This window comes from Rhodanobacter sp. B04 (genome assembly GCF_002001125.1).
Classification (GTDB): domain Bacteria; phylum Pseudomonadota; class Gammaproteobacteria; order Xanthomonadales; family Rhodanobacteraceae; genus Rhodanobacter.
In genome coordinates this window covers 167,818-283,160 of sequence record NZ_MUNV01000011.1, presented here as the reverse complement: position 1 = coordinate 283,160, position 115,343 = coordinate 167,818, and the positions used below count along the sequence as shown (strand labels likewise).

The 115,343-nt window shown below is 64.3% G+C and carries 94 protein-coding genes, 4 tRNA genes, 1 pseudogene and 1 riboswitch (2 of these 100 only partly in view); of the genes and pseudogenes, 40 read left to right on the top strand and 59 right to left on the bottom strand.

What is annotated here, in order from left to right:
- Positions 1-1,652, top strand: the 3' portion of a protein-coding gene (locus B0E46_RS10650; RefSeq protein ID WP_077555747.1) for an alpha/beta fold hydrolase. Its footprint begins 244 nt before the window's first position; only the last 1,652 of its 1,896 coding nucleotides appear in the window; its start codon lies off the left edge, out of view; it ends in the stop codon at positions 1,650-1,652.
- A 91-nt stretch (positions 1,653-1,743) separates the two neighbouring features.
- Here the strand turns inward: B0E46_RS10650 and B0E46_RS10645 are convergent, their stop codons facing one another.
- From B0E46_RS10645 to serC, 13 genes and pseudogenes are all read right to left on the bottom strand, one after another.
- Positions 1,744-2,400: a DUF4142 domain-containing protein gene (locus tag B0E46_RS10645; RefSeq protein ID WP_077555746.1), complete on the bottom strand. Its 657-nt coding sequence runs from the start codon at positions 2,398-2,400 to the stop codon at positions 1,744-1,746.
- A 16-nt stretch (positions 2,401-2,416) separates the two neighbouring features.
- A pseudogene (locus tag B0E46_RS17985) lies at positions 2,417-2,626 on the bottom strand (hypothetical protein); the annotation flags it as partial.
- Positions 2,627-2,686: 60 nt separating this feature from the next.
- On the bottom strand, positions 2,687-3,922 hold the full coding sequence (locus B0E46_RS10640) for an ABC transporter permease (protein ID WP_077555745.1): 1,236 nt from the start codon (positions 3,920-3,922) through the stop codon (positions 2,687-2,689).
- A gap of 10 nt (positions 3,923-3,932) precedes the next feature.
- Complete coding sequence (locus tag B0E46_RS10635; RefSeq protein WP_077555744.1) at positions 3,933-5,255, bottom strand: ABC transporter permease; 1,323 nt, start codon at positions 5,253-5,255, stop codon at positions 3,933-3,935.
- Positions 5,256-5,439: 184 nt separating this feature from the next.
- A tRNA-Cys gene (locus tag B0E46_RS10630) sits at positions 5,440-5,513 on the bottom strand.
- A gap of 83 nt (positions 5,514-5,596) precedes the next feature.
- Positions 5,597-5,672, bottom strand: a tRNA-Gly gene (locus tag B0E46_RS10625).
- 148 nt (positions 5,673-5,820) lie between these two features.
- Positions 5,821-5,896, bottom strand: a tRNA-Gly gene (locus tag B0E46_RS10620).
- Between the two features lie 55 nt (positions 5,897-5,951).
- On the bottom strand, positions 5,952-6,545 hold the full coding sequence (pgsA, locus tag B0E46_RS10615; protein WP_077555821.1) for a CDP-diacylglycerol--glycerol-3-phosphate 3-phosphatidyltransferase: 594 nt from the start codon (positions 6,543-6,545) through the stop codon (positions 5,952-5,954).
- A gap of 72 nt (positions 6,546-6,617) precedes the next feature.
- On the bottom strand, positions 6,618-8,444 hold the full coding sequence (gene uvrC, locus B0E46_RS10610; RefSeq protein ID WP_077555743.1) for an excinuclease ABC subunit UvrC: 1,827 nt from the start codon (positions 8,442-8,444) through the stop codon (positions 6,618-6,620).
- Between the two features lie 44 nt (positions 8,445-8,488).
- Positions 8,489-9,265 carry a 3-deoxy-manno-octulosonate cytidylyltransferase gene (kdsB, locus tag B0E46_RS10605; RefSeq protein ID WP_077555742.1) on the bottom strand — a complete coding sequence of 259 codons (777 nt, stop codon included), beginning with the start codon at positions 9,263-9,265 and terminating at the stop codon, positions 8,489-8,491.
- Positions 9,266-9,325: 60 nt separating this feature from the next.
- Complete coding sequence (gene aroA / locus B0E46_RS10600; protein ID WP_254425117.1) at positions 9,326-10,648, bottom strand: 3-phosphoshikimate 1-carboxyvinyltransferase; 1,323 nt, start codon at positions 10,646-10,648, stop codon at positions 9,326-9,328.
- Positions 10,649-10,696: 48 nt separating this feature from the next.
- A complete protein-coding gene (pheA, locus tag B0E46_RS10595) occupies positions 10,697-11,785 on the bottom strand; it encodes a prephenate dehydratase (protein WP_077555741.1) in 1,089 nt (362 codons plus the stop codon).
- Positions 11,786-11,860: 75 nt separating this feature from the next.
- A complete protein-coding gene (gene serC, locus B0E46_RS10590; protein ID WP_077555740.1) occupies positions 11,861-12,946 on the bottom strand; it encodes a 3-phosphoserine/phosphohydroxythreonine transaminase in 1,086 nt (361 codons plus the stop codon).
- A 268-nt stretch (positions 12,947-13,214) separates the two neighbouring features.
- On the opposite strand from serC, the gene B0E46_RS10585 reads away from it, so the two are divergent.
- Positions 13,215-14,048 carry a LysM domain-containing protein gene (locus B0E46_RS10585; RefSeq protein WP_254425125.1) on the top strand — a complete coding sequence of 278 codons (834 nt, stop codon included), beginning with the start codon at positions 13,215-13,217 and terminating at the stop codon, positions 14,046-14,048.
- A 61-nt stretch (positions 14,049-14,109) separates the two neighbouring features.
- On the opposite strand, the gene B0E46_RS10580 is transcribed toward B0E46_RS10585, so the two are convergent.
- From B0E46_RS10580 to B0E46_RS10570, 3 genes are all read right to left on the bottom strand, one after another.
- Entirely contained in the window at positions 14,110-15,813 is a 1,704-nt protein-coding gene (locus B0E46_RS10580; RefSeq protein WP_077555739.1) for a serine/threonine-protein kinase, read from the bottom strand.
- 10 nt (positions 15,814-15,823) lie between these two features.
- On the bottom strand, positions 15,824-16,348 hold the full coding sequence (locus tag B0E46_RS10575; protein WP_077555738.1) for an FHA domain-containing protein: 525 nt from the start codon (positions 16,346-16,348) through the stop codon (positions 15,824-15,826).
- A gap of 124 nt (positions 16,349-16,472) precedes the next feature.
- On the bottom strand, positions 16,473-17,240 hold the full coding sequence (locus B0E46_RS10570; RefSeq protein ID WP_077555737.1) for an FHA domain-containing protein: 768 nt from the start codon (positions 17,238-17,240) through the stop codon (positions 16,473-16,475).
- A gap of 79 nt (positions 17,241-17,319) precedes the next feature.
- Here B0E46_RS10570 and B0E46_RS10565 point away from each other — a divergent pair, with 79 nt between their 5' ends.
- Positions 17,320-17,595: a polyhydroxyalkanoic acid system family protein gene (locus tag B0E46_RS10565; protein ID WP_077555736.1), complete on the top strand. Its 276-nt coding sequence runs from the start codon at positions 17,320-17,322 to the stop codon at positions 17,593-17,595.
- A 124-nt stretch (positions 17,596-17,719) separates the two neighbouring features.
- Complete coding sequence (gene infA, locus B0E46_RS10560; protein ID WP_007508585.1) at positions 17,720-17,938, top strand: translation initiation factor IF-1; 219 nt, start codon at positions 17,720-17,722, stop codon at positions 17,936-17,938.
- A 116-nt stretch (positions 17,939-18,054) separates the two neighbouring features.
- On the opposite strand, the gene clpA is transcribed toward infA, so the two are convergent.
- Positions 18,055-20,334 (bottom strand): ATP-dependent Clp protease ATP-binding subunit ClpA, encoded by a 2,280-nt coding sequence (clpA, locus tag B0E46_RS10555; RefSeq protein ID WP_077555735.1) that lies wholly within the window; start codon positions 20,332-20,334, stop codon positions 18,055-18,057.
- A gap of 66 nt (positions 20,335-20,400) precedes the next feature.
- On the bottom strand, positions 20,401-20,727 hold the full coding sequence (gene clpS, locus B0E46_RS10550) for an ATP-dependent Clp protease adapter ClpS (protein WP_139350502.1): 327 nt from the start codon (positions 20,725-20,727) through the stop codon (positions 20,401-20,403).
- 119 nt (positions 20,728-20,846) lie between these two features.
- Here clpS and B0E46_RS10545 point away from each other — a divergent pair, with 119 nt between their 5' ends.
- The 8 genes from B0E46_RS10545 (at position 20,847) to B0E46_RS10510 (ending at position 31,487) form a co-directional block, all read left to right on the top strand.
- Positions 20,847-21,332 (top strand): NUDIX hydrolase, encoded by a 486-nt coding sequence (locus tag B0E46_RS10545; protein ID WP_077555734.1) that lies wholly within the window; start codon positions 20,847-20,849, stop codon positions 21,330-21,332.
- On the top strand, positions 21,329-22,477 hold the full coding sequence (gene mnmA / locus B0E46_RS10540) for a tRNA 2-thiouridine(34) synthase MnmA (protein WP_077555733.1): 1,149 nt from the start codon (positions 21,329-21,331) through the stop codon (positions 22,475-22,477). The genes B0E46_RS10545 and mnmA overlap by 4 nt, the downstream gene beginning before the upstream one ends.
- Positions 22,478-22,487: 10 nt before the next feature.
- Positions 22,488-23,111 (top strand): high frequency lysogenization protein HflD, encoded by a 624-nt coding sequence (gene hflD, locus B0E46_RS10535; RefSeq protein WP_077555732.1) that lies wholly within the window; start codon positions 22,488-22,490, stop codon positions 23,109-23,111.
- A gap of 81 nt (positions 23,112-23,192) precedes the next feature.
- Positions 23,193-23,858: a response regulator transcription factor gene (locus tag B0E46_RS10530; protein ID WP_077555731.1), complete on the top strand. Its 666-nt coding sequence runs from the start codon at positions 23,193-23,195 to the stop codon at positions 23,856-23,858.
- A 24-nt stretch (positions 23,859-23,882) separates the two neighbouring features.
- A complete protein-coding gene (locus B0E46_RS10525; protein WP_077555730.1) occupies positions 23,883-25,274 on the top strand; it encodes an ATP-binding protein in 1,392 nt (463 codons plus the stop codon).
- Positions 25,275-25,563: 289 nt separating this feature from the next.
- Positions 25,564-28,800, top strand: coding sequence for an efflux RND transporter permease subunit (locus B0E46_RS10520; protein ID WP_077555729.1), 3,237 nt, complete (start codon positions 25,564-25,566; stop codon positions 28,798-28,800).
- Complete coding sequence (locus B0E46_RS10515) at positions 28,790-29,983, top strand: efflux RND transporter periplasmic adaptor subunit (RefSeq protein WP_077555728.1); 1,194 nt, start codon at positions 28,790-28,792, stop codon at positions 29,981-29,983. Before B0E46_RS10520 ends, B0E46_RS10515 begins: the two co-directional genes overlap by 11 nt.
- Before the next feature lie 4 nt (positions 29,984-29,987).
- Complete coding sequence (locus B0E46_RS10510) at positions 29,988-31,487, top strand: efflux transporter outer membrane subunit (RefSeq protein ID WP_077555727.1); 1,500 nt, start codon at positions 29,988-29,990, stop codon at positions 31,485-31,487.
- Between the two features lie 224 nt (positions 31,488-31,711).
- Here the strand turns inward: B0E46_RS10510 and B0E46_RS10505 are convergent, their stop codons facing one another.
- Positions 31,712-33,058, bottom strand: coding sequence for a hypothetical protein (locus tag B0E46_RS10505; RefSeq protein ID WP_139350501.1), 1,347 nt, complete (start codon positions 33,056-33,058; stop codon positions 31,712-31,714).
- 360 nt (positions 33,059-33,418) lie between these two features.
- Between B0E46_RS10505 and rnt the strand changes: the two genes are divergently transcribed.
- The 6 genes from rnt to phoU all read left to right on the top strand — a co-directional run bounded on the left by rnt (position 33,419) and on the right by phoU (position 38,869).
- On the top strand, positions 33,419-34,078 hold the full coding sequence (rnt, locus tag B0E46_RS10500; protein ID WP_077555725.1) for a ribonuclease T: 660 nt from the start codon (positions 33,419-33,421) through the stop codon (positions 34,076-34,078).
- Positions 34,079-34,248: 170 nt separating this feature from the next.
- Entirely contained in the window at positions 34,249-35,280 is a 1,032-nt protein-coding gene (pstS, locus tag B0E46_RS10495) for a phosphate ABC transporter substrate-binding protein PstS (RefSeq protein WP_174567075.1), read from the top strand.
- A gap of 87 nt (positions 35,281-35,367) precedes the next feature.
- Positions 35,368-36,387 carry a phosphate ABC transporter permease subunit PstC gene (gene pstC / locus B0E46_RS10490; protein ID WP_077555723.1) on the top strand — a complete coding sequence of 340 codons (1,020 nt, stop codon included), beginning with the start codon at positions 35,368-35,370 and terminating at the stop codon, positions 36,385-36,387.
- Entirely contained in the window at positions 36,387-37,253 is an 867-nt protein-coding gene (gene pstA / locus B0E46_RS10485) for a phosphate ABC transporter permease PstA (protein ID WP_077555722.1), read from the top strand. Before pstC ends, pstA begins: the two co-directional genes overlap by 1 nt.
- On the top strand, positions 37,246-38,055 hold the full coding sequence (gene pstB, locus B0E46_RS10480; RefSeq protein ID WP_077555721.1) for a phosphate ABC transporter ATP-binding protein PstB: 810 nt from the start codon (positions 37,246-37,248) through the stop codon (positions 38,053-38,055). Before pstA ends, pstB begins: the two co-directional genes overlap by 8 nt.
- An 88-nt stretch (positions 38,056-38,143) precedes the next feature.
- Positions 38,144-38,869 carry a phosphate signaling complex protein PhoU gene (gene phoU / locus B0E46_RS10475; RefSeq protein ID WP_077555720.1) on the top strand — a complete coding sequence of 242 codons (726 nt, stop codon included), beginning with the start codon at positions 38,144-38,146 and terminating at the stop codon, positions 38,867-38,869.
- Positions 38,870-38,919: 50 nt separating this feature from the next.
- Here the strand turns inward: phoU and sugE are convergent, their stop codons facing one another.
- The 4 genes from sugE to rnr form a co-directional block, all read right to left on the bottom strand.
- A complete protein-coding gene (gene sugE / locus B0E46_RS10470) occupies positions 38,920-39,240 on the bottom strand; it encodes a quaternary ammonium compound efflux SMR transporter SugE (protein WP_077555719.1) in 321 nt (106 codons plus the stop codon).
- 77 nt (positions 39,241-39,317) lie between these two features.
- Positions 39,318-39,590 (bottom strand): hypothetical protein, encoded by a 273-nt coding sequence (locus B0E46_RS10465; protein WP_077555718.1) that lies wholly within the window; start codon positions 39,588-39,590, stop codon positions 39,318-39,320.
- The gene (rlmB, locus tag B0E46_RS10460; RefSeq protein WP_077555717.1) at positions 39,587-40,333 is read right to left on the bottom strand and encodes a 23S rRNA (guanosine(2251)-2'-O)-methyltransferase RlmB; all 747 of its coding nucleotides are present in this window, start codon (positions 40,331-40,333) and stop codon (positions 39,587-39,589) included. The genes B0E46_RS10465 and rlmB overlap by 4 nt, the downstream gene beginning before the upstream one ends.
- Entirely contained in the window at positions 40,330-42,891 is a 2,562-nt protein-coding gene (gene rnr, locus B0E46_RS10455; RefSeq protein ID WP_139350509.1) for a ribonuclease R, read from the bottom strand. The genes rlmB and rnr overlap by 4 nt, the downstream gene beginning before the upstream one ends.
- 285 nt (positions 42,892-43,176) lie before the next feature.
- On the opposite strand from rnr, the gene B0E46_RS10450 reads away from it, so the two are divergent.
- Positions 43,177-43,263, top strand: a tRNA-Leu gene (locus B0E46_RS10450).
- Between the two features lie 142 nt (positions 43,264-43,405).
- Here the strand turns inward: B0E46_RS10450 and B0E46_RS10445 are convergent.
- Positions 43,406-43,813 carry a VOC family protein gene (locus B0E46_RS10445; RefSeq protein WP_077555715.1) on the bottom strand — a complete coding sequence of 136 codons (408 nt, stop codon included), beginning with the start codon at positions 43,811-43,813 and terminating at the stop codon, positions 43,406-43,408.
- A gap of 76 nt (positions 43,814-43,889) precedes the next feature.
- Positions 43,890-44,744: an alpha/beta hydrolase gene (locus B0E46_RS10440; protein WP_077555714.1), complete on the bottom strand. Its 855-nt coding sequence runs from the start codon at positions 44,742-44,744 to the stop codon at positions 43,890-43,892.
- 291 nt (positions 44,745-45,035) lie between these two features.
- A riboswitch (glycine riboswitch) is annotated at positions 45,036-45,133 on the top strand.
- A 66-nt stretch (positions 45,134-45,199) separates the two neighbouring features.
- On the opposite strand from B0E46_RS10440, the gene gcvP reads away from it, so the two are divergent.
- Positions 45,200-48,070, top strand: coding sequence for an aminomethyl-transferring glycine dehydrogenase (gcvP, locus tag B0E46_RS10435; RefSeq protein ID WP_077555713.1), 2,871 nt, complete (start codon positions 45,200-45,202; stop codon positions 48,068-48,070).
- A 109-nt stretch (positions 48,071-48,179) separates the two neighbouring features.
- Here gcvP and B0E46_RS10430 read toward each other — a convergent pair whose 3' ends face one another.
- From B0E46_RS10430 to B0E46_RS10410, 5 genes are all read right to left on the bottom strand, one after another.
- On the bottom strand, positions 48,180-49,193 hold the full coding sequence (locus tag B0E46_RS10430; RefSeq protein ID WP_077555712.1) for a sensor domain-containing diguanylate cyclase: 1,014 nt from the start codon (positions 49,191-49,193) through the stop codon (positions 48,180-48,182).
- Positions 49,194-49,280: 87 nt separating this feature from the next.
- Positions 49,281-50,405 (bottom strand): sterol desaturase family protein, encoded by a 1,125-nt coding sequence (locus B0E46_RS10425; RefSeq protein ID WP_077555711.1) that lies wholly within the window; start codon positions 50,403-50,405, stop codon positions 49,281-49,283.
- A 172-nt stretch (positions 50,406-50,577) separates the two neighbouring features.
- Entirely contained in the window at positions 50,578-51,519 is a 942-nt protein-coding gene (locus B0E46_RS10420) for a sensor domain-containing diguanylate cyclase (protein WP_077555710.1), read from the bottom strand.
- Between the two features lie 248 nt (positions 51,520-51,767).
- Positions 51,768-52,544: a hypothetical protein gene (locus B0E46_RS10415; protein ID WP_077555709.1), complete on the bottom strand. Its 777-nt coding sequence runs from the start codon at positions 52,542-52,544 to the stop codon at positions 51,768-51,770.
- A gap of 177 nt (positions 52,545-52,721) precedes the next feature.
- Complete coding sequence (locus tag B0E46_RS10410; RefSeq protein ID WP_168171181.1) at positions 52,722-53,759, bottom strand: phospholipase D-like domain-containing protein; 1,038 nt, start codon at positions 53,757-53,759, stop codon at positions 52,722-52,724.
- A gap of 254 nt (positions 53,760-54,013) precedes the next feature.
- On the opposite strand from B0E46_RS10410, the gene B0E46_RS10405 reads away from it, so the two are divergent.
- The gene (locus B0E46_RS10405; RefSeq protein WP_077555707.1) at positions 54,014-55,054 is read left to right on the top strand and encodes a hypothetical protein; all 1,041 of its coding nucleotides are present in this window, start codon (positions 54,014-54,016) and stop codon (positions 55,052-55,054) included.
- A 130-nt stretch (positions 55,055-55,184) separates the two neighbouring features.
- Here the strand turns inward: B0E46_RS10405 and B0E46_RS10400 are convergent, their stop codons facing one another.
- The 9 genes from B0E46_RS10400 to miaA form a co-directional block, all read right to left on the bottom strand.
- Positions 55,185-56,420, bottom strand: coding sequence for a type II toxin-antitoxin system HipA family toxin (locus B0E46_RS10400; RefSeq protein WP_217316338.1), 1,236 nt, complete (start codon positions 56,418-56,420; stop codon positions 55,185-55,187).
- Entirely contained in the window at positions 56,413-56,649 is a 237-nt protein-coding gene (locus B0E46_RS10395; RefSeq protein ID WP_217316337.1) for a helix-turn-helix domain-containing protein, read from the bottom strand. Before B0E46_RS10395 ends, B0E46_RS10400 begins: the two co-directional genes overlap by 8 nt.
- A gap of 178 nt (positions 56,650-56,827) precedes the next feature.
- Positions 56,828-58,120, bottom strand: a complete 1,293-nt coding sequence (locus tag B0E46_RS10390) for an adenylosuccinate synthase (protein ID WP_077555817.1) — start codon at positions 58,118-58,120, stop codon at positions 56,828-56,830.
- A gap of 81 nt (positions 58,121-58,201) precedes the next feature.
- Positions 58,202-58,384, bottom strand: a complete 183-nt coding sequence (locus B0E46_RS10385) for a DUF2065 domain-containing protein (protein ID WP_077555704.1) — start codon at positions 58,382-58,384, stop codon at positions 58,202-58,204.
- A gap of 8 nt (positions 58,385-58,392) precedes the next feature.
- Positions 58,393-59,262: a protease modulator HflC gene (gene hflC / locus B0E46_RS10380; RefSeq protein WP_077555703.1), complete on the bottom strand. Its 870-nt coding sequence runs from the start codon at positions 59,260-59,262 to the stop codon at positions 58,393-58,395.
- Entirely contained in the window at positions 59,262-60,335 is a 1,074-nt protein-coding gene (gene hflK / locus B0E46_RS10375; protein WP_077555702.1) for an FtsH protease activity modulator HflK, read from the bottom strand. The genes hflC and hflK overlap by 1 nt, the downstream gene beginning before the upstream one ends.
- A 178-nt stretch (positions 60,336-60,513) precedes the next feature.
- A complete protein-coding gene (gene hflX / locus B0E46_RS10370) occupies positions 60,514-61,815 on the bottom strand; it encodes a ribosome rescue GTPase HflX (protein ID WP_077555701.1) in 1,302 nt (433 codons plus the stop codon).
- Positions 61,816-61,872: 57 nt separating this feature from the next.
- Positions 61,873-62,160, bottom strand: a complete 288-nt coding sequence (gene hfq, locus B0E46_RS10365) for an RNA chaperone Hfq (protein ID WP_077555700.1) — start codon at positions 62,158-62,160, stop codon at positions 61,873-61,875.
- Between the two features lie 134 nt (positions 62,161-62,294).
- Positions 62,295-63,275, bottom strand: a complete 981-nt coding sequence (gene miaA, locus B0E46_RS10360) for a tRNA (adenosine(37)-N6)-dimethylallyltransferase MiaA (RefSeq protein WP_077555699.1) — start codon at positions 63,273-63,275, stop codon at positions 62,295-62,297.
- A 149-nt stretch (positions 63,276-63,424) separates the two neighbouring features.
- Here miaA and B0E46_RS10355 point away from each other — a divergent pair, with 149 nt between their 5' ends.
- On the top strand, positions 63,425-64,150 hold the full coding sequence (locus B0E46_RS10355; RefSeq protein ID WP_077555698.1) for a hypothetical protein: 726 nt from the start codon (positions 63,425-63,427) through the stop codon (positions 64,148-64,150).
- A gap of 81 nt (positions 64,151-64,231) precedes the next feature.
- Here B0E46_RS10355 and B0E46_RS10350 read toward each other — a convergent pair whose 3' ends face one another.
- Entirely contained in the window at positions 64,232-66,394 is a 2,163-nt protein-coding gene (locus B0E46_RS10350; protein ID WP_077555697.1) for a S46 family peptidase, read from the bottom strand.
- Between the two features lie 233 nt (positions 66,395-66,627).
- Here B0E46_RS10350 and tdh point away from each other — a divergent pair, with 233 nt between their 5' ends.
- The 3 genes from tdh (at position 66,628) to kbl (ending at position 72,724) form a co-directional block, all read left to right on the top strand.
- On the top strand, positions 66,628-67,650 hold the full coding sequence (tdh, locus tag B0E46_RS10345; RefSeq protein WP_077555816.1) for an L-threonine 3-dehydrogenase: 1,023 nt from the start codon (positions 66,628-66,630) through the stop codon (positions 67,648-67,650).
- A gap of 135 nt (positions 67,651-67,785) precedes the next feature.
- Positions 67,786-71,427: a DUF748 domain-containing protein gene (locus B0E46_RS10340; RefSeq protein ID WP_077555696.1), complete on the top strand. Its 3,642-nt coding sequence runs from the start codon at positions 67,786-67,788 to the stop codon at positions 71,425-71,427.
- A gap of 100 nt (positions 71,428-71,527) precedes the next feature.
- Positions 71,528-72,724 carry a glycine C-acetyltransferase gene (gene kbl / locus B0E46_RS10335; RefSeq protein ID WP_077555695.1) on the top strand — a complete coding sequence of 399 codons (1,197 nt, stop codon included), beginning with the start codon at positions 71,528-71,530 and terminating at the stop codon, positions 72,722-72,724.
- 36 nt (positions 72,725-72,760) lie between these two features.
- Here the strand turns inward: kbl and B0E46_RS10330 are convergent, their stop codons facing one another.
- The 3 genes from B0E46_RS10330 to B0E46_RS10320 form a co-directional block, all read right to left on the bottom strand.
- A complete protein-coding gene (locus B0E46_RS10330; protein ID WP_077555694.1) occupies positions 72,761-73,540 on the bottom strand; it encodes a pseudouridine synthase in 780 nt (259 codons plus the stop codon).
- Between the two features lie 153 nt (positions 73,541-73,693).
- Entirely contained in the window at positions 73,694-74,836 is a 1,143-nt protein-coding gene (locus B0E46_RS10325) for an OmpA family protein (protein ID WP_077555693.1), read from the bottom strand.
- Positions 74,837-75,216: 380 nt separating this feature from the next.
- Positions 75,217-76,668: a bifunctional 2-methylcitrate dehydratase/aconitate hydratase gene (locus tag B0E46_RS10320; protein WP_077555692.1), complete on the bottom strand. Its 1,452-nt coding sequence runs from the start codon at positions 76,666-76,668 to the stop codon at positions 75,217-75,219.
- A gap of 287 nt (positions 76,669-76,955) precedes the next feature.
- Here B0E46_RS10320 and B0E46_RS10315 point away from each other — a divergent pair, with 287 nt between their 5' ends.
- Positions 76,956-77,666 carry a TerC family protein gene (locus B0E46_RS10315; RefSeq protein WP_077555691.1) on the top strand — a complete coding sequence of 237 codons (711 nt, stop codon included), beginning with the start codon at positions 76,956-76,958 and terminating at the stop codon, positions 77,664-77,666.
- Positions 77,667-77,721: 55 nt separating this feature from the next.
- Positions 77,722-78,333, top strand: a complete 612-nt coding sequence (locus B0E46_RS10310) for a glutathione S-transferase N-terminal domain-containing protein (protein ID WP_077555690.1) — start codon at positions 77,722-77,724, stop codon at positions 78,331-78,333.
- Between the two features lie 84 nt (positions 78,334-78,417).
- Here B0E46_RS10310 and prpC read toward each other — a convergent pair whose 3' ends face one another.
- Together prpC and prpB are read right to left on the bottom strand one after the other, a co-directional pair.
- Complete coding sequence (prpC, locus tag B0E46_RS10305; RefSeq protein WP_077555689.1) at positions 78,418-79,563, bottom strand: 2-methylcitrate synthase; 1,146 nt, start codon at positions 79,561-79,563, stop codon at positions 78,418-78,420.
- Positions 79,564-79,692: 129 nt separating this feature from the next.
- Positions 79,693-80,583, bottom strand: coding sequence for a methylisocitrate lyase (gene prpB / locus B0E46_RS10300; RefSeq protein ID WP_077555688.1), 891 nt, complete (start codon positions 80,581-80,583; stop codon positions 79,693-79,695).
- 257 nt (positions 80,584-80,840) lie between these two features.
- On the opposite strand from prpB, the gene ahpC reads away from it, so the two are divergent.
- Positions 80,841-81,404 (top strand): alkyl hydroperoxide reductase subunit C, encoded by a 564-nt coding sequence (ahpC, locus tag B0E46_RS10295; RefSeq protein ID WP_077555687.1) that lies wholly within the window; start codon positions 80,841-80,843, stop codon positions 81,402-81,404.
- 141 nt (positions 81,405-81,545) lie between these two features.
- Positions 81,546-83,138, top strand: a complete 1,593-nt coding sequence (ahpF, locus tag B0E46_RS10290; RefSeq protein ID WP_077555686.1) for an alkyl hydroperoxide reductase subunit F — start codon at positions 81,546-81,548, stop codon at positions 83,136-83,138.
- Positions 83,139-83,228: 90 nt separating this feature from the next.
- On the opposite strand, the gene B0E46_RS10285 is transcribed toward ahpF, so the two are convergent.
- Positions 83,229-84,215: a malate dehydrogenase gene (locus tag B0E46_RS10285; RefSeq protein ID WP_077555685.1), complete on the bottom strand. Its 987-nt coding sequence runs from the start codon at positions 84,213-84,215 to the stop codon at positions 83,229-83,231.
- A 68-nt stretch (positions 84,216-84,283) separates the two neighbouring features.
- The gene (locus tag B0E46_RS10280; RefSeq protein ID WP_077555684.1) at positions 84,284-85,483 is read right to left on the bottom strand and encodes a pyridoxal phosphate-dependent aminotransferase; all 1,200 of its coding nucleotides are present in this window, start codon (positions 85,481-85,483) and stop codon (positions 84,284-84,286) included.
- A 216-nt stretch (positions 85,484-85,699) separates the two neighbouring features.
- On the opposite strand from B0E46_RS10280, the gene B0E46_RS10275 reads away from it, so the two are divergent.
- Positions 85,700-85,957 carry a GlsB/YeaQ/YmgE family stress response membrane protein gene (locus B0E46_RS10275; RefSeq protein ID WP_077555683.1) on the top strand — a complete coding sequence of 86 codons (258 nt, stop codon included), beginning with the start codon at positions 85,700-85,702 and terminating at the stop codon, positions 85,955-85,957.
- Between the two features lie 98 nt (positions 85,958-86,055).
- On the opposite strand, the gene B0E46_RS10270 is transcribed toward B0E46_RS10275, so the two are convergent.
- The 3 genes from B0E46_RS10270 to B0E46_RS10260 form a co-directional block, all read right to left on the bottom strand.
- On the bottom strand, positions 86,056-86,481 hold the full coding sequence (locus B0E46_RS10270) for a YidB family protein (protein WP_077555682.1): 426 nt from the start codon (positions 86,479-86,481) through the stop codon (positions 86,056-86,058).
- Positions 86,482-86,621: 140 nt separating this feature from the next.
- Positions 86,622-87,131, bottom strand: coding sequence for a peptidylprolyl isomerase (locus B0E46_RS10265; RefSeq protein ID WP_077555681.1), 510 nt, complete (start codon positions 87,129-87,131; stop codon positions 86,622-86,624).
- A gap of 212 nt (positions 87,132-87,343) precedes the next feature.
- Positions 87,344-89,092, bottom strand: a complete 1,749-nt coding sequence (locus tag B0E46_RS10260) for a 3-hydroxybutyrate oligomer hydrolase family protein (RefSeq protein ID WP_077555815.1) — start codon at positions 89,090-89,092, stop codon at positions 87,344-87,346.
- 197 nt (positions 89,093-89,289) lie between these two features.
- Between B0E46_RS10260 and B0E46_RS10255 the strand changes: the two genes are divergently transcribed.
- A complete protein-coding gene (locus B0E46_RS10255) occupies positions 89,290-89,949 on the top strand; it encodes a response regulator transcription factor (protein WP_077555680.1) in 660 nt (219 codons plus the stop codon).
- A gap of 146 nt (positions 89,950-90,095) precedes the next feature.
- Here the strand turns inward: B0E46_RS10255 and B0E46_RS10250 are convergent, their stop codons facing one another.
- The 3 genes from B0E46_RS10250 to B0E46_RS10240 all read right to left on the bottom strand — a co-directional run bounded on the left by B0E46_RS10250 (position 90,096) and on the right by B0E46_RS10240 (position 96,865).
- A complete protein-coding gene (locus B0E46_RS10250) occupies positions 90,096-93,404 on the bottom strand; it encodes a PAS domain-containing hybrid sensor histidine kinase/response regulator (protein ID WP_077555679.1) in 3,309 nt (1,102 codons plus the stop codon).
- Positions 93,405-93,492: 88 nt separating this feature from the next.
- Positions 93,493-94,530 carry a PHB depolymerase family esterase gene (locus B0E46_RS10245; RefSeq protein ID WP_077555678.1) on the bottom strand — a complete coding sequence of 346 codons (1,038 nt, stop codon included), beginning with the start codon at positions 94,528-94,530 and terminating at the stop codon, positions 93,493-93,495.
- Between the two features lie 103 nt (positions 94,531-94,633).
- The gene (locus tag B0E46_RS10240) at positions 94,634-96,865 is read right to left on the bottom strand and encodes a TonB-dependent receptor (RefSeq protein ID WP_077555677.1); all 2,232 of its coding nucleotides are present in this window, start codon (positions 96,863-96,865) and stop codon (positions 94,634-94,636) included.
- A 202-nt stretch (positions 96,866-97,067) separates the two neighbouring features.
- Between B0E46_RS10240 and B0E46_RS10235 the strand changes: the two genes are divergently transcribed.
- The 3 genes from B0E46_RS10235 (at position 97,068) to typA (ending at position 101,383) form a co-directional block, all read left to right on the top strand.
- Complete coding sequence (locus B0E46_RS10235) at positions 97,068-98,465, top strand: GntP family permease (protein ID WP_077555676.1); 1,398 nt, start codon at positions 97,068-97,070, stop codon at positions 98,463-98,465.
- A gap of 149 nt (positions 98,466-98,614) precedes the next feature.
- Complete coding sequence (locus B0E46_RS10230; protein ID WP_077555675.1) at positions 98,615-99,316, top strand: lipase; 702 nt, start codon at positions 98,615-98,617, stop codon at positions 99,314-99,316.
- A gap of 240 nt (positions 99,317-99,556) precedes the next feature.
- Positions 99,557-101,383 (top strand): translational GTPase TypA, encoded by a 1,827-nt coding sequence (gene typA / locus B0E46_RS10225; protein WP_077555674.1) that lies wholly within the window; start codon positions 99,557-99,559, stop codon positions 101,381-101,383.
- 56 nt (positions 101,384-101,439) lie between these two features.
- Here the strand turns inward: typA and B0E46_RS10220 are convergent, their stop codons facing one another.
- On the bottom strand, positions 101,440-102,390 hold the full coding sequence (locus B0E46_RS10220) for a LysR family transcriptional regulator (RefSeq protein ID WP_077555673.1): 951 nt from the start codon (positions 102,388-102,390) through the stop codon (positions 101,440-101,442).
- 254 nt (positions 102,391-102,644) lie between these two features.
- On the opposite strand from B0E46_RS10220, the gene acnA reads away from it, so the two are divergent.
- A complete protein-coding gene (acnA, locus tag B0E46_RS10215; protein ID WP_077555672.1) occupies positions 102,645-105,395 on the top strand; it encodes an aconitate hydratase AcnA in 2,751 nt (916 codons plus the stop codon).
- A 69-nt stretch (positions 105,396-105,464) separates the two neighbouring features.
- Here acnA and B0E46_RS10210 read toward each other — a convergent pair whose 3' ends face one another.
- A complete protein-coding gene (locus tag B0E46_RS10210) occupies positions 105,465-105,911 on the bottom strand; it encodes a hypothetical protein (protein ID WP_139350500.1) in 447 nt (148 codons plus the stop codon).
- Between the two features lie 143 nt (positions 105,912-106,054).
- On the opposite strand from B0E46_RS10210, the gene B0E46_RS10205 reads away from it, so the two are divergent.
- Positions 106,055-107,734 carry an AMP-binding protein gene (locus B0E46_RS10205; protein ID WP_077555671.1) on the top strand — a complete coding sequence of 560 codons (1,680 nt, stop codon included), beginning with the start codon at positions 106,055-106,057 and terminating at the stop codon, positions 107,732-107,734.
- Positions 107,735-107,803: 69 nt separating this feature from the next.
- Here the strand turns inward: B0E46_RS10205 and B0E46_RS10200 are convergent, their stop codons facing one another.
- Entirely contained in the window at positions 107,804-108,172 is a 369-nt protein-coding gene (locus tag B0E46_RS10200) for a PilZ domain-containing protein (RefSeq protein ID WP_077555670.1), read from the bottom strand.
- Between the two features lie 994 nt (positions 108,173-109,166).
- On the opposite strand from B0E46_RS10200, the gene B0E46_RS10195 reads away from it, so the two are divergent.
- The 4 genes from B0E46_RS10195 to arsC are packed head-to-tail and all read left to right on the top strand — an operon-like array spanning position 109,167 to position 112,939.
- Positions 109,167-110,099 (top strand): ScpA family protein, encoded by a 933-nt coding sequence (locus B0E46_RS10195; protein WP_077555669.1) that lies wholly within the window; start codon positions 109,167-109,169, stop codon positions 110,097-110,099.
- A gap of 35 nt (positions 110,100-110,134) precedes the next feature.
- Positions 110,135-110,995, top strand: coding sequence for an SMC-Scp complex subunit ScpB (scpB, locus tag B0E46_RS10190; RefSeq protein ID WP_077555668.1), 861 nt, complete (start codon positions 110,135-110,137; stop codon positions 110,993-110,995).
- Positions 110,992-112,557, top strand: coding sequence for a pseudouridine synthase (locus B0E46_RS10185; RefSeq protein ID WP_077555667.1), 1,566 nt, complete (start codon positions 110,992-110,994; stop codon positions 112,555-112,557). Before scpB ends, B0E46_RS10185 begins: the two co-directional genes overlap by 4 nt.
- Before the next feature lie 37 nt (positions 112,558-112,594).
- The gene (arsC, locus tag B0E46_RS10180) at positions 112,595-112,939 is read left to right on the top strand and encodes an arsenate reductase (glutaredoxin) (protein ID WP_077555666.1); all 345 of its coding nucleotides are present in this window, start codon (positions 112,595-112,597) and stop codon (positions 112,937-112,939) included.
- A 69-nt stretch (positions 112,940-113,008) separates the two neighbouring features.
- Here the strand turns inward: arsC and B0E46_RS10175 are convergent, their stop codons facing one another.
- From B0E46_RS10175 to B0E46_RS10165, 3 genes are all read right to left on the bottom strand, one after another.
- Positions 113,009-113,809 (bottom strand): amidohydrolase, encoded by an 801-nt coding sequence (locus B0E46_RS10175; RefSeq protein WP_077555665.1) that lies wholly within the window; start codon positions 113,807-113,809, stop codon positions 113,009-113,011.
- Positions 113,797-114,939 carry a pyridoxal phosphate-dependent aminotransferase gene (locus tag B0E46_RS10170; protein WP_077555813.1) on the bottom strand — a complete coding sequence of 381 codons (1,143 nt, stop codon included), beginning with the start codon at positions 114,937-114,939 and terminating at the stop codon, positions 113,797-113,799. Before B0E46_RS10170 ends, B0E46_RS10175 begins: the two co-directional genes overlap by 13 nt.
- An 89-nt stretch (positions 114,940-115,028) precedes the next feature.
- Positions 115,029-115,343 carry the 3' portion of a LysR substrate-binding domain-containing protein gene (locus B0E46_RS10165; RefSeq protein WP_077555664.1) on the bottom strand. 660 nt of this gene lie beyond the right edge of the window, so 315 of the gene's 975 nt are visible here — the last part of the coding sequence; its start codon lies beyond the right edge, outside the window — the gene reads right to left on this strand; the stop codon is at positions 115,029-115,031.

The window sequence follows — 115,343 nt, the reverse complement described above, 5'->3', positions numbered from 1 at the left end:
ATTCGCCGGGACTGAATGACGAGCAGCGGCTGTCTGCGCTTTCCGAACTATGGCTGGCCAAGGCGGTTCGCACAGACCGGGCCAAGGCCGGCGTGACCATGGAGGATGAGACCCTCGATGCATTCCTGCAGTCCGCACGCTATGCCTACGCCTATCTGTTCTATACCGCACGCGCGCCGGCCGACCGCGCCTTCGCGCTGCGCCAGGTGCAGGTGATCGGTTTCTACAACTTTGCGGTGCAGCGCGCGGTGAGCCGCTTCTTCCAGGAACTGCCGCAGCTGGGCACGCAATGGACGCAGACCTCGCTGGCCGGCTGGACCGTGATGCGCCCGCAGAGCGACCTGCGGCTGGCCGACAACGCGCGCGCCCCCACGGAACTCATTCCAGCCGCCGACCTGCGCTTCAAGGGTCTGCGCAACGTCTACCAGCGCGATGGTTTCGGTTCGGACTTCGTTGCCGTGACACCGCCGGAAGCGCCAGACGACGATGTGCCATGGCGCGAACCCGACTATGCATCGATGACCGGCGCGCTGGTCTTCGATGGCGGCACGCTGGACGAGGTGCTGGCGACCAGGCAGGTCCGCCTGCTGGTGCGGGATCCCTACCGCGACGACACCATCACGATCGGCGGTCGCACGGTGCCGCTGGGCGCCAACTTCACCGCAGCCTATGGCATCTGGCTGGCCCGCTCCGGCTTCGCCAGCCAGTCGATCCGTTCCCTGCTCGGCCGCGAGGGCGGCATCACGACGCCGCGCGTGCTGATGATGCAGCCGTACGACCCCAACCGCCTGACCGTGGTGATGCTGCATGGGCTGGGCAGCAGCCCGGAAGCATGGATCAACGTGGCGAACGAAGTCATGGGTGACGAGGAGCTGCGCCGCAACTACCAGGTGTGGGAGATCTACTACCCCACCAACGCACCGGTCGCGGTCAACCTCGCCAATATCCGCAAGGCACTCGATGCCACGCTGCAGCACTTCGACCCGTCCGGCCATGCGCGTGCGTCGCAGAACATGGTGCTGATCGGGCACAGCATGGGCGGCCTGATCGCGCGGCTGCTGGTGTCGTCCAGCGGCGACCGGCTGTGGAGCCTGGTGCCGGCGCGTGCGAATCTTTCGCCGGCGAAACGCGCCAGGCTGCACGAACGCCTCGCGCCTTATCTGCAGTTCACCCCGATGCCGCAGGTAACCCGTGCCGTGTTCCTGGCCGCGCCGCATCGCGGCACGCCCTACGCGCAGCACCGGCTGGCACGCTGGATCGGCAACCTGGTCCGCCTGCCGGTCAGCGTGTTGAAGGAAGTGGCCAGCCTGTCCGACCTGCTGAAGGACGATGCCAACAAGGGATCGCCGCTGCGCATCCCCAACGGCATCGACAACCTCAGCGACACCGACCCGTTCATCGTCGCGGCCGCGAACCTGCCGATCTCGCCGCGCGTGCGCTATCACACCATCGTCGGCGTCTATAAATCGAAAGGTCCGCTGCAGGACAGCGACGACGGCCTGGTGCCCTACAAGAGCGCGCACCTGGACGGTGCCGACTCCGAACTGGCCATCCCGTCATGGCACAGCGTGCAGGAAACACCCGCCGCAATCCTGGAGCTGCGCCGAATTCTCCGGCTGCACGTTGCAGCCCTGGAGGAAGCCCCGAGATAGTTCGCGCAGGCTTTGCCGATCCTGGATCAACCGGTGAGTCAACCAACAGAGGCAGGTCACGCGCTGGCCGTGCCGACTGCTGGCGACAGGATCAATGCTGGCCACTCTTGGTTGCCGGCGCCACGACCGGTGTCGCCGGCGCCGTGGGCGTGATGGCTGGGTTGTTATTCATCGGATCGTTCGAGAACGACTTGGTGGTCTGATCCATCGACTTGTCACGCGCATCGTAGACGGCAGCCAGGTCTTTCGCCGTCTTCAGATGATCGTTGAGCGTCGGCAACGTGGCCTGCGCAAACTGGCGAACATCGGCATCGGTGCCCTTCTTGCCCTCCTGGTTGAATGCCTTGAGCGCCTTCTGGTGGTCCTTGACCATGTCTTTCAACCAAGCCTGGTCAAAAGCACTGCCACTCTTCGCCTGCAGATCTTTTTCTTCCTTCTGCACATCGCTCGAAGATGTCGTGGACAACGTGACCTGCTTGCTCGCCGCCAGGGCCTTGAGCTGATCGTCCGCCTTGGCATGGTCATCCACCAGACGCTGCGCAAGTGCCTTCACCTTGGCATCCGAAGACTGCTTCAGGGCCAACTGGCCCATGTCGACCTCCGCCATGCCGGCTGCCGAGGCATCCTGCATGAACGTGGCATCGGCCTTGCTCGGCGCCACCGCTGCAGCAGCATGGACTGCCGTCAGCATCACGACGCCGAGCACAAGCCCGGTAGCGATTCGGGGGGTCACGTGACGTTTGCGCATGCCGGTCTCCTGAGGTTCAGACCACAGATGAGACCGAATCCCCCGGGAAGAAAACGTGATGGTTGCGCCGCCACGGACGAATCACGCGACGGCGCCCCATCGGGAAGTCCTGCAACGCCTCCACTACCGGCAGGCTGATGAAGCTGGCCTCGCCCGGAGTGTGCCATGCGCGCTGCGTGGTCTTCTGGTAGTCGGACGGTTTCGCATCGAAGATGTTCGGTACGAATCGCGGCCGATTAGCGATACATCACGTTTGCAGCCCTCCCCGAGCCGAAGGATTCGAAACTCAAACCGACCGTGTCGCCACGACCGGCGGTACGTTGGAAGCACGGCGTGCAGGCACCAGCACCGCGGCCTGGCCGAGCGCGAGCATGACAAGCACGCCTATGGCTACGAAGAACACCGGAAGACGCGTCATCTCGTAATGCGTCATCAGCCATGCGTTGAGGCCAAACGCAAACAGCGCGCCGGCTACCGCACCGCCTCCGGTGATCAGCAGGTTCTCGACCTGAAAGTAACGCAGGATGTCGATCCTGCGGGCACCAAGTGCACGCCGTACGCCAATCTGCCGGTATCGCTGACCCACCCAGAAACTGGTCAGGCCGACGATGCCTGCGGCGGTGACGCAAAGCAGAATCACGCAAATCACGCTCATCAGCAACGCCATGCCGCGATCCTGGCGATAAGCCCTGGCGCGTATCTCGGAAAACAAATGGATACCGGCCCAGGGCTCGGGCATCAGGCGCATCGGGTTGACTGCGAACAGCGCCTTGCGTATTTCACGCATCGCCGCTTGCTCGCGCCCGGGACGCGCGCGCACCACATAGCCTGCATAGGCGTCATCGGCACGTAACGGCTCCAGCACCGAGTTGTAGGCCCAGTTGCTGTCCGACTGCCTCGGTGTCTGCAGCCGCTCGACGATGCCCACGATGGTCGATGGCTTGCCATCCTGGTACACCGTCTGGCCGAGTGCGTTGCCGTTCGGAAAGAGCTTGTCGGCCACGGGTTTGCTCACGATGACGACGGGCGAGCCGGCCTGAGCACGTCCGTTGCGGATCTCGCTGGCCTCGAAGTCGCGACCGGAGATCAGGTGCAGGCCCAGGGTGGGCCGCAAGTGCTGGTCGCCGTAGTAATAGGCCACCTGCACGGATATGCCTTTCTGGCCCGCATCGAGGGTGATATCGCCGGCCGTATACCCGCCCAGCAAGGGGGTGCTTGTCGATGCAGCGACGTCCTGCACATCCGGCAGGCTCCGCAACGTATCGAGATCGGTGCGCTGCAGGACGTCGAGCTGCTCGATGGTGCCGGCATCATCGCCACTGGGCGCCCCTGGCCATTGCTGCAAGACCCGGATCAGACCACTCTCGTCAAGACCTGTCGGGCGATCCATCCGCTCGATACGTTGGCCGATGATGAAGATCGCATTGGCGACGATCGCCAGCGTCAGCGCGATTTGCAGCACGATCAGTAGCACGGCGACCTTGTGCCGTCGCAATGCAGCCAGGATCGGATGAACGCTCATGGCGCGATCCTCACGATGCCTTCAACTGCCATGCGGGCTGTACGCGCGAAGCGCGATAGGTAGGGTAAAGGCCTGCGAGCAAGGTGGCGGTCACGGCAAGCAGCAGCGTGAGCGAAAGCAAGGCGGGGTCGATCCTCGCCAGCGCGGCGAACGATGCAGGCAAGACCTGACCGAGGCAGAGCACGCCCATGGCCGTAAACAGCAGCCCCAGGACGCCGCCTCCGACCCCAATGACACCAGCCTCGGTGAGGAATTGTGCATAGATCGCCTTGCGCGATGCGCCCAGCGCGCGCCGCACGGCGATCTCGCCGCTGCGGCGCAGGAACTTGGCCAGCAGCAAGCCGATCGTGTTCACAAGGCACACAATCAACAGGCCTTGTGCTGCCAGCAGCGAGACCTTGGTGTCGCGGGGTACGACCTGCTCGTAATCGAGAAACGCCGGCACGTCGCGCAGACGGTTGTTCGGCGCCCAGTGAAAGCGGCCAGCTCTTTGCTGCTCGCTTGCATAATCATCGAGATATTGCCGATACCGTCGTGCGGCCGCCGCATCACTCAGTTCGGCCATATAGGCGATCCACACGCAATCCGAGTGTTGAAGCCCGGCGAAGTCGGATTGAGGATCGCTCGTGCCTTTCCTGCAACCGTCCCAGCCGTCGTTGATCATACGGATCGCAACCGAATGCCGGAACGGCAGGAACACATCGGGGTCGCGGACACTGTAGCCGGGATGCACATCGAAGAAGCGCGGCTGCGGATCCCAGTCGCTCATCACGCCGACGATACGATAGTCGTGATTGTCGATATCGATCGCCTTGCCGACGCTGTTGCCGCCACCGAAAACCTGCTGGTTGAGCTTGTCGCTGATCACCGCCACCGGCAACTGCTTGACATCGTCGTCGGCGCTCCAGCCATGGCCGTAATGAAACGGCACATCCAGCATGGGGAAGAATTCGCCGTAGACCGCATAGCCATCGAGTGGAACCGGGCTGCGGTTCCGGCTCGTGCCTGTCGGCATCACGGACGGTGCAACCGGATAGATCGCCGATTGCCGGGTGGCCCGATGTTGGCGCATCAGCGCCATCGCATCGGTGTAGCCCAGTGCATCGGGAGGCTCGTCGCCCGGGCCGCGAAAACCCGGGCCCCATGCGTCGATCTGCGGCACGAACAGTCGTGACGACTTCCAGGGGATCGGATCGCCGGACAGACCGCGGAATACCGAATACGTCGTCATCGACACCGCCACGCCGAAGCCAATCGACAGGATCATCAGTGCGGTGAGGCCAGGGCTTCGCCGCAGGCTGCGCACAGCCAGTTCGAGGTAGTAACCAAACATCCGTTTTCCCCGTGACGACCCGTCGTCTGCAAAGGCCCGTATGGCTGCGCCAGAACTCGCGTCGGCGGCCTTCACGGAAGCTTACGTGGGGTTTTCGCTGAACAACAGATGTCAAAGGCGGGTTTGATACTCGCATCAAGCCAAAGAAAAAGGCGCCCTGGGGCGCCTAAGTCTTGGTTTGCAATGGAGGCCTAGGTCGGAATCGAACCGGCGTACGCGGCTTTGCAGGCCGCTGCATGACCACTCTGCCACCAGGCCATTGCTCGGTGCATCGCGATCGTGATGATCGCAGGTGCTTTTAAAAAAGCAAAACCCCGGTGAACCGAGGCTTTGCGTGAAACTGGAGCGGGAAACGAGACTCGAACTCGCGACCCCGACCTTGGCAAGGTCGTGCTCTACCAACTGAGCTATTCCCGCATCGGAGCCGCGAATCATAACAGAACGATGACGCTTGTGAATAGCCGCAACATCGTTTTGTCGATCCGCTTTCGCCGAACCCGGCAGCTGGCCAGGCACACGTCGAAAACGACAAAGCCCCAAACATGTCGGGGCTTTGCAGAAAAACTGGAGCGGGAAACGAGACTCGAACTCGCGACCCCGACCTTGGCAAGGTCGTGCTCTACCAACTGAGCTATTCCCGCATTGGAGCCGCGCATTCTAATACGTGAATGCGGATCGTCAAGCCCATTTCGCGGATCAGCCTTTGCTGCCTGGCGTGTCGCCGCGCAGGATCGGCCACGCGGCGCGCAGGTAGTACAGGCCGGACCATATGGTGAGAACGCCGGCAATCACCAGCAGTGCCTCGCCGATGTGGTACAGCCGCAGCGCCTCGGCGGCCTTTTCATGCTGCACGATCAGCACCACCAGCGCGACCATCTGCATGACGGTCTTGAGCTTGCCGACCAGGGCCACCTTGACGGTGGCGCTCATGCCGATTTCGGCCATCCATTCGCGCAGCGCCGATACGCTGATCTCGCGCCCGACAATCACCGCGGCAGTCACGGCCATCAGGATGCCGGGCCAGCCGCCGCGGTGGGATTCCACCAGCAGGAACAGGGTCACCGCCACCATCAGCTTGTCGGCTACCGGATCGAGGAACGCGCCAAACGCCGAGGTGAGGTTCATCCGGCGCGCCAGGTAACCATCCAGCCAATCGGTCACCGCCGCCAGCACGAATACGATCGCCGCCGTGATGTTGTGTCCGCGAAATGGTGCATAGAAGACCACCACCATGACCGGCAGCAGTGCGACGCGAAACAGGGTCAGCCAGGTCGGCAGGTTGATGCGCATGATTCGTTCCGGATATTTGCCACAGTGTCGCATGCCCGTATGGCATCAACGAGTGAAAACAGGTTCATGCATTCAGCCATGCAGGCTGGCATAGATGCGCTCGGCCAGGCCGCGATCGATGCCCTTGACTTGCATCAGCTCCTCGACGCCGGCGCTCTCCACGCCGGCGAGGCCGCCGAAGGCCTTGAGCAGTGCCGAGCGGCGACGCGCGCCGATGCCCTGGACATCCTCCAGCACGCTGCGCTCGCGCGCCTTCTCGCGTCGCTTGCGATGACCGCTGATGGCGAAGCGATGGGCTTCGTCGCGTACGGCGGCGACCAGATGCAAGGCGGGGGATGACGAGCCTGGATGCAGCTCTCGCCCGGAGTCGGCAAGCACGAGGGTTTCCTCGCCCGCACGACGCCCAGGCCCCTTGGCAACACCGACCACCTCGATACCCGTGACTCCGAGATCCCGCAGCACATCCAGTGCCTGCGCCACCTGCCCGCTGCCGCCGTCGATCAGCAGGATGTCCGGGCGCACACCCTCGCCTTCGGCAACCTTGCGGAAACGTCGGGTCAGCGCCTGGTGCATGGCAGCGTAATCGTCACCGGGCGTGATCCCGGCGATATTGAAGCGCCGGTAATTCGACTTCTCCGGCCCCTCGGGGCCGAACACCACGCACGAGGCGACGGTCGCCTCGCCCATGGTATGGCTGATGTCGAAGCACTCGATGCGGCGTGGCGATGCAGCCAGTTCGAGTATTTTCTGCAAATCGTCGAAGCGTGCGCCCAGCGTCTGCCGGCTGGCCAGCCGGGCGGTCAGCGAAGCCTGCGCATTGCGCTCGGCCATCTGCAGGAATTGTGCGCGATCGCTGCGCACGCTGGATTTCAGCTCGACCGCATGGCCGGATTGCTCGGCCAGCAGTTCCGCCAGGATGTCCTGATCGGCAATCGGCTCGCCAAGGATCAGCTCGCGCGGCACCGGCCGGTCGAGGTAGTACTGCGCGATGAACTGGGCCAGCACGTCGGCCGGCTCGGCATCCAGCGGCAGGCGCGGAAAGAAGTCGCGCGTGCCGAGGCTGATGCCGTTGCGGAAGAACAGCACGCTGATGCAGGCCATGCCCGATTCGATGCGGCAGGCGATCACGTCCATGTCGGCGCTGGCGCCGTGCACGTGATGCTGCGCCTGCAGCTGGCGCAGAGCGGCCACCTGGTCGCGCAAGGTTGCCGCCCGTTCGAACTGCAGCGACTTGCTGGCGCGCTCCATCGCCTCGGCCAGTTCGTCGATCACCGCATTGCTGCGCCCTTCCAGAAACATCTCGGCATGGCGCACGTCGCTGCGGTAATCCTCGACGCTGATCAGCTGCACACACGGCGCGGTGCAGCGGCCGATCTGGTGCTGCAGGCACGGCCGCGAGCGATTGCGGTAGTAACTGTCCTCGCACTGGCGCACCTTGAACAGCTTCTGCATCAGGCTGAGGCTCTCGCGCACCGCGTAGGTGCTCGGGTACGGCCCGAAGTAGCGCCCTGGCAGGTTGCGCGCACCGCGATGGAACGCCAGCCGCGGATAGTCCTCGCCGCCGGAGAGGTAGATGTACGGGTAGCTCTTGTCGTCGCGCAGCAGGATGTTGTAGCGCGGCTTCAGCGACTTGATCAGCTGCGACTCCAGCAGCAACGCCTCGCCCTCGGTGCGCGTCACGGTGATCTCGACGCGCGCGATCTGCGCCACCATCGCGGCGATGCGCGGTTCCATCCGCGGCTTCAGGAAATAACTGCCGACGCGCTTCTTGAGATTGCCGGCCTTGCCGACGTAAAGCAGGTCGCCGGCGGCGTCGAAGTGACGATAGACACCGGGCGAGGAAGTGAGCGTGCGGACGAAGGCCTTGCCGTCGAAGGGTGGCGGTTGCAGGGATGGCATGGCGGCATTCTAGCGACTGCGGTCGATGCCACCCATATGGTGATTCACCGATGCGTAAGCAACCACTGCTCGGCACGCTCCAGGTCGGACTCGGTATCGATGCCGGGCGGGAATGGCTCCGGCGTCAGACGTACCGCAATCGCATGGCCGTGCTCGAGCACACGCAGCTGTTCCAGCGACTCGGTCTGTTCCAGCGGCGTGCGCGACAGGCGGGTATAGCGATCCAGGAATCCTGCACGGTACGCATAGATGCCGATATGCCGCAGGAACGGCGAACCGGACGGCAGCGCATGCCGGTCGACGGCAAACGCATCGCGCGCCCACGGCAACGGCGCACGACTGAAGTACAGCGCGCGTCCATTCACCCCACGCACCAGTTTCACCACGTTTGGATCGAACAGTTCCTCGGCGTCGATGATCGGCGTCGCCAGGGTGGCCATCGGCGCGTTGTCGCCGGCCAGTGCCTTGGCCACGGCGCGAATGCCGGCAGCCGGCGCGAACGGCTCGTCGCCCTGCAGGTTCACCACGATGCTGTCCTCGGCCCAGCCGTACAGCGCCGCGCACTCGGCCAGCCGGTCGCTGCCCGAGGCGTGGTCGCTGCGCGTCATGCAGATATCCACGCCCTGCCCGGCCAGCACATCCGCGATGCGCTGATCGTCCACCGCCACCACCACCTGACGGGCGCCGGCCTGCAGTGCTCGCTGCGCTACCCGCACCACCATCGGCACGCCACCGATCTCGCGCAGCGGCTTGGCCGGCAGACGGGTCGAGCCGTAGCGGGCGGGAATGGCGACGATGAACGGCGGCACAGCGTTGGACATGGCAAGGCCTTCAACCGGGCGGTGAGACTGGCATCAACAATACACGTTCCTGATTGCAGTTCAGTCGGCCACCTGCAGCGCGAAGCCGCAGCCGTTGGCAAGTTCCAGAAAACCCGGGAACGAGGTGGCGACGTGAGTGCAGTCGTTGATCCGCACCGGGCCGCTGGCGACCAGCCCGGCCACTGCGAAGCTCATCGCGATGCGATGGTCGAGATGGCTTTCCACCGTGCCGGTACCCAGCTGCCCGCCATGGATGATGGCACCATCCGCAGTCTCCTCGATCATCGCGCCCAGCGTGCGCAGGCCACGGGCCATCGTCGCGATGCGGTCGGACTCCTTCACCCGCAATTCGGCGGCACCACGGATCACCGTACGGCCACTGGCCACGGCGGCAGCGATGAACAGTACCGGGAACTCGTCGATCATGTCCGGCACCAGCGCCTCCGGCAACTCGATGCCGCGCAGCGGCGCATGACGCACGAGCAGGTCGCCGACCGGCTCGCCACCAGCCTCACGTTCGTGCTCGACCGTGATGTCCGCGCCCATCAGGCGCAGCGCCTGCAGCAGCCCGGTCCGGCGCGGGTTGAGGCCGACCGCCGGCAAACGCAACGCGGAACCCGGCACGATGCTGGCCGCGACCAGGAAGAATGCCGCTGAGGAAAAATCGGCCGGCACGTCGACATCGGTGGCATGCAGGGCATGACCGCCGCCAAGTTTCGCGCGGCCTGGCGAAAAATCGATCGGCCAACCGAACGCGGCCAGCATGCGCTCGGTGTAATCGCGGGTCGGGTGCGGCTCGATGATCTCGGTTTCGCCAGTTGCATACAGGCCCGCCAGCAGCAGCGCGGACTTCACCTGGGCACTGGCCACCGGCAGCTCGTAACGGATGCCACGCAATGACTGGCCGCCACGTACCTGCAACGGCGGCAAGCCATCGTGCGCAACGATACGCGCGCCCATCGACGCCAGCGGCTCGGTGACCCGGCGCATCGGCCGCTTCGACAGCGATGTATCGCCGACCAAGGTGCTGTCGAACGCCTGTCCGGCCAGCAGACCCGTCAGCAGGCGCATGCCGGTGCCGGCGTTGCCGCAGTCCAGCGATTGCGTCGTGCCACGCAGGCCATGCAGGCCGACGCCACGCACCACGCGTTCGCCCGCCGCGGGCGTCTCGATATGCACACCGAGCTGCGCCAGCACGGCGGCGGTAGCGCGAGTGTCCTCGCCTTCGAGGAAGCCTCGAATGCGCGAGTCCCCTTCGGCGATCGCCGCGAGCATCAATGCGCGGTGCGAAACGGACTTGTCACCGGGTACTGGCACGCTGCCGTGCAACGGCCGACCCGGTCGACTGTTCCAGTCCAGACTGCGCTGGTCGATGGGATTCAAGCGAAGTTCTCCGTGCGCGATCGCGCCTTGCAGCGGTCGTGCGCCATGTCAGGGCAAGGCCACCGGGTAGGAACCCAGCACGCGTATCGTGGCCGCCGACTCGCCGATCTCCTGCACGGCCGCCTGCAAGGTGGCATCGTCGATATGACCGGAGACGTCGATGAAGAATGCGTACTGCCACTTGCCGGTATGCGCCGGCCGCGATTCGATCCGGTTCAGGCTGACGCCATGCTTGGCGAACGGGCTGAGCACGTCGTACAACGCGCCCGGCTTGTCGTTCACGGTGATCAGCAGCGAGGTACGGTCGTTGCCGGACGGCGGGAACAGCGAGCGGCCGATCACCAGGAAACGCGTGGTGTTGTCCGCGCGATCCTCGATGCCCTGCGCCACGGTCTTGAGGCCGTAGACCTTGCCGGCGGTCTCGCCGGCGATGGCGGCTGCATCGTCGGCATGCCTTGCCAGCCGCGCTGCTTCGGCATTGCTGCTCACCGCGATGCACTCGACGCCCGGCAGGTTGATGCGCAGCCAGGTCTTGCACTGCTGCAGCGACTGCGCATGCGCGTAGACACGCTTGACGTCTTCCAGCTTGCCGGCCTGCGAGTGCAGGCACTGGTGCACACGCAGTTCCACTTCGCCGCAGATGGTGGCTGCGGAGGTGAGGAACATATCCAGGGTGACCTGGATCATGCCCTGCCCGGAGTTCTCCACCGGCACCACGCCGAAGTCGGCGTGGCCGGCAGCGACTTCCTGGAACACTTCCTCGATGCTGCCCAGCGGCAACCCGTAGGCGGCATGGCCGAAATGCTTGCGCACGGCCTGCTCGCTGAACGTGCCCTCCGGTCCGAGGAAGCCTATCTTCAGCGGGTCTTCCTGCGCCAGGCAGGAGGACATGATTTCGCGGAACAACCGCACCATCTCGGTATCGGACAACGGCCCCTGGTTGCGATCCACCACCATGCGCAGCACATGCGCCTCGCGCTCGGGACGGTAATAATCGATCGCCGAAAGCCCCGAGCCTTTCACCTTCGCTACCGTCTGCGCATGGTTGGCGCGCTCGGAAATCAGCTGCTGGATCTGCCGGTCGATGCTGTCGATGCGTTCGCGCATCTCGCTCAGCGATGTTTTTGGATCGGTCATGCTTTGGCCGCCTGGAAGTAAAGAAGTCCAAATGATGGACAGACATCATGCCCGAAATGCGGCCTCCATGGCCAATCATCCGTGCCGCTGCGAAAAATCCTTCATGAAGCTCGTCAACGCCTGCACCGCTTCCAGCGGCACCGCGTTGTACAGAGATGCGCGCATGCCCCCGACGGCCTTGTGCCCCTTCAGCGCGAGCAGGCCGGCAGCTTCCGACTCCTTCAGGAACACCGCATCCAGCGCGCCATCGTGCAGGGTGAACGGCACGTTCATGCGCGATCGGGCCGCCGGATCGACCGGGCTGCGGTAGTAACCGTCCGAGCCGTCGATGGCCTGGTACAGCAGCTTCGCCTTGGCGCGGTTGCGCTCGCCGATCGCGGCGACGCCGCCCTGCTCCTGCAGCCACTGGAAAGTCAACCCGGCCAGGTACCAGCCCCAGGTATTCGGCGTGTTGAGCATCGAGTCGTTCGCCGCATGCTCGGCATAACGGAAGATCTTCGCCATCGGGCGCCCAGCCCGCTGCAGCAGGTCGCGCCGGATGATCATCACCACCAGCCCGGAGGGGCCGATGTTCTTCTGTGCGCCGGCGTAGATAAGCCCGAAGCGCGAGACATCCAGCGGCTCGGACAGGATGTTCGACGACATGTCCGCCACCAGCGGCACCGCGCCCACATCGGGAACATCGTGGAATTCCACGCCGTGGATCGTCTCGTTCGGCGTGTAGTGCACATAGGCGGCCTGCGGATCGAGCCGCCAGCTTTCGCGAGGCGGCAGCTTCAGATAGCGTTCGGCCTCGCCGCTGGCCGCCACGTTCACCCGCAGATACGGTGCCGCCTCGCTGACTGCCTTCGCGCCCCAGTGGCCGCTGACGATGTAGTCGGCGCAGTCGTCGGCGCCGGCCAGGTTCATCGGGATCTGCGCGAAGTGCTGGGTGGCGCCGCCTTGCAGGAACAGCACGGCATAGTCGGCGGGAATCGCCAGCAGCGAGCGCAGCTCGGCCTCGGTCTGCGCGGCCATCTGGGTGAAGCGCCTGCCGCGATGGGACTGCTCCATCACCGAGGCGCCGCTGCCATTCCAGTCCAGCATCTCGCGCTGGGCGCGTTCGAGTACCGCCTGCGGCAACGCTGCCGGACCGGCGCTGAAGTTCCAGACTCTGCTCACGTGCTGTTGCGTCCCGTCATGGTGTCCCGTGCATTATGGCGCGGCGCAGCATGGGGTGGTCAACATGGCGCTTCACAGCGGCTCGATACTGCGGGCGAGCGAGGAAGCGGAGCGGGCGATGAGGGCAGCCGTTACAATGCTGGCACGGCCTGGCGAACAGGTCACCAGCAACCGGCGGGGGCGTATGACATTGGCGAGGCAATTCCGTTTCGACGGATCGTGGTTCAGGCAAGCCGCCCTCGTCGCCATTCTGTTGGCTGCCTTGGGCGTGACAGGCTGCGCCCAGGTCAACGCCCTCAAATCGAAGGCCGGCGGAAATCCGGCTACGGCGAGCACGCCACCACCCACCCGGACGGAGACTGGCCGCACGCTCTCGTTCGCGGCGATCGTCAATGAGCTGCAACTTGGCCACTACAACGATGGCGAACAGGATCTGAGGCAATATCTGGCACAGCATCCTGGCGACCGCCCCGCGCAGGCCATGCTGCACCAGCTTACGGTCGACCCCAAGCAGGCGCTTGGCACCCGCTCGCGTACCTATGTCGTGCAGGCTGGCGACTCTTACAGCACGCTGGCCGCACGCTATCTGGGCGACCCCGGGGCGTTCCTGATCCTGGCGCGCTACAACGGATCGGCCAATCCTTCCGTGTTGCGCACGGGCGAAACGATACGCCTGCCTGCGTCAAATCCCGCTGCATCAGCGACGACGGGCGCCGCCCCGAATGCATCCGTCGGCGACGCATTGACGGCACCCGGCGGCGAGGCATCTGCCAGTGAATTGCCTGCGGCGAAGGCACAGCGATTGCAGCGGGAGAGTCTGTCCCTGCTTGATCAAGGGCAGAACGATCAGGCGATGGCGCGTCTCGGCGAAGCCTTGTCGATCGATCCTGGACTGAAACCGGTTGGACCACAGGCAGTTGCGCTGCGCGAACAACTGCTGTCCTCCTACCACGAGCGTGCGATCGTGCTGTACCGCGACCAGCAACTGGACCAGGCCATCTCGCTATGGGATCGCATCCTGGCCATCAACCCGAATTACGAGCCGGCGGTCATCTACCGGGCACGCGCACTCGAACTCAAGCATCGACTGAAACAGATCTGAGTTCCACCATGCATTCGACCTGGCCTGCCGCTCGACAGGCGGCAAGAAAGAATGGAATACCTCAGGTCGCTTCTTCATCGGCAGCGGCTGGCGTGATGAGTTGCGTCGGTTGTGCGGCGTCATCCGCCACGGCAGGACGGGGTGTCTGCCCTGCCGGGTGCTGTCGTGTCTGCAGCGCGCCGTTCATCAGATTGAACGCGGTGAACAACCGACCCAATTCATCCCTGCGCTCAAGGCGGATGCGGTGGTTGAAATCTCCCCGGGCGACCCTGAGCAACGCGTCGCCGAGCATGTCCAGCAGGGCCAGCGGCCGCCTGAACAGCCAATAGGCGGCGCCGACCAGGGCCGTCAGGGTCAGCACGAGAACGGCAACGATCACCCACAAGGTCGTTTTCTGGGCGATGCGCAATGGCTCATTGCTGACGCCCAGGCGTAGCTCACCGACGGCCTTTGCCTGGTAGCTGACCGGTACGTCGAACAACAGCATCTCGTCACGATGCGCACCGTCCACGATCTCGCCGCGATAACTCTCGATGCCATATGCCGACGACAGGTATTTCTGCTCGCCCGGCGCAGACAGTTTCTGCCCGATTTCCGCTTGCCGGGTGCTGGCGACGATGTCGCCATGTCGATCGGCAATCGCGAGATAATGGATCTGCTGGTTGCGCGCGACATCTTCCACCAGCGCGCGGGTAGCGGCGTGATCGCCCAGCAACAGGTTCTCCGCTGACTCGCTGGCGACCATGCGTCCCAGGGAACTGCCGAAATCCAGCGCAAGACCGGTGACGGCCTTGTTCTGCTTGGCATAGATCGCTGCCAGGCCCAGCAGCAGGACCAGGCACAGCGTGATTCCCAGGGCACCCGCCCAGCGCAGACGCAGCGAGATGATGCGGTTGGCCAGCGGCTTTTGGCGCAAGCGCTCATATTCGCGGCTTGCCATGCGCAGATCGTCGACGACTTCGCTGCCACGTTGGTAACGTGCCGAGGCCGTGGGCGCCAGCAAGGTGTGCACGATGTCGATCAAGATCGCCGGTGTGGCTGGATCAAGTGGTTCGACCGCCGGACGTGGTGAGCGTTGCCGCTCCCTGATCAGGCGTCGCACGTCTACGGTTTCCGACCAGGGCAACTTGCCGGTGAGCATCCAGTAAAGCACCACGCCCAGCGAAAACAGATCGCATCGTGCATCGGCTGGCTCGCCACGCATGCGCTCCGGGGCCATATAGGCGGGCGTACCACCAATCTCGGCGCGCTCCCCTAGTGCGGCATCGTGCATCCCTGCGCGGTCGGCAATGCCGAAATCGCTGATCTTGGCGTAATGCCAGCCCTCGGCCAGCATGATGTTTTCCGGCTTGATGTCGTGATGGATGACACCTTGAACGTGGGCGTAATCGAGTGCGGCAGCGATCTGCGTAGCCAGTTCGATGATCACTGGCAGTGGCGGCAACCCTTCGCTGGCAATCCGGCTGGCAAGCGTCTCGCCGGAGAGACGCTCCATGGCGATATATGAGCGACCGTCGTCCGTCTCGCCCGCGTCGAAAATCGTGACAATGTGAGGATGGGTCAGATTGCCGGCCGCACGGGCTTCGATCAGGAAACGCTGCCGGTAGCCGGGATCGGAAGCCACCTCGCGGTGAAGGCACTTGATGGCTACCTGCCGTTCGATGCCGGGATCGAAACCGGCATAGACGACCGCCATCGCTCCTTCGCCAAGAATTCCCTCGATGCGATAGCGCCCAAGGGTTGATGGCCACGCATGCTCATTCATCGTGGCGGCATCAGAGCAGCCACCAAGCCAACACGCCCAGGCCGATCAGCGCGACCAACCCGATCGCAAGGCGAACGAGGTGCCTGGAAGCGGGCGAGTGGCGATCACGAGTGAGAAACACCAGCTCGACCTGCCCCAGGCGGATGCGATCGCCGTGCTTGAGGGTTGCCTGGTGTATCCGCTTGCCATTCACGAAGGTGCCGTTGGTGGACAACGTGTTCATGATGACGCAGCGCCCCTGCTGATTCATGATCCACGCATGCGAAGAGGAGACGCTTGGGCCATTGACGACAATATTGTTGCTGGCAAGTCTGCCGATCGACTGGCGGCCAGGGAGAACGGGGAAGCGTCGCCCGCCAAGCTCCGGGCTGATGCTCTCCAGAACCGGCTTGTGCACGCTGGCACGCGCCTCGGATGCCTCACCCGCCTCGGACGCAAGTTGACGCAGATCCTCCTGGGCGAAGAATCGCGTTCCCTGCGGACCGGAGGAACGCTTTCCGGAAGCAGCAGGCGATATGGGGCGCGGATTATCCATGGGATGTTTCAAGCATTGGATCTGCTTGGCATTGTAGCCGGCCGCGAGGTCGTTTCCGGCTGTGCGTCACGATTCCGGACGACCGCCTCCACGACCGCGGGAATCTGCCGTGCTGCCGGCGGCCTCAGAAACGAATCAGCAGCACCAGCGCAATACCCAGTGCCAGCACCGCGGCCGTGACGATCAGCCACCACACCTCGCCTGTCGGGCCGGCAGCCTCCTCCGGCAAGTGCTCCGGCAGCGGCTCGGGCAGCACGATCTCCGGCTCCGGCTCCATCCCCGGCCCATCGACCACGAAGCGGTGCATCGCCAGGCCGATCTGATCGCCCGGCTGCAGCGCCAGCTTCTCCACGTTGACGCCGTTGACCCGCAACGGATGGCGTGCGGATGACTGGATGGCTTCCAGCAACAGCTGGCCGTCCTGCCAGGAAATGCGCAGCGTGGCGACATCGCCTTGCGGCAGCTCGAGCGGACAACGTCCCTGCGACCCCAGCTCCAGGCTGTCCTGCAACGGCAGGACACGGCCGGACAGCGGGCCGGCTACCGCACGCAGTGCCACCGTGCAGCGGCCTTGTTCCGACACGTTGAGCGGCGCACGCGACGAGGGATCCTCATCAGCCCGCAGCAGCATGCGGCAGTCCCCCACGCTGACCACATCGCCGGGACGCAGCAATGCACGCTCGCGCACCGGCCGGGCATTGACGTAGATGCGATCCGCCGACGGCAAGACCTGCAGCACCCAGCCACTGCGATCCTGCTGGATGCGCAGGTGCCGGGGCGCAGCCTGGCTGGCCGCAAGCACGAGGTCATTGTCGGGCGCGCTGCCGATACGCAACTGCGCCTGCGCCCAGTGGAAATCCTCACGGGCCGCATTGGGGAATTCGATACGCATGGATCAACCGCCGGAAAGACCGCGAAACTCTAGCATGCAGCCGCATGGCATTAAGATGCGAATTTGCCCGGAGCCTGCCATGCCCAAGATCGACATCCGCCGTCCGCATCAACTGCCGATTGCCGAGGCCCGTGCCGTGGTCGACAAGGTGGCCGAGCGGATGCGCGAAAAGCTCGGCGTGGACGGGCAATGGCACGGCGACACGCTGCGTTTCTCGCGACCCGGCGTGAGCGGCACCATCGACGTCGGCAGCGATGCGATCCAGGTCCATGCCGAGCTCGGGCTGATGTTCTCCCCGCTGAAGGGGATGGTCGAACAGGAAATCCGGCGCAAGCTGGACGAACATTTCGCCTGATCGTCGCCGGGATGCGCTGAATGGCCCCGGGGCGCCACCTGATGTTTCTTTAACCAGAACCACAATCCATGGCATAATCGACGGCTTACGCAGCCATGACGGCTGTGCGTGAACCCCGGAACACATGGCCAAAGACGACGTCATCGAAATGGAAGGCACGGTCCAGGAGACCCTGCCCAACACCATGTTTCGTGTGCAACTTGAGAATGGGCACGTGATCATCGCCCACATCTCCGGTCGCATGCGCAAGCACTACATCCGCATCCTCACCGGCGACAAGGTCAAGATCGAAATGACCCCGTACGACCTGAGCAAGGGCCGTATCACGTATCGCATGAAGTAATCCGATCTGATCCTGATGCGCTGAAACGCAACGGGGAAGATCCGATACGAAGGTGCTGGAAACGAAAGGCGGCGCAATGCGCCGCCTTTGCTTTGCCCGTCATTTCACGAACCGGTTCAGCCCGGCTCGACCACGGCCGGCAGCTTCTCGATCGCCTCGCAGTCGACCCGCAGCTCGCCGTCGCGCACGCTCAGGCGTACCTTGCCGCCCTCGGCCAGCTTGCCGAACAGCAGCTCGTCGGCCAGCGCGCGCTTCACCTTCTCCTGGATCACCCGCGCCATCGGACGTGCGCCCATCTGCGGGTCGAAACCGTGCTCGGCCAGCCAGCGGCGGGCTTCGGAATCCACGTCCAGGCTGACCTGCTTCTCGGTCAACTGGCTTTCCAGCTCGATCAGGAACTTGTCGACCACGCGCAGGATGTGCTCGAAGTCGAGCGCGCTGAACTGGATGATCGCGTCCAGCCGGTTGCGGAACTCCGGCGTGAAGATGCGGCGGATCACTTCCATCGCATCCGACTCGTGCTTCTGCTCGACGAAGCCCATGCTGCGCCGCGCCGCGATCGCGGCACCCGCGTTGGTGGTCATCACCACCACCACGTTCTTGAAGTTCGCCTCGCGGCCGTTGGTGTCGGTCAGCACGCCACGGTCCATCACCTGCAGCAGGATGTTGAACACATCCGGATGCGCCTTCTCGATCTCGTCCAGCAGCAGCACCGCATGCGGATGCTTGGTCACCGCCTCGGTCAGCAGGCCGCCCTGGTCGAAACCGACGTAGCCCGGAGGCGCGCCGACCAGCCGCGACACCGAATGGCCTTCCATGTACTCGGACATGTCGAAGCGGATCATCTCGATGCCCAGCTGCATCGCCAGCTGCTTGGTCACCTCGGTCTTGCCCACCCCGGTGGGGCCGGCGAGCAGGAAGCAGCCGATCGGCTTGGACGGATCGGCCAGCCCCGAACGGGCCATCTTGATCGATGCGGCCAGCGCCTCGATCGCCGGATCCTGGCCGAACACCACCATCTTGAGGTTGCGCTCCAGATTGCGCAGCACGTCGCGGTCCGACGCCGACACCTGCTTGGCCGGAATGCGCGCCATCTTGGCGATGATGTATTCGACCTCGCTCACGTCGACCTTGCCGCTGCGCTGATCCAGCGGCAGCAGCCGCTGGCGTGCGCCCGCCTCGTCGATCACGTCGATCGCCTTGTCCGGCAGCAGGCGGTCGGGAATGTGCTTGACCGACAGGTCCACCGCGGCCTTCAGCGCCTCGTTGGTATAGGCGACGTGGTGATGCTCCTCGAAGCGCGAGCGCAGGCCCTTGAGGATCTCGATGCTGTCGGCCACGGTCGGCTCGACCACGTCGATCTTCTGGAAACGGCGGGCCAGCGCGCGGTCCTTCTCGAACACGCCGCGGTATTCCTGGAACGTGGTCGAACCGATGCAGCGCAGCTCGCCCGAAGCCAGCATCGGCTTGATCAGGTTGCTGGCGTCCATGGTGCCGCCCGACGCCGAACCGGCGCCGATGATGGTGTGGATCTCGTCGATGAACAGGATCGCGCCCGGCTGCTTCTTCAGCTGGGCGATCACGCCCTTAAGGCGCTTCTCGAAATCGCCGCGGTACTTGGTGCCGGCCACGAGCGCGCCCAGGTCCAGCGACCAGATCGTGGCGCTTTCCAGCACTTCCGGCACTTCGCCGTCGACGATGCGCTTGGCCAGACCTTCGGCCAGCGCCGTCTTGCCCACGCCGGCTTCGCCGACATACAGCGGGTTGTTCTTGCGCCGGCGGCACAGCACCTGGATGGTGCGCTCGATCTCGTCGGTGCGCCCGATCAGCGGGTCGATCTTGCCTTCCAGCGCCAGCTCGTTGAGGTTGCTGGCGAACTCGTGCAGCGGATTGCCCTTCGGCTCGCCGCCCTCCTCGCCTTCGCGCTCGCTGCCGCCGGACACGCCGGCCGCCGGCTCGTCGCCGATCTTGGCGATGCCGTGCGAGATGTAATTGACCACGTCGAGCCGGGTGATTTCCTGCTGGTGCATGAAATACACCGCGTGCGAATCCTTCTCGCCGAAGATCGCCACCAGCACGTTAGCGCCAGTAACCTCTTTCCGTCCCGAGGACTGCACGTGGTACACCGCGCGCTGGAGCACGCGCTGGAAGCCCAGCGTGGGCTGCGTATCGCGCTCGTCGCCGTGCGGCAGCACCGGCACGGTCTCGGCGATGATGCGTTCGAGTTCGCCCGACAGCCGCGGCAGATCCACGCCGCAGGCACGCAGGGCACCGACCGCCGACTGGTTTTCGGTCAGCGCCAGCAGCAGGTGCTCCACCGTCATGAACTCATGGCGCTGTTCGCGGGCCTGCTTGTAGCAATGGCCGATGGTGACTTCCAGATCCTTGCTGAACATTCGGATCGTCTCCGCTTGCAATGTTGAGCGGCCTTCAGCGCCGCGATGAGCACGAAATGGGGTCGCTCAGAGCTTTTCCATAGTGCACAACAAAGGGTGCTGATGGGAGCGTGAATACTCGTTCACATGGGTCACCTTGGTCTCGGCCACCTCCCGGGTAAACACACCGCACACGCCCCGGCCACGGGTATGCACGTGCAGCATCACCTGTACCGCCTGCTCCTGGTCCAGATTGAAGAAACTGCGCAGCACCTCGACCACGAAATCCATCGGGGTGAAGTCGTCATTCAGCAGCAGCACCTGAAACAGCGGTGGTCGTGCCACTTCAGGCTTGGCGGTCTCCAGCGCCAGTCCGCGGCCGCTGTCGTGCTCATGTTCGGATTCGTGGGCCATGGTTTCTTGGGTAATCGAGCTCTGGTACGAAGTATACGCCGCCGTGGATGCACGGCCGCAGCGATGCACCGGCAGAGGTAATGGCACAATGTGTGTTTTTCCAGTGCCCGGTCGCATCCATGTCCGATTCCGTCTGCCCCGCCGAGGTCTGGCGCCCGCACGTCACCGTCGCCTGCGTGGTGGCTGACGGCGACCGCTATCTGATGGTGGAAGAGGCAGTGAACGGCCGGCTCGCCTACAACCAGCCGGCCGGTCATCTGGATGATGGCGAAAGCCTTGCGACGGCGGCCTTGCGCGAAACGCTGGAGGAAACCGGCTGGACGGTCGAGTTGCAGCACCTGATCGGCGTGCACCAGTGGCGCAGCACCGAGCATGGCGATGCGGTGGTGCGTTTCAGCTTCGCCGCCCGCGCGCTCAGCCACGACCCGGATCGTCCGCTGGACACCGACATTCGCCGCGCGCTGTGGCTTACCCGTGCCGAGATCGCTGCGCTGGGCGATCGCCTGCGCAGCCCGATGGTGCTGCTGAGCATCGACGCCTGGCTGGCCGGCCAGCGACTGCCGCTGGACACGCTGAACTGGCTGCCGGAAGGTGGCCCGACGTGAAGGTGATGCTTGGCGTCTCCGGCGGCGTCGACTCCTCGGTCGCCGCACTGCTGCTGCAACAGGCCGGCTACACGGTCGAAGGCCTGTTCATGCAGAACTGGGAAGAGGACGACCGTGCCGGCCCGTGCAGCGCCGACGCCGACCGCAAGGACGCCGTGGCCGTGTGCGGCCGACTCGGCATCCCGTTCCACGCCCGCAACTTCGCCGCGGCCTACTGGGACGGCGTGTTCGAGCATTTCCTCGCCGAGTACCGTGCCGGGCGCACGCCCAACCCCGACGTGCTGTGCAACCGCGAGATCAAGTTCAAGACCTTCCTGGACGAAGCCCGTGCACTGGGCGCCGACAAGATCGCCACCGGTCACTACGCCCGCGTCGATTGCCACGAAGGTCGTTACCGCCTGCTGCGCGCGGTCGATGCGGCAAAAGACCAGAGTTATTTCCTGCATGCGCTGGGTCAGCAGCAACTTGCCGCTACCTTGTTTCCGCTGGGAGAAATCGAGAAGCCGCGCGTACGCGAGCTCGCTCGCGAGGCAGCACTCCCGACGCATGCAAAAAAGGATTCCACCGGCATCTGCTTCATCGGCGAGCGCGATTTCCGCAGCTTCCTCGCCCAGTACATTCCGGCCCGCGCCGGCGAGATGCGCACGCCCGACGGCGAACTGATCGGCGAGCACCAGGGCGTGATGTATTACACCCTGGGCCAGCGCAACGGACTGGGCATCGGCGGTCGCCACGGTGCCGGCGGCGAGGCGTGGTACGTGGTCGGCAAGGATGTGCCGGCGAACGTGCTGTACGTGGCCCAGGGCGGCGAGAACCGCTGGCTGTACTCGCAGCGGCTGCACACGGAAACGCCGACCTGGGTCGCCGGCAGCGCGCCGGCAGCGGCATTTCGCTGCACGGCCAAGACCCGCTATCGCCAGCCCGATCAGGCCTGCAGCGTCAGCGTGCTGCAGGACGGATTGGAAGTCCGCTTCGATGAACCGCAGCGTGCCGTCACCCCGGGACAATCCGTGGTCCTTTACGATGACGACATCTGTCTCGGCGGCGCCGTGATCGCCGCCACCGATGCGCCGTACGGCGGCTTGCTGCCGGCGTTCGCTCCCGCCGCCTCATTCACCGCAAGAGAATCGCAATCCCGTGCTTGAAACCTTTTCCATGAATGAAGAGCGTGTGCTTGCCCTCGCCGGCCTGTACCAGGCCTGTGCGCTGGCGCAGCAGCTGGCCAACGAAGGGCGCTGCGACGAAGGCGCGATGGAAGCCGGCATTGCCAGCGTGTTCCGCATCGACGCCCCATCGGTGGTCGGCGTCTACGGCAATATCTCCAATGTGCGGATCGGCCTGCGCAACCTGATCGGACAGCTCGACGAAAGCGAACCGAACATGTCGGTGACGCGCATGGTGGTGACCGTGATGAGGCTGGAGCGCAGCCTGTCGGGCCGGCCGGAACTGCTCGACAAGCTGCAGCAGGGCATCCTCGCCGCACAGCGGCAGGTCGAGCATTTCGGCCGGGATTCGGCGCAGGTCACCAGCCGGCTGGCCGAGCTGTATGCCTCCACCCTGTCCACGCTGAAGCCACGGGTGATGGTCAGCGGCAATCCGCAGCAGCTGCAACAGTCCAGCGTGGTGGAAAAGGTGCGCAGCAACCTGCTGGCCGCGGTGCGTTCGGCGGTTTTGTGGCGACAGGTCGGCGGTCGCCAGTGGCAGCTGCTGCTGTACCGGCGCCAGTGCAGCATGCTGGCGCGCGGCCTGCTGACCGGGGCGACCCTGGACAACCGCTGACTTAAAGGTAACGACAAGCTTGGTTGTCCAGAATGTGCCCGGATGGTTTCACTTGAAGACCCTGGCTCGCAGGTAACCGACGTGCACATACTGCTGGTGGAAGACGACAACCAGTTGGGCGAGGCGATCAGGCATGCCCTGGTGCAGCAGTCCTATGCCGTGACCTGGTTGCGTGATGGCAAGGAGGCTGCGCGCGCGCTGCGCGACCCCACAGCGGACCTGGTGTTGCTCGATCTCGGCCTGCCGGGCATGGATGGCATGGACGTGCTGCTCGAGGCACGCCGCGACGGCGTGAAGACGCCGATCCTGATCATGACTGCACGGGATGCGCTGGAAACCCGCATCCGCGGCCTGGACCTCGGCGCCGACGACTATCTGGTCAAACCCTTCCATGTCGGTGAACTGGTGGCACGCATCCGTTCACTCACCCGCCGGGTCCGCGGTATGGCCGACAACCTGATCGAGGCCGGCGGCCTGCGCCTGAACCTGGCCACCGCCGAAGTGGAGTTCCGCGGCAACCAGGTCAGCCTGACCCGCCGCGAATTCTCGCTGCTGCAGGCCTTGATGGAACGTGCCGGCCACATCGTGCGCCGCGAGGCGCTGGAAAACTCGGTCTACGGACTGGATACCGTGGTGGAGCGCAACGCGATCGAGGTGCAGGTGCACTGGCTGCGCCGCAAGCTGTGCCCCGAAGCGATCCGCACCGTGCGCGGCATCGGCTACATGATTCCGCGCGAAGCCAAATGAGCAGGCCCGAATGAGCAGGCCCGAATGAAAACGGCAAGCCTGCGCACGCGGCTGACCTGGCTGATCATTGCCGTGCAGATCGGAGTGCTGATCCCGCTCGGCGTGCTGAGCTACCAGCGCGAGCTGCGCGAGATGGACCAGTTGCTCGACGGGCGGCTGGCACAGGCCGGACGCACGGTGGGTGCATTGCTTGCGCAGGCACCGGCCTCCCTCGCAACCGACTCACCGGATGCCGCGTTGCCGGCCGAGGCGCTGCGCGGTGCGGTGCTGGTGCGCGTGCACAAGCACAACTACGAACCGGAAGTCGGCTTCCAGGCGTATACCGCACGCGGCAAGCTGCTTGCGGCCACGTCCAATTTTTCAGAATTGGCGGCACCCTTGGCCGAGGAACGCGGGTTCCGCGATATCGATCTGCAGGACCAGACGTGGCGCACGTTCACCCTGCAGAACCAGGCCGGGCTGGTGATACGCATCGGCGAGCGCTATGACAACCGCCGCGAGATCACCCGTGCCCTGGTCATGGAACACAGCCTGCCGTTGTTCATCGGCCTGCCACTGCTCGCGCTGCTGGCAAGTCTGGCCGTCAAGCGCGGCCTGCGCCCGCTGGCCCTGCTTGCCGAGCAACTGGGAATGCGCACCCCCGGAAGCCGTCAGCCGATCGCGGTCGAACACACGCCGCGCGAGATCACTCCGCTCGTCGTCACCCTGAACCAGCAGCTGGGCCGGCTGGAAGACACCATCGAGCGCGAGCACCGGTTCGCCAGCGATGTGGCGCACGAGCTGCGCACGCCGCTGACGGCCACGATGATCCATCTGGAAAGCGCACAGCTCGCCGATGACCCGCGCGAGATCGAGTTCACCCTGCAGAGTGCGCAGCAGAGCCTCGCGCGGCTGGCGCGACGGGTCGAACAGATCCTCGCGCTCGCGCGGCTGGAAGCAGGCGCAGCTTCGCAGCAGCGGGTGCGCCTCGACCTGGTCAGCCTTGCCACCGAAGTGATCGAGGAGCTGGCCCCGGTGATCGCCGACAAGGACATTGCACTCAGCCTCAACCACGACATGGACGCATTGTGGGTCCAGGGGCACGAGGCCGCACTGACCTCGATGTTCCGCAACCTGATCGAGAACGCCCTGCGCTACACCCAGCAGGCGGGCCGGGTCGAGGTTTCGATCGAGCAGCACGGCAACCAGGTGACCATCAGCATCTGCGACGATGGCCCGGGCATCCCGGCCGAGCGCAGGGACGTCGTTTTCGAGCGGTTCCATCGTGCCGCTGAGACCGAATCCCGCGGCTATGGCCTTGGACTGAGCATCGTCCAGCGCGCGGTGGAACTGCACGACGCCCGCATCGAGCTGCTCGCCTCTCCTTACGGCCAGGGCCTGCAGGTGCGCATACATATGCTTGCCGCCTCGGCCTGAGCGCCGGTTTCCTGCGCCGAAACCGAATGCCGGATGACTGCCGCCATGGCGGTGGAACGCGCAAAAGGTTCCCACAAGACTCGCTTGCGATGATGCATCTGTCAGATGGCACTCATCTCTTGCCGCATGCCCCACGGTCATCACCATGAAACATCAACGGCCAATGAATCCGCGCAGTCGATCCTGACCGCGCCCGTCATTCCCTGAATCACCACAACGATCGGCGGAGTGCGGCCAGCGCATCGCTGTGCGGCTGTGCCCGTCACGCCGAAGCTGCAGGAAGTTCACCATGCTTGGTCTCATTCGCCTGGCGCTGTCACGGCCTTATACGTTCATCGTGCTGGCGCTGGCCATCCTGATCGCGGGACCGCTCGCGGCCCTGCGCACGCCGACGGACATCTTCCCGAACATCGGCATCCCGGTGATCAGCGTGGTGTGGACCTACAAGGGCATGCCGCCGGACCAGATGTCTGGCCGCATCATCTACTACTACGAGCGCACGCTGACCACCTCGGTCAACAACATCGAGCACATCGAGTCGCAGTCGCTGCCCGGCGCCGGCGTGGTGAAGATCTTCTTCCAGCCCGGCACCGACATCCGCACCGCCACCGCGCAGGTCACCTCGATCTCGCAGACGGTGGTGAAGCAGATGCCGCCCGGCATCACGCCGCCATTGATCCTCAACTACAACGCCTCGACCGTACCGGTGCTGCAGATGGCCCTGTCGAGCAAGGCGCTGTCCGAATCGAAGATCCGCGACATCGCGCAGAACGACGTGCGCACCACGCTGACCTCGGTGGACGGCGTGGCGATCCCCACGCCCTATGGCGGCAAGCAGCGCCAGATCACGCTCGATCTCGATCCGCAGGCGCTCGACGCCAAGGGGCTGTCGGCGCAGGACGTCGCCAATGCGCTGGCGTCGCAGAACCAGATCATCCCGGTCGGCACCGCCAAGATCGGCACCTACGAATACAACGTCAAGCTCAACAACAGCCCGGAGGCGTTCGCCGCGCTGAACAACCTGCCGATCAAGACGGTCAACGGCGCCACCATCACCATCGGCCAGGTCGCCCACGTGCGCGACGGCTCGCCGCCGCAGAACAACGTGGTACGCGTGGACGGCAAGCGCGCGGTGCTGATGCCGATCCTGAAGACCGGCGACGCATCCACGCTGGCCGTGGTCGCCGGCGTCAAGAAGCTGATGCCGCTGATCGAAGAGACGATGCCGCCGTCGCTGAAGATCTCGATGCTCAACGACCAGTCGGTGTTCGTGAGATCGGCAATCGCCTCGGTCGCGCGCGAAGGCATCATCGCGGCGCTGCTGACCTCGGTGATGATCCTGATCTTCCTCGGCAGCTGGCGCTCCACCGTCATCATCGCGGTGTCGATTCCGCTGGCGATCCTGTCATCGATCGCCCTGTTGTCAGTCACCGGCCAGACCCTCAACGTGATGACGCTGGGCGGACTGGCGCTGGCCGTGGGCATCCTGGTCGACGATGCGACGGTGACCATCGAGAACATCAACTGGCACCTCGAACAGGGCAAGGACGTGCGCACGGCGATCATGGACGGCGCCAGGCAGATCGTCACGCCCGCGTTCGTCTCGCTGCTGTGCATCTGCATCGTGTTCGTGCCGATGTTCATGCTCGACGGCATCGCCGGCTTCCTGTTCCGGCCGATGGCGCTGGCGGTGATCTTCGCGATGGCCTCGTCGTTCGTGCTGTCGCGCACGCTGGTGCCGACCCTGGCGATGTATCTGCTGAAGCCGCACGTCACCGAGAAAGGCCTCGGCGACCATCCGGAAGACGGCTACATCAACCATCACGAGGGCGACCAGCATCATGCCCATCGCAACCTGCTCGTGCGCAAGGCGATTGTGTTCCAGCTGAAATTCGAGCACCGCTTCACCCGGATTCGCGACGCCTACTACGCGATGCTCGGCGTGGCGCTGACCCATCGCCGCAACTTCATCCTGGGCTTCCTCGGCTTCGTGCTGATCTCGTTCGCGCTGGTGCCGTTTCTCGGACGCGACTTTTTCCCCGCCGTCGATACCGGCTCGATCGCCCTGCACGTGCGCGCGCCGATGGGCACCCGGGTGGAGGAAACCGCCGCGGAGTTCGATCATATCGAGGCAGCCATCCGCCGGATCATTCCGGCCAACCAGCTCGACTCGGTGATCGACAACATCGGCCTGCCGCTGAGCAGCGTCAACCTGGTCTACAGCAATACCGGTACCATCGGGCCGCAGGACGGCGACATCCAGATCGAATTGAAGGAAGGCCACGGGCCGACCGCGGATTACGTGAAGGCGTTGCGCGAGCAGTTGCCCAAGGCATTCCCCGGCACCGAGTTCGCCTTCCTGCCGGCCGACATGACCAGCCAGATCCTGAATTTCGGTGCGCCCGCGCCGCTGGACGTGTCGATCACCGGCCGCAACAGCGCCGAGAACGAAGCGTATGCAACCCAGATCATGAAGCGCCTGCGTGCCGTTCCAGGCATTGCCGACGTGCGCCTGCAGCAGAGCACCAGCTATCCGCAGTTCGACGTGCAGGTGAATCGCACCCGCGCCGACGCCCTGGGCATCACCGAACGCGATGTCACCAACAGCATGGTCGCCTCGCTGGCCGGCAGCGGCCAGGTGGCACCCGCGTTCTGGCTGAACCCGAAGAATGGCGTCTCTTATGCCATCGTCGCGGCCACCCCGCAATACAAGATGGACTCGATGGCCGACCTGGCGCGGCTGCCGGTGACCTCGTCCAGCAACAAGGGCAGCCAGATGCTGGGCGGCATCGCCAGCTTCACCCGCGAACCCAGCGCGGCGGTGGTCTCGCACTACAACATCCTGCCCTCGTTCGACATCTACGCTTCGGTGCAGGACCGCGATCTCGGTGCAGTCGCCCATGACGTGAACAAGGTGCTGGCCGAGTTCGCCTCGACCCGACCCAAGGGCACGATGATCACCTTGCGCGGCCAGGTCGGCACCATGAACGAGGCCTTCGGCGGCCTGCTGTTCGGCCTGCTCGGCGCGGTGGTGATGATCTACCTGCTGATCGTGGTCAACTTCCAGTCGTGGCTGGATCCGTTCGTGATCATCACCGCGCTGCCTGCCGCGCTGGCCGGCATCGTGTGGATGCTGTTCGTCACCCATACCACGCTGTCGGTGCCGGCGCTGACCGGCGCGATCATGTGCATGGGCGTGGCCACCGCCAACTCGATCCTGGTGGTGAGCTTCTGTCGCGAGCGGCTGGCCGAACATGGCGATTCGATCAAGGCTGCATTGGAAGCCGGCTTCACCCGCTTCCGCCCGGTCTGCATGACCGCGCTGGCGATGATCATCGGCATGCTGCCGATGGCGCTCAGTCATGAACAGAACTCGCCGCTCGGCGTGGCCGTGATCGGCGGCCTGCTGTTCGCCACCTTCGCCACCCTGCTGTTCGTGCCGGTGATCTTCAGCATCGTCCACGGCAAGGAACAACGCGTCGCATCCATGACGCCCCTGCTCGGAGAAAATACCCATGTCGCATAAAGCCAACGAGCCGGCACAGCAACCGCCGCGCCTGCGGCTCGCCATCGCGATCACGCTGGCGGCAGCGGTCGTGGCCACGGCGGTCGGGCTGGCCGTGCGCGCACACGACTATCGCCAGCTGGTGACCTGGACGGATGCGCAGGAACTGCCCACCGTGCAACTGGTCGTGCCGCTGACTTCGGCGGATGCGCATCACATGACCCTGCCCGGCCACATCGAGGCATGGATCAGCGCCCCGATCCACGCGCGCGTCAGCGGCTACCTGAAAAGCTGGAGCAAGGACATCGGCAGCACGGTGAATGCCGGCGACACCCTCGGCGTCATCGACACGCCCGAGCTGGACCAGCAATACGACCAGGCCAAGGCCGTGCTGGTGCGCGCCAAAGCGGACGAGCACCTGGCCCAGGTCACCAGCCAGCGCTGGCAGCACCTGCTGACCTCCAACTCCGTCTCCAAGCAGGAGGCCGATGAAAAGAGCGGCGAGGCCGCGGTGGCGGCGGCCAACGTGCTGTCCGCCCAGGCGGACCTGGACCGGCTGGCGGCGCTGGAATCGTTCAAGCACATCACCGCGCCCTTCAGCGGCACCGTCACCAGCCGCAGTACCGACATCGGCGACCTGATCTCGGCGACCAGCGAAAGCAGTCCGGCGCTGTTCACCGTGGCCGACACCAGCAAGATGCGCCTGTACGTGCGCATCCCGCAAAGCTACGCGTCCTCGATCAAGCCGGGCATGACGGTCGACCTGAGCGTGCTCGAACATCCCGGTGTGACCTACAAGGCCACGTTGATCGGCTCGTCGGCTTCGGTCAATCAGGCCTCGGGTTCGCTGCTGGCGCAATTCGAGGCGCCCAACCCGAACGGCGCGCTGCTGCCCGGTGACTATGCGGAAGTGAATCTGCCGGTATCCGTGAATACGCACCTGATCACCGTGCCGGCGACGGTGCTGATCTTCCGTGCCGCCGGCCCGCAAATCGCCGTGTTGGGCGCAGGCAACCGCGTGCAACTGCGCGACGTGCATATCGGCATGGACCTGGGTGACACGCTGGAAATCGATCACGGCCTGCAACCGGGCGACCGCATCATCGACCATCCGCCGGATTCGCTGGCGCAGGGCGACCAGGTGCGCCTCGCCACGACGACCGCGCTGACCGACGCTCCACATGCGCAACCCAAGCGGGGTTGACCTGATGCCTGTCCGCACCGGAAACCTCACCCCCTCGTTCGGCTGGTCAACGCTTCGCCGCCATTTCCTTGCCGGCTGCGTGGTGACCGCGCTGGCTGGCTGCTCGCTGGCCCCGACCTATCAACGGCCTGCGCTCGACATTCCAACGGGCTACAAGGAAGCCGGCGGGCTGTGGACCGTCGCTGCCCCGGCCGATACGCAGACGCGCGGCGACTGGTGGCAGGTCTTCAACGACACCACGCTGGATGGCCTGGAACGGCGTCTCGACGCCAGCAATCCGTCGTTGTCGGTGGCGCTGGCGCGCTATGACATGGCACATGCCTACGAGGGTGAAGTCGGCTCGCAACTGTTTCCGCATCTGGGCGTGGGGGCCAGTCCGACCAATAATCGCCAGTCGAACAACCGACCCTTGCGCGGCAATGGGCAACCTGACGAGTACGACGCCAACACCGCCCAGTTTTCCGCGGACTACGAGTTCGATTTCTGGGGCCGCGTGCGCAACGAGGTCGCCGCAGGCAAGGCGCAGGCGCAGGCCGCCGATGCCGACCTGGCGTCGGCCAGGCTCAGCCTGCAGTCGCAACTCGCCGATCTGTACATCCTGCTGCGCGGCTATGACATCCAGGCGCACATCCTCGACAACTCGCTGGATGCCTACCGCAAGGGATTGACCATGACCGAAAACCGCATGGCCGGCGGCATCGCCTCGGGACTCTCGGTATCGCGCGCCAGGAACCAGTTGTCGGACGCCATGGCGCAGGCCGCCGAGGTGACGGCGCAGCGTGCGCTCACCGAACATGCCATCGCCACCCTGATCGGCGTACCGGCATCGAGCTTCTCGCTGCCGGCCTCCGATATCCAGATCGGACTGCCGACGATTCCAGCGGGCATTCCATCCACCTTGCTCGAGCGGCGCCCGGATATCGCTGCCGCCGAACGACGCACGTTTGCGGCCAATGCCGATATCGGCGTCGCCCGCGCCGCGTTCTATCCCAGCTTCAGCCTGTCGGCCCTGTTCGGCTGGCAGAACACCGGCAATGGCAGCCTGCTGACCGCCGGCAACCGGATGTGGGCACTGGGTCCTATCGGTGCGCTGAGCATTTTCGATGGTGGCCTGCGGCATGCGAAGGAGCGCGAGGCCAGGGCCGCGTTCGATGAAGCCGCCGGGCAGTACCGCGTCACCGTGCTCAATGCCTTCCAGCAGGTGGAAGACAACCTCTCGCTGCTGACCAACCTCAGCCGCGAAGCGCACGACGAGGACGATGCCGCGGCGGCCGCCAAGGAAGCGGCGCAGATCGCCACCAACCGCTACAGCGAAGGCGTGGTGAACTATCTCGACGTGGTCACCGCGCAAACCAGCTACCTGCAGGCCAAGCGCAATGCCGAGCAGGTGCGTACGCGTCGCCTGCAAGCCAGCGTGAACCTGATCCGTGCACTGGGTGGCGGCTGGAGCAACACAACCACGGGAAAGCCGCCGGAGGGTGATCCGGTGGCCGCGGCGCGTTGAACGCCGGGCGGATCCGACGCACTCCATCCGCCCGATCTCGTCATGCCTGCAAAACGGCATGCGCCAATTCCAGAAAAGCAAACGGCGGGCTGTGCCCGCCGTTTTCCGTCCTTGGGTCGAACTCCCTTGCGATAACTCTTGATAAGTTCAGTCTCGATGGTTCCAGCTTGCCATGCCGCTGTGACAATTTCCGATCAGCGGCATGACAGCTGTGTCATCGTCGATCAGAACTTGTAGGTCAGCATCACGCGGTTGTAGGTGAACGGCTTGTTGCCCGGATTCAGGTTGTTGATGCCGCCCGAGGATTTTTCCCAGCGATCGCGGATCTGGAAGCCTTTGAGGAAGCCGCTGAAGTTGTAGATGATGTCGAAGTAGGTATCGTGGAAGTCGCCGTTCAGATCCGTGGTGTACTTGGCGTAAGCACCGACCAGCTGCAGGCTGTTGTCGAAGAAGCCGTAGGTCATCTTGGCCTTCCAGGCGTGACCCGGGCCAGCTTCCACCAGGCCACGAATCATCGAGGTGGTGTACAGCGGGTCGGTGGCGTAGCTGGCGGTGAACGGCGAGATGATCGAACCGTCGCCGATGGCCCCGCCGGACTGCTGGTCGAGCTTGTTGTAGAACAGGTCGAAGCGGCCGTTCGGGATCACCACACCGAGGTTGGCGCCCCAGGCGCTGCTGTCCACCTTGGTGCCGGCGACGCCGTTGATCTTCAGCTTGTTGGCCACCAGCACGTTGTCGGAACCGCCGCCGCTTTCGGTCAAGCCCTGGAAACCGATGACCGGGTCGAAGCCGGTGCCGGTCTTGAACACATAGCTGCCGTCGACGTAGCCCATGCGGGCAAAGTCGAGGAAGTCGTAGTACCAGCCCTGCGCCTTCAGGCCGCCATCGACGTAGGTGGTGCCCAAGGCCCAGGTACCGCTGGTCTGCTTCGCCGTCAACGGCAGGCCCTGGTTGCCGCCGTAAAGCGTGTCGCCCTGGTAGGCGCTGGCGTAGTAGTTGTTGTCGTTGAAGTAATCGCTGGAGGTGCGGCTCTTGTAGCTGAGTTCGCGGATACCGATGATGTTCCAGCCCTTCACCGGCGTGAACACGGCGCTCAAGGCTTCATACGAATTGGGCAGCAGGCGACCATCGCTGTTGCCCATCCAGGGCGTATTGAGGTACTGGTAACCGGCACGTGCCGTGACCCAGTCGTTCTTGTACTGCAGGTAAGCCTGGCTCAGCGCCGACAGCGAATCGCTGGCGCCCATCAAGGTGGTATCGACCCGCTTCGGATTGTCCGCGAGCGAGCCCAGCGAATTCGCGCTGATCAGCGACGCGCCGGCGCTGAAGCCATCCAGCGAAGCGGTCTGAGCGTTGAGCAGGATCGAACCGCCAAACGCATGGGCACTCGGCTTCGCCGGAACATCGTAGTCATAGCTGCGGTTGAAGTCGTACAGGCGAAGCTCGCCATCCACATGACCCTGGGTGAAAAGGTCACTGAAGGTATTGATGGTGCTGTCATCAGCGTGCGCGCTGACACTGAGTGTGCCGAGCACGGCAGCGATGGCTACGGCGACGATTTTGTTGCGCATGATTGGAAGCTCCGCATCGGGGACGAGAATGTCGTGCTGCGGCACTTCACCCATGGCCATCAGGAGCCAGAGACGGATCAGCTGCACCGCGCTTGTATTAAGTTTGTGTGATGAATGTGACACTCGCGTAAATCGCAAATGACAATCAGATTACGGTGCAACAGTGCGTGTCGCCGACGAAAACTCTTGCGCCACCAAGCGCGTACCGCGCAATGACAGCGCCCCTGGCTTTGAATACATGCAGCCTCGTACAGACAATATGTAGTCAAGTGGTCGATGCGTATTGCCGTGTCCCTGGCCCCGCCGCGTCTTTGTGCAGGCTGAGGATGGGCGCCGGGACGCTGCTGCTATGCTTGTTCGATGCCTGATCTCTCTTCCTCTGTAACCATGCGCATGGCCGAGCGCTTCCGCGGCTTTCTTCCCGTGGTGGTCGATGTCGAAACGGGCGGTTTCGATGCCGAACATGACGCCCTGCTGGAAATTGCAGCCGTTCCGCTGTCGATGGATGCCGACGGCTGGCTGCGCCTGCAACCCGCGGTGTCGACGCACGTGGAGCCGTTTCCGGGCGCGAACCTGGACCCGCGCTCGCTGGAGATCACCGGCATCGATCCCTACAATCCGCTGCGCGGCGCACTGGCCGAACGGTCGGCACTGGACCATGTCTTTCATGTGGTGCGCGAGGCGGTGCGCGAGGCAGGTTGCCAGCGGGCCATCCTGGTGGGACACAACGCCGCATTCGACCTGGGCTTCCTCAACCAGGCGGTGCGCCGCACCGGCCACAAGCGCAATCCGTTCCACCCGTTCAGCTGCTTCGACACCGTCAGCTTCGGCGGCCTCGCGTTTGGCCAGACGGTATTGAGCAAGGCGGTACTGGCGGCAGGCCTGCCGTTCGACAGCCGCGAGGCACATTCGGCGGTATATGACGCCGAGCGAACCGCCGAATTGTTCTGCAGCGTGGTCAACCGCTGGCGCCGGCTTGAATCGCTCGAACAGGCGCAGCGTGGATTGGATGCGGCCTGAAACCGCCACAGGACGGGATTTGCCAGCGGTCGCGGAGCGATTTCATGCGATCGACGTGACAGCCGACCCATCGTTGTCATCTGTCTGAAACATTCATTTCATCCAATGGCAATACGAAAAGCCTGAAATGGCGGGGTCGCATCCTCTCGTCCCTCCAAGGAGCTACCGTGTTGACCTCCCGCAAATTCCCGATTCGATTCGCCGCCGTCGCAGCGCTTGCCGCGGCATCGAGCTTCGGCATGGCCGCGCAGGCCACCGACATCACCGGCGCCGGTTCCAGCTTCGTCTATCCGGTCATGTCCAAGTGGTCGGCCGCGTATGCCGAAAAGACCGGCAACCATCTCAACTACCAGTCGGTCGGTTCCGGCGCTGGCATTGCGCAGATCAAGGAAGGCACGATCGACTTCGGTGCGTCCGATGCCCCGATGAAGGCCGAGGATCTGCAGCAGTTCGGCCTCGGCCAGTTCCCGATCGTGGTCGGCGGCATCGTGCCGGTGGTCCACATCGCCGGCGTGCAGGCCGACCAGATCAAGCTCGATGGCGCCACCCTCGCCGACATCTTCCTGGGCAAGATCAACAACTGGAACGATCCCAAGATCGCCGCGCTGAATGCCGGGCTGAAGCTGCCTGCCGGCAAGATCACCGTCGTGCATCGTTCGGACGGTTCGGGCACCTCGTTCAACTTCACCAACTACCTGTCCAAGGTCAGCCCGGAATGGGCGAGCAAGGTGAAATTCGGCACCGCCGTGGAATGGCCGGCCGGCGTGGGTGGCAAGGGCAATGAGGGCGTGTCGCAGTACGTGAACCAGATCCCGGGTGCGATCGGCTACGTGGAATACGCCTACGCCGTGAAGAACAAGATCGCCTGGGTCGACATGAAGAACGCCGCCGGCAACTTCATCAAGCCGAGCGCCGATGCCTTCGCCGCCGCCGCCGCCACCGCGGACTGGGCCAGCGCCAAGGACTTCAACCTGATCATGACCAATGCACCGGGCGCCCAGGCATGGCCGATCACCGCCACCACCTGGATGATCATGTACAAGACGCCGAAGAACCCGGTGAACACCAAGGTCGCGTTCGACTTCTTCAAGTTCTCGCTCGAACACGGCCAGCAGGACGCCGCGGCGCTCGACTACGTGCCGCTGCCGAATGCCCTGGTGAGCAAGATCGAGGCCTACTGGGCTTCCGAGTTCAAGCACTGAACCTGATCGTCCGTCACACGTGGCACCAGGCCTTCTCCTCCGCACGCGGAGGAGAAGGTTTTCAGTTCAACGGAACATGGGATATTCATGCCGGCAACCGATACCGTCGCATCGTCCATCGACCTCCTGGAGCGGCGCAGTCGCCGCGATGCCCGCGACGAACGGCTGTTCCGCTGGCTGCTCAAAGGCTGCGCCCTGCTGGTGCTGGCAGCCCTACTCGGTGCCGCCGGTGCCACCTTGTGGGGCGGCCGCAGTGCCTTCTCCACCTTCGGCTGGCACTTCCTGGTCAGCACCGCATGGGATCCCGGCAACGATGTCTACGGCGCCCTGGTACCGGTCTACGGCACCATCGCCACCTCGCTGATCGCCTTGCTGATCGCGGTACCGGTGAGTTTCGGCATCGCCTTGTACCTTTCCGAAGTGGCGCCCGCCTGGCTGCGCACGCCGGTGGCCTCGGCCATCGAACTGCTGGCCGGCATCCCCTCGATCATCTACGGCATGTGGGGCCTGTTCATCTTCGCCCCGTTCTTTGCCAACCACATCAAGCCATGGCTGACCAGCAACCTCGGCAACCAGCCCGATGACGGCAAATTGTCGTGGGTGGCCCAGCACGTGCCCTTCGTCGGCAAACTGTTCGGCAGCAGCTATCCGTTCGGCGCCAGCATCCTGGTTGCCGGCATCGTGCTGGCGATCATGATCATCCCGTTCATCTCCTCGGTGATGCGCGAAGTATTCCAGACCGTGCCGACCCGGCTGAAGGAGTCGGCTTATGCGCTGGGCTCCAGCACCTGGGAAGTGTCATGGGACATCGTGCTGCCGTATACCCGCTCGGCGGTGATCGGCGGCATCTTCCTCGGCCTTGGCCGCGCGCTGGGCGAGACCATGGCTGTCACCTTCGTGCTCGGCAATGCGATGACGTTGTCCGCCTCGCTGCTCGATCCGGGCACCTCGATTGCCTCGACCATCGCGAACCAGTTCAGCGAAGCCTCCGGCCTGCAGAAGTCCTCGCTGATGGCGCTGGCCTTCCTGTTGTTCGTGGTCACCTTCTTCGTGTTGTTGATCGCACGACTGATGCTGCGCCAGCTGGCCAAAAAGGAAGGTAGCTGATGAGCGCGATCTATCTGCGTCGGCGTGTCACCAACTGGGTGGCGATGGGGCTGAGCATGCTGGCCACCCTGATCGGGCTGGCCTTCCTGGCCTGGATCCTGTGGGAAACCCTGCGCCAAGGCATCGGCGCGCTGAATCTGAAGCTGTTCACCAAAATCACCGCCAACGGCGCCGATGGCGGCCTCGCCAACGCGATGGTCGGCAGCCTGATCATCAATTTCATCGGCATCGCCATCGCCACCCCGATCGGCGTACTCGCCGGCACCTGGCTGGCCGAATACGCCGATCGCACCAAGCTGGGCGAGTCGATCCGCTTCCTCAACGACATCCTGCTGTCGGCACCGTCCATCGTGATGGGCCTGTTCGTCTACACCATCATCGTGTTGCCGACGACCGCCCTGACCCACGGCTCGACCACCTTCTCGGGCTTTGCCGGCGGCGTCGCGCTGGCGCTGATCGCCCTGCCGGTGATCGTGCGAACCACCGACGAGATGCTGCGGCTGGTGCCATCCACGCTGCGCGAGGCGGCGCTGTCGCTGGGCGTGCCGCAGTGGAAACTGACCCTGCAGATCCTGATCCGCGCGGCGCGCTCGGGCATCATCACCGGCGTGCTGCTGGCGCTGGCGCGGATCAGCGGCGAAACCGCACCGCTGCTGTTTACCGCGTTCGGCAACAACTACATGGCGGTCAATCCGATCGACAAGATGTCCAGCCTGCCGCAGATCATCTATCAGTACGCCAACGACCCGGGCGACGACATGCACGCGCTGGCCTGGGCCGGCGCGTTCGTGGTCACCATGTTCGTGCTGCTGCTCAGCCTCGCCTCCCGTATGGTCCTTTCCCGCACCAAGGTGTCCCATGACTGATTCCGCCCTCGCCACGAATCCGGCGCCGGTGGCGGCCGCCGCGGCTGTCGCGCCCAAGCTCACCGTGCGCGACGTGCATTTCTACTACAACGGTTTCCATGCGCTGAAAGGCATCAACATGGACATCCCGGAGAAGAAGGTCACCTCGATCATCGGACCCTCCGGCTGCGGCAAATCCACCCTGCTGCGCATCTTCAACCGCATCTACGCGATCTACCCGAAGCTGGAGGCCAAGGGCGAGATCACCCTGGACGGCGAGAACATCCTCGATCCGGGCTATTCGATGAACCGCCTGCGCGGCAAGGTCGGCATGGTGTTCCAGAAGCCGGTGCCGTTCCCGATGACGATCTTCGAGAATGTCGCCTACGGCATCCGCCACCACGAGAAATTGTCCAAGGCGGACATGACGATCCGCGTTGAACAGGCGCTACGCAGTGCCGCGCTGTGGGACGAAGTGAAGGACAAGCTCAAGCAGAACGCGCTCGGCCTCTCCGGCGGCCAGCAGCAGCGCCTGTGCATCGCCCGCGCGATCGCGCTCAAACCCGAAGTGCTGTTGCTGGATGAACCCACCTCGGCACTCGACCCGATCGCCACCAGCCGCATCGAGCAGTTGGTGGAAGAACTGAAAAGCCAGTTCACCATCGTCATCGTCACCCACAACATGCAGCAGGCGGCCCGTGTCTCCGACCTTACCGCGTTCATGTACATGGGCGAGCTGATCGAGTTCGACGGCACCGAGAAGATCTTCACCAAACCAGGCAAGAAGCAGACCGAGGACTACATCACCGGTCGATTTGGCTGAATGAAAGCGGGGAACAGGGAACGGCAAGCTCGCGACAAGCTGCATGTTCACCGCTCCCCGTTCCTGCTCCAACCCTACGAGGCACACCATGAGCGGCAGCAGCAAAGAACACATCATCAAGAGCTACGACGACGAACTGACCCGGCTCACCGGCGAGATCGTGCGCATGGGCGAATTGTCGGTAAGCCAGCTGGAGGCGGCGATCGACGTGGTCGAACGTCGCGACGAGCGTGCCGCCCAGCATGTCGTTCACAACGACGACGCGATCGACCAGCTCGAACAGGACATCAGCCACGACGTGGTGCGCCTGCTGGCACTGCGCGCGCCGATGGCCGGCGACCTGCGCAACGTGTTCGCCGCCCTGCGCATCGCTGCCGACATCGAACGCATCGGTGACTACGCCGCCAACGTGGCCAAGCGCTCGATTCCGTTGTCGATGGTTGCTCCGGTAGGCCCGGTCGGTGGCCTGGGTTACCTGGCCGAGCTGGCCGCCGCCGAAGTCCGCGAGGTGCTGCAGGCCTATCGCGACCGCGATGCCGAGCGCGCATACCAGGTGTGGAAGGACGACGTGGTGCTGGACGAGGCCTATACCGGCTACTTCCGCCAGCTGCTCACCTACATGATGGAAGACCCGCGCAACATCACCCCGTGCACGCACCTGCTGTTCATGGCCAAGAACATCGAGCGCATCGGCGACCACGCCACCAACATCGCCGAGAACGTGTGGTTCCAGGTCACCGGCGAGCCGCTGACCAAGCAGCGCAGCAAGGGCGACCTCACCTCGAATCCGGAAATGACCAAGCTGGGCGACTAGCGCCATACCCGCTCCGCGGGAATCCACCCTGTCCACAACACGGTGCGCTGCTACGGACCGGCGGCAAGCTTGAGCCCGACGATGCCGATCACGATCAACGCGACGCACAGCAGCCGCGCGATGGTCGCCGGATCGCCGAACAGCACGATGCCGAAGGCCACCGCGCCAACCGCGCCGATGCCGGTCCAGATCGCATAGGCGGTGCCGATCGGCAGCGTCTTCACCGCCATCGCCAGCAGCACGATGCTGATCACCATCGCCGTCACCGTGCCGACCGTCGGCCACAGCCGGGCAAAGCCTTCGGTGTACTTCAGGCCGATCGCCCAGGCCACTTCGAACAGGCCGGCCAGCAGCAGATAGATCCACGCCATGTCGGCGCTCCTCTGTGTGGCAGGGCCGTCCCCGCGATGGAAAAGTACGCCGGGTCGTCCCCGCGCAGCGCATACCGCTACGACGACAGACCGCCTGCCTGGCGACGCCGCTTCACATCGCGCACGATGCCGTAGCTGCCGATCAGCAACCAGGCCACCTGCATGATGAAAGCCGCCAGGTTGAAATTGCCGAAGCAGAGCGACAGCATCACCCCGATCGCGCCCAGGATATTCATCAGCTGATAGACCAGGCCATTGCCTTGCAGCTTGCGTTCCTGCAGCAGGAAAAACGCCAGCAGCACCAGCGCCACGCCGATATAGCCGGCCCAGTCGTACCAGAACAGGTTCATCGCTTCGCACTCCGCTGGCGCAAGGCCTCGAACAGCACCACGCCGGTGGCGACCGAGACGTTGAGGCTCTCCATCGTGCCCGGCATCGGGATCTTCGCCACGAAATCGCATAGCTCGCGGGTCAGCCGGCGGATGCCCTCGCCTTCGCCGCCCAGCACCAGTGCCACCGGGCCCTTGAAGTCCACGCCATAGATCGAGGTATCGGTGTCGCCGGCCAGGCCGGTGATCCACACGCCTGCGTCCTTCAACCCGCGCAGCGTGCGCGCCAGATTGGTCACCGCGATCAGCGGCACCCGATCGGCGCCGCCAGCCGAGGCGCGGCGCACGACCGGCGTCAGGCCCACGGCGCGATCCTTCGGCACGATCACCGCGGTGACTTTCGACGCCGCCGCGCTGCGCAGGCAGGCACCGAGATTGTGCGGATCGGTGACGCCATCGAGCACCAGCACCAGCGTGTCGCCGCCGTCGCGCTCCATCAACGCCGCCAGGTCGTTTTCATGCGCCATCGGCGGCGCTTCGTACAGCGCTGCCACGCCCTGGTGGCGCGCCTCGCCGGCGAGCTTGTCCAGCTGCTCGCGTGGACGATGGTTCACCGTGATCTTCAGCGCCTTGGCGTGCTCGGCCAGTTCCAGCACCCGCGCATTGCGCTGGCCGTGTTCGACCACCAGCTCGCGCACGCGCTCGGCGTCGTTGCTCAGCGCACCTTCGACGGGATTGATGCCGACGATCCAGCTCTCACTCATGACTTGCCTTTCGGTTTCGGTTTGCGTCCGCTGCGCTTCTTGCCGCCGCTCGCGGGGGTCGATGTCGGTGCCGCCTTTGCCGCCGGCCCCTGTCGTTTGCCACGGCTCGGCTGGCCCTGCGCCGACCTGGCCGGTGCAGGTGCGTGACGAGGACGATTGCCGCCATCGTCATGCCGTGCGGGGGCGCGCGGACGCGGTGGCGGATTATCGCTCAGTACGGGCGCTTCCGGCACCACGGCATCGCGCCGGCCGAATGCGCGACCGATCGCCTTGGCCGCCCGGCCGAACATGCCTTGAGCCTTGACCGGTGCGGCAGCTTTCTTCGGCAACGAGTAACGCTCACCACTGGCCGCATAGTCATAGGCTTTGCCGCTGCCTGTCGGCGGCGCAACCGGCGTGCGCGGCGAGACCAGTCGGAAGTCGATCTTGCGATCCTCCAGGCTGGCGCGCAGCACCTGGATACGCACGTGGTCGCCCAGGCGGAACTGCGCGCCGGTGCGCTCGCCCTTCAGCAGCTTGCGGGTCGCGTCGAAGTGGTAGTAATCGTTGGCGAGCTGGCTGATGTGCACCAGGCCGGACACCTTCGATTCGTCCAGCTCCACGAACAGGCCGAACGAGGTGACGCCAGTCACCACGCCCTCGAACTCGCTGCCGATGTGCTTCTCCATCCACGCGCACTTGAAGCGCTCGTCCACATCGCGCTCGGCCTCTTCGGCGCGGCGCTCGCGCTGCGAACAATGGATCGCCATCGCCGACATCTCGGCCGGGCTGTAGGTGTAGTCGGCCGGCTTGCCGTTGGTCAGCGCGTAGCGGATCGCGCGATGCACCAGCAGATCCGGGTAACGGCGGATCGGCGAGGTGAAGTGCGCATACGCCTGCAGCGCCAGGCCGAAGTGGCCACGATTGTCCGGCTGGTAGGCCGCCATGCTCTGCGAGCGCAGCAACACGTTCTGGATCAGCTCGCGCTCGGGGCGGTCATGCACCATGCGCAGGATTTCGGAGAAATCGGCCGGCGTGACATCTTCCACCGGCGGCATGCGCAGCTTGAACTCGCGCAGGAACTGCTGCAGGTCTTCGTACTTCTCCGCCGGCGGCGGCTCATGCGCGCGGAACAGCGCGGGGATCTTCTTCTTCTCAAGGAACAGTGCCGCCTGCACGTTCGCGGCGATCATGCATTCCTCGATCAGCTTGTGCGCGTCGTTGCGCTCGGTGGCGCCCATCGACTCCACGCTGCCGGTCTGGTCGAGGCGGAACTTCACTTCCGGCGTCTCGAAATCGATCGCGCCGCGGCGCTTGCGCTGCTGCGCCATCGCCTTGTACAGCGCATGCAGGTTTTCCAGTTGCGGCAGCACGTCGGCCACTTCGTGGCGCGCATCGGCCTCCCTCAGCCCCACCGCCTGCCACACCTTGTCGTAAGTAAGCCGCGCATGGGACAGCATCACCGCGTCGTAGAACTTCGACTTGGTCACGTTGCCTTCGGCGTCGACCAGCATGTCGCAGACCATGCACAGCCGCTCGACCTGCGGGTTGAGCGAGCAGATGCCGTTGGACAGCGTCTCCGGCAGCATCGGCACCACGAAACCCGGGAAATAGGTCGAGGTGCTGCGCTCATAGGCTTCCTTGTCCAATGCGTTGCCAACCTGCACGTAGTGCGACACGTCGGCAATCGCCACGATCAAGCGCCAACCACCACCACGCTTCGGTTCGGCATACACCGCATCATCGAAGTCGCGCGCATCGGCGCCGTCGATCGTCACCAGCGGCAGCTTGCGGATATCGGTGCGGCCCTCGCGCTCGGCGGCAGTCACCACCGGCTCGACCAGCGCGGCATCGCGCAGCACTTCTGCCGGCCATTCGTGCGGCAGGTCGTAGCTGGCAATCGCCATCTCCACCACCAGCGACGGCTGCAGGCGCTCGCCCAGCACCGCGCGGATCTCACCCATCGGGCCACGATGCGGTGTCGGCGGATCGGTGATCTCGACCACCACGATCTGGCCGGAGCGCGCGCCCTGCTCCTGCCCCGGCTTGATCATCACGTCCTGGTTCAGGCGGCGATCGTCCGGCGCCACCAGGGTCACGCCGTTTTCGATCACCACCCTGCCGACCAGCCGCGACGAACGCCGCTCCAGCACTTCGGCAATCGCACCCTGCTTGCGGCCTCGGCGGTCGATGCCGACCACGCTGGCCAGCACGCGATCGCCGTGCATCACCGCGCGCATCTGCTGCGGTGACAGATACAGATCGTCGCCACCTTCGTCCGGGCGCAGGAAGCCGTAACCCTCGGCGTTGGCCAGCACGCGGCCGGCAATCAGGTCGAGTTTCTGCGTCGGCGCATAGCCACCGCGCCGGCCCAGCAGGAGCTGGCCGTCGCGCACCATCGCACCGAGTCGCTTGCGCAATGCGTCGAGGTCGTCTTCCTGGTGAATTTCCAGCGCCTCGGCGATGCGTGCCTCGGTAAGCAATTCGCCACGTTCTTCAAGCAAGGCAAGAATCGCCTCGCGGCTGGGGATCGGGCGCGCATAACGCTGCGCCTCGCGATCGGCATGGGGGTCGCGCACGGCGCCTGCGGCAGCCTTGTTGCGTCGTGGTGCGGTAGGCGCGTCGGGGCGCTGTTTCTTGCCGGCGGTTTTCACCGGGCCTTTGCGTGCGGATGAGTCCGACCCTTTGCCGGACTGCGGGGGAGTTTTTCTGGTCACTAAATATCCTTGTGGTATGCGCGGCGCGGAGAATGACACGACACGATGATTGGGTGTGAAAGAACGAAATGTGAAAAAGTGTTGACAAGCCGCCGACAGATGCCTAAATTACGCGGCTCACGCAGCTCGCAGAGCGGTGTGACACCTGCCCAGGTGGCGGAATTGGTAGACGCACTAGCTTCAGGTGCTAGCGGGGGCAACTCCGTGGAGGTTCGAGTCCTCTCCTGGGCACCAATTGTAGACGAAGGCCGCCTTTCAAGGCGGCTTTCGTTTTTTACGGCTTCGATTGAAGTCAGGAAGGCCGCCCTCAAGGCGGCTTTCGTCCTTTCAGGGTTCAGCAAAGTCGGGAAGCGTAGCGCTCACGACCCTGAAAGCATCACGACGCAGGCGGTCCCTTAAGTTCGATCATGTTGCCCTGCGGGTCATACAGGTAGATCGACGGACCTTCACCCTGAGCGCCGTAGCGTGAACCCAGTTCGCCGATACGCACGTCATGCGCCTTCAGATGCGCAAGGATGGCCGGCTCATCGTAACCCTCCACGCGCAGGCACAGATGATCCATGTTGTGGCCTTCGCCACCTGGCGCGGCGCCACCGTGCCGGCCGATCTGGCCACCGATGCTGACCAGATCGATCAAGGATGCACCGGCACGCAGCTGCACCAGGCCGATCTCATCCTGCCGGCGCTCCTCGCGGCAGCCCAGAACGTCGCAGTAGAAGCGTTGCATCGCCACGATGTCGATGGCGCGCAGTACCACATGGTCGATTTCGCCGATGCGGATCATGGTGGTTCTTACCCGACAGTGGCACGCTGGCTGCAAGCATAACGCGACGGTCCCGGCTGAAGCTTGTCCGCAGGATTCAATCCGGACAATGGCTTGCGACCTTGGCGCTCAGTAAATCTTTAAGCGACTCGAGGTAACTGGCGCGACCGAGCCTGTACGCGTTTTCATGGCTGGCGCCTGGAATCGGGACAAATCGGATGGCAGGGTTTGCAGAGACCCAGATCCGCATCGACTCAAACGGCGTCACCCGGTCGGCCATTCCCTGAAAAATGACGACCGGCGTTGCTGGAAGCTTTGCCACGATATCAACCAGTGCGAAGTCGTCCGCCAGCAACAGGCGAACCGGAAGCAGCCTCCAACCGATGGCCAGCGGGTGCCGCTCGAACCACGCATGGACAACTCCGGCAAGATCGGGTGAAACACCATCAAGCAGAACGCCACGGGGAGAAAAACGCTCGGCTTCTACCAAGGCGACCGTAGCTCCCAGCGAACGGCCGACGAAGACCGATTGCGCCGGAATGCAAGATGTCTTGCGCCCAATGAAATCCATCGCAACCGCCACGTCCCCGCTCAACCAGCGCAGACGACTTGAACCGGCGGCACCATCCTGTCCTGGATAGGACACGGCGTAGACCACAGCACCCGCACCCTCGATCTGCGGGAACAACGTACGTTCGTACGTTCCGATGCCGCCGTGCTGACCCGGAAAGAAGATGACGCATGCTGCATTCGCCGACCCGTAGCGTCTGACGACGACCGATCTGCCGCTGCCAACTTTCACCTCGTAACGTTGGTCTTCATGGGTAGCAGCACTTGTCTGGGCGGCAAACGCCAGCTGATCGATCGCGAAACGAAGCAACAGCGCCGGCAGCAGGAAATACAGCACCAGCAAGGCCAACGCAAGGAACAGGCATTTTCTACGCACAGCCATCCAGGCAGCCTCGGTGCATTGGCCTTGTCCGCACGATGATGTCACATGAGACTGGGTTTTCTGACGCCTTTCACATGCTTGTTTTCAACGTGCCAGCTGCCAACCAGCTGCAACTGGGCATGGCCCCGCCGATACTCCTTCCGGCTCGCCAGCAAAACGCCGACACGACGTCACAAGGCCTGTATAATTGTCGCGGTAAACGCTTGGTGGGAGAAGCGGATGGCCCTTGACCGGGCGCAGCCGCTGCCGAAGACGCAACGCCCGTAATCGCTCAGGCCCCACACCATCACGCGTAAACACTCTGGAGAGAGCGGTTGAATCCGCCGCCGAAGGTGCACGAGACGTATCCGCGTCTCCAAACTCTCAGGCAAAAGGACAGAGGGGCGCCCCACGTGCGGCACGCACGCCCGGCCCTTATCGGCCATTTCCGGACGCCCGTCATGAACCCTGCCCCTATGAGTACGCCTGCCAAGCCTTCCCTGCGCGACCTCGAGCACCATCACGCCTTCATCGAGCGCCACATCGGTCCCAACGATGCCGAGATCGCGCAGATGCTGCGAGTCATCGGCCACGATTCGCTGGAGTCGATGACCGACGCGATCGTGCCTGGCAAGATCAAGTCACCCGCTCCGTTGGCCCTGCCGAAAGCAATCACCGAGGTCGAGGCACTGGCCAAGATCCGCACCATCGCGGACAAGAACCAGGTGCTCAAGAGCTTCATCGGCCAGGGTTATTACGGTACCCATACGCCGAACGTCATCCTGCGCAACATCCTGGAGAATCCGGCCTGGTACACGGCGTACACGCCGTATCAGGCGGAGATCTCGCAGGGCCGCATGGAGGCGCTGATCAATTTCCAGACGATGTGCGCCGACCTCACCGGCATGGAGATCGCCAACGCCTCGCTGCTGGACGAAGCCACCGCCGCCGCCGAGGCGATGACGCTGGCCAAGCGCTCGTGCAAGTCCAAGAGCAACACGTTCTTCGTGTCGAACGGCGTGCATCCGCAGACGCTGGAAGTGATCCGCACCCGCGCCGAACCGCTGGGCATCGAACTGGTGATCGGCAACGACGCCGATGCGCTGAACCTCGATTCCTTCGGCGTGCTGCTGCAGTATCCGAACACCTTCGGCACCGTCAACGATTACCAGGCAATTGCCGCTGCCGTGCATGCGCGCGGTGGCCTGGTCGCCGTCGCCACCGACCTGCTCGCGCTGACCTTGATTGCCGCGCCGGGCGAATGGGGCGCTGACATCGTGGTCGGCAACAGCCAGCGCTTCGGCGTGCCGTTCGGCAACGGTGGCCCGCACGCCGCCTTCATGGCCTGCCGCGACGCGTACAAGCGTTCGATGCCGGGCCGCCTGATCGGCGTCTCGCTGGATGCCGAGGGCAAGCACGCCTACCGCCTTACCCTGCAGACCCGCGAGCAGCACATCCGCCGCGAGAAGGCCACTTCCAACATCTGCACCGCACAGGTGCTGTTGGCGGTGATGGCCAGCATGTATGCCGTGTACCACGGTCCGGAAGGCCTGGCCCGCATTGCGCGCCGCACGCATCGCCTCGCCTCGATCCTGGCCGCATCGCTGCGCCAGGCCGGTCACACCGTGGGTCCGGATTTCTTCGACACCCTGCATGTGGTGAACGTCGACGCCGACGCCCTGCTCGCCAAGGCCGAGGCGGCCGGCATCAACCTGCGCCAGATCCATGGCGAGAGCGTCGGCATCAGCCTCGACGAAACCACCACGCGCGCCGACGTGAGCGCCCTCGCCGCCTTGTTCGGCGCGTGCATCGACGACATCGACGAGCTGGATGCCGCCACGCCGGACGCACTGCCGACGGCGCTCGTGCGCAAGAGCGCGTTCCTGCAGCATCCGGTGTTCAACACGCATCACAGCGAGCACGAGCTGCTGCGCTACATGCGCGCGCTGGCCGACAAGGATCTGGCGATGGATCGCACGATGATCCCGCTGGGCAGTTGCACCATGAAGCTCAACGCCACCGCCGAGATGATCCCGGTAACCTGGCCCGAGTTCGGCAACATCCACCCGCTGGCACCAGTGTCGCAGACGAGGGGCTACAAGGAGCTGATCGACGGCCTGGAAGCGATGCTGGTCGAGTGCACCGGCTACGACGCGGTCAGCCTGCAGCCGAACTCCGGCGCGCAGGGCGAATACGCCGGCCTGCTGGCGATCCGCGCCTACCATCGCTCGCGCAATGAAGATCATCGCGACATCTGCCTGATCCCCGAATCCGCCCACGGCACCAACCCGGCCTCCGCCCAGATGTGCGGCATGACGGTGGTGGTGACCAAGTGCGATGCCAACGGCAACGTCGATGTGGAAGACATCCGTCGCGCCGCCGAGAAATACAGCGACCGCCTCGCCGCGCTGATGATCACCTACCCGTCCACGCACGGCGTGTTCGAGGAAGACATCGTCGCGATCTGCGAGATCGTGCATGCGCACGGCGGTCAGGTGTACACCGACGGCGCCAACATGAACGCGCTGGTCGGCGTGGCCAAGCCCGGCAAATGGGGCTCGGACGTATCGCACCTCAACCTGCACAAGACCTTCTGCATTCCGCACGGCGGCGGTGGCCCGGGCGTCGGCCCGTGTGCGGTGAAGTCGCATCTCGCACCGTTCCTGCCCAGGACGCTGAACGGCGAAGGCACGGTCGGCATGGTCAGCGCCGCCAGCTACGGTTCCGCTTCGATCCTGCCGATCTCGTGGATGTACATCACGTTGATGGGCCAGCAAGGCCTACGCAAGGCAACGCAAGTCGCCCTGCTCAACGCCAACTACATCGCCAAGCGGCTGGCACCGCACTACCCGACCCTGTACACCGGCCGTAACGGCTTGGTCGCGCACGAGTGCATCCTCGACCTGCGCCCGCTCAAGGACGCTACCGGCATCGGCGCCGAGGATGTCGCCAAGCGCCTGATCGACTTCGGCTTCCACGCGCCGACCTTGAGCTTCCCGGTCGCCGGCACGCTGATGGTCGAGCCGACCGAGAGCGAATCGCAGCACGAACTGGACCGCTTCATCGACGCGATGATCCAGATCCGCGACGAGATCCGCGCGATCGAAGACGGCAAGCTCGATCGCGAGGACAACCCGCTGAAGAACGCCCCGCATACCGCCACCATGGTCAGTGGCAGCGAGTGGACCCACGCCTACCCGCGTGAACTGGCCGCCTTCCCGCTGCCCAGCCTGAAGCTGCAGAAGTACTGGTCGCCGGTGGCACGCGTGGACAATGTCTACGGCGACAAGAACATCATGTGTGCCTGCATCCCGGTGGATGCATACAAGGAAGAAACCGAGGCTTAATACGCCACAGCAGACGGCAGGATCGATACGAAGAGGCCTCGCGGATGCGGGGCCTCTTGCTGATGGTGAAAGGCTTCGCAGATGACGACAGCGCGCAAGATCGGGCGAGTCAGCGCAGCAACGGCTTCAGCTTCGCCCGTTTGGCGACGTACATCGATTGATCCGCCTTGTCGAGCAGGTGATTGAGCTCCTCGCCATCATCCGGGTAGATCGCCAGACCGATACTCGCGCCCAATGGAATGGACTTCCATTCGAACTCGAAGGGTTGGCCGATCTGTTCCGCGAGGCGTTCGACATGGTGCCTGGCACCATCGCGGCCGTCGATGCTGGACAGGATCACGCCAAACTCGTCGCCGCCCACGCGAGCTACCGTATCGGCTGCGCGGCAGGCATCCTTGATGCGCCTTGCCAGTTCCCTGATCGCAGCATCCCCGACTCGATGACCCAGCTGATCGTTGATCGGCTTCAGGCCATCCATGTCGACATTGAGCAAACCGAATGGCGCGGACCCGCGCTGGGCCTCGGCCAGCCGATGACGCAGACGTTCGTAGAACAGGGAACGATTCGGCAAGCCGGTGAGCGCGTCATGGGTTGCCTGGAACAACAGCTCGCTCTCCTCGTACTTGGCCGCATGGAACATCGCCGCAGCAATCACCTCGGACATCAGTTCCAGGATCTTCACATCGCCGTCGTCGAAAGCACCGGGCTTATCGGACAGCACTTTCAGCACGCCGACCACGGTTTCGTGATGGCGCAAGGGCATCACGACCATCGAGCGTAAACCAATCAGGCGGCAGGCTTCGCGATTGACCCTGTCGTCGGTATCCGAATCGGTGCAGGACAGCGCACGCGCCTCCTCGATGCATTGCCCCGACAGGCTCATGGCAAGCTGCAGGCGCAGGCCCAGGTGTGGGCTGGCTACACCCGAAGCTGCCCGGTAAACCAGCTCGCCATCCTCGGCCAACTCCACCACCGCACCGGTCGCCGAAGTAAGCCGCTGCGTACGCTCGGCAACCAGCGTCATCACGGCGCCCAGGTCCAGACCCAGCTTGGCAATCTCGGTCTGTGTCCTGATCACCTCCAGCAGTCGGTCCCCACTCCAACCGATATGCGGCTCGCTCATCACCCTGCCCCTGACGGTCGAGGTGTTGTCACCCCATGCCTTGGGTGTAGCTCACTCCGAACCTGGCTTTAGTGCAATAGCCAGCGATCAGACGGAGATTCCCTGGTCGTCGGTGTCGGCCACCGGCTCGGTTACCCGGGCTGGCGACGGCGCCGAAGCCGCCATCGGAATGTGGCTCGACTCCAGCTCGTGCAGGTCGAAATCCTTCACGGAGATCGGTTCGTAATTCACGTTGAACGCCACCTCGCCGTAACGCCAGCCGGCACGGCGGCGAAATGCACCCCAGAAACGGCGCAGCGTGGCCAGCTGTTGGGCAACGATGCCGCGCCGGTTGTCGGCATCGACCATCGGGTCACCCACACCGGTGGGATGCGCGGGTTCGCCGAACAGCGCGGTGCCGAAAACGATGTCCCATAGCGGGAAGATGAAGGCGTAGTTGCAGGCGTGCAATTGCGGACGATCCGGATCCACCCGCATGTGGTGCAACCGGTGATAGTGCGGATCGACCAGCACTTTCTCCAGCACGGGCCCGAAGCGCAGCCGCACGTTGGTGTGCCCGAGGTTCTGCAGCAGCTCGCCGGACAGCACCAGCAGCGCGAAGTCGGTCGGCGAGACGCCGATCAGCAAGGCGACCGCAGCCACGATCAACGCCTCCAGCAGATCGTCCAGATAATGGTCTCGATCGTTCGACCAGCAGCTGAGCTGGCGCTGGCTGTGATGCAGGCTGTGCAGCGCCCACCACCACGGGATGCCGTGCTGCAGGCGATGGATCAGGTAGTAGACGAGATCGTAGATCGCGTAATAGACCAGGAACAGCAGCACCGGGTGATGGCCCAGCCAGGGCAGCATGCCCTGCACGCTGATCAGGCCGGCGGCATCGTCGCTGCTGCTCCCGCCAAGCCACTGACTCAGTGGCGACAGCACCAGATAGGTGAACAGCGGCAGCACGCCGAACAGCTTGATCAACGTGTAGCTGCGGTCGATCACGGTGAACCGGCGATCGGCCCAATGCTCCACCGGCCACAGGCTTTCCATCGGTCTGAACACGAACGCGATGATCGCCACCTGTACGGCGGTCAACAGGAAGTATTGCGCGATCTCGCGCGGCCGATCGACGTAGGCGGTGAGATGCAGCGCGGCGAGGCCAGGCACGATCGCGCGATTGGCCAGCCAGCTCACCACCCCGGACCAGAAAGCGTAAACGACGTGCATGGCCGGACAGGGATGTGGGCGAACACGCGCAGGCTAGCTGCGCAGTCGTTCGAAAATCTTTCTGTCGTACTGCTGTTTTCAGCTGGGATTCAAGAAACTTAACGCCCCTACCATCGTCCGAGCTGCGCCAAAAGAACCTGGCTATCGCACCATTGAACGAAATAGCCGACCCCTAGTTCTCCGCAACCATACGGTTCCGTCCCTGCTGCTTGGCCTGGTACAGGCGCCTGTCCACCGCCTCGATAAACGGCAGCGGTTCATCGCCATCGGACGGAATCGTGGTGCCCACGCCCAGGCTGACGGTCAACACCGGGCCAATCCCGGAGCGGGCATGGGGAATCTGTTCCAGCGCCATCAGCTCGCGACAGCGCTCGGCCACTTTCAGCGCGGCACGCTCGTCCGTTTCGGGCAGCACCAGCACGAACTCCTCGCCGCCGAAACGGGCTACGAAATCGCGCGCCCGCGTTGCTGCGGCACCGAGAACATGGGCCACCCGCTTCAGGCACAAGTCCCCCTCCAGGTGTCCGTAGTGGTCGTTGTACTGCTTGAAATAATCGATATCGAGCATGACCAGCGACAGCGGCTGCCGGTTGCGCCGCGCATTGTTCCATTCGGTATCCATGATGGCATCGAACCGGCGCCGGTTGGCCACGCCCGTAAGCCCGTCCTTGTACGACAGTTCCTCCAGTTCCTTCTGCATGTCGATCAGCTTCTGCTCGGTCCGCTTGCGCTCGCTGATGTCGAACATGAATCCGATCAGCGAATCGACCGAACCATCCGCATTGCGCACCACGTGCACCACATCGCGGATCCAGACGTAATCGCCGTTCTTGCACAGTGCGCGATAGTCGGCCTCATGATCGACGCCGGCCTTCGATTGCGCGACGCAAAAATCGACGGCCCAGGCCCGGTCTTCAGGATGCATGCGATCGGCCCAGTCCTGCACGCTTGCCCAACTGGACGGCTCCCAGCCCAGCAGACCCTCGATCTGCGGCCCGATATAGGCGAACCCCATCGTGGTCCAATCGATTTTCCACGGTATGGCCCTGGTCGACTCCAGCAGGGTCTTGTAGACGTCGCCGTCCGTTTCCATTCTCTGTTCGATATCAGCCATCGCTTCCAATCCACTCATCCCGGGAACGCGGTCATGCTGCTGGCCAGGGCCTCCAAGGCTACTGTCCATCGCTGCATTTTCGTTCCATGCGGAGCCCGCAGAAAGCGTGAAGCCGCGCCCTTCCTCCGGATCGTACAGGCACACGCCATGCTTGCATCGATTCCGGTCACTCGCTCGGCCGCAAACGACGCCATGCGAGCTTCGAGCCGGATGCGGCAGACCAGATATCTGCGCGAACGGTCAACGCATCACTTCACCGGACGCGGCGCATTCGTTGCGGGTGCGGCCACCTGTTGCAACGCACCGACGCTCACGTGCCCGGACCAGCCGTCGAACACGATCGCGGCTTGCTTATCGATCGCATCGACCATCGTCTGCATCGGCAGGCATTGCTGGGGATCGGGCGCCGGGTCCGCCGGTGTCGTCAGGCCCTCCAAGCAGTAATTGCCCTCGCCGGCATTCGCATGCGCGAGCTGGGCCATGCCTTGCGTGTAGCGTTTCTCGGCACGTACCGCTGCGGTGGCATCGGCATAGACCGGGCGAAGTTTCGCCAGCAGCGATTCGGCGGCCTGGCGCTCGGCCACCGTGGCATGGGCATAGGCCGATTGATAAGCCTGCCCGAAACTGGATCGCGGCCGTTCCGCCGCCAGCGTCAGCCAGGCCAGCGCCAGCGGGCGGTTCACCGGCTGGTGGTCGCCATTCAGCGCCATGATGCCGAGCACGTATTGCGCCGGCTTGCTGCCCCAGCCAGCCGCCTCCTGGAAGAATTTCTGTGCGTAGCCGTAGTGCTGTTCGCCATAACTCAGCGTCGCCAGGCAATAGAAATAATCGCCGGGAAGAAAGCGTTCCTCGCCGATCGCACACTTGGTCGACGCTAGGTCGGCATCGCTAGGCGCCGTATCCGCACTCTTGGGCGCAGAGACTCCATCGGTTGCCGCAGCCCCCATCGAAGGCGCTCCGAACATTCCGGCCAGCAGTGCAGGCAACAGCAGCGACCGCACAGATTTCCAGAACAAGCCGTGCATGTGTATTTCCCTTGAAGGATTCGATGGATAAGTTCATCCAGCCTCCATAGTAACGCCGACTCGCCTGCGAGGATGACAGCCAGTACGGATACACGGGCCGGCTACGGCGTATCGGCATCCACCGGTGGATACGTCGAAGCGCATGATGTTTGCACACCATGCGCTTCGACGACGGGTTTACGACTTGGTCCAGGGCGTGCCACCTGCATAGTCACTGCTGAGGGTGGTATTGAGCTGGGTCAGGATGGCTGCCGTGGTGGTGATCAGCCCAAGTTCCCGGTTCTCCGTCAGCGAGGCCGAGGAGAAGTTCTCCGATCCCACAAAGGCCTTCGCGGTCGAGGTGCCGTAGTCGGCCACGATCACCTTGGCGTGTATGTACAGCCCCGTGGCCGTATCCGGATAGGTGCTGATCTTCACGCCGGCTTTGGTGAGAGCTTCGAATTCGCTCTGGTAGTCGTTGTCGTCGTTGGTCATGCACACGGTCACCTTGACCCCGCGCTTGGCCGCATTCTCCAGCGCGGTGACGATGGTGCTGTAGCTCATTTCCTCGTTCTCGATCAGCAGGCTGTCCTTCGCCCCATTGATCAGGTTGACCAGGTCGGTCTTGGATACCGTCGGGCTCCAGACCAGATCGTCACCCACCGGCGGCGTGATCGTCTGGGCCTTGAAGTCGGCGTTGAACGTGCTTTCGATCGCGGCGACATCGCCTGGATCGTTCTCGATCACCGCAAAGTCGCGGGTGGTGCTGTAGTAGCGGCTGGTCAGGTTGAGCGTCATCACCGCACTGGTGGTGTCGTCGATGGTGATGGTCTTCTGATGGGTGGCTGCGTATTTGGTCCATGCCCAGACCACGTTCACACCGCAGCCCTTCAGCTGGGTGTAGGCCGCCTGGTTGTTACTTTTCTCGAGGTTCTGGTCGAGGATCACGCGCACGTTGATGCCGTTCTCGGCGGCGGTGCAGAGCAGGCCCGAAGCCTGCGTATCGACCAGCTCGTACATCGTCATGTCGATGCTGGACTTGGCCGACTGGATCAGGTTGTAGATGGGCGTGAGGCCCTGGTCCGGTTCGACGACCAGCGTCTGGGTGACGGCGGTTGTGGCTTGACTGCCTTCATCGGCGAGAGTTTGTGCAGAAACGCCGGCACAGCCGGCACAGAATACCGAGGCGAAAAGTGCCGCCTTGACGGCAACGGACAACCCGCAACGATCTTTCATGTTTAAGTCCTTTTGATTTGGATGACAGTTGAGGCGCGAGTCCATGCGATACGTAGTCACCGCCCTCCCTGAGCGGCTTGCGGCTGTCCAACCGATCCAGTGCTCCCCTGCAGCAGACGCGCAAGCGTCACAGCCGTGCGGGATTGGAGCGTGACCATGTGACGCTGCGTTTTCCGTTAACCAGTGCAGGTTCCTGCGTTCAGAAGCGGTACATGCTGAAAACACGATCGCTCCGCCGGTGCTAACGTCCGCGCATGCCGATTCGCCTCCTGCCCCTGCTTGCCGTGCTGTTTATGCCGCTGCCGGCAACCGCCAGCGATGTGCCTGCCGCCACCGGCTTGCTGCACGATGAGGTATTCACCGGCTACTCGCCGCTGTCCCGCAGCAGCGAGCTGGTGCGACGTCTGCTGAGCCCGTTGAACGCGCTGCGCGTCGGCCAGGAATCGAGACGCCAAGGCCATGCCATACGCGAGCAGCCGCTCGACCTCGCGCAGGAGAAATTCGCCGTCTACGTGCCCTCCCACGCACCGCCACGCGGCTACGCCCTGCTGGTGTTCGTGCCGCCATGGCCGGAGGCTGCCGTGCCGTCATCATGGACCTCGCCGCTGGATCGCCACGGCATGATCTACGTCAGCGCGGCGAATTCCGGCAACGCCGCCGATGTGCTCGACCGTCGTGTACCGCTGGCCCTGTTGGCGGCATACAACATCATGCAGAAGTATCCGGTGGATCCGCAGCGCATCTATATCGGCGGATTCTCTGGCGGTTCGCGAGTGGCCGAACGCATCGCGCTGGGCTATCCGGATCTGTTCCATGGCGCGCTGCTGCTGGCCGGCAGCGACCCGATCGGCACGGCACAGCTGTCGCTGCCTCCAGCGAGGCTGTTCCGGCAATTCCAGGACAGCATGCGACTGATCTATCTCACCGGCCAGAATGACCAAGACCACCTCGACATGGATACCCGCAGCCAGCAGTCGCTGCACGAATGGTGCGTCTTCCACCTGGATACGGTGTCGGCGCCGTGGTCGGGCCACGAGGTGGTCGCACCCGGACCGTTGAGCCACGCGCTGGACTTGCTGGACAAGCCCGCGCAGCCCGATCCGGGCAAGCTCGCCGATTGCCGTGCACGTATCGACAAGCATCTCACCGAGCAACTGCAGCAAACGGAAAGCCTGCTGGCCAACGGCAAACCCGACAAAGCACGCAGCTTGCTCGACAAGATCGACATCCGTTACGGCGGTTTGGCTGCGCCCCGCAGTATCCAGCTGGCCGAAAAAATCTCGGCGCCGCACTAGGGATGGCCTGAATAAGGAATCCCCCTCAGATTAGCCGACGCCGGAAATGGAATTTTCTCGTAGCGAGAGTGTGCTGTTCTCCTCCTCCGACCTGTCAGGCAAACGGATCATTCATCACGATCTGCGGCAGTCAACGCGCTGCCAGCGGGCGACTGAATCCCGCTTCCATTCGCTCCATGCAGTGGTGCAATGCCTGCTTCACGGCAGGCACTTCATCGAGCAGGTCGGCATGGGTCTGCAGCTGTTGCGCGCAGGCTACCAGCAGGTGTCCGACACGTTCGCGGGGTTGCTCGATGTCGCAGCGCTCGGCTAACTCCAGCAGATGCAGGCGCGCAGACTGAAAACTCTTGCTGCCGCCGAGGGTGAGCGCCAGTGCATCGTCGGGAAGGTACGCGGTGGTGTTGACGATGTCGTAGGCCGGTGCCATGCGGCAGTCGGCCGTGGCGGGATGGGTGTAGAGCAGGCCGAAGTTCTTCAGGTGGGCATCGCCGTTGCCCACGATCACCGACAGCGCCACGATGTCGAACAACTGGGTCAGTGCGGCCCGTACGTTTGCAGCCGGGCAGTTATTGCGGATGACCTTGGCCAGGCGCTCGTAGCTGCCTTCGTACTTCTGCGACGTGCCCAGGCCCATCAGCGTGGCCATGTCCTCAAAGCCCAGTGGCATGCCTTGCGCATCGCGATCGAAGCGTCGCATCACGAACAGATCGTGCTTGTCGGATAGAAAGAACTCGGGCACGGGGATGTTCGCGGCACGCGCGATCGACATGCAAACGAATTCGTTGATGGCCAATCCCGGGTATTGGGCCTGCCCGCTTTTCACGATCAGATCGCCGGCAACGAGCGTGGCTTTTGATCCACCCACTTCAGCGCGTTCGGGCACCAGCACCTTGGGCTGCACGCCAGAAACGCCGGTGCGCAACAGGTAGCGTTCCACCAGTTCGGTGAACAGGTTTTCGGTGCCGTCCCAGGCGAGGATCTCGGACAGTCGTTCACCCTTCGCCGCTGTCTGCGCGTTGCCGAGCAGGCGTTCGACCTCGGGCGATTGCACGCATAGACGGCCGATCGCGCCATCGTGCCCGGTGAGCGCGAGCAGCAGCATGGGATCGAGCTGGGTGAGCTTGGCCAGGCGCAGACGCAGTTGTTCCAGCACAAAGCCTTCCGGCAGGCTTTGCTGGAAGATCGGCAGCAGTTGCGTGGCGCGATATTGATCGCGTCGCACTGGCATGGTCAGGCTGATCGCCACATCTGGTGTGGTGCCCGAATAACGAAATTCGTACTGGCCGGCTTCGTGGTGCAGGTCGCCGCTCACGCCCTGCGGCGTCAACACCTGCGCCTGTACGACGGCGGCCGTTCCCCTACTCACGGTAATGCTCCGCGAGTTCCTCGAAGGCCGGACGCTGCGCAGGCTCCAGCCGGAACGCCGCATCAAGCGCTGCAGCGATACGGGCATAGCTCTCGAATGCCACCGAACCGCTGCCTTGTTCCAGCAGCACCAGTTTCGAACGCGCCATACCGGCGCGCTCGGCCAGCGCGGCTTGAGTGAGGCCACGACGCTTGCGCAACAGCCGAATCTGCTGGCCGATATCGCTCATGAGGGCTTGGGTGTCCATGTCTCGAATATCGGACATATTTACTTAAATGTCCATTATTCGAGACATTTTGTTTATTTGTCACGATGAATTCGTTCAGCTTTACAGCTGCCGTCGGTGTCCGCCAACAAAAAGCCCCGCGATGCGGGGCTCTTTGAATCCAACCCCAAGGCGGAGGCGATCAAGCAAACGGATCATCCAACACGATCGTGTCGTCACGATCCGCACCCGTAGCAACCAGCGCCAGCTTGCAGCCCGACAGTTCTTCCACCGCACGCAAGTAAGCGCGGGCCGCAGGCGGCAGCTTGTTCCAGTCGCGGATGCCGGCGGTGGATTCTGCCCAGCCGGGGAACTCCAGGTAGACCGGCTTGCACTCGTCCCAGCCGTCGGCGTCGAGCGGGGCCAGTTCGCGGCGCTTGCCGCGGTATTCGTAGGCGATGCAGACCTTGATGGTTTCCAGGCCGTCGAGCACGTCGAGCTTGGTGATGGCCAGGCCGTTGATGCCGTTGATCTGGGTGGCGCGCTTGAGCGCGACCAGATCGATCCAGCCGCAGCGGCGCGGGCGGCCGGTGCTGGCGCCGAACTCGTTGCCGACCTTGCGCAGGCGTTCGCCCATCTCGTCGTGCAGTTCGGTGGGGAACGGGCCGCTGCCCACGCGCGTCGCATAGGCCTTGCAGATGCCCAGCACGTAGTCGATGTCGCCGGCGCCCACGCCGGTGCCGGCCAGCGCGCCGCCGATGGTGGTGTTGCTGGAGGTGACGTAGGGATAGGTGCCGTGGTCGATGTCGAGCAGCGCGCCTTGCGCACCCTCGTACATGATGTTGCCGCCGTCCCTGCGGATGTCGTGCAGGATGGTGGCGACGTCGTCGACCATCGGGCGCAGGTATTCGCCCCAGGCCAGCGCGTCGTCCAGCACCTTCTGGTAGTCGACCGGCTCGACCTTCAGCCACTGGGTGAGGATGAAGTTGTGGTAGTCGACGGCGGTCTTGATCAGCGCCGGCAGTTCATGCGGGTACATCAGGTCGGCCACGCGCACGCTGCGGCGGGCGACCTTGTCCTCGTACGCCGGGCCGATGCCGCGGCCGGTGGTGCCGATGGCCTTGCCGCCGGCGGCGATCTCGCGCGCCTTATCCACGGCGATGTGGTACGGCATGATCAGCGGCGTGGCCGGGCTGATCTTGAGGCGCGAGCGCACTTCGACGCCGTTGGCCTCCAGCTCGGCGATCTCTTCCATCAGCGCGGCGGGCGACAGCACCACGCCGTTGCCGATCAGGCACAGCGCGTCGTCGCGCAGGATGCCCGAGGGGATCAGGTGCAGCACGGTCTTCTTGCCCTTGATCACCAGGGTGTGGCCGGCGTTGTGGCCGCCCTGGAAACGTGCCACGGCGCCGACGCGCTCGGTCAGCAGATCGACGATCTTGCCTTTGCCTTCGTCGCCCCATTGCGCACCAAGGATTACGACTGACTTGCCCATGATCTTCTCGCTCGTTTGGGTTGGCTCCGTGCGGGAGCCGGGGAAAACATCACGCATCGCGGCTCCGGGCCGCGGCGCGTATCAATGAAACAGTTGCAACAACAGCAGTCCAACCACGATCACGCCGGCGCCGTACAGGCGCAGGGTGCGCGGGGGCAGTTTCAGCGCCTCGCGCACCATCGTCTGCCAGCCTTGCGGTGCCACGAACAGCAGCAGGCCTTCGATCACCATCATCAGGCACAGCGCGGCAGTCAGCTGGTGCATCGGTGCGCTTAGCGCTTGGACGCCGCCGGCTGGTTGAAGTAGCGCATGAACTCCGAATCGGGTTTCAGTATCAGCACGCCCTTGCCGTCCTTGAACGAGGTCTCGTACGCCTGCAGGCTGCGGTAGAACGCGAAGAACTCCGGATCCTGGCTATAGGCCTGAGCGTAGATCGCGGCTGCCTGCGCGTCGCCGTCACCCTGCACCTTCGCGGCGTCACGGTTGGCGTCGGCTTTCAGCACCTGGGCCTGGCGATTGGCGTCCGCCTGGATCGTCTCAGCCGATTCCTGGCCGGTATAGCGCAGCTCGTTGGCCAGTTGCAGGCGTTCGGCGCGCATGCGCTTGTAGACCGATTCGCTGACCTCGTTGGGCAGGTCGATGCGCTTGATGCGCACGTCGACCACGGCGATGCCGAGGTTCCTGCGCGCGGCGGCATCGGTCTGCGCACGGACCCGCTCGGTGATGTCCTTGCGGCCACCGGAGATCAGGTCCGGCAGGGTGCGCGCGTTGAACTCGAAGCGCAGCGCGTCCTTCACGATCGGGGTCAGCCGCTGCGCCGCCATCAGCTGGTCGCCGCCGGTGGCGCGGTAATAGGCCGCGTTGTCGACCACGCGCCACTTCACGTAGAAGTCGACGTTGACGCTCTTCTTCTCGGAGGTGAAATAACGCTCCGGCGGCGCATCCAGCGACAGGATGCGCTTGTCGAAATCCATCACCTGCTGGATCACCGGCAGCTTGAAGTGCAAGCCCGGCTGGTAGTCGGTGTGCACGATGCGGCCGAACTGCAGCAGCAGCGCGCTGTGTCCTTCGCTGACCACGAACATGCTGTTGAGACCGAGCAGGACGATGATCGCCGCGATGATGGCGGAGGTAAGTTTCATCATGGCTGCGTCCCCTTGTCAGCCGCATTGTTGCTGACAGGTGCCGGCGTGATCGCGCCCGCGGTGACCGTGCCGGTTTCAGGCGCGGCAGCACCGCCTTGTGGCGTCGGCAGGTTGATGATGTTGCGGCCGTCGGAGCCGTCGATCACCTTGGCATTGTTGGCCATCACCTGTTCCATGGTTTCCAGCCACAGGCGCTTGCGCGTCACGTCAGGCGCAGCCTTGTACTGGGTCAGCAGCAGGTTGAAGCGTGCGGTATCGCCCTGCGCACGGGCGATGCGCTCGGCCTTGTAGCCGGCCGCCTCGGCCGCAATGCGCGCAGCGTCGCCACGTGCCACCGGCACCACCTTGCTGGCATAGGCCAGGGCGCCGTTCTCGATGCTCTGCTTGTCTTCGCGGGCGTTGTTGACGTCGTCGAAGGCGTCCTTCACCTCGTTCGGCGGGGCCACGTTCTGGAAGCTGACCTCGGTGACACGCAGGCCGGAATCGTAGCCGTCCAGCGTTTTCTGCAACGCCACCTGGGCCTCGCTGACCAGGCTGGCGCCGGCGGCGGACAGGATCTGGTCCATGTCGCTGCTGCCGATCACCGAGCGCACGGCGGCCTCGGCCGCGGCGCCGATGGTACCGTCGGGGTCGTTCAGCGAGAACAGGTATTTGCGCGAATCGTCCACCTGGTACTGCACGGTGAAGTCGATCGTGATGATGTTCTCGTCCTTGGTCAGCATGGCCACCTTGTCGGTGACCGAGCGGATCCGCGTGGCTTCGACCTTGGTGACCGATTCGATCGGCTGCGGCAGCTTCAGGTGGAAGCCTGGCGCCAGCGTGCGCGAGTACTCACCGAAACGCAGCACCACGCCGGTCTGGCGCGCACCGATGATGGTGTAGCAACTCAGCAGCAGGCCGACCGCGAGCAGTACCAGCACGCCGGTGAGGATGCTGCCGGGACCATGCCCAAGCTTGCCGAGCAGGGATTTCAGGTTGCCGAGCAAGTCGTCCAGCGGCGACTTGCCGGACGGACGCTTCCTGTTCCACGGATCACGTTGCCCATTATTGCCGGGTTCATTCCATGCCACTGTCAGTCTCCTTGAAGCCGTCGGGAGGCCGGCAACCACGGCCGGAACACGCGTTGCACCGGGTTACACATGAGATTCAGCCTGAGCTGTTGAGGTGATACGCGACCCGCAGGTGAGAGCCGCACAAACACCGGACATTCTAGCAGAGCCGGATGGCGTCGTCCGCTGAACAGTGGCGTCATTCCGCCGGAGCCAGCAGCTCGCGCAGCAGCCGGGTTTCGGCCGCATTGCCGCCACTCAGCGGCGCGATCACGCTGCGCGGCGCATCGATGCGCAGCTGCCAGCCGTGTTCGTCCACCGTCTCGCCGGTGATCGCACCTGCCGCCTTCAGCCGCGCATGCAGCCGGCCGGCCGACAGCGGCAGCTGCAGTGACGACTGCACGCGGTCGCCGCCGAGCAATTCGCCCAGCGCCTGACGCAAGAGATCGAGCCCGACACCCGTCGCGGCGGACAGCCAGACACGCACGGGTTTTCCGGCGGCATCGCGGTCGATGCGCGGTTCGGCACCGGCGAGATCGATCTTGTTCATCACGTGCAACTGCGGCACGTCGCCGGCGTCGATTTCTTCCAGCACCTTGTCGACCACGCGATGCAGCCGCTCGCGCTCCTCGTCCGCCGCGTCGCTGACGTGCAGCAGCAGGTCGGCGTCGCGCGCCTCGGCCAGGGTGGCGCGGAACGCGGCGACCAGGTCATGCGGCAGCTCGCGGATGAAGCCGACGGTATCGGCCAGCACGGCCGGGCCGCAGCTGAGGTTCTCCAGCTTGCGCACGGTGGGATCGAGCGTGGCGAACAACAGGTCGGCGGCAAACACCTCGCCGGTCGTCAGCGCATTGAACAGGGTCGATTTGCCGGCGTTGGTGTAGCCGACCAGGGCGACGCGCGGCACCGTGTTGCGCAACCGCGCACGCCGCTGCTGGCCGCGCTGGGTCTGCACCTTTTCCAGCCGCTTGGTCAGCATCTTGACCCGCTCGGCGAGCAGGCGGCGGTCGGTTTCGAGCTGGGTTTCGCCGGGGCCGCGGTTGCCGATGGCGCCGCCGCGCTGGGCGTCCAGATGGGTCCAGCCACGTACCAGCCGGGTGGCCAGATGCTTGAGCTGGGCCAGTTCCACCTCCAGCTTGCCCTCGTGCGAACGCGCACGCTGGGCGAAGATGTCCAGGATCAAGCCGGCGCGATCGACCACGCGGATGCCCAGATGCTTCTCGAGGTTGCGCTCCTGCACCGGGGTGAGCACATGGTCGACCAGCACCAGGTCGGCCTCCAGTGCACGCGCCGCCTCGGCGACCTCGTCGGCCTTGCCGCTGCCGATGTAATAACGCGGGTTGGGATCCTCGACGCGGGCGCTGATCACGCCCAACACCTCGGCACCGGCGGACTTCACCAATTCGGCAAATTCCGCCGCACGGCGCGCCGTATCGCCTTCGCCGCGGGAATGCGGCAGGACGAGTACGGCGCGGTCGCCTTTCTTTTGTCTGTCAAACACGGATGGGTGCGATCCTTCAGGAGCAGACCCACGTCATGCGGGCAGTTGCCCCATCAATCAAGCGTCCGCGTCATTCGAGGCGGATGCCGGGTCAACATGGGCATCGTGGCCTTCATGCCCGTCATGGCCATTGCCGATGCGCACATTGCGGCTGGGCACCACGGTGGAGATGGCGTGCTTGTAGACCATCTGGCTGACCTGGTTGCGCAGCAGCACCACAAACTGGTCGAACGACTCGACCGTCCCCTGCAGCTTGATGCCATTGACCAGATAGATGGCGACCGGCACGCGTTCGCGCCGAAGCGCATTCAAAAACGGATCCTGCAACGATTGTCCCTTGGACATTTCTTGTTCTCCCCTTGCCACGGACTCAGCCGGAGAAAAAACGCCCATGGCGCCCCGGCCCAACATGGCTTGGATGTTAGCTGTTTTCAAATGCTTGATGAAAGTGGATTTTTGCGGGCCATGCGCGCATCGGATCAGGCCAGCGGCGTGGCGGCATGCCCGTGCCTGCCGGATTCGTCCAGAAACAGCTGCACGGCATCGGCCGCACGAGTCGGCAGACCGGGGCGATCCGGATCGAACAGGCGCGCACCGACGTCGCTGCGCAGCCAGGTGATCTGCCGCTTGGCCAGCTGGCGGGTGGCGAAGATGCCGCGGTCGCGGAACTCGCCCGGAGTCGAACCGCCAGCCAGATGCTCCCATGCCTGGCGGTAGCCTACAGCGCGGATCGCCGGCAGCTCGGGATGCAGGTCGCCACGAACGCGCAGGGCACGCACTTCGTCGAGAAATCCCGCTGCCAGCATCGAGTCGAAGCGCTGCGCGATGCGTTCGTGCAGCACGCCACGATCCGCCGGCAGCAGGGCCAGCTTGAGGACGCGCCACGGAAAGTGTCCGCTGCTGCCGCCACGCTGCAATTCGGACAAGGGCTGGCCGGTCAGCTCGATCACTTCAAGTGCACGCTGCAGGCGTTGCGCGTCGTTGCAACCGATCCGGCGGGCGGCTGCCGGGTCGAGTTGTGCGAGCCGCGCGTGCATGGCCGGCCAGCCGAGTTGCTGCGCCTGCTCGGCGAGCCGCTCCCGGATCGCCGGATCGGCTTCCGGCAAATCGGAAAGCCCTTGCTGCAGCGCGCGGAAATACAGCCCGGTGCCGCCGACCAGCAGCGGCACCCTGCCCTGCGCGCCGATCCGCCGCATCACCGGCAGCGCGTCCGCACGGAAGTCCGCCGCCGAATACGGTTGCGCCGGATCGCGGATGTCGACCAGGGCATGCGGGTAGCGCGCCAGCGTCGCCGCATCCGGCTTGGCGGTGCCGATATCCATGCCGCGGTAGACCAGCGCCGAATCCACGCTGACCAGGTCCAGCGCAAAGCGTTCGCTCAGGTCACACGCCAATGCGGTCTTGCCCGAGGCAGTCGGGCCCATCAGGAAAATGGCGAGAGGGCGCTGGTCGACGGGCATCCGCCCATTGTAGCGGGCACGCGATCCTGCGAAGCCAGGCGTCAACCGTCATCGCGAACGATGCGTTTGCACGATCACGCGGCTCTTCGCGCGCCGGACTTTGGTCCACCGTGCACGCTCACTGTCAACGATCATCAGAGGCCCATCCCATGACATTTCCCAAATCGCCTCGCCTGCCGCTGATGCTGTTGCTGGCCATGTCTTCATTTGCGATGACTGGCCTGATCCGCGCAGCCAATCCCAACACGTCGGACTTCAGCGGGATATGGCGGCTGAACGATCAGCAGAGCGATAGCCCGTCGGATATCGCCGCGCGTCTCCGAGCGGAAAGAAAACGCGAACAACCCGTGCAGCTGCCGGCCAGCGCTGCCTCGACCGGCGCGCCATCAACCAGCCAGACCTCCGGTCAACACGGCGGGCACGTCGGCGGGCACGGCATGGGCGGTGGCACAGGAGGTGGTGGCATGAGCGGCGGGCATGGCCACGGTGGCGGTCGCGGTCACGCCAAGGCGCCCACTTCGGACAATGGCGCTGCGCCGCCGGATGCGCCGCCACCGTTGCTCGAAAACGATTCGCTGCTGAACGTGCAGCAGGATGCCAAGGGCATCCGCGTCGTACTCGGCGACAAGGACCAGCTGGACAGCAGGCTCGATGGCTTCGCCCGGCAATCGCTCAACGGCGGTGCGATGGTGAGCAGCCAGATGACCGCTGCAGGCATGCAGATCACCATGCAGTTCGATGGCGACGTCCGCCTCCAGCAAGACTGGGCGCAGTCGCCCGACGGCCATCATCTGATCGTCACCGAAACGTGGACTACCCCGGCCGTGCAACAGCCGATCGTGTTCAAGCGCAGCTATGACCGGCTGGATATCTGAGTGGGGCGGCTGCATCGGGATCCATGAAAAGCAAAGGCCCGCGTCGATGACGCGGGCCTTTGCCGTTACGCGAGGGTAGATTTACTTCGTCGGCACGCCCATTTCCTGCAGCAGGTTGTCGGCGTGGTCGAGGTGGTGCATCACCCACAGCATGTAGCGCACGTCGACCTGGATCGAGCGGTTGAGCTGCGGGTTGAACAGCCAATCACCACTGACCGATTCCCAGTTGCCGTCGAACGCCAGGCCAACCAGCTGGCCATTCGCATCCATCGCCGGCGAACCGGAATTGCCGCCGGTGATGTCGAGGTCGGCGAGGAAATCGACTGGCAGCGTGCCCTGCTTCGGCGAGGCGTACCCATCGAATGCCTTCGCCTTGATCGCAGCGAGTTCTTGCTTGGGTGAATTGAACGGTTCGATGCCGGTGTCCTTTTCAAGGATGCCCTGCACCGTGGTGAACGGCGCATAGCTGACGCCATCACGCGGCGCCACGCCCTGCACGTTGCCGAAGGTGACGCGCAGCGAGCTGTTGGCGTCCGGGTACACCGGCAGATGCTGCGAATCCTTCCACGCGATCATCGCCTGCATGTAGCGCGGACGTAGCTTGCTCATCTCGCCCTCGCGGGCGTCCATCTCGTCCTCCAGCTTCTGCAACTGCGGTTGCACCGCGCGGGCAAGCATGAGCAGGCCGTCGTTGCTGGCGTCGATCGCCTTGGCGTCGGCCTTGAACCACTTCAGCCGCTCGTCGGTCTGGCCAAACAGGCTGCCGGCGTACAGTACTGAAACCTTGGCACCGATCGCCGCCCCGGTGGTCGCCCCACCCAGCCACTGGTCCAGCGCCGGCAAACGCTGATCCTTTGGCAGGGTGACGTAACGCTGCAAGGCATAGGTCATGAGTTGCTGGTCGACCTTGGCGTCGTAGCGGCGATCCATCTGTTTCAGCGCACCCTCGATGCGCACCTCGTCGCGCTGCTGATAGCCGGCGGCACGTTCGAGATCCGGCTTGACCCGCTCTTTGGACAGGCGCACCAGACGCACCGCATTGCTGAACATCGACGAACGGTTGAGCAGGCCGATGTCGAGGTTGCGTTCGCGCGTCGCCCGGTCGGCGGCAATCGCCTCGCGCAACTTGCCGATATCGGCCACCAGCGCCTCGTTCCCGGCGCCGCCCTGCTGCTTCAGCCACGCCTCGAGCTGGGCTTCCTGCGCACGCTTGACGTCGACCGCATCAGCACGATGCAAGCCCTCAAGCTGGCCACCGAAGTTCTTCAGGTAATTGTTGAGACCCGCCACCAGGCTGGCGTATTTCACCGCCACTTTCGGGTCGGCCTTGCCGGCGGTGTTGATGATGTTGAGCGTGTCCTCGTACACCTTGATCTGGGTCGGGTAAACCCAGTCGATCGAGTTCTGCACTTCGTCGGCGAGGCGGTAGCGGTTGGTGCGTCCCGGATAGCCGACCACCATCACGTAGTCGCCCTGCTCCACGCCCTGCGGGTTCACCTTCAGCACGTGCCTGGGGTGATACGGCACGTTGTCTTTTGCATAAGTGGCCGACTTGCCATCCTTCGACACATAGGCGCGCAGGTAGCTGAAGTCGCCGGTGTGCCGCGGCCACATCCAGTTGTCGACGTCGCCGCCGAACTTGCCGATCGACTCCGGCGGCGCGTAGACCAGGCGCACGTCCTTGATTTCCAGCTGCTTGATCAGCTGGTAGCTGTAACCGCCGTGGAAGGTGTAGACATCGCAGCGGTAGCCTTCGCTCTCGCAGCCTTTCACCAATTGCTTGATCGCCAGTTCGATCGCCTTGTAGCGTTCGGCGCCGCTCATCTGGTCGTTTAGCCTGGCGTTGACGTCTTTGGTGACGTCGCGGATTTCCTCGGTGACGAACACGCGCATGTCCGGCGAACCCGGCAGCTCGTCCGCCCTGGTCTTGGCCAGGAAGCCATCGACGATCAGATTCTTCTGCGGCGTGGAGTTGTACTGCAGCGCGCCGTAACCGCAATGATGATTGGTGACGATCAGTCCCTCCGGCGACACGAACGACGCGGTGCAGCCGCCGAGGCTGACGATTGCGCCCATCGGATAGGCGGTGAGGTCGGTCAGCGTGACCGGGTCGAGTTTCAGGCCGTGCTGTTTCAGCGTGTCGGCGATCTTCGGCAACTGGGCGGGCTGCCACATGCCTTCGACGGCGTGGGCGGTTCCGGCGAGGCCGGCAAGTAACGCGGCGGCAAGCAAAACGCGGCGCATGGTAGCTCCTTGAGGGTCTGATATCGGCTTCTGTCGCATGTTCTTGCGGCAGGAACTGGCCTTTATGCCGCAAACGGGCGTCACGTAGATAGTGACTTTAGGCATGGTCCGGCTGCTGGCAGCCACGTCGCCCAGCCGTCAGTGCCCCTTCGGTGCCCGGTTCGATCCCTCTATAATTGCGCCCTCCCTGCCCGCTGCGCGGGCCAACTGATGGACTCCCCATGTCGCAGACGATGAAAGCCCTGGTCAAGCGCAAGCCCGAGCAGGGCATCTGGATGGAAGAGGTACCGCTGCCGGTGGTCGGCCCGAACGAAGTGCTGATCAAGATGGAGAAGACCGCGATCTGCGGCACCGACCTGCACATCTACAAGTGGGACGAGTGGAGCCAGCGCACGATCAAGCCGGGCCTCACCATCGGCCACGAGTTCGTCGGCCGCATCGTCGAGATCGGCCCGGGCGTGACCGGCTACAAGATCGGCGACCGCGTCTCCGCCGAGGGCCACATCGTCTGCGGTCACTGCCGCAATTGCCGCGCCGGCCGCCAGCACCTGTGCCCGAACACGATCGGCATCGGCGTGAACCGCAATGGCGCGTTCGCCGAATACATGACGATGCCGGCCTCGAACCTGTGGCCGATCCCGGACCAGATCCCGTCCGAACTGGCTGCGTTCTTCGATCCGTACGGCAATGCCGCGCATTGCGCGCTTGAATTCGACCTGATCGGCGAGGACGTGCTGATCACCGGCGCCGGCCCGATCGGCATCATCGCCGCCGGCATCTGCAAGCACATCGGCGCGCGCAACGTGGTGGTCACCGACATCAACGACTACCGCCTGAAGCTCGCCGCCGACATGGGCGCGACGCGGGTGGTGAACGTGTCCAAGCAGTCACTGAAAGACACGGTGAAGGACCTGCACATCGAAGGCTTCGACGTCGGCCTGGAAATGAGCGGCAACCCGCGTGCGTTCGCCGACATGCTCGAGTGCATGTACCACGGCGGCAAGATCGCGATGCTCGGCATCATGCCGCGCGGCGCCGGCATCGATTGGGACAAGGTGATCTTCAAGGGCCTCACCCTGCAGGGCATCTACGGCCGTCGCATGTACGAGACCTGGTACAAGATGACCCAGATGGTGCTGACCGGCTTCCCGCTGCAGAAGGTGCTGACCCACCAGATCCACATCGACGATTTCCAGAAGGGTTTCGACCTGATGGATGCCGGCACCTGCGGCAAGGTCGTCTGCTCCTGGAACTGAGTCATACGCCACGGGTTCTGGTGACCGCCACGCTAGACTGAGGTACCGGCAGGCCGACAATGCCTGCCGATTTGGAAGCGTCTGGTCATCAAGCCAGGTACCGACAGTTGGTGATGCCAAGGGAGCAGAGACGGTATGGCAAACCGCAGTCCTTCGCGTGATGAACTGCTCAACGCAGCACGCGAACACGCTCGCGCACTGTATCGCTCCCACCGGCTGCGCAAGAGCGCGCTGATCCTCGGCATCGTGCTGCTGATCTTCGGCCTGCTCGGTTTCTTCGCGGCGCCGCCGCTGATCCGCAGCCAGCTGCAGACACGCCTCGGCGAGATGCTGCAGCGCCCGGTCAGCGTGGCGGCGGTGCACCTCAACCCGTTCACGCTGAAACTGGAACTCGACCAGCTGCATGTCGGCGAACGCGACGGCAAGTCGCCGTTTGTCGACATCGACCAGGTGGTCGTCAACGCCTCGTGGACGTCGCTGTTCCGCATGGCGCCGGTGCTCGATGAGCTGCGTTTGCAACACCCGCAATTGCACATCACGCGCACGGCGCCGCAGCAGTTCAACTTTTCCGACCTGATCGAGCGCCTTGCCGGAAAACCCGCGCGGCCGAATGCGTCACCGGCACGCTTCGCGTTGTCCAACATCAGCGTGCACAGCGGCGACATCGTGTTCGACGACAAGGTACTGAACAGCAGCCACCGGATCGGCCAGCTCGAACTCGGCATTCCGTTCATCGCCAACCTGCCACACGATACCGACGTGTTCGTGCAGCCGCTGCTGGCGATGCAGATTGACGGCAGCCCGCTGCGGATCGGCGGCCAGACCAAGCCTTTTGCCGACAGCCATGAATCGTCCATCGACTTCAATATCGATCACCTGGATCTGCCGCGCTACCTGAGTTATGTACCGACCCCGTTGCCGGTGGCGATTGCCAGCGGCCAGTTGTCCGGCCAACTCAAGCTGGATTTCATCGACCGCAATGCCACCCAGCAGATGAAGCTGAGCGGCAACCTGCAGCTGGACAACTTCGCGGTCAACAGTCACGACGGCATGCCGATCGTCGAGCTGGGCCATGTCAGTGCCAGATTGGCGGATGTGGAACCGTTGGTGCCACGGTATGACTTCGACGCCATCGCACTCGATCGAATCATCGTGCATTACACGGCACTTGCCGGTGGCCGCAGCAACCTGGACGCGTTGACCGGCACTGCTGGAGCACCGAGCAAGCCGGCATCGCCGCCCGCCGATATGCGGATCACCACGCTGACCTTGCAGGGCAGCCAGATCGCCTACGCCGACCTGAGTGGCCCGACTCCGGCGCGGCTATCGCTCGACAATCTGCAAGGCAGCATCCGCGGGTTCGCGACCCGCCCCGCTCCGCCGGCCAGTATCGACCTGAATGCAGGGCTTGCCGGTGGCACGCTGCATGTCAACGGCGCACTGCGCCTGAGCGGCAGCCGCTTCACCGGTCAAGTGGAGCTGCACGGCGCGGGGTTGCCGCCGCTCGTTGCCATGACGCCCACCATGCTGAATGCACAAGTCAGCCATGGCACTCTGGATGCGAGCGCACAGCTTGCCGCCGACTGGAGCCAGACATTCAACCTGCAGCTCGATGCAGGCAAGCTCGCGGTGAGCGATTTTTCGTTGCAACAGAAGAGCCGTACGCCGGTGGCGTGGAAGGCTCTCGATGCAGATATCACGCATCTGGATCTGGCCAGCAGCCAGGCAAGCCTGGGCAGCCTCAACCTGCAAGGCTTGAAGATCGATGCCCAGCGCTATCGCAACGGCCGCATCGATCTCGCCGAGCTCATGAAGCCGTCGCCGCATCGTGCCGCAGGCAAGCGGCCGGCAGCACCGGCATGGCATTGGAGCATTGCGCATGTCGGTATCGATGGCAGTGCCTTGGCCTATCGTGACGCGGCTGTTCCGGGCAAGGCTGGGCATCTCGCGGTAAATGCCGACAAGTTCAGCATCGACGGCCTGTCCGACGACATGCATCAGCCGCTGAAACTGGATCTGGCCGGTGGCATCGACCAGGGCAAGTACCGCATCACCGGATCCGTCCGGCCACAACCACTCAATGCCGATCTCCAGGTCACGGCAACCCGGCTGAACGTGGCGCCGTTTCAGTCCATGGTCAAGGCGCCGCTCAACGTGCACGTCGACAGCGCGCTACTGAGCCTGAAAGGGCATGTGCGCTATCGCGATCACCGGCCGGAACCTCTGCTGAGCTATCGAGGGCAACTCACGCTGGGCCGCGTGAATGTGCTGGACAACCTCACCAACAATGATTTCCTGCGCTGGAATTCGCTGGCGGCCACCGGTCTCGACGTGCGCACTGGCGAAGGCGCCCCGCAGGTATCGGTAGCTGGATTGGCGCTGGATAACTTCTACGCCCGCGTGATCGTCAACAGCAATGGCCGCCTGAACCTGCAGGATGTGGTGGCCAGTCCGCAGACGGCGCCGGTTTCGGTGACGCAGGCGAACAATGCACCGGCTTCACCCGGCGCGCCCAGCGTTGCCGCGGCCAATCCGGTGGCGACCGGCACTCCCGCACCGAGTCCGGCAGCCAGCAATGCGGCACCGCCGGCAGTGATCCATATCGGCCAGGTCATCCTTGCGCGCGGCAACCTCAACTACACCGACAACTTCATCAAGCCCAACTACACCGCGAACATCACCCAGCTCGCGGGCAAGATCGGCGCCTTCGGCACGGCCAGCGGCGCACCACCGGCACCCCTCACACTGGAAGGCCAACTGGACGACAACGCCCCGGTCAACATCGACGGCACGATCAACCCGCTGACGCCGGTGACGTTCCTGGATGTGAAAGGGAAAGCCGACGGAGTCGAACTGACGCACCTGACGCCTTATTCGAGCAAGTACACCGGTTATCCGATCATCAAGGGCCGGCTCACCATGGATGTGCATTACGCGCTCGATCAGGGCAAGTTGAATGCGGACAACCATATTTTCCTGAGCCAGCTGACCTTCGGCGATCGCGTCGAGGGCACGGGCATCGGCCATCTGCCGGTGAAGCTTGCGGTGGCCCTGCTCAAGGACTCGCAGGGCAATATCGACGTCGATGTCCCGGTGACCGGTTCGCTCAGCGACCCGCACTTCAGCTTCGGCGGCCTGATCTGGCATGCCTTCGTGAATCTGATCGGACGCGCGGTCAGCTCACCGTTCCGGCTGATCGCCTCGGCCATGGGTGGCAACCACCAGGATCTGGGCTATGTGGAATTCGCGCCCGGTTCGAACGTGCTCGATGCGCAAGCGCAGGAGCGGCTGACCCAGATCGCCAAGATCCTCACCGAAAAGCCTTCGCTCAGCCTCGACATCATTGGCCGGATCGATCCGCAGTTCGATGAGAGCGGCCTGCGCAAAGTCATGATGCAGGAATCGATCATGCACGAGGTGGCCAAGGCCCAAGGTGGTGACGGGAACGATGTCTCGGCTCTTTCGAAACTGAGCCCGGACGACTACGACAAATACCTCACCAAGGCCTACAGGCATGCCAAGTTTTCCAAGCCGCGCGACCTGATCGGCCTGACCAAGTCGCAGCCGCCGGACGTGATGGAAAAACTGCTGCAGACCAATATGACGGTCGACCAGGATGCCTTGCGTCATCTGGCCGAACGGCGCGCCGACGCGGTTCGCCAATGGCTGCATGGCAAGGTCGACGACAAGCGCGTGTTCGTCTCGGCGCCCAAGCTGGACGCCAAGGGCATCGACGACAAGGGCAAGACCACGCGCGCCGATTTCGGCCTGCATTGATGATCGCATCGACAGCCGCGATGACTCCGCCGCTGTCAATGGTTTTCCGCCGTCGGTGAAAGGCTCACAATGGGCGCTTTCCCCGTCTGTGGAACCCACCATGAGCTACCCCGGCCAGTCACGCTACGCCAGCGAACTCGAATCCATCCGCGAACAGGGCCTGTTCAAGGCCGAGCGCATCATCACCTCGCCGCAGTCCGCCGAGATCGAGCTGGAAGGCGGCCGCAAGGTGCTGAACTTCTGCGCGAACAACTACCTCGGCCTGGCCGATCATCCCGAAGTGATCCAGGCAGCCAAGGATGCGCTCGACACGCACGGCTTCGGCATGGCCAGCGTGCGCTTCATCTGCGGTACCCAGGACCTGCACAAGCAGCTGGAGGCGCAGATCGCCCACTTCTTCGGTACCGAAGACACCATCCTCTACGCCGCCTGCTTCGACGCCAATGGCGGCCTGTTCGAGCCGTTGCTGGGCGAAGAGGATGCGGTGATCTCCGACGCGCTGAACCATGCCTCGATCATCGACGGCATCCGCCTGTGCAAGGCCAAACGCTTCCGCTACGCCAACAGCGACATGGCCGATCTCGAAAAGCAGCTGCAGGCCGCCGACGCGGCCGGAGCACGCACCAAGCTGATCAGCACCGATGGCGCGTTCTCGATGGATGGCTTCATCGCGAAGCTCGACCAGATCACTGCGCTGGCCGCGAAGTACAACGCGCTGGTACATATCGACGAGTGCCACTGCACCGGCTTCCTCGGCGATACCGGCCGCGGCTCGGCCGAGGTCAACGGCGTGATGGACAAGATCGACATCTTCACCGGCACGCTGGGCAAGGCGCTCGGCGGCGCACTGGGCGGCTTCACCACCGGCCGCAAGGAAGTGGTCGAGATGTTGCGCCAGCGCTCGCGCCCGTACCTGTTTTCCAACTCATTGCCGCCGCACGTGGTCGCCGCGGCGATCAAGGTGTTCGAGATGCTGGCTTCCGCCGGCGACCTGCGTGACAGGGTCAAGCAGAACACCCGCTATTTCCGCGAGCAGATGACGGCGGCCGGATTCGACATCAAGCCAGGCGTGCATCCGATCGTGCCGGTGATGATCTACGACGCGAAGAAGGCGCAGGCAATGGCCTCCGCACTGCTTGACGAAGGCATCTATGTCACCGGATTCTTCTACCCGGTGGTGCCGCAGGGACAGGCGCGCATCCGTACGCAGATGAGTGCGGCACATACCCGCGAGCATCTGGATCACGCGATCGCCGCGTTCACCAAGGTGGGACGGCAGCTTGGCGTGATCGGCTGATCCTGCCGAATTCGGTAGGAGTGGCTGAGGCTGCTCCTACCCATGCTTTAGGCGCGTATCGAGTGCCCTGACCTCGTCGGCACTCAACTGGCGCCACTGCCCCTTCGCCAATTCGCCCAGCGCCAGCGGTCCAATCGCCACGCGGATCAGGCGCAACACATCGAAACCCAGCGCTGCGAGCAAGCGGCGAATGTGCCGGTTGCGGCCTTCGTCCAGCACGACTTCCAGCCACGCGTTCTTCCCGCCGACACGCAGCAAGCTGACCCGGTGTGCCTTCAACAGGTCGCCACCCTCGCGGACACCGGCGTGCATCGCGGCCAACACCGGCGCATCCGGCTGGCCAGCCACTTGCACGTGATAAGTCTTGTCCAGGTGCGTGACAGGATCGGTGATACCGGCCGCCCACGTCGTGTCGTTGCTGAGTAGCAGCAAGCCTTCGCTGGCCTTGTCCAGTCGCCCGACCGGTCCGAGCCATGGCAATCCGGCGGCAGCCAGCGCGGTATAGACCGTGGCGCGCCCCTGCTCATCGGCAGCACTGACAATCAGGCCGCGTGGTTTGTTGAACATCACGTGGATGAGTTCGGCGGATTTCACTGGCTTGCCATCGACGGCCACTTGCTGGCGATCCAGCAGCGTCGGATGGTACGGATCGCGTACAACGCGACCATCCAGGCTTACGCGGCCGTCGCGTATCCATTGTTCGGCCTGACTGCGTGAGCATGCGCCGAGCTTGGACAGGACTCTCGCCAGGCCATGCCGCGGCGCATGGCCTGGCGATGCCTTGGTAACGACGGGGCGGGAAAGTAGGCGTGCCATCCGGTTAGCGTATAGCTCGCTCACGCGGGACGAAAGGATTGTTTGATCGCAGACGATATGCAGCATGAAGCGACGCTGCTGACGTCCAGAACGGACACCAAAAAAAAACCCGGCCGAAGCCGGGTTTTTTTTCATTACATGACCGAGGTTCGATTACTGCTGAACCTGCAGCTCCGTGCGACGGTTCTGGGCACGACCGGCATCCGTGGCGTTGTCGCCGATCGGATCGTTCTTGCCATGGCCGATCGGGCCTTCCAGACGGTCCGCGGCAATGCCGTGAGCGGTCAGGTAGTCATACACGATCTTCGCACGACGCTCGGACAGACCCTGGTTGTACTCATCCGTACCCTTCGAGTCGGTGTAACCCGCCACCGTCACATGCACCTGCGGGTAGCGCTGCAGGGTATCGACGGCCTGATCCAGGATCGACAGCGAGTCCTTGGTCGGTTCGGCCAGCGACTTGGTGATGTTGGTCTCACCCTTCTTCGGGCGATCGAACTTGAAGTTCACACCACGCAGGTCGATCACGACCTTCTGCGGGCAACCATCCGGACCCACGACCGTGCCTTCCGGCAGGTTCGGGCACTTGTTGTCGCAGAGGTTCACGCCGTTGACGATCGTCTTCGAGCAGTCAGGAGCTGCCGGAGCCGGAGCCGGGGCCGGGGCCGGGGCAGCAGCCGGGGAACCAAAGCGCGAGGCGATGCTCAGGCCCAGGAACCAGTCACCGTAGCCGCTCTTGGCCGGGTTGGTCTTGTTGTCCCAGTCGTAGCGGTAACCGGCTTCCAGACGGAGGTCCGTGCTGTCAGAGACCGTCTTCGAAACACCACCGCCCAACTCTGCAGCCGGCGACCAACCGCTTGCATCCATGCTCTGGTGATGGCTGCCCATCACACCAGCCAGCAGGTACGGACGCCATGCGTTCCAGTCGCCTGCGTAGAAGCGTGCGGCGACGCCAACATTGGTGCTGGCCCACGAATTGGCGCTGTGGCCGCCGCCATTGCTGGCACCGTTATCCATTTCACGCTTGGTGCGGTCAACGAACGCATCAATCGACATGTTCGGGGTGAAGAAACGACCAAAGCCCAAGCCGTAATAGAACTGACGGCTGTTGGTATCGCGCTTGGTATCGTTGTAGTAACCGCCAACGGTCGGCGCGATGTACCAGCGGTCGTCATAGCTCGACGTGGCCGACTGGGTAGGTGCAGAAGCAGCCGGAGCCGTGGTGTCTTGCGCATGAACGGCACCTACGCCGCCCAGGGCCAGCGCGATCAGAAAGTACAAGCCCTTACGTTTCATCAGGTGTCTCCTCATTTATTAGATTTTTCGCGTCCGTTCAATCCCAACCGGAAACCGCGCGTCAGAACTGAACTACGTCATTCAGAGCTTTTACAGCCCCTGCTTGGCGTTCATGCGACAAGCGGGGGAGAGTGTAGCAAAATCGTTAAGCCGTTGGCATCTTAACGCATTGACAACCAAATCTTGGTGAGCCTTCGTTCAGGAAAGTTCATTAATCGAATCAATGCTGCGGTTTTGACTTTAACGGAGGCTTATGGTTGGAGTCCTCGCCGGGTCATCTCAACGTCCATAAGATTTAAAGGAAAGGCGATACCGCCCATAACAAGCAAAAATACCGATTGCCTTCCCTGCCTCCCCTTAATATTCCACTCACACCGTCTTTACAACGTGAAGAGTGCCAGGAATTGCTGTACCGGCATCGCATCCAGCCTGGACGGATCCTGCGTAGCCGCCACGATCGCCTTCACTTTGTGTGCCGGCAAATGATCTTGCATCGCAGCTTCAAACTTCTTCAGCAATACAGGAATACCTTCGGCACGACGCTTGCGGTGGCCGAGCGGATAATCAATCGAAATTTTTTGCGTGCTCGTGCCATCCTTGAAATACACCTGCACCGAATTGCCGATATAGCGCTTGCCCGGGTCGAAATAGTCCCTGGTGAACTGCGGATTCTCCACCACCGTCATCTTGTCGCGCAGCGCATCGATGCGCGGATCGGCAGCCACCTCGTCGTTGTAGTCGCTGGCCACGAGGCGACCGAAGATCAGCGGCACGGCCACCATGTACTGGATGCAATGATCGCGGTCGGCGTAGTGGTCCAGCGGACCGGTCTTGTCGATGATGCGGCAGCCAGCCTCCTGGGTCTCGATGACGATCCTCTCGATCTGGTCGAGCTTGCCGACCACTTCGGCATGAAGCTGCATCGCGCACTCCACCGCGGTCTGCGCGTGGAACTCGGCCGGAAAGCTGATCTTGAACAGCACGTTCTCCATCACGTAACTGCCGAACGGGCGCTCGAATTCGAACGTCTTGCCCTTGAACGCGACGTCGTAGAAGCCCCAGGTCTTCGCGCTCAGCGCAGATGGGCAACCGACCACGCCTCGATAGACGGCGTTGATCGCATGCGTGACCGCGCGGCGGCAGGCGTCGCCGGCCGCCCAGCTCTTGCGCGGGCCGGTATTCGGCGCATGGCGATAAGTGCGCAGGGGACCGTTGTCGATCCAGCTGTGCGACACGGCCGCGATGATCTGCTCCCTGTCGCCGCCAAGCATCGCCGTGGCGACCGCCGTGGAGGCCAGGCGCACCAGGATCACGTGATCCTGGCCGACCCGGTTGAAGCTGTTGAGCAAGGCATAGCAGCCCTGGATCTCGTGAGCCTTGATCGCATAGGTCAGCACATCGCGCACGCTAAACCGCCGGCCGCCTTCGCGTTCGGCCTTGCGGCTCAGGTAGTCCGCCACGGCGAGAATCGCGCCGAGGTTGTCCGAGGGATGGCCCCATTCCGCCGCCAGCCAGGTGTCGTTGAAGTCCAGCCAGCGGATCTGCGTGCCGATCGCGAACGCGGCCTGCGCGGGATCCAGTTCGTGACTGGTGCCCGGCACGCGCGCACCGCCCGGCAAGATGGCGCCCGGCACCAGCGGCCCGAGATGTTTCACGCACTCCGGAAACTTCATCGCCAGCATCGCGGTGCCCAGCGAATCCAGCAGCATGTAACGCGCAGTGTCATACGCCTCGGTCGAGTCGATCTTGTAATCGGCGACGTAGTCGGCAATGTCGACCAGCGGCTGATCGGGATCGGGGCGGACAGCGGATCGGATGTCGCGCGCGCTCATGACGTATCTCGCAACATGCGGATAATGACTATTTTAGTCGACTTGCACCCTCTGCCGCAGCGCTGTCCAGCTTGACCGCGACCACGACGCAGCAGACAATCCGGCGATTACCCCAGAAGGGAGTAGTTCCCGACGCAGGCTCGCCTGTATCGGTGTGGTGATCGTCAACACGAGCGACGCTTCGCTCCGGTCACCTCGGCAGTCATGCTGCGAACGAGACTTTTGCGGTGGACACGGGCTACGCGCGCCCGTGCACACCGCATTGTCTGACGCGCATGGACTTACGCATGAACCTCCTCGACGCCGATTTCGTCTCCGACCTGCTGACCATCATCCTGCTCGACCTGGTGCTGGCCGGCGACAACGCCATCGTCATCGCCATGGCGGCCAGCCGCCTGCCCAAGGCAATGCAGAAAAAGGCGGTGTTCTGGGGCACGTTCGGTGCCGTCTCTGTCCGTTTTGCGTTGACCGCGGTGGTGGTCTACCTGCTCAGGCTGCCCGGGCTCATGCTGGCCGGTGGCCTGTTGCTGCTGCCGATCGCGTGGAAACTGCTGCGTCATGACGACAGCCACGATCCCGCGATCAGTGCCGCCGCCACGTTCTGGAGTGCACTGCGCACGATCATCGTCGCCGATGCCCTGATGGGGTTGGACAATGTGCTGGCCATCGCCGGCGCGTCGAGCGGGCATCTTGGGCTGGTCATCCTAGGCCTGCTGATCAGCGTGCCGCTGGTGGTCTGGGGTTCCACGCTGATTCTGAAACTGATCGGCCGCTTTCCGGTCATCATGTACGTCGGGGCTGGCGCCATCGCCTTTACCGCCAGCCGGATGATCACGCATGACCGCTGGGTGGCTGGCTGGTTCGATGGCCATGGCTGGCTGAAATACGTCGTGGACGGTGCGCTGGTGATCGGCATCTGCGGCGGCGGCTGGTGGGTCGCACTACGCGCCAGCCGGGCCAGATCGGCGCTGCATGCCTCACGCGATGGTTCTGCTTGAGTGGTCACGTGTCGACACGCCACACTGCCATGCCCTCCCCTGCGCGGAATCACCCATGAAGCTTTACTACATGCCCGGCGTCTGTTCGTTGGCTGCCCATATCGTGCTGGAGTGGATCGGACAGCCTTACCAGATCGAGGAAGTCCCGCGCGCCGCGCTGCGCTCCCCGGAATACCTGAAGATCAATCCCGATGGCGTGGTACCCGCGCTGGTCGATGACGACGGCTGGGTACTGACCGAAAACGTCGCGATCCTCAACTACCTTGCCGACTGCTTCGCGAAGTCCGGGCTGGGCGGCGACGGCACTCCTCGCCGTCGCGCCGAGATCAACCGCTGGCTGGGCTTCCTAAACTCCGACGTGCATCCCGCGTTCAAGCCGTTGTTCCGGCCCGAGCGCTTCATTGCCGATCCGGCGCAGCATGCCGCATTGCAGACGACCGCGCGAGCCAAGCTGCACAGCTACTTTGAACGCCTGGACACGCAGCTGGCAAACCGGGACTGGCTCGCCGGCACGCGCTCGATCGCCGATCCTTACCTGTTCGTGGTGCAGCGCTGGGCCAGAGCCAAGGCCGTCGATCTGAACGGACTCGACCACCTCGAACGCTTTGTCCATCGCATGCATGCCGATCCCGGAGTCAAGGCCGCCATGCATGCCGAAGGCATCTGAGCGCACTGAACGACACAGGCCCATCGCAAAACCGAAAGAGGGAGCCGAAGGCCACCTCTTTCGGTTCACAGCGAAACTGATGGTTCAGCGCTTGTCGATCGGCGCGTAGGCCAGATCCTCCGGACCGGTGTAGTTCGCGCTCGGACGGATGATCTTGCCGTCCTCGCGCTGCTCGATCACGTGCGCGCTCCAGCCGGAGGTGCGCGCGATCACGAACAGCGGCGTGAACATCGCGGTCGGCACGCCCATCATGTGATACGCACTGGCCGAGAACCAGTCGAGGTTCGGGAACATTTTCTTCTGGTCCCACATCAATTTCTCGATGCGCTCGGAAACATCGAACAAGGTCGGGTTGCCGCCCTCGGTGCACAGCTTGCGCGAGACTTCCTTGATGATCTCGTTGCGCGGATCGGACACGGTGTACACCGGATGGCCGAAACCGATGATGATTTCCTTGCGCTCGACGCGGGCGCGGATATCCGCCTCCGCATCGGCGGCATTGCGGTAGCGCGCGATGATCTCCATCGCCACCTCGTTGGCGCCGCCATGCTTCGGGCCGCGCAGCGCACCGATCGCGCCGGTGAGCGCCGAGTACATGTCCGAGCCGGTGCCGGCGATGACGCGTGCAGTGAAGGTCGAGGCGTTGAACTCGTGCTCCGCGTACAGCACCAGCGACTTGTCCAGCGCATGCGCGTGCAGCTCGCTCGGTTTCTTGCCGTGCAGGAGATGCAGGAAGTGCGCCGCGATCGATTCGTCGTCGGTCTGCGTCTCGATGCGCTTGCCGTTGTGGCTGAAGTGATACCAGTACAGCAGCATCGAGCCGAAGCTGGCCATCAGGCGGTCGGCGATCTCGCGCGCGCCGGTGACGTTGTGGTCGTCCTTCTCCGGCAGCACGGTGCCGAGCACGGAGCAGCCGGTGCGCAGCACGTCCATCGGATGCGTCGCGGCAGGCAGCAGCTCCAGCGCGCTCTTCACCGGCGCCGGCAGGCCACGCAGGCGCTTCAGGCGCGCGCGGTAGTTGTTCAGCTCGGTCCAGTTCGGCAGCACGCCGTGCACCAGCAGGTAGGCCACTTCCTCGAAGCAGCCCTTGGCGGCCAGGTCGTGGATGTCGTAGCCGCGGTAATGCAGATCATTGCCGCTACGGCCGACCGTGCACAGCGCGGTATTGCCTGCCGCCACGCCTGACAGCGCGACGGATTTCTTGGCCTTGGGAAGAACTTGTTCAGTCATGCGATTTCTCCATCAACCCAGCGAGACGGCACATGCGCATCGCACATGGCCGCCAGTTCGAAATCAGAGGCTGCCGATCGGACGAAAGGCAGCCATGGAATACGGCAACACCCTCGGCAACCGCCGCACTCAGCTTTCCTTGCCACCGGCGAACAGCTCGTCGAGCTTTTTCTCGTAGCCGTGGTAACCGAGGTAGTCGTAAAGCTCTTCGCGCGTCTGCATGGTCGGCACGGCGGCCTTCTGCGTGCCGTCACGGCGCACTGTCTCGTAGAAGTTCAGCGCCGCCTTGTTCATCGCCCGGTACGCGCCGCAGCAGTACAGGATGATGTCGACGTTCGCACTGGCCAGCTCCTCGCGGGTGAACAACGGGGTCTGGCCGAATTCGGTGATGTTGGCGAGGATCGGCACCTTCACTGCCGCCTTGAACTGGCGGTACTGCTCCAGGGTGTAGATCGCCTCGGGGAAGATCATGTCGGCACCGGCTTCGACGCAGGCCTGCGCACGCTCGATCGCCGACTCCAGACCCTCCACCGCGATGGAATCGGTACGCGCCATGATCACGAACTGCCCGTCGCTGCGCGCGTCCACCGCCGCCTTTACCCGGTCGACCATCTCGTCCTTCGACACGATCGCCTTGCCTGGACGATGGCCACAACGCTTCGCCGCGACCTGGTCCTCGATATGCAAGGCGCCGGCACCCGCCTTGATCAGCGAACGCACGGTGCGCGCGATGTTGAACGCACCGCCCCAGCCGGTATCCACGTCGACCAGCAGCGGCAGGTCGCAGACGTCGGTGATGCGGCGGATGTCGGTGAGCACGTCTTCCATCGTGCTGATGCCCAGGTCGGGCATGCCCAGCGAATTCGCGGCCACGCCACCGCCAGACAGGTAGATCGCCTTGAAGCCGGTACGCTGCGCCATCCGTGCGGCGTAAGCCGTGATGGCGCCAACGACCTGCAGCGGCTGTTCCTCGGCAACGGCGGCACGAAAGCGCGCGCCGGGGGATGCGGACTGTGTCATATCGCCTCCGTCAAAACGGGCATTTTAGCGCACTGCGACGCGCCGCCCCACGCGCGGTGTGCCGCCATGAGTCGATCATCCTGACGACGGTTTGCACATGCACGCCACGCGGGGCACGAACAACCGGCCCGATGCCACCGACCCGGCCCACGACGATAGCCAAAAACAATCGAAGCAATGCTTATAATCAATTAGATTAATCGTCCTGAGCCCCCTATCCTCACGCTTCACTTTCAACCACCACGGGAAAACCCACGATGTCGCTGATCAACACCGAAATCAAACCGTTCAAGGCGCAGGCGCTCAAGAGCGGCCAGTTCATTGAAGTTTCCGATGCCGACCTGAAGGGCAAGTGGTCCGTCGTGTTTTTCTACCCGGCAGACTTCACCTTCGTCTGCCCGACCGAGCTGGAAGACCTGGCTGACAACTACGCCGAGTTCCAGAAGCTGGGCGTCGAGATCTACTCGGTCTCCACCGACACCCATTTCGCGCACAAGGCCTGGCACGACACCTCCGATGCGGTGAAGAAGATCAACTACACGATGGTCGGCGATCCGACCGGCACGATCAGCCGCAACTTCGGCGTGATGATCGAGGAAGCGGGCCTGGCCGATCGCGGCACCTTCGTGATCGATCCAGCGGGCAAGATCCAGATCGTCGAGATCACTGCCGGCGGCATCGGCCGTGACGCCAAGGAGCTGCTGCGCAAGGTCAAGGCTGCCCAGTACGTCGCCGCTCATCCGGGCGAAGTCTGCCCGGCCAAGTGGAAGGAAGGCGAGAAGACCCTCGCGCCGTCGCTCGACCTGGTCGGCAAGATCTAAGCGACACCGCGCGCCATGCGCCACGGACCCGGAGTTCTTCCGGGTCCGGATTACCGGAACACAGTGCAATGACGACGCCCGGGTCCGCCCGGGTGCTCGTCACGTACACCCTGAAGAAACCCATTGACGGAGAGCTCGCCCATGTTGGATGCCAATCTCACAGCCCAGTTGAAGGCCTATCTGGAAAAGGTCACGCAGCCGATCGAGATCGTTGCGTCGCTGGACGACAGTGCCAAGTCGCTTGAGCTGAACGAGCTGCTCGGGGAGATCGCCGCGCTGTCTGACCGGATCAACCTGGTGCGCCGCGATGACAACGAGCGCAAGCCGTCGTTCGCGATCAACCGCGTCGGCAGTGATATCGGCGTGCGTTTCGCCGGCATCCCGATGGGCCACGAATTCACCTCGCTCGTGCTCGCCCTGCTGCAGGTCGGCGGACATCCGTCCAAGACTGCTACGGACGTGATCGAGCAGGTGCAGAACCTCGATGGCGACTATCGTTTCGAAACCTATTTTTCGCTGTCCTGCCAGAACTGCCCCGACGTGGTGCAGGCGCTGAACCTGATGAGCGTGCTGAATCCGAAGATCCAGCACGTCGCCATCGACGGCGCGCTGTACCAGGACGAGGTCGATGCACGCCAGGTGATGTCAGTGCCGACCGTCTATCTCAACGGCGAAGTGTTCGACCAGGGCCGCATGAGCCTGGAACAGATCCTAGCCAGGCTCGACACAGGCGCCGCAAAGCGCGAAGCCGAAAAACTCAAGACCAAGGACGCGTTCGATGTACTCGTGGTCGGCGGCGGCCCGGCCGGCTCGGCGGCAGCGATCTATGCCGCACGCAAGGGCATCCGCACCGGCGTGGCGGCCGAACGTTTCGGCGGCCAGGTGCTGGACACCATGGCGATCGAGAACTTCGTTTCCGTCTCGCATACCGAAGGCCCGAAGCTGGCCACCGCGCTGGAACAGCACGTCAAGGATTACGACGTCGACGTCATGAACCTGCAGCGTGCGGAAAAACTGCTGCCGGCGACGGAAACCGGTGGCCTGATCGAAGTGCGCCTGGCCAACGGCGCCACGCTGAAATCGAAGACGGTGATCCTGTCCACCGGCGCCCGCTGGCGGCAGATGAACGTGCCCGGCGAAGACGAGTACCGCAACAAGGGGGTGGCCTACTGCCCGCATTGCGACGGCCCGCTGTTCAAGGGCAAGCGCGTGGCGGTGATCGGCGGCGGCAACTCCGGCGTCGAGGCGGCGATCGACCTCGCTGGTATCACCAGTCATGTCACCATGGTCGAGTTCGACAGCAAGCTGCGTGCGGACGAAGTCCTGCAGCGCAAGCTGCGCAGCCTGCCGAACGTCGACATCCTCGTCAGCGCGCAAAGCACCGAAGTGCTGGGCGATGGCCAGAAGGTCAGCGGGCTGGTCTACAAGGATCGCGTCAACGGTGACATGCACACGATAGAGCTGGAAGGCATCTTCGTGCAGATCGGCCTGCTGCCCAACACCGAGTGGCTGAAAGGTACGCTGGAGCTGTCTCCACGCGGCGAAATCGTCATCGACGAACGCGGCCAGACTTCGTTGCCGGGCGTATTCGCCGCTGGCGACGCCACCACGGTGCCCTACAAGCAGATCGTCATCGCAATGGGTGCCGGTTCCACTGCTGCACTGAGCGCGTTCGACCATCTGATTCGCAGCCCAATGGCAACGAACGCCGAAAAGGAAGCGATCGCCGCTTGATCGGCTTGATCGGAATGAGCCGGATGGATCGTCAAACGAAGAAGGCGGCACAGTAGCCGCCCTCTTCGATCCACGATGAAATGGTGACGCTTACTTCTTCGCGAACAGATGCTCGACGCCGGCGCGCTCTTCGCGCAGTTCCTTGTCGGTAGCGTCCATGCGGGCGCGCGAGAAGTCGTTGATCGCCAGGCCCTGCACGATCTCGTACTTGCCGTTCTTCACCGTCACCGGGTAGCCGTAGATCACACCCGGCGCGATGCCGTAGGAACCATCGGACGGGATGCCCATCGAGACCCAGTCGCCCTCGGCCGTACCCAGCGCCCACGAGCGCATGTGGTCGACCGCGGCCGAGGCAGCGGAAGCCGCCGAGGAAGCGCCGCGCGCCTTGATGATCGCCGCGCCGCGCTGCTGCACGGTGGGGATGAAATCGCTCTCGTACCAGGCCTGGTCGACCAGCGACAGCGCCGCCTTGCCGTCCACCGTGGCGTGGTGCAGGTCCGGGTACTGGGTGGAGCTGTGGTTGCCCCAGATCGTCATCTTCTTGATGTCGGTGTTATGCTTGCCGGTCTTTTCGGCGAGCTGGCTCAGCGCGCGGTTGTGGTCGAGGCGGACCATCGCGGTGAAGCACTTCGGATCCAGGTCCGGTGCATTCTGCTGGGCGATCAGCGAGTTCGTGTTGGCCGGGTTACCGACCACCAGCACGCGCACGTCACGCTTGGCGTGGTCGTTCAGCGCCTTGCCCTGCGGGCCGAAGATGGCGCCGTTGGCTTCCAGCAGATCCTTGCGCTCCATGCCCGGGCCGCGCGGGCGCGCGCCGACCAGCAGCGCATAGTCGACGTCCTTGAACGCGACATTGAGGTCGTCGGTGGCGACGATGCCGGCCAAGGTCGGGAATGCGCAGTCATTGAGTTCCATCACCACGCCCTGCAGCGCGGGCAGCGCCGGGGTGATTTCCAGCAGATGCAGGATCACCGGCTGGTCCTTGCCCAGCATGTCGCCAGCGGCGATGCGGAACAGCAAGGCATAACCGATCTGGCCGGCGGCGCCGGTAACGGCAACTCGAACGGGGGCTTTCATTATGGCAACTCCTTGGGGGTGCAAAACTTGAAAGGCCCGCATCCTGCGATGCGGGCCGGAACAATCACTCAGCTCAGTTCGGCGAAGAACTCGGCGATACGCGCTAGGCCTGGCGCCAACTGTGCCGTGGGACAGGTATAGGAAATGCGCATGGCGCGCGGCTCGCCGAACGCCGAGCCCGGCACGCAGGCTACGCCCTTCGCTTCAAGCAACGCGGCGCAGAACTCCACATCGCTGTCGATCTTCACGCCGTTGTGGCTCTTGCCGAACGCGACGGAGATATCCGGGAACGCGTAGAACGCGCCCTGCGGTCGCGGGCAGACCACGCCCGGTATCGCGCTGAGCGCGGCGACCACGATGTCGCGCTTGCCGGCGAATTCGGCGCACTTCGCCTGCGGGATGTCCTGCGGACCGGAGAACGCAGCCACCGCCGCCGCCGTGATCACTTCCGGAATGCTGGTGATGTGATTGGAATTGAGCGTGGTGACCGCCTTGGCCACCGACTCCGGACCCGCGATCAGGCCGACGCGCCAGCCGGGCATGCCGTAGGTCTTGGAGACCGAATCGACGAAGACCAGCCGCTCGCGAAGCTCGGGCCGAGCGAACACGAAGTTGTGATAGCCGATGCCGTCGAACACCATCGAGTTGTAGATGTCGTCGGTGACGATCCAGGTATCCGGATGCTTCACCAGCACCTCGGCCAGCGCAGCGATCTCGTCGTGCGTGTAGACCATGCCGGTGGGATTGGACGGATTGTTGAACAGGAACACTTTCGGCTTGCGCGCCAGCGCCGCGTCGAGCTGGGCCGGCGTCAGCTTGTAGTTCTGCGCCGCGCCGCAATGCAGCACGTTGACCTTCGCGCCGACGATATCGGCGATGTCGTGATAAGTGGTCCAGTACGGCGCCGCGAAACAGATCTCGTCGCCTTCGTTGAGCAACGCCTCGGCCAGGTTGTACAGCACTTGCTTGGCGCCGATGCCGATCGAGAGGTTCATGCGGCCGTAACCGCTGAAGCCCAACGCCTCGATGTGCTGCAGGAACGCATCCAGCAGCGGCTCCGCACCGCGGTTGCTGCCGTACTGGCCGGAGTCGTGCGACAGCGCCTCGCGCGCCGCGGCGTACACATGCTCGCCGGGCAGGAAGTTCGGCACGCCGATCGAGAAGCTGATGATGTCGCGGCCGGCAGCCTTGAGCTGCTTCGCCTTCTCGGCAATCACCATGATCGCGCTGGGTTTGGCGCGGCCGACACGCTGGGCAAGCTGGGGCATGGGTTCCTCGACGTCAGGGGGATGAGGTCAGCAAACCCGTGAATTTTAGCATGCGGCGATGCGGCATTCGGCAGGGTCGTAAAAGCTTGCGCGATCAAATGCCTATGGTGCTTCCCGACGCAGCCGTTGCATGATGCGGGCGCCGCCTCGTTACGTGTAGCCGATCACCGGTGGCAGTGATTCATTCCAAAAAACAACCCAAGGAGGTAGGTACCCATGTTCCACCTGATTTGGTCCATCATCGTCGGTTTCTTCGTGGGCCTGATCGCCCGGGCAATTCTTCCCGGTGCGGATCACATGGGCTTCTGGATGACAGCTGGTGTCGGTATCGTGGGTTCGCTGATAGGCGGTTTGATCGGCAACATGATCAAGCGGCCGGATCCCGGCGCCAAATTCCATCCTGCAGGCTTTCTGATGTCCATCATCGGCGCCATCATCCTGCTGCTGGTGTTGCGTTACGTATTCCACATGTAACTGTCGCCGCCGACCGGCACAGCACCGCCGGCCTCGCGGCAACATGCACGAAAATCGGCGGGGCCATGCCCCGCCGATTCGTTTTCAGGAGTCCGACCTCAGGCCTGGCTGCCGAGCAGCTTGCCGGCAAGACCTTCGAGCATGCCCAGATTGAAACCGCCCCCCTGCCCGGCTTCCGGCACCTGGCCGTCCGGCGTCAGGTGATCGACCGCATGCGGCAGCACCTGCGAGAGCTGGCCGAGCAACTGGCCCGGGTCCACGCCCAGCTTCCCGGCCGCTTCCTGCACCACCGCGCCGAGGCCGCCGTTCTGCAATGCCTGGCCCAGCTGGTCGCCCGACACCGCCTGATTCGCGCCGCTGCCGACCCACGACTGCACTGCATCGCCCAACCCATGCTGTTGCAGCATGTTGGTCAACCCCTGCACGCCGCCGGCCTGCTGGATCAGTTGGCCAGCCACGCCAATCAGCGAACCCGCACCGGCCTGTTGCCCCTGTCCTCCGAGCAAACCATCGAGGAATGACATGGTCGTTCTCCTTCGTTGAATGAATGGGCATGAAGCCAGCCGATCATAGGCGCGCAAATCGGCATTTGTCATGACATCGCCCCACAAAAGAAACCGCCGGCTGAGGGCCGGCGGTTTCCTGCGAATCGGCTGACGGAGCCTCAACCGCGCTGGTCGAGCACCGCGTTCCAATCCTTCACGCGATCGGACTGCGCGGCGAGCAGCGCATCGACGTCGCCCTCCACGGTGACCTTCTCGATCACGTCGCCCTGCTGGATCGCGTTGACCACGGCCATGTCAGCGGCATCGACGACTTCGCCGAACACGCTGTGCTTGCCGTCCAGCCACGGCGTGGCGCCATGGGTGATGAAGAACTGGCTGCCGTTGGTGCGCGGACCGGCGTTGGCCATCGACAGCACGCCCGGCTTGTCGTGACGCAGCGACGCGTTGAATTCGTCCTCGAACTTGTAGCCCGGGCCGCCGCGACCGCTGCCCTCGGGGCAACCGCCCTGGATCATGAAGTCGGCGATCACGCGATGGAACGACAAACCGTCGTAATAGCCGCGCTTGGCCAGGTTGACGAAACTGGCCACGGTGACCGGTGCCTTGTCCTCATGCAGACGCAGGTGGATCGGGCCACGGTTGGTGGTGAAGGTGACGTTGATGGTCATCGCAAATCCTTGAGTTCGATAGCGGCATCGTGCGCCGGCACGGGCACGAGGGTTGCCAAGAATACTCCAGCGGGGCATGTGAATCAGCGGCCATGACTTTCACGACCGGCACCGCCTCATCGCGCGCCTGCAACACAGCGCAATGCCGTCGAAAGACAAACCTTCGGCGCCGCCCCGGCTGCCTACGCCGGAGGCGAACGGCAGCGGAGCCGCTACGGCAGGCCCAGCACCTGGCGCTCCAGCGTACCCGCACCACGCGGCTGGGCTGCCGGAACAGGTACCTCGGCCGGCCAGACCGCTCCGTCGTAAAGATGCGCCCACAGACGATCCAGCGCCGTATAGCCATAAGGCAGCAGCGGCACGTGTCGGTCACCGAAACCGGGCAATGCCAGGAAGGCATCGAAGTGCTGCGCATGCGGCACCTTCCAGTAGATCGGCTGGCGCCCCTCATCGCGCAACCACGCCACATAGGGTTCGGAGCTGAAGGCGGTGGGCAGCAAGCCGTCGCCGGCACCGTGCACGACCCATAGCGGCAGATCGCTGCGCGGCAACTTGACCACGGTGGCGGCAATGGAAGCGTGCAAGGCCTGCGACTCGTGATCGTCCCCGGTCCACAGCGCGCGCAGGCATTCGCTGCCGATCAGGGTGGGATCGGTCGAGACACTGGTGCCGCCGAGCAAGCCGATACCGTTGCCCGGCGGAATACCGGAACCGTCCGCCCACCATGCCGCACGCACCGCAGGGTCGATCGGGCTGGGGACTCCCTTGGCATCGACTGCGGCGTAATGAAAACCGCATGGCATGTCGGTGGCATCCCGGCGCAGATACGACGAGGCATAGCCGGCTGCGATCACCCGCCACAGGTCGAACGCGGTGGTACTCGCGGCCGTGCTCATCGCCTCGTCCGTCCAGCCGCGGGCATGCAGATACTGCCGCGCCTGTTCGGCCTGCTCGGCCACCGTGTTGCCACTCAGCTTGCCCTGCGCGCGCAGGCTGGCACAGCGCACCGGCCAGGCCGGCAGCGGCACGCCCCGCGGCCCGCGCGCCAACGGCACGCTGGCGAAATGCTCGGCGCTCAACGCACACGGCAGCCAGATCGCCGCCTCGGTGGCGTAGTCGTACATCGCACGGCCATGGCCCTGCACATGCACATTCGGCTCCAGCGCCACCACGCCGGCGAAAAAGTGTTCCTTGTCGAGACCGGCCGCCTGCAGCACCGCACCGCCGCCATTGGACAGGCCGGTGGCGATGATCTTGGTGTTCTGCGGGGTGAACGGCGCATCGGCGGGAAACGCGCGATCGAGCATGGCCAGCCCGAACTGCGCCGCCTGGATCACATGCCGGCCCCAGTCGGCCTCCGGGTTGTCGCCGGAGTTCATCTGCTTCACCGCGATGCCCGCCGTCGGTGGCGCTGGCGTGGGCTGGAATTCCAGCTCCACCTCACCGCGCTTGGCGCGACGGCCATCCAGCCCGACGCCGCTGTTGTCGGCATAATCGAAATAGCCGGCGCCCGTGCCCTTGTCCGTATAGGCCACCGCGCAACCATGCGGCAGGCCCCAGGCGCCGGCCAGCGCGATCGCGCCATAGATGCCGCGCGAACCGGACGAGGCGGTCACCACCAGGCAGCGCTTCTGCCGGTCGAAATGGTCGGGCACCTGCAGCAGCACGCGATGCGGAGCGCGCGCACCGGGGATGCGTGCGAACGCCTGGTATTCGCGACCAGGCACGTCCGGCACGCCGCCATACACAGTGCCGTAACCGCCCAGCGGGCCGAGATCGGCAATGCCCTTCCAGCTGGTCTGGATCGCCCGTCGGCGCAACTCTTCCGCCGTGGGATTCAGCGGATCGGCAAACGGCAGCGGCACGCTGGCCAGACCGGCCAGCCCCAAGCCGGCACTCAGCAAGTCATCGCCGCCGCGATGATCGGTCATCCGCACTTCGCCGTACTCCACATCACGCATCACGGGTTCCTTGGACACAGGGCCAGCGGCGCAAGCCGACAGCATGAGCAGGACCAACAGAGGGAAGACGCCGGCGGATTTTTTCATCCCACCACCATAACAAGCATGCACGCACCCGCCATCGTACGAAAGTCCAGCATGACAGCAGTGACCTGTGGACCTCGACGGCGGTGCTCCAGCCCGCTAACGTCCACGGCATGACGAGCCTGCTGATCGCCGACGACCACCCGCTGTTCCGCGCCGCGCTGCGCCTGGCCGCGAGCGAAAGCCTGCATGACTGCCGTGTGCGCGAAGCCGCCGACCTGTCCGGCGTACTCGCCGCGCTGGCCGCCGAACCGGACACCGACCTGGTGCTGCTCGACCTGCACATGCCCGGCAGCCAGGGCCTGTCCGGTCTGGCCACGCTGCGCGGCCAGCATCCCGGCGTGGCCGTGCTGGTGGTCTCCGCCCACGACGAACCGCGCATCGTGCGCCGCGTGCTCGATCACGGCGCCGCCGGCTTCATTCCCAAGAGCGCCAGCCCCGCCGAGATCGGCGAAGCGATCCGCAGCGTGCTCGACTGCGGCAGCTGGTTGCCGCCCTGTCTTGCCGCCGCCGTCGCGGCCTTGCACGCCGATCCCGCCGATACCGACCTCGCCAGTCGCCTCGCCCGCCTCACCGAACAGCAATCCCGCGTCCTCACGCTGCTCGCCGAAGGCCTGCTCAACAAGCAGATCGCCGATCGCCTGGCGATCCAGGAGCGCACGGTGAAGGCGCATGTGACGGCGATCTTCGAGAAGCTCAGGGTAAGGAATCGGACGCAAGCGGGGATGTTGTTGCGGTCGCTGGATCTTGGGGAGCCCGCGCGAGTTGGTTGAGAGGATCGCAAGGTTATGTCGATATCCAGGATCCAGGCGCTACTACCTTCTAGTCATGCCCGATGATGGGTATCGGCTGTAATTGGCTTGTGGCCGCTTTCGATGGCGGACTCGACCGGTCGATGCAACAACTTGGGCAAACCACGTCACGCCCGTATCGTTCCCGTAGCCACTCGCTGCAACACCTGCCGCAGCGCCAGCGGCTTCAACGGCTTGTACAACACCCCCACACCCGCATCGAGCAGTCGCTGGCGCAACTCTCCATCGCGATCCGCCGTAAGCATCACGGTCGGCACATCGGCATGCAGTTCGCGTAGCTGATGCCAAACATCGAAACCGGTGGTACCGCCGTCGAGGTGGAAATCGAGAATATGCAGATCAGGCCGCCACGGCGCCGCCAGCGCCTGCCCGGCATTGCGTGCGGCGTGCACATGCCAACCCCAGCTGGTCAACAGACTGCTGAGCGCAGCGAGTGCGGCCGGTTCGTTATCCAGCACCAGTGCACGACCGGCTGGCAATGACTGCTGCGCATCGGTAGCAGGCGGCAGTCGTATCGCGGTACGTGCCATCGGCATGCTGAGGTCGAACACGCTGCCGCGACCCGGCCACGAGCGCAGCCCGAGCGGATGACCGAGTAGTCCAGCCATGCGTTGCGCAATCGACAGGCCCAGCCCAAGTCCCTGCCCGCCGGCGGCGCTGCCGCGACGGAATTCCTGGAAGATCAGTTGCTGCTCGCCCGGCGCGATGCCCGGCCCGGTATCCCAGACTTCCACACGCAATTGCTGGCCGGAGCGACGCACACCCAGCAGCACGCGACCGTGCTCCGCATACCGCAACGCATTCGACAGGAAGTTCTGCAGCACGCGGCGCAGCAGTTGCGGATCGGAGCGCACCCATGCGCGCGTGCCGACCACGTCGAAGCGCACGCCACGGTCGTGCGCGATGGCGCGGAATTCCGCAGCCAGCGGATCGAGCACCTCGGCCAGCGGAAACGCGCGCGGCTGCGGATGCAGGCGGCCGCCTTCCAGCCGTGCGATGTCGAGCAGGCCGGCGAGCAGGCCTTCGGTGGCGGCCAGTGCGCCATTGAGGTGATGCGCGGTGGTGGCATCGGCGCCACGCTCGGTGAGCGAGTGGGCGAACAGCTGTGCCGCATGCAGCGGCTGCATCAGGTCGTGGGTTACCGCGGTGAGGAAGCGGCTCTTCGCCTCGTTCGCGCCCTGCGCCTCCGCCGAGGCCGCGGCCAGCGCACGGGTGCGCTCCTCCACCCGCAGTTCGAGCGTTTCATTGACGCGCTTGAGCGAGCCTTCGGCCTGGCGGAAGGCGGTGACGTCGGTGAAGGTGGCGACGAAGCCGCCGCCGGGCATCGGGTTGCCGCGGATCTCGACGATGGTGCCGTCGGGGAAGCGCCGTTCGGACAGGTGCCGGGTGCCGGCACGCATGTGGGTGAGCCGCTGCTGCACGCGCTGTTCGACTTCGCCGGGACCGAGCATGCCGGCGCTGATGTTGTAGCGGGTCAGCTCGGCGACCGAGCGGCCGACCTGCAGCAGTTCGGGCGGGTAGTTGAACAGGCGCGCATACGGACTGTTCCAGGCGACCAGCTGCAGCTCGGCATCGACCACGCAGATGCCCTGGCTCATGTTCTCCAGTGCAGCCTCCAGCACGCGCTGGTTGAAGCGCAGGTCCTGCGCCGCCTCGCCGACGATGGCCACGACGGTATCCAGATCGTCGCGGCCCTGCCGGTGCACCACCTCCAGCAGCAGCCGCGCCGAGGCGGCACCGATCACCGCGGCCAGTTCGTGCTCGACCTCGGCCACGCGCGCACTGCCGGCGGACCCGGTCGGGGGCGCATTGGCGAACAAATGCTCGACCCGTTCGGGCGGCAGGAAACGCGTCGCCAGCGCATGCAACTCAGTGACACCGACATGGCCCACGCTGACCGCATGGGCGACCCGGCCATAGCGCGAGCCGGCCACCGCCAGCATCACCGCGCCATTCGCCGCCAGACTCACCACCACCGCGCGCCCCAGCCGGTTCCAGTCGCCGAGTCCGAGCAGGTCGTCCGGCGCCAGCCAGCGCAGGCCGAACGGGCCCACGTGCAGCCACGGCAAGGCCGCCGGCAACAGCGACGGCAGCACCGCATACGTCCACACCAGCGTGCCGGCCGCCAGCCCGGCCATCACCGCGCGCGAACCCAGTTGCGGGCGGTACACCGCGGCCAGCAGCGCGGGCGTCAGCCCGGCCAGCGCGGAGAACGAGATCGCACCGATATCGGCCAGGGCCTCGTTGCGTGCCAGCACGCGGCTGTACGCCCACGCCAGCAGGATCACCACCAGGATCGCCACGCGCCGGTGGTTCAGCAGCTCGCCGCGCAGATCGCCATGTTCGTCGCGACCCCAGCCGGCCTTCACCCGCAGCGGTGCAATGAGGTGATTGACCACCATCAGGCTCAAGGTCAGCGTGGCGATCACCACCATGCTGGTGGCGGCACTGAGGCCGCCGAGGAAGGCGATCAGCGCCAGGCCGTGCTCGCCGCGCGCCATCGGCAGCGCCAGCACGTACATGTCCGACGACACACCGCTCGGCCCCAGCAATGCGTCGCCCATCCGCGCCAGCGGCAGGATCGGCAGCGAGATCAGCAGCAGGTACAACGGAAACAGCCAGCGCGCGCTGCGCAGGTGCCCGTCGTTGCGGCACTCCACGATGCCCGCATAGAACTGGTGTGGCATGGTGAACATCGCCAGCGCCCCGAGCAGGATCAGCGCGGGGAAACCGCTGCTGTCCGGCGGTGGCGGCACGTTGACCGGCAAGCCCGCCGGCAACGCGGCGAACAGCAGCGTGCCCAGCGCCAGCATCGCGCCGAGCTTGAACAGCGACTCAAACGCCATCGCCAGCACCAGCCCGCGGTTGTGCGCCATGGTCGAGGCGCGCCGCGTGCCGAACAGCATCGCGAACAGCGCCATCAGCAGCGCCACATACAGCGCACTGTCCTGCCACGGCTCCGATTCGGACAGTTGTCCGTGGCTGAGGATGCCGTAGCTCATCGCCACCGCCTTCAGCTGCAGCGCGATATACGGCACGATGCCGATCAGCACCACCACGGTGACCAGCGCGGCCAGCCCCGAATGCCGCCCCAGCCGTACCGCGATCAAGTCGGCCAGCGAACCGGCGTTGTACTCGCGCACCAGCTGCACCAGACGGCGTAGGAATTTCAGCGCGAACAGGTACACCAGAATCGCCCCGACAAACGTCGGCGGCAGCCACCAGCCGGAGCGGCTGGCCTGGGTCACCGTGCCGTAGAACGTCCACGAGGTGCAGTGGATCGCCAGCGACAGCGCGTAGACCATCGCCCAGCGCTTCTCGAAAAGGTGTGGGCGACGTTCGCCCAGCAGCGCCACGCCGAACAGCAGGCCCAGCCAGCACAGCGCGGCGACGGCGATCAGCCCTGCGCTCAGCATGGGAGGTTTCCTAGGTCACGCTCCTTCCCCTTGCATGCCCCGAAGAAGGGACTCCCTTCAGTCGCAGGGGGAGGAGCAGAAACTGGCATCAGTGCCCAGTTGGCAATCCAAGCGCACGCACCGCGTCCACCAGCCAGCGCAACTGCACGCCCTGGCGGCTGTCGTAGTCGGCTCCGGAATATCCCCACCAGTCCCAGCATGCTTGCGGATTCAAGGGCGCGAAACTTGCGCGGGTCTGAGGATATAGCACGGCCACATCATAGACATCGGCCCAGCGATTGAAGCCGGCGTCTTTCACGAAGGCCTCGCCCACCGCGTCGGCGTTTTGCTTGCAGCCATGGAACGCGACCACCAGACCGCACGGCTTGCCCGCGAGGCAGTCCGGTGGCAGATAGACGTAACCGGTCTTGGCCAGTAACGCGTCGGCACCCCCGGGGCGCAGGGCATCCTGGTCGAATGCGCGCAGTTCGCCGTGTGCCTGCGCCGCCGCATGGGCCGGCTTGCCGAACATCTGCGCGAAGATTTCACCGGCCGCATCGAAGCCGCAATGGCCGAGATACGGCGACACCGACTTGTCGCAATCGTCGCCGTTCGCCGCCACCGGCAGGTTGTGCGCGAACGCGCGCCGGCCATCGTCATGCACCTGCATGCCGCTCAGGCCTGCCGTGGTGTCACGCAGTTGCCCGTAGAAATGCGCACCCGCCTCCGCCACTGCCGGCGCCACCAGCGCATCGGCGCTGCCGTGCAACAGGTAGACGTGCGCATGCGCGAGATCCTTCAACGGACCGATCTCACCAGCGGCGGCACGCTTGGTGGCGCTCGCCACCAGTGCGCCCACATCCGGTGCCGGCACGCCCTTCATGCAACTGCCCAGCGCAACTTCGAGCTTGCCGCCAGCGCAACCGTAAGGCCCACCGGCAACCAGCGCCGCGTTCGGGAACAGCTCCGGATAGGCCAGCTGCGCTTGCGTCGCCATATAGGCGCCGGACGAAAGCCCGACCACGGCGACCCGCGCGGGATCGAGCTTCAGCTTCGGCAGGGAACCTGTCGGTTGGGCCGCACAGGCGCTGCCGCTGGCCAGCAGCAGCGACAGGCCGAACGGACGGATCCAGGTTTTCAACGGCATCGACGATCTCCATGGTTCGACAACAGCACGTACCGAGTATGCAGCGTGCCCATGCGATGCCTCCATGGCATGGCATGAGCGCGCCATCATCAGGCTTGACCGCTCAGAACGCGTACCGCGCGCTGAGGGTCACCATGCGCGGAGCGCCGTAGTAGCCGGTGACGATGCCCAGCGCCGCGATGTTGTAGCCGGTGGTGCGATACGACTTGTTGGCCAGGTTGGTGCCCTGCAGGCTCAACGTCCACGGTGCATTGATCTGCCAGATCAGGCCAGCGTTCCACAGGCCGTAGGCCGGCTGCGCGATCAGCGGCGACAGCGTGGTCTCCGGATACACCATGCTCTGGTAGGTGTAATTGAGGCGCGCTGTGAGGCTGCCGCCATTGGCCAGCGGGTGCGTGTTCTCCAGCGACAGGGCACCGGAGAACTTCGGCGCGTTGGTGAATTTCTGCTGGTCGGCGACGTTGACGCCACCGCTGAGGAACTGGGTGTACTTGGTGTGCATCCAGGCGAAGTTGCCGCTGAGGGTCCAGTTCTCCGCCGGCTTCCAGGCGAACTCCTCTTCCAGCCCGTCGATATGGCCCTTGCCGGCATTGGTGAAGTCGCCGAAGAAACCCTGGCTGCCATTCGGCAAGGTGTAGGAGGTGAACACCGACAGCTGGATGTTCGAATAGATGTTGTGGAACAGCGCCGTGTTCATCATCAGCGCGTCGTCGAGGAAGGTCATCTTGCTGCCCAGCTCGAACGACTGCACCTTCTCGTCCTCGATCGGCCGACACGAGGAAGGAATGGCTGCGCAGTTCGCACGGATGTTGTAGCCGCCGGAGTGGAAGCCGGTGCTGTAGCTGCCGTAGAGCTTGACGTTGTCGTTGAGGCTCCAGTCCAGCGAGACCTTGGGCGAGGCATTGTTCGAGGTGTGCGAACCGGTGAAATTGGCCAGTACCGCGATCGGCGTGGTGAAGCTCTCGTTGGCAAAGCCGTAGTTCTGGATGACCGCACTCTTGGTCTCGCGCGTGAAGCGCGCACCCACGTCGAGGCTCAGGCTCGGACTGATGTCCCAGGTGAAGTCGCCGTAGGCTGCCAGGCTGCGCGTGCTGATGCTGCCGCCGGTGCTGCCGTATTGCGAGTAGCCCAGCGTGCTGTAAGGCGGCGAACCCAGAAAGATATTGTGGATCTCGCCGTCGGCGGAACCATTGAAGTAGTACAGGCCGGCGACGCCATGCACGGTGCTGCCTGAGTCATAGTTGGCCTGCAGCTCCTGGCTGAACTGGTGGTCCTTGTAGATCGCGCTGACGTCCGCGATCTTCTCCGGCAAGGTATCGAAGTCGATGTTCGTGTCGGTCGACGAGCCACGCACGGCGGTCACCGACTTCAACGTCCAGTCCTGGCTGGCGATCCAGTTCATCGTGAGCGAAGTGCCGTAAAGTTTGGTGTGGTTGACCTGGGCCATGCCGCTGCGGGTGTCGTAGTCGCTGGAAAGCGGCGCATACGCCGGGTCGAACATGTTCGCGACGAGCATCTTCGCGCCGCGCGGATTGGAGTTGTCGCGCACGCCGTCCACCGACAATTGGGCATTGAAAGTGCTCGACGGGAAGAAACCGAGCGTGGCGCGCGCGGAGTTGGTGTTCTTGTTGCCGTTGCGGCTGCCGCTGAGCAGATCGGTGCCGAAACCGTCGTTGTGTTCGCTGGCATAGGCCACGCGGCCGCGCCACACGCCGTCGGCACTGGCGCCGCCCACGTTGGCCTTGATGTCCTTCTCGCCGTGGGTGCCGCCGGTCACCTCCACCGAGCCTTCGGTCTTGGTCGGCAACGGCGCCGACACGTACTTGATCGCGCCGCCGATGGTGTTCTTGCCGTACAGGCTGCCCTGCGGGCCGCGCAATACCTCGATGCGGCTGACATCGAACACGTCGAGCACGGCGCCCTGCGGGCGGGCCATGTAGACATCGTCGAGATAGATGCCGACCGCCGGATCGAAGCCCCAGGTCGGGTCGGCCTGGCCGATGCCGCGGATATAGGCGGTAAGCGTGGTGTTGGAGCCGCGTGCCGCATAGATCTGCAGCGAAGGCACCTTGCCCTGCAGGTCGGCGAGGTTCTGCACATTCTGCGTGTACAGCGAGTCGGCGGTGAACGCGCTCACCGCGATCGGCACGTCCTGCAGGGTCTCCGCACGTTTGCGCGCGGTCACCGTGACCTGGCCGAGCTGCTTGGCATTGGCCGGCTTGCCCTGCTCGGCCGTGGTGCTGCTGTCGCTGCTTTGCTGGGCATACAGCGGTGCGGCAAACAGCAGGCCCGTCGTCGCCAGACCAATCGCCAGACTCAGATACGTGCGCTTCATGACTTCCCCTTTCGACTTGGCGCATCCATCGCTGAAGGATGCAGGCAGTGACGCAGCCATCGACGATGGATGCTGATGCGACGAAGAGTAGGCAGCCGGCACCGGCACGACACTTGTACCTTCGTACAGTGCCCGCGCGGCCGGCCCGCGCCGATACTCGGCCCTCGTCGATTCCGACCTAGTCTCCCGAGGATCCGCAAGGATGGCTTTCCTGATCGTGCTGGCCGCGCTGTGTTTCCTGATGTTCGCGGCGTATCGCGGCTACAGCGTGATCCTGTTCGCGCCGATCGCCGCGCTCGGCGCGGTGCTGCTGACCGAACCGGCGCTGGTCGCGCCGATGTTCACCGGCCTGTTCATGGACAAGATGGTCGGCTTCCTCAAGCTGTACTTCCCGGTGTTCATGCTCGGCGCGGTGTTCGGCAAGCTGATCGAGCTGTCCGGCTTCTCCAAGGCGATCGTCGCCGCCACCATCGGCCTGGTCGGGCGCAGCCGCGCGATTCTCTCCATCGTGCTGGTGTGCGCGCTGCTCACCTACGGCGGCGTGTCGCTGTTCGTGGTGGTGTTCGCGGTGTATCCGTTCGCGGCCGAACTGTTCCGCGCCAGCAACATCCCGAAGCGGCTGATCCCCGGCACGATCGCCCTGGGCGCCTTCACCTTCACCATGGATTCGCTGCCGGGCACGCCGCAGATACAGAACATCATCCCCACCGCGTTTTTCGGCACCAACGCCTGGGCGGCGCCGTGGCTGGGCACGATCGGCGCGGTGTTCATCCTGATCGTGGGCATGGCCTATCTGGAATCGCGTCGGCGCAAGGCCGCCGCCGCGGGCGAAGGTTATGGCGACAACCTGCTCAACGAACCGGTGCCGTTCGATGACGCCAGACTCGCCCACCCGCTGATCGCGTTGCTGCCGCTGGTGCTGGTCGGCGTCTGCAACAAACTGTTCACCGATCTCGTTCCGCGTGTCTACGGCGAAACCCAGTCGTTCCTGCCCAGCGTGGTGGGCGACGCCAAACCGGTGGTACAGGAAGTGGCCAAGATCGCCGCGATCTGGGCGGTGGAAGGGGCGCTGCTGGTCGGCATCCTGTGCGTGCTGGCGTTCGCCTGGCGACCGGTGATCCGGCAGTTTGCCGATGGCAGCAAGGCGGCGGTCGGGGGTGCCTTGCTGGCCTCGATGAATACCGCCTCGGAATACGGCTTCGGCGCGGTGATCGCCGCGCTGCCCGGTTTCAAGGTGGTCGCCGACGCGCTGCATGCGATCCCGAACCCGCTGGTCAACGAAGCCGTCACCGTGACCGCGCTGGCCGGCATCACCGGTTCGGCCTCCGGCGGCATGGGCATCGCGCTGGCGGCGATGGCCGACACCTTCATCGCTAATGCGCATGCGGCCGGGATCCCGCTGGAGGTGATGCACCGGGTCGCCGCGATGGCCTCCGGCGGCATGGACACGCTGCCGCACAACGGCGCGGTGATCACCCTGCTGGCGGTGACCGGACTGACCCATCGGCAGTCCTACCGGGACATCTTCGCGATCACCGCGATCAAGACGCTGGCGGTGCTGATGGTGATCGCGGCTTACTACCTGACCGGCCTGATCTAGCCGTCTGAAGCGGCACCACGACGTCGCTCCCCCGACCGGCGAAACGCCGGTTGACGACGCCAGCCCGATCCGGAGCTGCCCGGCTTTCCGTGCGGCTCTCCTGATTCCGTGCAAACGGAATCGTCGTGAAGCAAAGGGAGATACGAGCGATGTCGATCAAAACCTGCATCCTGGGGCTGCTGGCCCTGTTGCTGTTCATGCCGGTCATGGCGCTGCATGCCGCCTGCCATGACACCGTGGTGATGGTGCACGGCAATACCGGCAGCCCTACCGATTTCCAGAACACTTACAACCTGCTGCGCCAAAGCGGCTGGAGCGATGCACAGATCATCGCGCCGGCCTGGGGCAACGCTTTCTGTGCCGCCTGCAACGACCACAACGGCAGCGAGGAGACTCCGGTGGCCGATGCAATCACCAGTGCCATCGCCACCTCCTGCAGCGGGCACATTGATGTGATCGGCCACTCGATGGGGGTCACTTTGGCCATGCGTGAAATCGACAAGCTGGGCGTCGCCAGCAAAGTCGACGTGTTCATTGGGATCGCTGGTGCCGTGCACGGGCTGTGGTCGTGTGGCATGTATCCGTTCAACGTCGCCAACGCAACCTGCGGCTACTACGGATTGTCGGTGCACAGTCCGTTCCTGCTGGGCATTGCCGGGCATCGCTTCGGCGTGCGCATGTATTCGATGAAATCATGGAGCGACGAAATCAACTGCGCCACGGGCACCTGCCTCGTTGATGGCGTACATACCTCGACGATTCCGGGCGAGAACTCCAGTTTCGACTACCCCTATGGCCACTATCAGCTGTTGTTGCTGACCGCTGCCGACCAAGTAGGCTTGCTGAAGTAACACCGTCGGCGGGCGCGGGCGCGTATCGGCAACGCCCGCGCCCGCCGACCACCCCAATTTCCGCCCCAGCCGACGGGTCTGCCTGGCCCGGATGCTGCGTCCCGGGCGGTTCGTTCGTTGCAGCTGCCTGAACCTGTTTTCGAGCAATGCAGGCAAGTCGTCACATAAGTACGTATAATCCTCGGGTTAATCCTTCTGTTAACCCACGTGGTGGCTCCAAGCGCCACCCGAGTCGATCCCATGTCCATCGAAAAACTGCGCAATATTGCCATCGTCGCCCACGTCGACCACGGCAAGACCACTCTCGTCGATTGCCTGCTGAAGCAATCCGGCACGCTCAACGAGCGCACCGTGCTGGCCGAACGCGTGATGGACTCGAACGACCAGGAAAAGGAGCGCGGCATCACCATCCTGGCCAAGAACACCGCCATCACCTGGCAGGGCAACCGCATCAACATCGTCGACACGCCGGGACACGCGGACTTCGGCGGCGAAGTGGAGCGCGTGCTGTCGATGGTCGACTCGGTGCTGATCCTGGTCGACGCGATGGACGGCCCGATGCCGCAGACCCGCTTCGTGACGCAGAAGGCCTTCGCGATGGGCTTCAAGCCGATCGTGGTGATCAACAAGGTCGACCGTCCGGGCTCGCGTCCGGAATGGGTCGTTGAGCAGGTGTGGGATCTGTTCGACCGCCTCGGCGCCACGCCGGAGCAGATGGACTTCCCGATCGTCTACGCCTCGGCGCTGAACGGCTACGCCAGCCTCGACGACAGCGTGCGCGAAGGCGACATGACCCCGCTGTACGAAGCGATCATGCAGCACGTGAGCAAGCCGGACGTGGATCCGGACGGTCCGTTCCAGATGCGCATCAGCCAGCTCGACTACAACAACTTTGTCGGCGTGATCGGCATCGGACGCATCCAGCGCGGCACCTTGAAGAAGGGCATGCCGGTCTCCGTGGTTGATCGCCATGGCAAGAAGCGCCAGGGCAAGGTGATGCAGGTGCTTGGCTTCCTGGGCCTGGAGCGGATCGAGCAGGACAGCGCCGAGGCTGGCGACATCGTCGCGATCTCGGGTATCGCCGACCTGACCATCTCCGACACCGTCTGCGCGCTGGATACCCCGGAAGCGCTGCCGGCGCTGACCGTGGACGAGCCGACGATCTCGATGACCTTCCAGGTCAACAACTCGCCGTTCGCCGGCAACAAGGATCTGTCCGGCGGCAAGTTCCTCACCAGCCGCCAGCTGCGTGAACGCCTGGATCGCGAGCAGGTGCACAACGTGGCGCTGAAGGTCGAGGAAGGTTCCGACGCCGACAAGTTCCTGGTCTCCGGCCGTGGCGAGCTGCATCTGTCGGTGCTGATCGAGAACATGCGCCGCGAAGGCTACGAGCTGGCCGTATCGCGCCCGGAAGTGATCATCAAGGAGATCGACGGCCAGAAGATGGAGCCGATCGAGCAGTTGGTGGTCGACGTGGAGGAAGTCCACCAGGGCGCCGTGATGGAAAGGCTCGGCGTGCGCAAGGGCCAGCTGAAGAACATGGAGTCCGACGGCAAGGGTCGCGTGCGTCTGGATTACGAGATCCCGGCGCGTGGCCTGATCGGCTTCCAGAACCAGTTCAAGACCCTGACCCAGGGTTCCGGCCTGCTGTTCCACGTGTTCGACCATTACGGTCCGAAGGAAGACGGCCAGATCGCCAAGCGCCTCAACGGCGTGATGATCGCCAACGCCGGCGGCACCACCCCCGCCTATTCGCTGGGGCCGCTGCAGGATCGCGGCAAGCTGTTCGCCGCCGAAGGCGACAACGTGTATGAAGGCCAGCTGGTCGGCATCCACGCCAAGGACAACGACCTGACCGTCAACGTGATCAAGCCCAAGCCGCTGACCAACATGCGCGCCTCGGGCAAGGACGATGCGATCCAGCTGACCCCGGCGATCAAGTTCACGCTGGAACAGGCACTCGACTTCATCGACGACGACGAGCTGGTCGAGGTCACCCCGAAGGAAATCCGCCTGCGCAAGAAGCACCTCACCGAGAACGACCGCAAGCGCGCCTCGCGCGGCTGAGTCGTCGCCTCATGATGAAACGGAAGGCCGCCGCAAGGCGGCCTTCTGCTGTGCGGTCATGGCGTGGCGGTTTTTGCCTTCGCGCCCATCACGCGCAAACCCGGCCGCTGCCGTGCCAGCTTGCGCAGCAGTTCGGCAAACGCCTGCAGGTCGTCGTGCCACGGCGAGGCGTCACGCCAGTACAACGCGATCTCCCTGCCCGGCGCCTGCCCTTTCAGCTTGGCCAGCACGATGTTGGGCATCGAGGCCAGCCGCTCGTGCGCCAGCGCGGGCACCAGCGCGTAGCCGCCACGCAGGCTGACCAGCGCGGCGAGGCTTTCCAGGCTGACATCCTGCACATGGCCATGCTCGCCGCCATCGCCATCGAGGCCATCGGCATGACTCTCGGCCATCAAGGTGGCCTCGGCCGGATCGAGCTGGTCCAGCGCGATGCTGCTCTGGCCGGCCAGCGGATGATCGGCACGCAGCATCAGCTCCCACGGTTCGGCAAACAGCGGCCGCATTGCGATGCCGCTGGCCGCTGGCGTCGGCGGCGCCAGCACCGCATCGAGCTCACCCTCGTGCAGGCGGCGCAGCAGGCCGCGCGGCTTGCCTTCGGACAGGCTCAACCGGGCCCCCGGAAAATGCTGCGGAAACGGCGCGATCAGATGCGGCAGCAGATAGGGTCCGAGCGACGCCGGCACGCCGAGCCGCAACTCGCCACCGAAGGCGACCGTACCGGCACGGGCGACCTGTTGCAGGTGTTCGCCCGCGGCGAGCACGGCGTCGATCTGCTGCAGCAAGCGCTGGCCGCCGGCGGTCGGCACGATGCGGCGCCCGCCACGTTCGAACAGCGGCGCACCCAATGCCTGTTCCACCTTCTGCACCTGGTGCGACAGCCCGGACGGGCTGATGTGCATGGCCCGTGCGGCGCTGTTGAAACTGCCATGGCGATGCACCGCCTGCACCAGCGCGAGATCGCGCAGCGAGACGGCGGCGAGGGCCATCGAAATCATCGAATGCTGCATGTCATCAAATACGTTTGTGCATAACGGACCCTGCGCCCATGCTAGGCGGCGAACCAGCACCGCGACCGCCGTTGCCCATGCCGCAGTCTACCTGCCTGAACCCATGCCGCCACCAGGCTCGCTCACGCAGCCGGAACCGGCCGAGCGGTTAGCGACGACTCCGCGTTTGCGCGATAATTGCGTTCTTTGCCGGTCCGGCAAGCGCGCACTCGTTGCCCCCATCCCAGCCGCAGGATTTAGCCAGGAGTTCCCCCATGAAAGATTCATTCTCGGTACGCGACACGCTCGAAGCCAACGGCAAGCGCTACAGCTACGCCAGCCTGGCCAAGCTGGGCCAGCGCTTCGACCTGAAGCGCCTGCCCTATTCGATGAAGATCCTGCTGGAAAACCTGCTGCGGCACGAGGACGGCGTCAACGTCACCACCAAGGAAATCGAGGCGGTAGCGAACTGGAACGCCAAGGCCGAGCCGGATACCGAGATCTCCTTCATGCCCGCCCGCGTGGTACTGCAGGACTTCACCGGCGTGCCGTGCGTGGTCGACCTGGCCGCGATGCGTGATGCGGTAGTGAAGCTGGGTGGCGACGCCAACCAGATCAACCCGCTGGCGCCGGCCGAACTGGTCATCGACCATTCGGTGCAGGTCGATGCCTACGGCTCGGCCAGTGCGCTGGAGCAGAACGTCGAGATCGAGTTCCACCGCAACCAGGAGCGCTACTCCTTCCTGCGCTGGGGCCAGAAGGCGTTCAACAACTTCAAGGTGGTGCCGCCACGCACCGGCATCGTGCACCAGGTGAACCTGGAGCACCTCGCCCGCGTGGTGTTCACCAATGATGCCAACGGCGAGAACTGGGCCTATCCGGACACCGTGTTCGGCACCGACTCGCACACCACCATGATCAACGGCATCGGCGTGCTGGGCTGGGGCGTGGGCGGCATCGAGGCCGAAGCCGCGATGCTCGGCCAGCCCTCCTCGATGCTGATTCCGCAAGTGGTCGGCTTCAGGCTGACCGGCAAGCTGCCGGAAGGCGTCACCGCCACCGACCTGGTGCTCACCGTCACCCAGATGCTGCGCAAGCTTGGCGTGGTCGGCAAGTTCGTCGAGTTCTTCGGCGATGGCCTGGCCCACCTGCCGCTGGCCGATCGCGCCACGATCGCCAACATGGCGCCGGAATATGGCGCAACCTGCGGCATCTTCCCGATCGACCAGGAAGCACTCAACTACATGCACCTGTCCGGCCGTGACGCCGCGCAGATCGCGCTGGTCGAGGCCTATGCCAAGGCGCAGGGCCTGTGGCACGACGCCAACACCCCGCATGCCGAGTTCACCACCACACTGGAACTGGACCTGGCCGACGTCAGGCCGTCGCTGGCCGGCCCGAAGCGCCCGCAGGATCGCGTGCTGCTGGAAGGCGTGCAGAAGAGCTTCCACGACGCCGTGGGTCCGCTCACCGCCAACCGCAAGCCGAAGAACGACGACAGCGCGAGTTTCACCAACGAGGGTGGCTCGGCCGCGATCGGCAATCCCGCCAATGCCATCACCAACGATGGCGTGCGCGTGGAGAAGGACGGCGAGAGCTTCAAGATCGGTGACGGCTCGGTGGTGATCGCCGCGATCACCTCGTGCACCAACACCTCCAACCCGGCGGTGATGCTGGGCGCCGGCCTGCTGGCGAAGAAGGCCGCCGCCAAGGGCCTCAAGGCCAAGCCATGGGTGAAGACCTCGATCGGCCCGGGTTCGCTGGTGGTCAGCGACTACCTCGAAAAGACCGGACTGTTGAAGGAACTGGAGAAGATCGGCTTCTACATCGTCGGCTACGGCTGCACCACCTGCATCGGCAACTCCGGCCCGCTGCCGGTCGAGATCAGCAAGGGCATCGCCGAGGGCGACCTCGCCGTGGCCTCGGTGCTCTCCGGCAACCGCAACTTCGAAGGCCGCGTGCATCCGGAAGTGAAGATGAACTACCTGGCTTCGCCGCCGCTGGTGGTCGCCTACGCGCTGGCCGGTACGCTGGACATCGACCTGACTAAGGATGCGCTCGGCACCGGCAGCGACGGTCAGCCGGTGTATCTGAAGGACATCTGGCCGAGCAACAAGGAAATCTCCGACACGATTGCTGGTGCGATCAATCCGGCGATGTTCGAGAAGAACTATGCCGACGTGTTCAAGGGCGACAGCCGCTGGAACCAGATCGCCTCGCCCGATGGCGCCTTGTTCAAGTGGGACGATTCCACCTATATCAAGAACCCGCCGTACTTCGACGGCATGAGCAAGGAAGCCGGCACCATCGAGGACATCCACGGTGCCAGCGTGCTCGGCCTGTTCGGCGACTCGATCACCACCGACCACATCTCGCCGGCCGGCTCGATCAAGAAGGACAGCCCGGCAGGCCGCTTCCTGATCTCCAAGGGCGTCGATCCGAAGGACTTCAACTCCTACGGCTCGCGCCGCGGCAACGACGACGTGATGGTGCGCGGCACCTTCGCCAACATCCGCATCAAGAACCTGATGCTGGACGGCGTGGAAGGCGGCTACACCCTGCACGTGCCGAGCGGCGAACAGCTGGCGATCTACGACGCAGCGATGAAGTACAAGGCGAGCAAGACCCCGCTGGTGGTGCTGGCAGGCAAGGAATACGGCACCGGCTCCTCGCGTGACTGGGCCGCCAAGGGCACCTTGCTGCTGGGCGTGAAGGCGGTGATCGCCGAGAGCTTCGAGCGCATCCATCGCTCCAACCTGGTCGGCATGGGCGTGCTGCCGTGCACCTTCAAGGATGGCCAGAGCGCGCAGTCGCTGGGCCTGACCGGCAAGGAGACCTTCGACATCACCGGTCTGGACGACGGCAACTCGAAGGAAGCCACCGTCACCGCTACTGCCGCCGACGGCAGCAAGAAGCAGTTCAGCGTGAACGTGATGCTGCTGACTCCGAAGGAACGCGAGTTCTTCCGCCACGGCGGCATCCTGCAGTACGTGCTGCGCCAGCTGGCCAGCAAGAAAGCCGCCTGAGTTTCAGCGTGACCTGAGCAACACGCAAACCGCCCCGGCATCCGGGGCGGTTTTTTATTGGCGCGCCAGCTACATCGAATGTTTCCAGCTTGCCGTATAACAGCGCCACTTGCCGTCATCCTTGCGCCACGCCGATTCGACCCGATAGAGGCCCATCTGGTCGGGCAACAGATGACTGCCGCTGGTCAGAGAGACCGTGAACGTGGCCACCATCCGCTCGCCGCGATGCTCGATCGCGACCGGCCCCATGGTCACGCCTACATGCTCGCCGCGCAGGGCGACAAGCCTGATCGTGTTCGCCAATGCGCGTCGATCAAGTTCACCGTCGTTGCCGTCGAAATCGTCGCTGAGCGGTGCAATGGCATCGCTCGCCGCATTCGTTTCGGCAGCCTGTGCAATCGAGGCAATCGCCTCGCGCACCTGGGCTTCGTCCGGCGTGCGTCGGCACCCCCACAACACCGCCGCGCAGAGCAGGAGAACGATCCACAGGCAAGCAGCTTTTCTCGATCGGCTCATGGTCGGAAACTCGGTGCAGTGCGGCTTGCCGCTGTACGCAGGCGTATGCTCCAATGAACAACGCGTCTGGCGCATGATGGATGCTGTGGTCATCCTAAAGCCATCATCGACCTGCAGTCATCGACAACACAGGGAACCCGAGCATGAGCAACGAACGTCCGTGGCTGGATCACTACCCGGCAGGCGTGCCCAGCCAGATCGACGTCAATACCTATGCCTCGGTACCGGCCGTGTTCGAGGAAGCGTTCAAGCAGTTTCACGAACGGCCGGCATTCGCGAATTTTGGCCGCCACCTGACCTATGGGCAGGTCGATGAAATGAGCCGCCAGTTTGCCGGCTATCTCACCGGCGAACTCAAGCTTGGCAAGGGCGACCGCATCGCTATCATGATGCCGAACGTGCTGCAGTATCCGATCGCGTTGTTCGGCGCGCTGCGTGCCGGCTTGATCGTGGTCAACACCAATCCGATGTACACCGCGCGCGAGCTCAAGCATCAGCTGGAGGATGCCGGTGCCAAGGCCATCGTGGTGCTGGACAACTTCGCCGCCACACTGCAGCAGGTCGTCGCGGAGACCCCTGTGCAGCACGTCATCACGACCGGCATCGGCGACCTGCTCGGTCCGAAGGGCGTGCTGATCAACTTCGCGCTCAAGCACGTCAAGAAAATGGTGCCTGCATTCGATCTGCCGCAGGCCGTGCGCTTCCGCGATGCACTTTCGCGTGGCGCGGCGCATCCGCTGCAACCGGTCACACTGGGGCACGACGACATCGCCTTCCTGCAATACACCGGCGGCACCACTGGCGTGGCCAAGGGCGCCATGCTGACCCACGGCAACATGATCGCGAACATGTTGCAGGCCGGCAGCTGGATCGGCAAGAACGCGCAGCCGGGCGAAGAAGTGATCATCACCGCGCTGCCGCTGTATCACATCTTTTCGCTGTGCGCGAACGGACTGGTGTTCACGCGCCTGGGCGGCCTCAACTGGCTGGTCACCAACCCGCGCGACATGCCCGGCTTCGTCAAGGAGTTGAAGCAATCCGGCTTCACCGCGCTGACCGGTGTCAACACGCTGTTCAACGGCCTGCTCAACACGCCGGGCTTTGCCGAGCTGGATTTCTCGAAACTGCACCTGACCCTGGGCGGCGGCATGGCCGTGCAGCGTGCGGTGGCCGACCGCTGGAAGAAGGTCACCGGCTGCACCCTGGCCGAAGCGTACGGACTGACCGAAACCTCGCCGGCGGTGTGCATCAATCCGCTCGACATCAAGGAATACAACGCCTCGATCGGCCTGCCGGTGCCGTCCACCGATGTGGCGATCTGGTCGGAGGAAGGACAGCCGCTGCCGACGGGTGAAGTGGGCGAACTGATGGTGCGCGGCCCGCAGGTGATGAAGGGTTACTGGCAACGCGAGGACGAGACCGCGAAGGTGCTCGGTGCCGATGGCTGGCTGCACACCGGCGACATCGCGAAGATGGACGAGAACGGCTACTTCTACATCGTCGACCGCAAGAAGGACATGATCCTGGTGTCCGGTTTCAACGTGTACCCGAACGAGGTCGAGGACGCCGTGATGCAGCATCCCGGCGTGCTCGAAGTGGCGGCCGTGGGCGTCCCGGACGAGCATTCCGGTGAAGTGGTGAAACTGTTCGTGGTGCGCAAGGACCCGAACCTTACCGAAGAAGCGCTCCGGCAGTTCTGCCGCGAAAACCTCACCGGCTACAAGCGGCCAAAGTTCATCGAGTTCCGCGATGCGCTGCCCAAGAGCAACGTGGGCAAGATCCTCCGCCGCGAATTGCGTGACGAGAAAAAAGCCGCGGCCTGACGCCGGCCCTCCGGAATCAAGAACGCCCGCGCGAGGCGGGCGTTTCTTGCTGCGACGACGGACTGGCGATCAGTTGTCCTTCCAATACTCCAGGATATCGGCGTAACCGCCCAGCAAGTTCCACAGCGGCACCTGCTTGTCCTCGGGTATGCGGCTGTAGGAAAAGCCGATGTGATGATCGGAAATGCGCGCGACCGCCGCCTCCAGGTGAATGTGCAGGTTGTGTCCGAAGATCATGTCGAGCACCCAGCGCTGCCCTACTTCGCCGGACCAGCCCAGTGGGCGCCGCAGCAGTGCGCCGGTCGCCGAAATGTCGACCAGCTCCGTCGGGTGCGACTCGCCGTTGCGGCTCATCAGCACCGTCGTCGCGATCTGCATGCGCGCCGGACGCAGCTGTTCCGGCATATTGTCATCTCGCACATTCTTGTCGGTCGTCATCGTCATCCCGTTGCTCTTGTCTGCACGCCTGCCGCTGGCAAAGACACCGTCCCGCAATTCTGGAACTGTCCCGGGGTGCATACGGCGACCATATCTCTGAAAGCAAGACGCCGGCTGTTCCGGTTAGCGCTATCCAAGCAATTAATATGCCACTTGTGAAATCCAGTATCTATATATGCTCAGGCTAGCTCTTTCGCAGCATTGCTGCCGTTTTCGCGCTGCCAGGCAGCTGATCCGCGTCCAGAACGCCACGGTAGCCATTGAAAACGAATCCATGGCGAGCACCTGTGATCGCAACGAATCCATGAGGCATCTCTATGCGGGCAATTGTCTGGAACGTCAGGTGCCGTACCGGACCGACGCATTAGGTCACAAGCCGCCCCACATCGACGATTCCGGTAAATCAGACGACATGACCGGTACAGGGACGACAAGTTGGCTGCATATTGTGCCTGTCTCCGTTACCCGGATGCAGCTTCAGGACACGCAGAGCCGGCCCGCACTTGGACGGAGTACCGGCAACCACGAGCCTCCACACCGCTGCACTGCTGGACTTGTCGCCAGGTAGCCGCTAATCTTTGCCAACGCGTGGCTTCATCCCGAATGCTTGCCGGTCATTCTCGGCAGCGGGTGAAGCTTCACCCGATAGCTCTGAAACCGATCAATAAAGAGTCATTGGCGTCAATGTTCGCCATCTCTGACTTGCACCTTTACCGTGGCTGACAACCCGGAACCGGCGCAAAGTGGTCGCCTGCAACCCGCCTGACCGAACCACCACGAGCGTGGCTTCATCATGCCGGTTGAGACGATGGCGCCAAGTGCGCCTCGGCGGAAGATGTGAAAGACCGCAGCACCCCTAACCGCACCTTGGGAACGCCGCCTTACCGCCGCATTCCAGACACGGACTTTCCATGGGTCATGCCAGCGCATGGAATGGTTCCGAATGTGTTGAACGCACTGCCAGCCGCTGAAGGCGGCCCAACGACATGTATTGATGAGTACTGAGCCAGTCGAGCCCGAGAGCCTGGTTACCGCACCGCAGGGTGCGTTTGCGTCGGTACCGCAACAGCAGGAAATGCCGCTGGCGATCGTGCGTGGGCAGCCGATGTTGCAGATGCCGCAGGATCTGTACATCCCGCCGGACGCGCTCGAGGTCATCCTGGAGTCGTTCGAGGGACCGCTGGACCTGCTGCTGTACCTGATCCGCCGGCAGAACCTGGATATCCTGGACATCCCGGTTGCCGAGATCACCCGGCAGTACATGACCTACATCGAGCTGATGCGCGATGTGATGCGACTGGAACTGGCTGCCGAATACCTGCTGATGGCCGCGATCCTGGCCGAGATCAAGTCGCGGCTGCTGTTGCCGCGACCACCGGCCGAGGAAGGGCTGGAGGAAGACCCTCGCGCCGAGCTGGTACGGCGCCTGCAGGAGTACGAGCGCTTCAAGCGCGCGGCGGAAGACATCGAAGCGCTGCCCCGGCTGGAGCGCGACACCGCGGTGGTGCATGCCGAGGTGGGCGAACGCAACGTGATCAAGTTGCCGCCGCCACTGGATCTGACCGAGCTGCTGCTGGCCCTGAAGGATGTGATGCACCGGGCCGAACTGTTCGGACACCACGCGATCAAGCGCGAGGCGCTCAGTGTGCGCCAACGCATGGGCGAACTGCTGAGCCGGCTGGACGACAACAGCTTCCACCGGTTCGAGAGTTTGTTCGACGTCAACGAAGGGCGCCTCGGTGTAGTGGTGACCTTCCTGGCGATGCTGGAACTGGCCAAGGAAATGCTGGTGGAAATTGTCCAGGAGGAGCCCTTGGCGCCGATCTATGTGAAAGCCAAGGCAAGCCACTCCGAAGCATTCGCCGAAGCCATGGCGGACGATGCACGAGCAGGCGAATCGGCCTTGCTCGAATCGTCCAACAAATGAACGACACCTACTGAATCGGCATCCGACCCAAGGCCATGCAGATCGAGCAACTCAAACCCATCATCGAGGCTGCCCTACTGGCCTCCAACCAGCCGATGACGGCTCATCAGCTGGGCGACCTGTTCAACGAAACCGACGAAGTAAGCCACTCGCAGATCGCCATGGCGCTGGAGATGCTGGCCGAGGACTGCACTGGCCGTGGCGTCGAACTGAAGGAGGTAGCCTCCGGCTTCCGCTACCAGGTACGCCAGGACGTGCATCCGTGGATTTCGCGGATGTGGACCGAAAAGCCCAGCCGCTACTCACGTGCCTTGCTGGAAACGCTGTCGCTGATCGCCTATCGCCAGCCGATCACCCGTCCCGAGATCGAGCAGATCCGTGGCGTGGTGGTGTCCTCCAACATCATCAAGACGCTGGAGGAGCGCGAATGGATCCGCGTGGTCGGTTATCGCGACGTGCCCGGCAAGCCTGCGCTGTTCGGCACCACCCGCATGTTTCTCGACTACTTCAACCTGAAATCGCTGGATCAGCTGCCGCCGTTGTCGGAAATCCGCGACATGGAAGACCCGCAACTGCGCTTCGAGCAGGAACCGCTGCCCGCCCGCATCGTGCGCGACCTGCCGATCGATCCGGACGAAGACATCACGGACGAGGCGGAGCCCGCTGCCGACGGCGGCGAACCACATGCAGCAGCGGAGCATGCCGATGCCAGCGACACCCATGACACCATGGTCGATGCCCACGCAACGGCCACTTCATCCGAGTCCGACGGACACGGTTCCGAGCTGAACCCATCCGACGAAGTCCCCACTACCACTGCCGATGAGGCAGCGAACCCCGCCGCGGACGTCGAAGCCGACGCCGCCGAGCAAGATACCGAGGAGTACCGCGCATGACTGCGCCGCAGAAATCCGTTCTATCCCTGAAGCGCGAACCGCGCAACGATGCCAATGCCGTCCAGATCGAGGAGCGCCTGCACAAGGTGCTGGCCAACGCCGGCCTCGGCTCGCGCCGCATGCTTGAGCAGCGCATCCAGTCCGGCGAAGTCGAACTGAATGGCAGCCCTGCCGGGATCGGCACCAGTGTGCACGCCGGCGACCGCGTGGTGCTCGACGGCAAGCAGTTCGTCGTCGCCACCGACAATCGCGACGATACCGAAGTGCTGCTCTACCACAAGCCCGAAGGCGTACTGACCACCCGTGACGATCCCGACGGCCGCCCCACCGTGTTCGAACAGCTGCCGCGCCTGAAAGGTGCGCGCTGGGTCGCCGTGGGCCGCCTCGACATCAACACCACCGGCCTGCTGCTGCTGACCACCGACGGCGAACTCGCCAACGGCCTGATGCACCCGAAGAGCGGGCTCGAGCGCGAATACCTGTGCCGCGTGCACGGCGAGGTGCCGGACGAGATCATCGAAAAGCTGAAGGCCGGGGTCGAGCTGGAAGACGGCCCTGCCCGCTTCGACGAAATCGCGGTGATCAGTCGCGGCGGCAGCCATAGCTGGTTCCGCGTGGTGATCCGCGAAGGCCGCAACCGCGAAGTGCGTCGCCTGTGGGATTCGCAGGGCTTCCTGGTCAGCCGCCTCAAGCGCATCCGCTATGGCACGATCGAACTGCCACGCAACCTGCGCCGCGGCGAATGCGAGGCGCTCGATGCGGAAACCGTCAAGCAGCTGCGCCAGACCACCGGCCTCGGTGCGCCGCAGCCGGTGCTGACGCTGAGCCCGGTGCTGCACCAGCGTCGCGCCAATCGCAACGTCACCGAATACCGCCCCGAACGCGGCGCCAGCAACGCCTGGACCGGCGGCCAGGACGAGGCGCGCGAACTGCGTGCCTACGACCGCATCCGCGAAGAACCCGTGCGCGGCCGCAAGCCGCCGCGCCGCGACGGCAAGGAAGTCAACGGCAACCTCGCCCGCCCCGAACGCGGTGCCGGCGGCAACCGTGGCGGCAAGGGCCGGCGCGTGGCGCCGGGTCAGGAACTGCCGTCGGTGCGTACCTGGTTCGCCGGCGAAAGCCGCGACGGTGGCGGTCGCCCGGCTGGCGCATCGCGCGGCAATGCTGCCGGTGGCGCGGCCGGCAATCGCCGGCCGGCCGGCGGCAAGCCGTTTGGTGCGCGTGCTGGCGGTGAAAACCGCGGTACCGGCAGCCCGTATAGCGGTTTCGGCGGTGAACCACGCGGTACGGGCGGCAACCGTGCGCATGCAGGTCGCCCGCAGGGCCAGGGCAATCAGGCGCATGGCAATTCGTCCTACGGCAACCAGGCGCACGGCAATGCCCGTCCGCAAGGCAGCGGCCGAGCACAAGGTCAAGGTGGCAATCGCGCACAAGGCCAGGGCCGCCCCCAGGGCCAGGGCGGCAACCGTCCGCAAGGTGGTGGCGCCCGCCCCCAAGGCCACGGTGGCGCGCCCGGCGGACGGCCGCATGGTCGCGGCGGCAATCGTTCCGGCAACCGCTGAGCCACGGCCCAGTCCGACCATGCGAAGCAGCTGACCGATGGTACGCATCTATCACCACAGCCGTTGCTCCAAGTCGCGCGCCACGCTGGCGTTGCTGGAGCAGCGTGTCGGCAGGTGCGAGGTGATCCATTACCTCGACGCGCCGCCCGATACCGCCGAATTGACCGTGCTGCTGAAGCAGCTCGGCATGAGTGCACGCGAGCTGCTGCGCAGTGGCGAAGCGGAATACCAGTCGCTCGGGCTGGCTGACCCCGCTCTCGACGATGCCGCACTGATTGCCGCGATGGTGGCGCATCCGAAACTGATCGAACGGCCGATCGTGGTGGCCAACGGCAAGGCCGCCATCGGACGTCCACCGGAAGCGGTGCTGGCCATACTCTGATTCAGCACGCATCGACAACAAGAAGCCGCCCTTGGGGCGGCTTCTTGTTGTCGATGCAGGAAGAATGGATCAGCCCGGGTCGAGCGAAAAGGCGTCAGCATCCATCCATGCGGGAAACCGCTCGCGATGCGCAAGCAATGGCGCCGGATCCAGCGTGACGGTCACCACCTGCTCCTGCGCACCCAGTTCGACCAGCGGCTCGCCAACGGGATCGATCACCGCACTGTCCCCGGCATAAGGCAAATCGTTGCCGTCGACACCGACACGGTTCACGCCGATCACGTAGCTGAGGTTCTCGATCGCGCGCGCGCGCAGCAGGGTGCGCCACGGTTGTCGGCGCGGTGCCGGCCAGTTCGCCACGAACAGCGCGAGGTCGTACTCCATGCCAGCGCTGGCGGAGGCCAGCCCACGGTTGCGCAGCCACACCGGGAAGCGCAGGTCGTAGCAGACCTGCGGCAGGATGCGCCAACCTTTCAGTTCCACGATCAACCGCTCGTTGCCGCCCCCATAACGGGTATGCTCGCCGGCCATGCGGAACAGGTGGCGCTTGTCGTATTGCGCGAAGCTGCCGTCGGGCCGCATCCACAGCAGGCGGTTGTAGACGGTGTCGTTCTCGCGGATCGCCAGGCTGCCGCAGATCACCGCGCCCACCTCGATCGCCAGCGTGCGCAACCACGCCACGCCGTCGCCGTCCATGCTCTCGGCACTGGCGCGCGTGTCGTTGCTGAAGCCGGACAAGAAGGTTTCAGGCAACACGATCAAGTCGCTGCCTTTCGCCTGCCGCACCAGCGCGCCGTAGTAATCGCGATTGGCTGGCGCGTCATGCCAGCGAGTGGCACCTTGCACCAATGAAACCCTCAGAGCTTGCATAACCGCTCCGCCGCTGCATCCATCGTCGCATCGCTCTTGGCGAAGCATAGCCGCAGCAGGCGCGTGCCCGGCGGGGTCTCGTAGAAAGGCGTCAGCGGAATCGCCGCCACGCCGCCGTGCTGCACCAGCCACTTGCTGAAGGCAAGATCGTCCTCGTCGCGGATCGCCGAGTAGTCGACCAGCTGGAAATAGCCGCCCGGCACATCGAGCAGCTCGAACCGCGACGGCGCCAGCAACGCACGGAAACGATCGCGCTTGGCCTGGTAGAACGCCGGCAGCTCCAGGTAGTGCTCCGGATGACTGGCCATGAATTCGCCGAACGCCGCCTGTGCCGGATGGAAGGTGCAGAACGTGAGGTACTGGTGCACCTTGCGGAACTCGGCCGACAACGCAGCCGGCGCCACCGCATAACCGACCTTCCAGCCGGTACAGTGATAGGTCTTGCCGAACGAGGAGACCACGATGCTGCGCTCGGCCAGTTCCGGGTGACGCAACACGCTCTCATGCTGTGCGTTGTCGTACACGATGTGCTCGTACACTTCGTCGGACAACACCACGATGGAAGTGTCGCGCACGATCGCCGCCAGTTCTTCGAGGTCTGCCGCCGACAGCACGGCGCCGGACGGGTTGTGCGGGCTGTTGATCAGGATCATCCGTGTCTTCGGCGTCACCGCATCGCGCACGCGCTGCCAATCGATCGCGAAGGCCGGCACGGTCAACGGGATATGCACCGCCCGCGCGCCCTGCAGCTCGATCGCCGGCTCGTAACAATCGTAGGCCGGGTCGAACACGATCACTTCCTCGCCGGCACGCACCAGCGCGGCAATCGCCGCAAAGATCGCCTCGGTGGCGCCGGAAGTCACCGTGATGTCGGTGTCGACGTTGAGCTTGCGGCCGTACAACCGTTCGGTCTTCAGTGCGATCTGTTCGCGCAGGGCCGCCGTGCCGTGCATCGGCGCGTACTGGTTGCGGCCCTCGTTCATCGCCCGGCTCAGCGCATCGCGCAACGGCTGCGGCGGTTCGAAGTCGGGAAAGCCCTGGCCCAGGTTGACCGCCTTGTGTTCCAGCGCCAGCTGGCTCATCACGCTGAAGATGGTGGTGCCGACTTTCGGGAGTTTGGTGGGAATCATCATTCAGCCGTATGGATGTCCATAAAACATGCAGCGTACCGCATGCGAGGTATCGTGCGCATCACGCCGCATCGATCAGGCCATGCACGTCAGGATGCGGGCAGATCTTCCAGCGGGCGCAGTTTGCATTGCTCATGTTTCAGCAGGGTCGTGGCTGGCAGCCGCTCGGCCAGGAAATCGACCAGCGCGCGCACACCCGGCAGCATGCCGCGCCGGCTGGGATAGACGAAGTGCATGGTGCCCTCGGGCACGCTCCAGTCCGGCAGCACCACTTCGAGTTCGCCGCGGGCGATCGCCGGTGCGCAGACGAACTCCGGCAACAGCGCCACGCCCAGGCCGTGACGGGCGGATTCCAGCAGCACCGCGAAATCGCCGGTGATCAGGCGTGCCTGCACTTCGACATT

Bases quoted from the DNA above. Each gene is read 5' to 3' on its own strand.
- B0E46_RS10645 (WP_077555746.1), bottom strand. From the start codon at position 2,400: ATGCGCAAACGTCACGTGACCCCCCGAATCGCTACCGGGCTTGTGCTC.
- B0E46_RS10640 (WP_077555745.1), bottom strand. From the start codon at position 3,922: ATGAGCGTTCATCCGATCCTGGCTGCATTGCGACGGCACAAGGTCGCC.
- B0E46_RS10635 (WP_077555744.1), bottom strand. From the start codon at position 5,255: ATGTTTGGTTACTACCTCGAACTGGCTGTGCGCAGCCTGCGGCGAAGC.
- pgsA (WP_077555821.1), bottom strand. From the start codon at position 6,545: ATGCGCATCAACCTGCCGACCTGGCTGACCCTGTTTCGCGTCGCACTG.
- uvrC (WP_077555743.1), bottom strand. From the start codon at position 8,444: ATGCCATCCCTGCAACCGCCACCCTTCGACGGCAAGGCCTTCGTCCGC.
- kdsB (WP_077555742.1), bottom strand. From the start codon at position 9,265: ATGTCCAACGCTGTGCCGCCGTTCATCGTCGCCATTCCCGCCCGCTAC.
- pheA (WP_077555741.1), bottom strand. From the start codon at position 11,785: ATGACCGATCCAAAAACATCGCTGAGCGAGATGCGCGAACGCATCGAC.
- B0E46_RS10580 (WP_077555739.1), bottom strand. From the start codon at position 15,813: ATGAATGAGCATGCGTGGCCATCAACCCTTGGGCGCTATCGCATCGAG.
- B0E46_RS10575 (WP_077555738.1), bottom strand. From the start codon at position 16,348: ATGGATAATCCGCGCCCCATATCGCCTGCTGCTTCCGGAAAGCGTTCC.
- B0E46_RS10570 (WP_077555737.1), bottom strand. From the start codon at position 17,240: ATGCGTATCGAATTCCCCAATGCGGCCCGTGAGGATTTCCACTGGGCG.
- B0E46_RS10565 (WP_077555736.1), top strand. From the start codon at position 17,320: ATGCCCAAGATCGACATCCGCCGTCCGCATCAACTGCCGATTGCCGAG.
- infA (WP_007508585.1), top strand. From the start codon at position 17,720: ATGGCCAAAGACGACGTCATCGAAATGGAAGGCACGGTCCAGGAGACC.
- clpA (WP_077555735.1), bottom strand. From the start codon at position 20,334: ATGTTCAGCAAGGATCTGGAAGTCACCATCGGCCATTGCTACAAGCAG.
- clpS (WP_139350502.1), bottom strand. From the start codon at position 20,727: ATGGCCCACGAATCCGAACATGAGCACGACAGCGGCCGCGGACTGGCG.
- B0E46_RS10545 (WP_077555734.1), top strand. From the start codon at position 20,847: ATGTCCGATTCCGTCTGCCCCGCCGAGGTCTGGCGCCCGCACGTCACC.
- hflD (WP_077555732.1), top strand. From the start codon at position 22,488: ATGAATGAAGAGCGTGTGCTTGCCCTCGCCGGCCTGTACCAGGCCTGT.
- B0E46_RS10525 (WP_077555730.1), top strand. From the start codon at position 23,883: ATGAAAACGGCAAGCCTGCGCACGCGGCTGACCTGGCTGATCATTGCC.
- B0E46_RS10520 (WP_077555729.1), top strand. From the start codon at position 25,564: ATGCTTGGTCTCATTCGCCTGGCGCTGTCACGGCCTTATACGTTCATC.
- B0E46_RS10515 (WP_077555728.1), top strand. From the start codon at position 28,790: ATGTCGCATAAAGCCAACGAGCCGGCACAGCAACCGCCGCGCCTGCGG.
- B0E46_RS10510 (WP_077555727.1), top strand. From the start codon at position 29,988: ATGCCTGTCCGCACCGGAAACCTCACCCCCTCGTTCGGCTGGTCAACG.
- B0E46_RS10505 (WP_139350501.1), bottom strand. From the start codon at position 33,058: ATGCGCAACAAAATCGTCGCCGTAGCCATCGCTGCCGTGCTCGGCACA.
- rnt (WP_077555725.1), top strand. From the start codon at position 33,419: ATGCCTGATCTCTCTTCCTCTGTAACCATGCGCATGGCCGAGCGCTTC.
- pstC (WP_077555723.1), top strand. From the start codon at position 35,368: ATGCCGGCAACCGATACCGTCGCATCGTCCATCGACCTCCTGGAGCGG.
- pstA (WP_077555722.1), top strand. From the start codon at position 36,387: ATGAGCGCGATCTATCTGCGTCGGCGTGTCACCAACTGGGTGGCGATG.
- pstB (WP_077555721.1), top strand. From the start codon at position 37,246: ATGACTGATTCCGCCCTCGCCACGAATCCGGCGCCGGTGGCGGCCGCC.
- phoU (WP_077555720.1), top strand. From the start codon at position 38,144: ATGAGCGGCAGCAGCAAAGAACACATCATCAAGAGCTACGACGACGAA.
- sugE (WP_077555719.1), bottom strand. From the start codon at position 39,240: ATGGCGTGGATCTATCTGCTGCTGGCCGGCCTGTTCGAAGTGGCCTGG.
- B0E46_RS10465 (WP_077555718.1), bottom strand. From the start codon at position 39,590: ATGAACCTGTTCTGGTACGACTGGGCCGGCTATATCGGCGTGGCGCTG.
- rlmB (WP_077555717.1), bottom strand. From the start codon at position 40,333: ATGAGTGAGAGCTGGATCGTCGGCATCAATCCCGTCGAAGGTGCGCTG.
- B0E46_RS10445 (WP_077555715.1), bottom strand. From the start codon at position 43,813: ATGATCCGCATCGGCGAAATCGACCATGTGGTACTGCGCGCCATCGAC.
- B0E46_RS10440 (WP_077555714.1), bottom strand. From the start codon at position 44,744: ATGGCTGTGCGTAGAAAATGCCTGTTCCTTGCGTTGGCCTTGCTGGTG.
- gcvP (WP_077555713.1), top strand. From the start codon at position 45,200: ATGAGTACGCCTGCCAAGCCTTCCCTGCGCGACCTCGAGCACCATCAC.
- B0E46_RS10430 (WP_077555712.1), bottom strand. From the start codon at position 49,193: ATGAGCGAGCCGCATATCGGTTGGAGTGGGGACCGACTGCTGGAGGTG.
- B0E46_RS10425 (WP_077555711.1), bottom strand. From the start codon at position 50,405: ATGCACGTCGTTTACGCTTTCTGGTCCGGGGTGGTGAGCTGGCTGGCC.
- B0E46_RS10420 (WP_077555710.1), bottom strand. From the start codon at position 51,519: ATGGCTGATATCGAACAGAGAATGGAAACGGACGGCGACGTCTACAAG.
- B0E46_RS10415 (WP_077555709.1), bottom strand. From the start codon at position 52,544: ATGCACGGCTTGTTCTGGAAATCTGTGCGGTCGCTGCTGTTGCCTGCA.
- B0E46_RS10410 (WP_168171181.1), bottom strand. From the start codon at position 53,759: ATGAAAGATCGTTGCGGGTTGTCCGTTGCCGTCAAGGCGGCACTTTTC.
- B0E46_RS10405 (WP_077555707.1), top strand. From the start codon at position 54,014: ATGCCGATTCGCCTCCTGCCCCTGCTTGCCGTGCTGTTTATGCCGCTG.
- B0E46_RS10395 (WP_217316337.1), bottom strand. From the start codon at position 56,649: ATGAGCGATATCGGCCAGCAGATTCGGCTGTTGCGCAAGCGTCGTGGC.
- B0E46_RS10390 (WP_077555817.1), bottom strand. From the start codon at position 58,120: ATGGGCAAGTCAGTCGTAATCCTTGGTGCGCAATGGGGCGACGAAGGC.
- B0E46_RS10385 (WP_077555704.1), bottom strand. From the start codon at position 58,384: ATGCACCAGCTGACTGCCGCGCTGTGCCTGATGATGGTGATCGAAGGC.
- hflC (WP_077555703.1), bottom strand. From the start codon at position 59,262: ATGAAACTTACCTCCGCCATCATCGCGGCGATCATCGTCCTGCTCGGT.
- hfq (WP_077555700.1), bottom strand. From the start codon at position 62,160: ATGTCCAAGGGACAATCGTTGCAGGATCCGTTTTTGAATGCGCTTCGG.
- miaA (WP_077555699.1), bottom strand. From the start codon at position 63,275: ATGCCCGTCGACCAGCGCCCTCTCGCCATTTTCCTGATGGGCCCGACT.
- B0E46_RS10355 (WP_077555698.1), top strand. From the start codon at position 63,425: ATGACATTTCCCAAATCGCCTCGCCTGCCGCTGATGCTGTTGCTGGCC.
- B0E46_RS10350 (WP_077555697.1), bottom strand. From the start codon at position 66,394: ATGCGCCGCGTTTTGCTTGCCGCCGCGTTACTTGCCGGCCTCGCCGGA.
- tdh (WP_077555816.1), top strand. From the start codon at position 66,628: ATGAAAGCCCTGGTCAAGCGCAAGCCCGAGCAGGGCATCTGGATGGAA.
- B0E46_RS10340 (WP_077555696.1), top strand. From the start codon at position 67,786: ATGGCAAACCGCAGTCCTTCGCGTGATGAACTGCTCAACGCAGCACGC.
- kbl (WP_077555695.1), top strand. From the start codon at position 71,528: ATGAGCTACCCCGGCCAGTCACGCTACGCCAGCGAACTCGAATCCATC.
- B0E46_RS10330 (WP_077555694.1), bottom strand. From the start codon at position 73,540: ATGGCACGCCTACTTTCCCGCCCCGTCGTTACCAAGGCATCGCCAGGC.
- B0E46_RS10325 (WP_077555693.1), bottom strand. From the start codon at position 74,836: ATGAAACGTAAGGGCTTGTACTTTCTGATCGCGCTGGCCCTGGGCGGC.
- B0E46_RS10320 (WP_077555692.1), bottom strand. From the start codon at position 76,668: ATGAGCGCGCGCGACATCCGATCCGCTGTCCGCCCCGATCCCGATCAG.
- B0E46_RS10315 (WP_077555691.1), top strand. From the start codon at position 76,956: ATGAACCTCCTCGACGCCGATTTCGTCTCCGACCTGCTGACCATCATC.
- B0E46_RS10310 (WP_077555690.1), top strand. From the start codon at position 77,722: ATGAAGCTTTACTACATGCCCGGCGTCTGTTCGTTGGCTGCCCATATC.
- prpC (WP_077555689.1), bottom strand. From the start codon at position 79,563: ATGACTGAACAAGTTCTTCCCAAGGCCAAGAAATCCGTCGCGCTGTCA.
- prpB (WP_077555688.1), bottom strand. From the start codon at position 80,583: ATGACACAGTCCGCATCCCCCGGCGCGCGCTTTCGTGCCGCCGTTGCC.
- ahpC (WP_077555687.1), top strand. From the start codon at position 80,841: ATGTCGCTGATCAACACCGAAATCAAACCGTTCAAGGCGCAGGCGCTC.
- ahpF (WP_077555686.1), top strand. From the start codon at position 81,546: ATGTTGGATGCCAATCTCACAGCCCAGTTGAAGGCCTATCTGGAAAAG.
- B0E46_RS10285 (WP_077555685.1), bottom strand. From the start codon at position 84,215: ATGAAAGCCCCCGTTCGAGTTGCCGTTACCGGCGCCGCCGGCCAGATC.
- B0E46_RS10280 (WP_077555684.1), bottom strand. From the start codon at position 85,483: ATGCCCCAGCTTGCCCAGCGTGTCGGCCGCGCCAAACCCAGCGCGATC.
- B0E46_RS10275 (WP_077555683.1), top strand. From the start codon at position 85,700: ATGTTCCACCTGATTTGGTCCATCATCGTCGGTTTCTTCGTGGGCCTG.
- B0E46_RS10270 (WP_077555682.1), bottom strand. From the start codon at position 86,481: ATGTCATTCCTCGATGGTTTGCTCGGAGGACAGGGGCAACAGGCCGGT.
- B0E46_RS10265 (WP_077555681.1), bottom strand. From the start codon at position 87,131: ATGACCATCAACGTCACCTTCACCACCAACCGTGGCCCGATCCACCTG.
- B0E46_RS10260 (WP_077555815.1), bottom strand. From the start codon at position 89,092: ATGCGTGATGTGGAGTACGGCGAAGTGCGGATGACCGATCATCGCGGC.
- B0E46_RS10255 (WP_077555680.1), top strand. From the start codon at position 89,290: ATGACGAGCCTGCTGATCGCCGACGACCACCCGCTGTTCCGCGCCGCG.
- B0E46_RS10250 (WP_077555679.1), bottom strand. From the start codon at position 93,404: ATGCTGAGCGCAGGGCTGATCGCCGTCGCCGCGCTGTGCTGGCTGGGC.
- B0E46_RS10245 (WP_077555678.1), bottom strand. From the start codon at position 94,530: ATGCCGTTGAAAACCTGGATCCGTCCGTTCGGCCTGTCGCTGCTGCTG.
- B0E46_RS10240 (WP_077555677.1), bottom strand. From the start codon at position 96,865: ATGAAGCGCACGTATCTGAGTCTGGCGATTGGTCTGGCGACGACGGGC.
- B0E46_RS10235 (WP_077555676.1), top strand. From the start codon at position 97,068: ATGGCTTTCCTGATCGTGCTGGCCGCGCTGTGTTTCCTGATGTTCGCG.
- B0E46_RS10230 (WP_077555675.1), top strand. From the start codon at position 98,615: ATGTCGATCAAAACCTGCATCCTGGGGCTGCTGGCCCTGTTGCTGTTC.
- typA (WP_077555674.1), top strand. From the start codon at position 99,557: ATGTCCATCGAAAAACTGCGCAATATTGCCATCGTCGCCCACGTCGAC.
- B0E46_RS10220 (WP_077555673.1), bottom strand. From the start codon at position 102,390: ATGCAGCATTCGATGATTTCGATGGCCCTCGCCGCCGTCTCGCTGCGC.
- acnA (WP_077555672.1), top strand. From the start codon at position 102,645: ATGAAAGATTCATTCTCGGTACGCGACACGCTCGAAGCCAACGGCAAG.
- B0E46_RS10210 (WP_139350500.1), bottom strand. From the start codon at position 105,911: ATGAGCCGATCGAGAAAAGCTGCTTGCCTGTGGATCGTTCTCCTGCTC.
- B0E46_RS10205 (WP_077555671.1), top strand. From the start codon at position 106,055: ATGAGCAACGAACGTCCGTGGCTGGATCACTACCCGGCAGGCGTGCCC.
- B0E46_RS10200 (WP_077555670.1), bottom strand. From the start codon at position 108,172: ATGACGACCGACAAGAATGTGCGAGATGACAATATGCCGGAACAGCTG.
- B0E46_RS10195 (WP_077555669.1), top strand. From the start codon at position 109,167: ATGAGTACTGAGCCAGTCGAGCCCGAGAGCCTGGTTACCGCACCGCAG.
- scpB (WP_077555668.1), top strand. From the start codon at position 110,135: ATGCAGATCGAGCAACTCAAACCCATCATCGAGGCTGCCCTACTGGCC.
- B0E46_RS10185 (WP_077555667.1), top strand. From the start codon at position 110,992: ATGACTGCGCCGCAGAAATCCGTTCTATCCCTGAAGCGCGAACCGCGC.
- arsC (WP_077555666.1), top strand. From the start codon at position 112,595: ATGGTACGCATCTATCACCACAGCCGTTGCTCCAAGTCGCGCGCCACG.
- B0E46_RS10175 (WP_077555665.1), bottom strand. From the start codon at position 113,809: ATGCAAGCTCTGAGGGTTTCATTGGTGCAAGGTGCCACTCGCTGGCAT.
- B0E46_RS10170 (WP_077555813.1), bottom strand. From the start codon at position 114,939: ATGATTCCCACCAAACTCCCGAAAGTCGGCACCACCATCTTCAGCGTG.